Raw genomic sequence first — 114,637 nt, forward strand, 5'->3', positions numbered from 1 at the left:
GCCATCGCCAAACTGCTGGCGCAGCAAGGTGCCCATGTGATCGTTTCGAGCCGCAAGCTCGACGGCTGCCAGCACGTGGCCGATGCAATCATCGCCGCGGGTGGCAAAGCCACGGCCATCGCCTGTCATATCGGTGAAATGGAGCAGATCAGCCAGGTCTTCGCCGGCATCAAGGAACAGTTCGGGCGCCTGGACATCCTGGTCAACAACGCGGCGACCAATCCGCAGTTCTGCAACGTGCTGGATACCGACCTGAGTGCGTTCCAGAAGACTGTCGACGTGAACATTCGCGGCTACTTCTTCATGTCGGTGGAAGCCGGCAAGCTGATGCGCGAGAACGGCGGTGGCAGCATCATCAACGTCGCGTCGATCAACGGCGTCTCGCCGGGTGTGTTCCAGGGCATCTATTCGGTGACCAAGGCCGCCGTGATCAACATGACCAAGGTGTTCGCCAAGGAATGCGCGCAGTTCGGCATCCGCTGCAACGCCCTGCTGCCGGGCCTGACCGACACCAAATTCGCTTCGGCACTGGTCAAGAACGAGGCCATCCTGAACACCGCGCTGCAGCAGATTCCGCTCAAGCGCGTGGCGGATCCAAGCGAAATGGCCGGTGCGGTGCTTTACCTGGCCAGCGATGCGTCGAGCTACACCACCGGCGTTTCGCTGAACGTCGATGGCGGCTTCCTGTCCTGATCCACGACAGCACTGGCCACAAATAACTTGTGGCGAGGGAGCTTGCTCCCGCTGGACTGTGCAGCAGTCCCTCTTTTTCGGGGCAGCTTCGCAGCCCAACGGGACGGTGCGGCGATCCGACAAGCTCCCTCGCCACAGGGTGAGTTAGCCTATTGCGTGACACACCGGGTCACGGTGGTCTCGCGCGTCACCTGCCCTTCGGCCCGCATATCACCCATTACCTGGGTGCTATCGGAAGCCTGACAAGTCGTTTCAGGCGGTGGGGGTGGCGCGGCGGGAGGAGGTGGCGGCGGACTGGAACAGCCACCGAGCATCACGGCGCAGAGCGCAACAGCAGTGAAAACGCGTTTCCCAAGACTTTTCATAGGATGACCCGCGATAAGTGATCGACAAGTTTGTGACAACAAAACACTGCCAAAAAGTTCATGAGTGGGTCACAGAAAAGCCGTTTTTGTGGGTTTTCCAGTCCGGTTTGTAGTCAAAACCGACAAAAACTAGCGCACAGGATCGGGGCGATGCAGGGTATTGCTCTCCAGTTCGTAGCGCAGTTCCTCGATTAGCGTGACCACTGCTTCGTGGGTGTTGAGCACTGACACGTTCAACCCGCTCACCACCAGGTCCACCTGCCCTGATACCGGATGGTAAAGCTTCACGGTCAACGAATGATCACCGGTAATGGTGCATTCGCAGGCCAGAGGAGAAAAGCTGCGTTCCAGTTGCAGCCGCAGTTGCGCCAGATGAATCATTGCAATCGACCCTCGTGGCAAGGGACGGCAAACGTGATGGATATGGAGTACATGGCTGATCCTTGAGCGGCTTCGTAAATCGCGCGCGGAAGACCCATGGATCCCCGTTCGCACGCTCTCAGCCTAAGAGCCGCCGCCCCCTGCCAAAACGTCCATTTGCACTATGACACCTGGTGCATTTGCACCTTAGCGCTGCCCCCTGGATCGCCCTGTCCCGGCGAACAACCCACGATCGCGCGCCCAGACGATCGCCTCGCTGCGACTGTGCACATCGAGCTTGGAATAGACCGTCGCCACATGATTGCGCACCGTGTTCGGCGCAAGCTTGAGTCGCGCGGCGATTTCCTTGTCGGCCAGCCCCTCGCAGATCAGCTCCAGCACCTCACGCTCGCGAACGGTCAGGTCGGTGAAGGACACACTGGGCAGTTGCGGCGAGTCGACATTCTTCACGTTGGCCAGTTTTTCGATCAGGGTGCGACTGAACCACGACGCGTCTTTCATCACTTCTTCGATAGCCGCCACCAACTCCAGCTCCGTGCGTTTGCGTTCGGTGATGTCCATCAACACCAGCAAATAGCAAGGATTGTCCTGAATGTTGACGGTATCCGCCGACACGGCGCAATCAATCACCTCGGCGTTTTTTTTACGCACGCGAACATCAATGCGATCCAGGCTTGCGGTTTTTTCCAGTGCCGTGACCAGCCTTGCCCTCGCCCCCTTGTCATGGATGAAGTCGATCTCGGCGATGGTCTTGCCCTGCACCTCTTCGCGGGGATACGCGAGGGTCTCGAGAAAAGCCTCATTCACATCCAGCACCACCTGATCATCGGCGCTGCAAACCAGGATCGGCACCGGTGTCAGGCGGAACGCCTTGGCAAAACGCTCTTCGCTCTGACGCAGGGCGACTTCGGCCTTGCGCCGGGGCTCCATGTCGACGAAGGAGAACAGCATGCAGGGTTCGTCGTTGAGCTCCAGGGGTTGGCCGGCGACGATCACTTGCTTGTTGCCGCCATCCGCCATACGCAGTTCGGCCTGCATCTGCGGGATGGTCGCGCCTTCGCGCAAGCGCTGCTTGGCCAGGTCTTTGTTTTCAGCCTGATCCAGCACGTCCAGCTCGTACGTCGAGCTGCCGATCACCTGATCCCGTGCTAAACCGGTCATTTCGAGAAAACCGGGATTGACCTTGATGTAGCGCAGATCGCTGAGCCGGCAGATCACTGCCGGTGCGGGGTTGGCGGCGAAGGTTTTTTCGAAGCGCTGCTCGGCGCTGGCCCAGTCGGTGACATCGTCCATGATCAGCACCAGCGACTCCGGCTCACCGTGGCAGTCGGTCACCACCAGACTGCGCACGCGGTGGACCCAGGTGCGTTCTTCGTCATGGGCCGGGGTCAGCTCGACCAGCACATCGCTGAAGGTCTCGCCACGCGCGACGCGATGAATCGGGTAGTTATCCGCCGGCACCGGATGATGGTTGCGATAGCGCAAGGCGAAACGCCGGACATAGTCCTCGGCATCGGCCCCCAGCTCGCCAATCCGCGCCACACCATGCATGGCCAGCGCGGCGTCATTGGCCCAGACAATCGTCTGATCCAGTTCCAGCAGAATCACCCCGTCGGACAGCCCGGTGATGATCTGCTGCAACTGGCGGCGACTGGTTTCAGTGGTCAGGACGTCCTGGCTCATTGGCGCTCCACACATGCGATTATCCCTGTGAAGAGTACGACCGCCAGGGTCTGCGATAGTGCGAAGAACTTGTGGGAGCGAGCCTGCTCGCGAAAGCGGTGTGTCAGCCAACATCCACGTTGAAGGTTAAACCGCCTTCGCGAGCAGGCTCGCTCCCACAGGCAGACTAGGGCAATCCTTATGCCGCCAATTGCCCCTTCGCAATCGCTGCCGAAGCCGCCAGCATCGCCCGCAACAACACCGCGCACCCCGCCGCCAGGTCATCCGGTGCGGCGTTTTCGATTTCGTTGTGGCTGATGCCGCCTTCGCACGGCACGAAGATCATTCCGGCCGGGCCGAGCTCGGCGAGGAAGATCGCGTCGTGTCCCGCGCCACTGACGATGTCCATGTGCGGCAGGCCCAGCCCTTGCGCGGCACCGCGTACCGCTTCGACGCAGCCCTTGTCGAAGTACAGCGGCGGGAAGTCGGCGGTGGGTGTCAGCTCGTAGGTCAGGCCGTGTTCTTCGCAAGTGGTTTCGATGACTTCGCGGACCTCGGCGATCATCGAGTCCAGCCGTGCCGGTTCCAGATGGCGGAAGTCCAGGGTCATGCGCACTTCCCCGGGGATGACGTTGCGGGAACCGGGATAGGCTTGCAGGCAACCGACGGTGCCGCAGGCGTGGGGCTGATGGCCGAGTGCGGCGCGGTTGACGGCGCCTACGATCACCGCGGCGCCAACCAGTGCATCCTTGCGCAGATGCATCGGGGTCGGGCCGGCATGGGCTTCGACGCCGCGCAGTTTCAGGTCGAACCATTTCTGCCCGAGGGCACCCATGACGACGCCAATGGTTTTGCGTTCGTCCTCGAGAATAGGCCCTTGCTCGATGTGCGCTTCGAAATAGGCGCCCACCGCATGACCGCTGACCGCGCGCGGCCCCGCATAGCCGATGGCGTTCAGCGCTTCACCGACGGTCACGCCCTCGGCATCGACCTTGGCCAGGGTTTCTTCCAGGGTGAATTTTTCCGCGAATACGCCGGAGCCCATCATGCACGGGGCGAAGCGCGAGCCTTCTTCGTTGGTCCACACCACCACTTCCAGCGGCGCTTCGGTTTCGATGCCCAGGTCATTGAGGGTGCGCAGCACTTCGACGCCGGCCAGCACGCCGAAGCAGCCATCGAACTTGCCGCCGGTGGGTTGGGTGTCGATGTGGCTGCCGGTCATCACCGGCGGCAGATCCGGATTGCGCCCTGGACGACGGGCGAAGATATTGCCCACGGCGTCGATACTGACGGTGCAGCCGGCTTCCTCACACCACGTCACGAACGTATCACGGGCCTGGCGGTCGAGATCAGTCAGGGCCAGGCGACAGACACCGCCCTTGACCGTCGCGCCGAGCTTGGCCAGCTCCATGAGCGACTGCCACAAGCGGTCGCGGTTGATGTGCTGATGGCTGGATTGCAGAACGTCTACGGCTGCGTTCATGGGGATCTCCTCAGGCTGTTCTTATGTGTTTCTTCAGGCAATTCGTTGGTGTTCTTCAGGCCCTCATCGCTGGCAAGCCAGCTCCCACAGGTTTTCTGAACACCCGAGAACCCTGTGGGAGCTGGCTTGCCAGCGATGGGGCCGGCCGTCACACCGCAGATTTCGCCACGGATGGACTGGGCCGCATCACGCACAACCCGTAGTAAATCAACCCGCCAAGGGCCGAGCCGGTGAACCAGCCATAGCTGTAGAACCAGCTGAATGCATCGCTGCCGAGCGACAACAGCGTCAGTACCATCGGCACACCGAACGCGAGAAAGCCGTTCCAGTTCCACGCCGGATACACGTCATCACGATAGAGTCCGGCAAGGTCCAGCTGCTGTTTCTTGATCAGGAAATAGTCCACCACCATGATCCCGGCAATCGGCCCCAGCAGGCTCGAATAGCCGAGCAACCAGTTGGAATAGACGGTTTCCAGGCTGATGTCCGAGACGATCAGCCCGAGCTTCTTCAGCAGTTCATGCCCCATCAGCGCCAGGCCGACGAAGCCGGTGAGCATCACCGCTTTGGTCCGGTTGATCGCCTTGGGCGCAATGTTCTGGAAGTCGTTGGTCGGCGACACGATGTTGGCCGCGGTGTTGGTGGACAGCGTGGCGATGATGATCAACGCCATGGCCAACGCGACCCAGACCGGGCTCTGGATATGGCCGATCAGGGTCACCGGATCGGACACGGTCACGCCCACCAGTTTTACCGAGGCGGCGGTCATCACCACGCCCAGCGCGGCGAACAGGAACATGGTCAGCGGCAAGCCGATGATCTGCCCGACAATCTGGTCCTGCTGGCTTTTCGCGTAGCGGCTGAAGTCCGGGATGTTCAGCGACAGCGTGGCCCAGAAGCCGACCATCGCGGTCAGCCCGGCGGCGAAGTAACTGACCACACTGGCCCCTTCCGGGCGCTTGGGAGGAATCGCCAGCAATTCGGTCATCGACACGTTGGGCATCGCCCACACCAGCAACCCCACACCCACCGCCACCAGCAACGGCGCGGACAGGGTTTCCAGCCATTTGATCGACTCGGCGCCGCGGATCACCACCCACAGGTTCAGTGCCCAAAACATCATGAAGCCCAGGACTTCACCGGTGCCACCCAGGGATTTCCAGCCCTCGAACACCGACCCCAGAAACAGGTGGATGGCCAGGCCGCCGAACATCGTCTGGATGCCGAACCAGCCGCACGCCACCAGGGCGCGGATCAGGCACGGGATGTTGGAACCGAGGATGCCGAACGACGAACGCAGCAACACCGGGAACGGAATGCCGTACTTGGTGCCGGGAAAGGCGTTCAAGGTAAGGGGAATCAATACGATGATATTGGCGAAGAGGATCGCCAGCAGCGCTTCGCCGACGCTCAGGCCAAAATAGGCCGTCAGTACGCCGCCGAGGGTATAGGTCGGCACACAAATCGACATGCCGACCCACAACGCGGTGATGTGCCATTTGTTCCAGGTTCGTTCGCGCACCTTGGTCGGTGCCATGTCGTGGTTGTAACGGGGACTGTCGAGGACATCGCTGCCGGCTTCCAGCTCGAACAAGCCGTCGCGCTCGGTCACTTGCGATCTGATCTGTTGCATGGCCGCTCCACTGTTCTTTGAATTATTTTTTGCTCATCAGGGGCTGGCGGCATCAATAAGCATGCCGGGTACCCCGTTTGTGCATCGGGCAGTTCCATAAACATTTACTAAGCAACTGATGTTTATCAGTTTTATTTGTACAACCATTGAATCCTCGGCGAGTTGCCATGCCACTCAGGCCGAATGCCAGGCAAGTTGTCCGAACAGTCAGGACTCAATCTGGTGCGTCGATCTTTTTTTCAATGTCGCGCATCAACCATAGACCATGCTCAAACAGCTGATTTCACATAGAAAATCTTGACCATATTTCGAACCTGTCAAGTGCGTCAAAATGGTGAGCACCCTCACCATTTTGGTGATTTTCAGTTTAATACGTTATTAATCAATACGTTAAAACAGATATAAGCTTATAAAAAATATTCTTGCTGATTCCCATAACAGCAGCTAGCGTTTATTCCTGACAGCGCTGACAGGAATACACCTGTTTACGATGGCCACCTATAAAAACATCTAGAACCGGCATCAGTCGGTCATGCCTGCGAGGAATCCGGAATGTCTCTGTTGATTCGTGGCGCCACCGTTATTACCCATGATGAAAGTTATCGCGCCGATGTGTATTGCGCAGACGGCTTGATCAAGGCCATCGGCGAAGACCTCGACATACCCGCTGGTGCCGAAGTGCTCGACGGCAGCGGCCAATACCTGATGCCCGGTGGCATCGACCCTCATACCCATATGCAACTGCCCTTCATGGGCACCGTGGCCAGCGAAGACTTTTTCAGCGGCACGGCGGCGGGTCTGGCCGGTGGCACCACCTCGATCATCGACTTCGTGATTCCCAACCCGCAGCAATCCCTGATGGAAGCCTTCCATCAATGGCGCGGCTGGGCCGAGAAATCCGCTTCCGATTACGGCTTCCACGTCGCCATCACCTGGTGGAGCGAGCAGGTCCGCGAGGAAATGGCCGAGCTGGTGATCCATCATGGCGTCAACAGCTTCAAGCACTTCATGGCTTACAAAAACGCGATCATGGCGGCCGACGACACCCTGGTGGCGAGTTTCGAGCGCTGCCTGGAACTGGGTGCGGTGCCCACCGTGCATGCGGAAAATGGCGAGCTGGTCTATCACCTGCAACGCAAACTGATGGCCCAGGGCATGACCGGGCCGGAAGCGCATCCGCTGTCACGCCCTTCCCAGGTCGAAGGCGAAGCCGCGAGCCGGGCGATCCGCATCGCCGAAACCCTGGGCACGCCGCTCTACCTGGTGCATGTCTCGACCAAGGAAGCCCTCGACGAAATTACCTACGCCCGCGCCAAGGGCCAACCGGTCTACGGCGAAGTGCTGGCCGGGCATTTGCTGCTGGACGACAGCGTCTATCAACACCCGGACTGGCAGACCGCCGCCGGTTACGTGATGAGCCCGCCCTTCCGCCCGCGCGGCCACCAGGACGCACTGTGGCATGGCCTGCAAGCCGGCAATCTGCACACCACCGCCACCGATCATTGCTGCTTCTGCGCCGAGCAGAAAGCCGCCGGCAAGGACGATTTCAGCAAGATCCCCAATGGCACGGCCGGCATCGAAGACCGCATGGCCGTGCTCTGGGATGAAGGGGTGAACACCGGGCGCCTGTCGATGCAGCACTTCGTCGCCCTCACCTCGACCAACACCGCGAAGATCTTCAACCTTTACCCACGCAAAGGCGCGATCCGCGTGGGCGCCGACGCCGACCTGGTGCTGTGGGACCCGCAAGGCACCCGGACGATTTCGGCCAAGACCCATCACCAGCAGGTCGACTTCAACATCTTCGAAGGCAAGACCGTACGCGGCGTGCCCAGCCACACCATCAGCCAGGGCCGGGTGGTCTGGGCCGATGGCGACCTGCGGGCCGAGCGTGGGGTCGGGCGCTATATCGAACGGCCGGCGTATCCGGCGGTGTTTGACTTGTTGAGCAAGCGGGCTGAGTTGAATCAGCCGGTTGCAGTGAAACGCTGAGATCGAGGCCTTCGGCCTTCGCGAGCAGGCTCGCTCCCACATTGGAATGCATTTCAACTGTGGGAGCGAGCCTGCTCGCGAAGAGGCCGGCCCGGACAACACAAAAAACAATGCCCATGCAGAGGCATAACCTCCATCACCGTGAGGCCAAAAACCGTGATCAAGACCCTGACCCATCTCCCGCACCCCTTCGAGAACGCGGCCGCCCTCGCCGGTCATTTCACCGACCTGGCGCCGCCGCTTAATGACCGACAGGCCCACCTCGAAGCCTCGCGTTGCCTGTACTGCTACGACGCACCGTGCGTCAATGCCTGCCCGAGCGAGATCGATATTCCCTCGTTCATCCGCAACATCCACCAGGACAACGTCCAGGGCGCGGCGCAGAAAATCCTTTCGGCCAACATCCTCGGTGGCAGTTGTGCCCGGGTCTGCCCCACAGAGATCCTCTGTCAGCAAGCCTGTGTGCGCAACAACGCCCATGAGTGCGCGCCGGTACTGATCGGTCTGCTGCAACGCTACGCCGTGGACAACGCGCATTTCAGCCAGCACCCGTTCTCCCGTGCCGCCGCCACCGGCAAGCGCATTGCCGTGGTGGGTGCCGGTCCGGCCGGGCTGTCCTGCGCCCATCGCAGTGCCATGCACGGCCATGACGTGGTGATTTTCGAGGCTCGGGAAAAGGCCGGCGGCCTCAATGAATACGGGATCGCCAAATACAAACTGGTGGACGATTACGCGCAGAAGGAGCTGGAGTTCCTGATGGACATCGGCGGCATCGAAATCCGCCATGGGCAAAAACTCGGGGACAACCTGAGCCTCAGCGATCTACATCAGCAATTCGATGCGGTGTTCCTCGGCCTCGGCCTGGCGGCCAGCAAACAGCTGGGCCTACCCCATGAAGACGCGCCCGGTCTGGTGGCCGCCACCGATTACATCCGCGAACTGCGCCAGGCCGAAGACCTGACCGAACTGCCTCTGGCTGATCACTGCATCGTGCTCGGCGCCGGCAACACCGCCATCGACATGGCGGTACAAATGGCTCGCCTGGGTGCCCACGATGTCAATCTGGTGTACCGCCGTGGCGTCGAAGACATGGGCGCGACCCATCACGAACAGGACATCGCCAAGGCCAATCAGGTGCGCCTGTTGACCTGGGCACAACCGGAACACGTGTTGCTCGATGACCAGGGTCAGGTACGCGGCATGCGCTTCGCTCGCACACATCTGGTTGAAGGTCGCCTGCAAACCACCGGCGAAACCTTCGAGCTGGCCGCCGACGCGATCTTCAAGGCCATCGGCCAGACCTTCGATGACAGCGCCCTCGCCGACCCGCTGGCCCGCGAGCTCAAGCGCCAGGGCGATCGCATCCTGGTGGACGAACAGCTGCAAACCAGTATCCCCGGCGTGTATGCCGGCGGCGACTGCACCAGCCTCGACCAGGACCTCACCGTGCAAGCGGTGCAACACGGCAAACGGGCCGCCGAGGCCATTCATGCTCACCTGATGCTCAACGTGGAGGCTGCGTAAATGGCCGATCTGTCGATTGTCTTCGCCGGCATCAAGTCCCCCAACCCGTTCTGGCTGGCCTCCGCGCCCCCGACCGACAAGGCCTACAACGTGGTCCGCGCCTTCGAGGCCGGCTGGGGTGGCGTGGTCTGGAAAACATTGGGGGAGGATCCCGCGGCGGTGAACGTGTCGTCGCGCTATTCCGCGCACTTCGGAGCCAACAGAGAGGTTCTCGGCTTTAACAACATCGAGCTGATCACCGACCGCTCACTGGAGATCAACCTGCGGGAAATCACCCAGGTCAAAAAGGACTGGCCGGACCGTGCGTTGATCGTGTCGTTGATGGTGCCCTGCGTCGAAGAGTCCTGGAAACACATTCTGCCGCTGGTGGAAGCCACCGGTGCCGACGGCATCGAACTGAACTTCGGTTGCCCCCACGGCATGCCGGAACGCGGCATGGGCGCGGCGGTCGGGCAGGTGCCGGAGTACGTCGAGCAAGTCACCCGCTGGTGCAAGACGTATTGCTCGCTGCCGGTGATCGTCAAGCTGACGCCGAACATCACCGACATCCGCGTCGCCGCCCGCGCAGCACACCGTGGCGGCGCCGATGCGGTGTCGCTGATCAACACCATCAACTCGATCACCAGCGTCAACCTGGAGCGCATGGTGGCCAATCCGATGGTCGGCAGTCAGAGCACCCATGGCGGCTATTGCGGTTCGGCGGTCAAGCCGATTGCCCTGAACATGGTCGCCGAAATCGCCCGCGACCCTCAGACCCAGGGGCTGCCCATCAGCGGCATCGGCGGCATCGGCAACTGGCGCGACGCGGCAGAGTTCATCGCCCTGGGCAGTGGCTCGGTGCAGGTGTGCACGGCGGCGATGCTGCATGGCTTCAGGATTGTCGAGGAGATGAAGGACGGCCTGTCGCGCTGGATGGACAGTCAGGGCTACGCCAACATTTCAGCGTTTTCCGGGCGGGCGGTCGCCAATACCACGGACTGGAAGTACCTGGACATCAACTATCAGGTGATCGCGAAGATTGACCAGGAGGCGTGCATCGGTTGCGGCCGCTGCCACATCGCCTGCGAAGACACCTCGCACCAGGCCGTGGCCAGCGTGAAAAAGGCCGATGGCACCCACGCCTATGAAGTGATTGATGAAGAGTGTGTCGGCTGCAACCTGTGCCAGATCACCTGCCCGGTGCAGGACTGCATCGAAATGGTCCCGGTGGACACCGGCAAGCCGTTTCTGGACTGGAATCATGATCCGCGCAATCCCTACCATGTCGCGGTCTGAGTTCAGCGGAGTCTGATCGGGCGCTTTCGCGAGCAGGCTCGCTCCCACATTGGAATGCATTTCAACTGTGGGAGCGAGCCTGCTCGCGAAGAGGTCGGTCGCTACACCGACAGTCTGAAGGCTCCAATCCAATCCCCTGCAAAATCACACACCGCACCCGTTACTCCACTTATTCGCCCCACTCCAAACCACACCCACCTATCAGTTCTGCTAGTAGACACCACTCGAAATATCTTCAAAGCTGACACGCATCCAGTTCACCATCGAGAACCTCGTAATGTCGGTTTCATCAATGAAGATTTTGCGCCGGTATTTATACGATCCACTGGACCGGCTCACAGGTATAGGCCTACTGGCGGCCGACAGCACGCAGCGCTTTTACCAAGAGGGCCACCTGATCACCGAACTGGGACAACAGACACAACGGACAATCTTCCGCCATCAAGCCCAGCCGTTGGCGCAGAGGCAAAGTGAAGCGGGTGTTAGCGAAACCACGCTGATGGGGAGCGACCAAGCGCATTCACTGCTGCAAACGGTCTCGGCCAATAATTCGCAGCAATTTGCCTATACCGCCTACGGCCATCACCCCGCAGAGAGCGGATTAAGTCGCTTGCTCGGATTTAACGGTGAGTGCCCTGACGATATAACGGGAAACTACCCACTTGGACAGGGTAATCGTTTCTATAATCCTGTACTTATGCGATTTATGACCCCGGATGAGTTTAGCCCTTTTGATGCCGGGGGGAATTAATGCATATGCGTATTGTGGAAACGACCCGGTCAATCATTACGATCCAACCGGCAATTATAAATTTTTCCGTCCCTGGATTACCTCCAGCCCAGTTAGTGCAACCGCAAACAATCTACCATCAACCAGTACAACCCGTCTTAATACAACTCGGCGAACGGCTGGTAGCATCCAATCACGAAACCGAACACTGAGCAGTTTGCAGGATAATACAATCAACAAAACACCGAACTCAGTGCCCAGCGCGTCAACATCAAGTTCTCAGTTCGCACAGTTTAATAACTTAAATTCCGCGCCACCTGTTACATCAGCTCAAAACCTCCCTGCTAACAAGCTTCTGACTCCATCCGGTCAATTTAAACGGGAATTAAAAACAGACGCGCAGAGATTTGACGAATACGTCAAAAATCACCCACAAACAAACGTCGAGTACAACCCTCATCTGCAAGCCAAAATCAGCGAACTAAGGAATGAATTAAAAAAAGCAAGTACAGCTGCACCGGCCAGCGACCTCAACCGCATAGTAAGCTCAATAACTTACAAAGAACTCCGACTAAAACGTGATGCTATTCGTAAAATTGAAGGTCGAGCCGGAAAACCCACCATTAATAAATGAAAAGAGCACTTCAGACTACGGCTCCAACCCAATCCCCCGCAAAATCACACTGGTCACCGTCTGTACCGCCCGTTCGAACTGCATGTCCGACAGCGGCTGATGATCATTGAGAATATTCACCTGGTGATCAAAGTCCGCGTAGTGCTGGGTCGAGGCCCAGATCATGTACAGCAGGCTCGAGGGTTCCACCGGCAGGATACGTTTGTCGTCCACCCACTGGCGGATCTTCGCTTCTTTCATCTTGGCCCAGTCGTACAGGCTCGCGTCCAGTGTCTCGCCCAGGGTCGGCGCGCCGTGGATGATTTCGTTGGCCCAGACTTTCGAACCGTAGGGGCGGCTGCGTGAATGGTTCATTTTGGCGCGGATGTAGCTGCTGAGCACCACACGCGGATCGTCGAACATCTCGAAGCACAGCGCGTCCTGTTTCCACACTTCCAGCAGGCCCAACAGCACGGCGCTGTAGAGCTCGGTCTTGGTGCTGAAGTAATAATGCAGATTGGAGCGCGGCAGCTCTACCTCGGCGGCAATGTCGGCCATGGCGGTGCTGCCGAAGCCTTTTTCGGCGAAGACTTTCTCGGCCCCCAGCAGAATTTTCTCGACGTTACTGCGACGAATCTCGATCTTGTGATTGCCCATGAGGGCTCCCTTGCTTCAGCGTTAAACAAGACTAGCATCCGCTCTACCTCGCGGCGACAGGGGGATCGCAAACTACGTTCAACCCGCCACTTCCTGTGGGAGCGAGCCTGCTCGCCAATTGCAATATCACATTCACCCGCCTTGTTGACTGACAGTCCGTCTTCGCGAGCAGGCTCGCTCCCACAACAGTCAAGTCATCGTATAACTTCTGATTGACAACCCTGGAAATCCCCGCAAATAATCGCTTCAATGTTGTACGACGACGTATAACAAATAATAAAAACAAGAAAAATGGAGCCTCACAGTGAGCAAACTCGCCCGCAATCCGTCCGCCCGCAGTCCGCGTCCCTCCTTCGCCCGCCGCCATACCTTGAGCCTGATCGGCTGCGGCAGCCTCGCCTTCGCCCTGCCCATGACCAGCCAGGCCGAAGGTTTCACCGACGATGCCAAGGCCACGCTGAACCTGCGTAACGCCTACTTCAACCGCAACTTCACCAACCCGGCTTACCCCCAGGGCAAGGCCGAAGAGTGGACGCAGAACTTCATCCTCGATGCCAAGTCCGGTTTCACCCCGGGTCCAGTCGGCTTCGGTGTGGATGTGCTGGGGCTCTACTCGCAGAAACTCGATGGCGGCAAGGGCACGGCCGGTACGCAGTTGCTGCCGATCCACGGTGATGGCCGCCCCGCCGACAATTTCGGCCGCCTGGGTGTGGCGCTCAAGGGCAAGATTTCGAAAACCGAAGTGAAGGTCGGCGAATGGATGCCGGTGCTGCCGATCCTGCGCTCCGACGATGGCCGTTCGTTGCCGCAAACCTTCCGTGGCGGTCAGGTGACCTCCACGGAGATCAGCGGCCTGACGCTCTACGGCGGTCAGTTCCGGCAGAACAGCCCGCGCAACGATGCGAGCATGGAAGACATGTTCATGAACGGTAAAGCGGCGTTCACCTCGGACCGTTTCAACTTCGGTGGCGGCGAATACGCCTTCAACGACAAGCGCACCCAGGTCGGTGTGTGGTACGCCGAACTCAGCGACATCTATCAGCAGCAGTACTTCAACCTCAGCCACAGCCAGCCCCTCGGCGACTGGACCTTCGGCGCCAATCTGGGCTACTTCATCGGCAAGGAAGAAGGCAGCGCCCTGGCCGGCGACCTCGACAACAAGACCGCCTTCGCCCTGCTCTCGGCCAAATACGGCGGCAACACCTTCTATGTCGGCCTGCAGAAACTCAGCGGCGACGATGTCTGGATGCGGGTCAACGGCACCAGCGGTGGCACCCTGGCCAACGACAGCTACAACTCCAGCTACGACAACGCCCGGGAAAAATCCTGGCAAGTGCGCCACGACTACAACTTCGTCGCCCTCGGCATTCCCGGCCTGACCCTGATGAACCGCTACATCAGTGGCGACAACGTGCACACCGGCACCATTACCGATGGCAAGGAATGGGGCCGCGAGTCGGAACTGGCCTACACGGTGCAGAGCGGCCCGTTGAAAAGTCTCAACGTCAAATGGCGCAACGCAAGCATCCGCAAGGACTTCAGCACCAACGAATTCGATGAGAACCGGTTGTTCATCAGTTATCCGATTTCGTTGTTATAAAACGACTGGCTGACTCACACATCATCTGTGGCGAGGGAGCTTGCTCCCGCAGGAGTGCGTAGCGCTCCCAAGGCATTTAACGCGAGGAACCTCGGTGTCGAGTTGGGGCTGCTTTGCAGCCCAGCGGGAGCAAGCTCCCTCGCCACAGGATCAATAGGACCAGAATACCCCTCGTCAATTTCCACCAAAGTCGCGTTGACAAGAACCGGAAACCCTTACGATACTCGAATTAGTCGTACGACAACCTACAACGAATCCAATAACAACAACCGCGTGTTCAGGGACTCCCATGACGACCACTTCAACCGCCCGCGCCCCCTTCAATCGTCTGCTCCTGACCGGCGCTGCCGGTGGCCTGGGCAAAGTCTTGCGCGAAAGCCTGCGCCCCTATGCCAATGTCATTCGCCTGTCGGACATCGCCGACATCGCCCCGGCCATCGATGACCGTGAAGAAGTCGTACCCTGCGACCTCGCCGACAAGCAGGCCGTGCATCAACTGGTCGAAGGCGTGGACGCGATCCTGCATTTCGGCGGCGTCTCCACCGAGCATTCGTTCGAAGACATTCTCGGTGCCAACATCTGCGGCGTGTTTCACATCTACGAAGCCGCGCGCCGGCACGGCGTGAAACGGGTGATCTTCGCCAGCTCCAACCATGTCATCGGTTTCTACAAACAAGATGAAGTCATCGATGCCCACTCCCCTCGCCGTCCCGACGGCTACTACGGCCTGTCCAAGTCCTACGGCGAAGACATGGCAACCTTCTACTTCGATCGCTATGGCATCGAAACCGTCAGCGTGCGGATTGGCTCGTCGTTCCCGGAACCGCAAAACCGCCGGATGATGAGTACCTGGCTGAGCTTCGCCGACCTCACCCAATTGCTCGAACGCGCGCTGTACACACCGGATGTCGGCCACACTGTGATCTACGGCATGTCCGACAACAAGGACGTCTGGTGGGACAACCATTTCGCCACGCGCCTGGGATATGTCCCGAAGGACAGCTCCGAAGTGTTCCGCGAAAAAGTCGAAGCCCAGCCGCTGCCGGCCGCCGATGATCCGGCCCGGGTCTACCAGGGTGGCGCCTTCTGCGCAGCCGGCCCGTTCGACGATTGAATCCACCCGCGCCTGCCACCTGATCCCAACAACAAAAACCCAAGGGAATGAGTTGCCATGCAAGCCGAATTGATTGTCGATGCCCGCAATGCGGTCGGTGAAAGCCCGGTCTGGGTCTCGGAGGAAAACGCCCTGTACTGGGTCGATATTCCTGCCGGGGGGTTGCAACGCTGGAGCGCCGACACCGGTCATGTCGACGCCTGGAAAGCCGCGGAAATGCTCGCGTGCATTACTCGTCATCCCGACGGTGGCTGGGTCGCCGGCATGGAGAGCGGGTTCTTCCATCTGCACGCACATAACGATGGCAGTCTCGACAGCGAGCCACTGGCCTTCGTCGATCATCCCCGCCCGGACATGCGCCTCAACGATGGTCGCTGTGACCGTCAGGGGCGTTTCTGGGCCGCCAGCATGGTGCTGAACATGGCCGCCAATGCCGCCGACGGCCGGCTCTATCGCTACAGCGCCGGGCAACGCGGGCCGCTGACGGCACATCTGGACGGTTTCATCGTGCCCAACGGCCTGGCCTTCAGCCCGGACGGACGCACGATGTACCTGTCCGATTCCCATCCATCGGTCCAGCAGATCTGGGCCTTCGACTACGACATCGACAGCGGCACCCCGACCCGTCGCCGGGTCTTTGTCGACATGAACCTGTTCGCCGGCCGCCCCGACGGCGCGGCCGTGGACGCCGAAGGCTGCTACTGGATCTGCGCCAACGACGCCGGGCTGATTCACCGCTTCACCCCTGACGGTCGCCTCGACCGCTCCCTTGCCGTACCCGTGAAAAAACCGACCATGTGCGCCTTCGGAGGCAGTCGACTGGACACGCTGTTCGTGACCTCGATTCGCCCCGGTGACGACCATGATCGGCAGTCACTCGCCGGTGGGGTGTTCGCCCTCGACCCCGGCGTGAAAGGTCTGCCGGAACCGTTGTTCAACGATTCGCCGGCACTGTTGGATCAATAGCCTCCACCGCTTCTGCTGCACCGCTGCGCCTTTGAATACAAAAATAACAAGACTGGAGAAATGCCCATGGACTTCAAACGCACCTTGCTCGCCGCTGCAATTCCTTTCGCTTTCACCTTCGGCAGCGTCGCCCAGGCGCTGGAAATCAAATTCGCCGACATCCATCCCGCGGGTTATCCGACCGTGGTCGCCGAAGAGCAACTGGGCAAGACCCTGGTGGCTGACAGCGGTGGCAAACTGACGTTCAAGATGTTCGCCGGCGGTGTACTCGGCTCGGAAAAGGAAGTGATCGAACAGGCTCAGGTCGGCGCGATCCAGATGGCCCGGGTCAGCCTCGGCATCGTCGGCCCGGTGGTGCCGGACGTGAACGTGTTCAACATGCCGTTCGTGTTCCGCGACCAGGCACACATGCGCAAAGTCATCGACGGTGAAGTCGGCGACGAGATCCTCGACAAGATCACCCATTCCGAATTCAACCTGGTCGCCCTGGCCTGGATGGATGGCGGCACGCGCAACATCTACACCAAGAAACCGGTGCGCAGCCTCGAAGACCTCAAGGGCATGAAGATCCGCGTGCAAGGCAACCCGATGTTCATCGACACCATCAACGCCATGGGCGGCAACGGGATCGCCATGGACACCGGGGAAATCTTCAGCGCCCTGCAGACCGGGGTGATCGATGGCGCGGAAAACAACCCGCCGACCCTGCTCGAACACAACCACTACCAGAACGCCAAGTTCTACAGCCTGACCGGCCACCTGATCCTGCCCGAGCCCATCGTGATGTCGAAAATCACCTGGGAAAAACTCACCCCCGAACAGCAAGTGCTGGTGAAGAAAACCGCCAAGGCCGCGCAAGCCCACGAACGCACCCTGTGGGACGCCAAGTCCGCCAGCAGCGAAGAGAAACTCAAGGCCGCCGGCGTCGAGTTCATCACCGTCGACAAGAAGCCTTTCTACGACGCAACCGCCTCGATCCGCGAGAAATACGGCGCGCCCTACGCCGATCTGATCAAGCGCATCGAGGCCGTTCAGTAACTCTCCCGCTCCCTTGAAAGGCCCGGCGCGCACGTCTGCACATGGGTAGACGTTCGTGCGCGCCCGGTTACGGTGAAACCCGATGAAGAATCTATTGCTGCGCTTCAACGACCGGCTGTACATGACCTGTATCTGGGTCGCCGGCCTGTCGGTCCTGACCATTTCCCTGATCATTCCCTGGGGCGTGTTCGCCCGCTACGTGCTGGGCACCGGCTCCAGCTGGCCGGAGCCCACCGCGATACTGCTGATGATGGTGTTCACCTTCATCGGTGCCGCCGCCAGTTACCGGGCGGGTGCGCACATGGCGGTGGCCATGCTGACCGATCGCATGTCGCCCGGCATGCGCAAGGGCATGAGCCTCTTCTCGCAACTGCTGATGGCGACCATTTGCGTGTTCATGACCGTATGGGGCACCAAGCTGTGCCTGTCGACCTGGAATCAGTTCATGAGCGCCCTGCCGACCCTGCGCGTGGGCATCACCTACATGCCGATCCCCGTGGGTGGCCTGCTGACCTTGATTTTCGTGCTGGAAAAACTCTTGCTCGGTGACCAGAGCAATCGTCGGGTCGTACGTTTCGACCTGGTTGAAGAAAGCGAAGGGGCTGCCTGAATGGACGCTTTGATTCTGTTGGGCAGCTTTATCGCATTGATCCTGATCGGCATGCCGGTCGCCTACGCCCTGGGGCTTTCGGCCCTGATCGGCGCCTGGTGGATCGACATTCCGTTCCAGGCCCTGATGATCCAGGTCGCCGGGGGCGTAAACAAATTTTCCCTGCTGGCGATTCCGTTCTTCGTCCTGGCCGGCGCGATCATGGCGGAGGGCGGGATGTCCAGACGCCTGGTGGCGTTTGCCGGGGTGCTGGTCGGGTTCGTGCGTGGCGGGTTGTCGCTGGTCAACATCATGGCCTCGACCTTTTTCGGCGCGATCTCCGGCTCTTCGGTGGCCGATACGGCCTCGGTCGGCTCGGTGCTGATCCCGGAAATGGAACGCAAAGGCTATCCCCGGGATTTCGCCACGGCGGTGACCGTCAGCGGTTCGGTACAAGCGCTCCTGACCCCGCCAAGCCACAACTCGGTGCTCTATTCGCTGGCCGCCGGCGGCACAGTGTCGATCGCTTCGCTGTTCATGGCCGGCGTGGTGCCGGGCCTGTTGATGAGCGCCTGCCTGATGGTGCTGTGCCTGATCTTCGCGAAGAAGCGTGACTACCCCAAGGGCGAAGTCATCCCGATGCGCGAAGCCCTGAAAATCTGCGGCGAAGCCATGTGGGGCCTGATGGCCATGGTGATCATTCTCGGCGGCATTCTGTCGGGCATTTTCACCGCGACCGAATCAGCCGCCATTGCGGTGCTGTGGTCGTTCTTCGTAACCATGTTCATCTACCGCGACTACAAGTGGAGCGAACTGCCGAAACTGATGCACCGCACGGTGCGGACGATTTCGATCGTGATGATCCTGATCGGCTTCGCCGCCAGCTTCGGCTACATCATGACCCTGATGCAGATCCCGGCGAAGATCACGACGATGTTCCTGACCCTGTCGGACAACCGTTACGTGATCCTGATGTGCATCAACGTCATGCTGCTGTTGCTCGGCACGGTGATGGACATGGCACCGCTGATCCTGATCCTCACGCCTATCCTGATGCCGGTGATTCTCGGCATTGGCGTCGATCCGGTACAGTTCGGCATGATCATGCTGGTGAACCTGGGCATCGGATTGATAACACCGCCGGTGGGCGCGGTACTTTTTGTGGGGTCGGCCGTGGGTAAAGTCAGTATCGAAACAACCGTGAAGGCGCTGCTGCCATTCTATGGCGTGCTGTTCCTGGTGCTGATGGCCGTGACCTACATTCCGGCACTGTCGCTTTGGTTGCCGCATCTGGTCCTGTAAGAGCCTTTCAACCGCTCCGTGCCTGAGGGATCTCCTGCGGGCACGGTTTTACTGGCTTGAAGATTTCCCTGTGGCGAGGGGATTCATCCCCGTTGGGCTGCGTAGCAGCCCCAGCATTCCTTCAGGTATACCGAGTTGTCTGGTATTGCGACTGCTGCGCAGCCGAACGGGGATGAATCCCCTCGCCACAAGGATCAGTGTTTCTCAAAAAAACGACTCACTCAGCAGGTCAACATGACACCAACGCTGCTCGAACTCGAAGACGAATTCACCCACCTCACCCTTGCCCCTGAACTCGGCGCGAGCATCGTCAACTGGACCGTACTCGGCACCGGCCAGCCCTTGTTGCGTCACGCCGATGCGCAGGCATTGAACACCGGCCTGCCCGGCAAACTCGGTTGTTTTCCCCTGGTGCCCTGGTCCAACCGCATTGCCGAAGGCGGCTTCGACTGCCCCGATGGCTGGCTGGCGCTGACACCCAACAGCATCACCGATCCGCTGCCGATCCACGGCAGTGCCTGGCAGCAACCGTGGCAAGTGGTTTCCCGATCAGCGAACGAAGTGATCCTGCAACTCGACAGCAGCACGCCCTTCGCCTACCGCGCCCGGCAACGATTCGAGCTGAGCGCAGGTCGCTTGAGCATCGAGTTGCACGTCACCCACCTGGCCGAACGTGCCGCATGGCACGGGCTCGGTCTGCACCCCTACTTTCCACGTACGACAAACACTCGCCTGATGGCCCCGGCCGAACAGGTCTGGTTGTGCGATGCGTCCAAACTGCCGACACAGCTCGCTGCGTTACCCGCCGATTGGGATTTCCGGCAACCCAAGGCCTTGCCCGAGACAGTGGTCGACAACGGCTTTTGCCAATGGAGTAGTCACTGCCTGATCCAGCAGCCTGACCTGGGTCATGAACTGGAGTGCCAGGCCACAGGCGGCGATTACTACCTGCTTTACTGCCCGGCTGGCCTGGATTTTTTCTGTCTCGAACCGGTGAGCCACCCGGTCAACGCGCACCACCTGCCCGGCCGGCCGGGCTTGCGCTTGCTGGAGCAAGGTCAAACCTCGACGCTGGGCTTCAAGCTGCAGTACCGGGCGCTTTAAGCCGGCGCTCCCAACAACTGACTCAACACCGCACGCAACTTGCCGGGCTTGACCGGTTTGTTCAGCAGCGGTGCGTCGAGCCGTTGCAGCGAGCGCCGGCACTGGTCGGTGCGGTCGGCGGTGATGATCACCGCCGGGATAGGCCGGTGGAAATGCTCGCGCAAATGGCGCACCACATCACAGCCAACCACCGCGTGATCGAGGTGATAGTCCGCCAGAATCAGTTCCGGCGCCCGTCCCTCAAGGGCCGCCAGCGCCGAGGCTTCATCGGTGGCCGTGACCACGTCGCACCCCCACTGCCCGAGCAACGCGCCCATGCTCTCCAGGATGCTCACTTCATTGTCCAGCACCAGCAATCGCCGGCCCGGCAACGGGTTACCGGTCCCCGGCTGGGGCGCCGCCTGGCTGATCGGCAAGGGGATTTCATGGGAAAGCGGCACCTCGATGCTGAACATCGAACCGCGCCCCGGCAGCGAATGCACGCCGATTTTATAGCCGAGGATCTTGGCGATGCGTTCGACGATGGCCAGTCCCAAGCCCACACCTTTACGGTCGGCGGCACGGCCGACATCCAGCTGATTGAATTCAAGGAAGATCGAGTCCAGCCGGTCGGCGGCGATCCCACGCCCGGTGTCCCACACCTCCAGGCGCAGATAATCGCCCCGGCGCCGGGCGGCGAGCAGGATGCTGCCTTCCTCGGTGTAGCGGCAGGCATTGCTGAGGAAGTTGCGCAGGATGCGCGTCATCAGGCGCAGGTCGGTGCTGATGGCGTAATCGCCCATGTGCACCCGCAGATTCAATCCCTCCGCCTGGGCCACCGACTGGAACTCCGACACCAGCGGCCCGAGCAATTCATCCAGGCGGTAAGGCGCGATGTCCGGCTTGACCGCTGACTGATCGAGCCGGGAAATGTCCAACAGATCGGTGAGCAGGTCTTCGGCGCCTTCCAGGGCTTGGTGAGTGCGTTCGACCAGCACCTGCTCGACGTCCGGCAACTTGCGCTCGCGCAAGGTCGAGATCAGCAAGCGCGCGGCGTTCAGCGGTTGCAGCAGGTCATGACTGGCGGCGGCGAGGTATTTGTCCTTGCTGCGATTGGCCGCTTCGGCGGCATCACGGGCGTCGCGCAGGGCCTGGGCGATCTGTTTACGCTGGGTGATCTGCTGCTGCAGGTTGCGGTTGGCTTCGAGCAGTTCATCGGTGCGCGCAGTGACGCGCAGCTCCAGTTCGTCATTGAGTTGTTGCAGGCGCTGCTGGGCCTGTTTGCGCTCGGTGATATCGGCGACAAAACCTTCCACCAGGCCTTCCTGGCCGGGCTTGAGCAACAAGTTCATCAGCACATCGAGGTGGCTGCCGTCCTTGCGGCGCAAGCGCGTTTCGTAACCGTGCAGGCTGTGTTGGCGCCTGAGGACTTCACCGATGGTTTCCAATTCCTGCACGCCACCGGCAAACAGGTTGCTGGCCAGGTCGTTCAGGGAAAACAGCACCTCCTGCGGGTCCTGATAACCGAGCATGCGCGCCAGCGCCGGGTTGGCGGCCCGCATGCCATCTTGCAGGCTGGCCTGGAAAATCCCGTGGACCGCGTTTTCGAACAGCCATTTGTAGCGGTTGCGTTCGGCTTCCAGTTCATCCAGGCGCGCGGCCAGTTCCGGGTAATGGCTCTTGCGGGCCGAGTGGCTGCCCAGTCCCAGCAGCCCGGCCAGGGCCCGTTGTTGTTCGTCAGAGGGCTTCGCCATAGACGACCTCGACATCACGCTGACTGGACTCGCGCGGGTTGGTCAGGATGCACGGGTCATGCATCGCGTGTTGCGACAGGAACGGAATGTCCGACGTGCTGACCCCATGCAAGCCAAGGGTTTCATGGAAGCCAATGGCGTGTTTGAGGGCAATCAGGTGTTCGACCAGTCGCCCGCAGATCTGCCGCTGATTCAAACCCCGGCAATCGATGCCAAAGGTCTCGGCGATAACCTTGAAACGCTCCGGCGCCGAACTGTAGTTGAACGCCACGACGTGCTCCACCAGCACCGCGTTGCACAGGCCATGGGGCAAATCGAGGAAACCGCCCAGGCTGTGGGACATCGCATGCACCGCGCCAAGGATCGCGTTGGAAAACGCCAGCCCGGCCTGCATGCTGCCCAGCATGATTTTTTCGCGCAGGGCGATGTCCGTCGGGTTGGCGATCATCTGCACCAGATGGCCGTTGATCAGGCGCATCGCCTCCAGTGCATGGGGATCGGTCAGCGGCCCGTGACCGGTGGAAACGAAGGCTTCGATGGCGTGCACCAAGGCATCGATGCCGGTACAGGCGGACAGGAACGGGTCCATGCTCAGGGTGGTTTCCGGGTCGATCAGCGACACGTCCGGCACCACCGCCTTGCTGACGATGGAGAACTTCATGCGTTCTTGCTGATTGGAAATGATCACGAATTGCGAAACGTCGGCCGAGGTGCCGGCGGTGGTCGGTATCAGGATCAGCGGCGGGCTGGGCACCCGGACGGTGTCCACCCCTTCAAATTCGAGGATGCTGCGACCGTGGGCGACGACAATACCGATGCCTTTGCCGCAATCCATCGGGCTGCCGCCGCCGACGGCGACGATCACATCACAGTGGTTTTCCCGGTACAGCTCGGCGCCGAGCATGACCTCTTCGACCCGCGGGTTGGGCGAGACGGCGCTGTAAAGGCAATATTCGATGCCCAGCGCTTGCAGGCTGGCTTCGACATCGGCGACCCAACCGGCGGCAATCACCCCCGGATCGCTGACAACCAACACCTTGCGCGCGCCAAAGGTCTTGGCGTAATTGCCGACGTTGTGCCGGCAGCCGGCACCGAAGATGATTTCAGGCGAGACGAATTTACGCAGCTGACTGAGACTCTGGCTCATTGGAAAGCCTGTTTTTTATTGTTTTGGAAGGTAAAGCCACACTAACGCATCCGGCTGCGAATGCAATCAGACCAAGGTCATCTGCCCGGATCCTCCTGACGCTGAAAATCCCTGTGGGAGCGAGCCTGCTCGCGAAAGCGGTGGGTCAGTCTCCCACGATATTGAATGTGACGGCCTCTTCGCGAGCAGGCTCGCTCTCACAAGGTGATCGGCGCTCCATTTATCCGCGGTAGATCAGCCGCGACGCCTTCTCATTGCGCAACGTCAGGTGCTCCATGCCCTGCCCCGGCGCTTCGGCTTCCTCCCGTGCCTTGAGAATGACGCCATGGTGCGGCGACTTGCTGCACACCGGGTCGGCATTGTCGGCATCACCGGTCAGCATGAAGGCCTGGCAGCGGCAGCCTCCCAGATCCTTGTGTTTTTCATCGCAGGAACGGCACGGCTCCTTCATCCAGGCATCGCCACGGAATCGGTTGAAACCGAAGGAATCGTTCCAGATGTGCTCGATACTCTGTTCGCGCACGTTGGGAAACTGCACCGGCAATTGCCGGGCGCTGTGACACGGCAACGCCGTGCCGTCGGGGGTGATGTCGAGAAACAGGTTGGCCCATCCGTTCATGCACGTCTTGGGGCGTTCCTCGTAGTAATCCGGGGTGACGAAGATCAACTTGCACGGATGGCCTTGCGCCTCAAGTCGCTCGCGGTACTCGTTAGTGATGCGCTCGGCACGCTGCAACTGCTCGCGGGTCGGTAACAGGCCGACGCGGTTGAGCTCGGCCCAGCCATAGAACTGACAGGTGGCCAGTTCGACGAAATCCGCTTCCAGATCCAGGCACAGCTCAATGATCTGCGCGATCCGGTCGATGTTGTGCCGATGGGTGACGAAGTTCAGCACCATCGGATAGCCCTGGGCTTTCACCGCCCGGGCCATGGCGAGCTTTTGGGCGAAGGCCTTGCGCGAGCCGGCCAGCATGTTATTCACCGCTTCGTCGGCGGCCTGGAAACTGATCTGGATATGGTCCAGCCCGGCGACCTTGAAGTCGCGTACCTTCTGCTCGGTCAGGCCGATCCCCGAGGTGATCAGGTTGGTGTAGTAACCCATGTCCCGCGCGGCCTTGATCAACTGCGCCAGATCCTGACGCACCAGTGGCTCGCCACCGGAGAATCCCAGTTGCGCGGCGCCCATGTCCCGTGCTTCGCGGAACACGCGAATCCATTCTTCGGTGTTCAATTCCTCGCCGTGGCGGGCAAAGTCCAGTGGGTTGGAGCAATACGGGCATTGCAGCGGGCAGCGATAGGTCAACTCCGCCAGCAACCACAGCGGCGGCCCCGGCTGCCCCGGCGGCGCATCACTCGATCCAGAACTGCGCATGGGCCACCTCCAGAAACGCCAGCACATCCTCGTCGATCCCCGGTACGCCCGGGAAATCCGCCGTCAGCCGATCAATGATCGCTGCGACGCTGCGCTCACCATCCAGCAGATTGAGAATCTGCCCGGCGCTGGCGTTGAGCTTGATCATGCCTTCGGGGTACAGCAGCACATGGCAGTCCTGGCGCGGCTCCCATTGCAGGCGAAACCCCCGGCGCAACGACGGTGACTGCTCGCGGTCGATCAGGCTCACAGGGCAATCCCCCGATGCCAGACGTGGTCGCGGGTGACGGTGTGATACGGCGGGCGTTGCAGTTCATAGGCCATGCTCATGGCATCGAGCATGCCCCACAGCACATCCAGCTTGAATTGCAGAATCTGCAACATGCGTTGTTGGGCCTCGAGGGTGACGTAATGCGCGAGGGTGATGCGCAAGCCGTGTTCGACATCGCGCCGGGCCTGGCTCAGCCGCGCGCGGAAGTAGTCGTAGCCGGCGACGTCGATCCACGGGTAATGGCTGGGCCAGGCGTCGAGCCGCGATTGATGGATCTGCGGCGCGAACAGTTCGGTCAGCGAGCTGCTGGCCGCTTCCTGCCAACAGGCACGACGGGCGAAATTGACGTAGGCGTCCACGGCGAAACGTACACCCGGCAGGACCAGTTCCTGCGACAGGACCTGCTCGCGATCCAGCCCCACCGCTTCGCCCAGGCGCAACCAGGCTTCGATGCCGCCTTCGCTGCCGGGCACGCCGTCGTGATCGAGGATGCGTTGCAGCCATTCGCGGCGCACTTCCCGGTCGGGGCAATTGGCGAGGATCGCGGCGTCCTTGAGCGGGATGTTGATCTGGTAATAGAAGCGATTGGCGACCCAGCCCTGGATCTGCTCGCGGGTGGCGCGGCCTTCGTACATCGCCACGTGGTAGGGGTGGTGGATGTGGTAGTAGGCGCCTTTGGCGCGCAGGGCGGCTTCGAATTCGGTGGGGGTCATTGCTGTATCGGTCATTACGATCTCCTGGAGGCTTTGCGGTGTCTGGTCTGGCCCCTTCGCGAGCAGGCTCGCTCCCACAGTGGATTGCGGTGCCCTTGTGGGAGCGAGCCTGCTCGCGAAGGCGTCAGTCGCTACAGCACAATATCCATGCCGTCGTAAGCCACTTCGATCCCCCGCCGCTCCAGCAGCGCCCGTTCGGCCGAGTCTTCGTCGAGGATCGGATTGGTGTTGTTGATGTGAATCAGCACCTTGCGCTGGCGGGGAAAACCTTCCAACAGTTCAAGCATGCCGCCGGGCCCGCTCTGGGCCAGATGGCCCATTTCGCTGCCAAGGCTCTGCCCGACTTCGCAAACGCGCATCTCGTCGTCGCGCCACAGGGTGCCATCCAGCAGCAGGCAATCGGCGCGCTGCAGCCAGCCCAGCACTTCGTCGTCGACTTGCCCCAACCCTGGCGCGTAGAACAATGAAGCGCCGCTGCGCAGGTCTTCAATGAACAAGCCAATGGTGTCCCCCGGTTGCGGGTTGCCACGATGGGGCGAATACGGTGGTGCATTGCTGACCAGTGGAATCGCGTGAAACCTCAGGTGCTCGCAGGCACCGATACTGAACGGCTCACGATCCAGACCTATGGGCTGCCACTGCAACCCGCCATTCCAGTGACTGAGCATGGGGAACAGCGGGAAGCCACTGCTGAGGTCCTGATGAACCCGTTGGGTACACCACACGTCATGCGGGCAGCCTTCGCGCAGGCTCAGCAGACCGGTGCAGTGATCGATCTGGCTGTCCAGCAGCACCACGCCGGCGATGGCGGTATCGCGTAACCGACGCGCCGGTTGCAGCGGCGCAAAACTCTCGAATTGCGCGCGGATGTCCGGTGAAGCATTGCACAGCACCCAGTCCACTCCGTTGTCGCTCAGGGCGATCGATGACTGCGTACGTCGCTGCGCGCGCAGGCTGCCATTGCGCACGCCGGCGCATTGGCGGCAATTGCAGTTCCACTGCGGAAAACCACCACCGGCGGCGGAACCCAGAACGCGGATGTGCATGAGCAATGCTCCAGAAGGCAGGCCCGGCCAACGCAATGGCTGGCCGGGTGAATAATCAACGGTTGGCGAAATACATCGTCACTTCGAAGCCAATGCGCAGATCGTTAAACGCGGGTTTAGTCCACATGGGTCATTCCTCTTCTTGTGCCGGGCGATTCCGGTAGCACCATTAATGCACGGGGCGCAGGACACCCGAATGCTACTTTCGAAGGAGGTTTGGGGGTGCGTTGGTAGGGGGTGGCGAACACACAAAACCACTGTGGGAGCGAGCCTGCTCGCGAAGAGGCCAGTACATTCAACATTGATGCTGGATGTCAGGCCGCATTCGCGAGCAGGCTCGCTCCCACAATGGAGATGTGGTGTTTTCAGGAAGTCAGAAGAACCCGAGCGGATTGATGTCGTAGCTCACCAGCAGGTTTTTGGTCTGCTGATAATGGTCGAGCATCATCTTGTGGTTTTCCCGGCCGACACCGGACTTCTTGTAGCCACCGAACGCAGCATGCGCCGGGTACAGGTGGTAGCAGTTGGTCCACACCCGCCCGGCCTTGATCGCGCGGCCCATGCGATAGGCGCGGTTGATGTCGCGGGTCCACAGGCCGGCGCCCAGGCCGAACTCGGTGTCGTTGGCGATGGCCAGGGCTTCGGCTTCGTCCTTGAAGGTGGTGACACCCACCACCGGGCCGAAGATTTCTTCCTGGAACACGCGCATTTTGTTGGTGCCCTTGAGCAGCGTCGGCTGGATGTAGTAGCCGCTGGACAGGTCGCCCTCCAGACGCTCGGCCGCGCCGCCGGTGAGCAACTGGGCGCCCTCCTCCTGGGCGATGTTCAGGTAGGAGAGGATCTTGTCGTACTGCTGCTGCGACGCCTGGGCGCCGACCATGGTCTCGGTGTCCAGCGGGTTGCCGCGCTTGATCTTGACGATTTTCTTCATGACTTGGGCCATGAACGGTTCGTAGATCGATTCCTGCACCAGCGCCCGGGATGGGCACGTGCAGACTTCGCCCTGGTTGAAAAACGCCAGCACCAGGCCTTCGGCGGCTTTTTCGATGAACGCGGGTTCGGCGTTCATGATGTCTTCGAAGAAGATGTTCGGCGACTTGCCGCCCAACTCCACGGTGGACGGAATGATGTTCTCGGCGGCGCAATGCAGGATGTGCGCACCCACCGGGGTCGAGCCGGTGAAGGCAATTTTGGCGATGCGCTTGCTGGTGGCCAGCGCCTCGCCGGCTTCACGACCGAAACCCTGGACAATGTTCAGCACGCCCGCTGGCAGCAAATCGGCGATCAGTTCGGCAAAAACCATGATCGACAACGGCGTCTGCTCCGCCGGCTTGAGCACGATGCAGTTACCCGCGGCCAGGGCTGGCGCGAGTTTCCAGGCGGCCATCAGCAGCGGGAAGTTCCACGGAATGATCTGTCCGACCACGCCCAATGGCTCATGGAAGTGATAGGCAGTGGTCAGTTCGTTGATCTCGGCAGCACCACCTTCCTGGGCGCGAATGCAGCCGGCGAAGTAACGGAAATGGTCGGCCGCCAGCGGTACGTCAGCGTTGAGGGTTTCACGCACGGCCTTGCCGTTGTCCCAGGTTTCGGTGACGGCGAGGATTTCCAGGTTCTGCTCGATACGGTCAGCGATTTTCAGCAGCACCAGGGAGCGGTCCTGGGCCGAGGTCTTGCCCCAGGCATCAGCGGCGGCATGCGCGGCGTCGAGGGCCTTGTCGATGTCGGCGGCGCTCGAGCGTGGGAATTCGGCGATCACTTCACCGTTGACCGGCGAGGTATTGGTGAAGTACTCGCCATTGACCGGCGCGACGAATTCGCCGCCGATGAAGTTGCCGTAGCGGGGCTTGAAGGAAACGACGGCGCCGGGTGTTCCGGGTTGGGCGTAGATCATGATGAACCTCTGTCTGGGTCGATGCCTGTACAGGCGATGAACCGATACTAGAGAGCCCCGCGCGCCGGACGAATGCATCGTTGGCAGGAGGGGCTCTCGTTATTTGGTCGTAGGTTTCACTCCAATCCCTCTCCTGTGGGAGCGAGCCTGCTCGCGAAGGCGACGTGTCAGGTACAACTTTGCTGAATGACACACCGCTATCGCGAGCAGGCTCGCTCCCACAAGGGGTCAGGTGGTGGGTCCGGGGTCAGTGCCTGGCCACCAGATCCTTGGGCAGTTTGAAGGTCCAGAGCATGCCGCCCTGATTGAAGTCCTTCACCCGCTTGGCCACTTCGCCGCCCCACAGCGGTACGGCGCCGCCCCAGCCGGAGAGCACCGAGACGTACTGCTCGCCGTCCATTTCCCAGGTCACGGGCGAGCCGAGTACGCCCGAGCCGGTCTGGAATTCCCAGACCTTTTCGCCGGTCTTGGCATTGAACGCCTGCAGGAAGCCTTCCGGCGTGCCGGTGAACACCAGGTTGCCCTTGGTGGTCAGCACCCCGCCCCACAGCGGCGCGAAGTTCTTGTGGCGCCAGACTTCCTTGCCGGTTTTCGGGTCGATGGCCCGCAGCACGCCGATGTAGTCTTCGTTCAACGGCTTGATGGTGAACCCGGCGCCGAGGAACGCCGCGCCTTTCTTGTAGGCGATGCCCTCGTTCCAGATGTCCATGCCCCACTCGTTGGACGGCACGTAGAACAGTCCGGTGTCCTTGTTGTAGGCCATCGGCATCCAGTTTTTCGCACCGAGGAACGCCGGCGCGACGAACACCGAACTGCCTTTAGCCTCCGAACCCGGCGCGCCGGGGCGGCCGGCTTCGTTGTAGATCGGCCGGCCGTTCTTATCCAGGCCGGTGGCCCAGGTGATCTTGTCGACAAACGGGAAGCCACGGATGAATTTACCGTTGGTGCGGTCCAGCACGTAGAAGAAACCGTTACGGTCGGCAGTGGCCGCCGCTTTGATTTCCTTGCCGCCTTCGCTGTAGTTGAACGACACCAGTTCGTTCACGCCGTCATAGTCCCAGCCGTCGTGAGGCGTGCTCTGGAAATGCCACTTGATGGTGCCGTCGTCCGGGTTGAGTGCCAGGCGCGACGACGAATAGAGGTTGTCGCCCGGCCGCAGGTGCGAGTTCCAGGGTGCCGGGTTACCGGTGCCGAACAGCAACAGATTGGTTTCCGGGTCGTAATAACCGCCAAGCCACGGTGCCGCGCCCCCGGTCTTCCACAGGTCGCCCGGCCAGCTCTTGCCTGCCTCGCCGCCGGAAATGCCGTTTTCCACGGCTTTGCCGTCCTTGTAGACGTAGCCCATATGGCCTTCGACCGTTGGACGGCTCCAGAGCAAATTACCGTTTTTCGGGTCGTAGGCTTCGATCTTGCCCACCACCCCGAACTCGCCACCGGCCACGCCGGTAATCAGCTTGCCGTTGATCACCAGGGGCGCGGCGCTGATCGAGTAGCCTTCCTTGTGGTCGGCGACTTTCTTGCTCCAGACCACTTTGCCGGTGTCCTTGTTCAGCGCCACCAGCTTGGCGTCGAGGGTGCCGAAGATCACCAGGTCGCCGTACAACGCGACGCCCCGGTTGATCACGTCGCAGCAAGGACGAATGTCGTCCGGCAGGCGCGCATCGTACTGCCAGAGCTTCTTGCCGGTGCGCGCATCCACCGCGAAAACCCGGGAGTAGGAACCGGTCATGTACATCACGCCGTCCTTGACCATCGGTTGCGCTTGCTGGCCGCGCTGCTTTTCGCCACCGAAGGAAAACGCCCACGCCGGTCGCAGTTCCTTGACGTTGTCGACGTTGAGAATATCCAGTGGGCTGTAGCGCTGACCCTGGACGCCCAGGCCATTGGTGACGACCTGTTCCGGGTTCTTGGGGTCCTGAAGAATGTCCTCGTCGGAAACCCCGGCCAATGCCTGGCCGGACAACAGCATGGCACTGAGCAACAGGCTCAAGACGAAGGGCTGGCGACGTGCGGGTTGAGTCATGACGGCTTCCTCTGCGGATTGTTGTTATTTCCGGGAAATTTTCCCGGTCTGGAGCAGATTCTTGGGCGCCGCCGCCCTGACAACAATTGGCCGCAATGTGGAGATTTCTAGTTCCTTGGTACAGGTTCGGAAGGAATGGACAACTGCCCCCTGTGGGAGCGAGCCTGCTCGCGAAGGCGTCGTGTCAGCTGCAACTTTGCTGAATGACACACCGCTTTCGCGAGCAGGCTCGCTCCCACAGGGGATGGGGGTGAGTCAGTTGTTTGCATTGGAATCCACCCGCGTCATCCGGGCGCGCTCATAGCGTGGGTACAAATGACTGACGCTGCGAATCAGCTCATAGCGACTCAGGCTGATCCCGGCGAATCGCTCGGGGGTGGGGCTGCGGATCATTTCGGCCATGTCGCTGCCATGGGCCGCGCCCTCGCGCATCAACTGGTCGAGCCAGTTCAGGTAATCGCGCATTTGCGCAAAGGGTCCGGCATCGCGGGCGACCGGTCCATGGCCGGGCACGATCTGCGTCCAGGGCAACCCCTGCAGGGTCGCGATGTCGGCCAGCCACACCGACAGCCCCGGGCTGTTGGGCGTGGTCAGTGCCCGTTGATAAAACACCAGGTCCCCGGCAAACAGCACGCCGGTTTGCTGGTCGAGAATAGCCAGATCCGCACCGGTATGCCCACCCAGACTTAGCAGGCGCAGATCATGATTCCCAAAACTTTCCACGCCAGGGGTCAGCGTAAGGTTCGGCAGCACCACCTCGGTGCCGCGCATCCAGTCCCCCACCAGCCGGTACATGTTCTCGGCCATGGCATCGCCTTGCTTGTGCAGCAGTTCGGTGGTGCCGGCCAGTGCACCAATCGGCACATCGGCAAACGCCTGGTTGCCCAATACATGGTCGGGGTGATGATGGGTCAGCAGGACCCGGATCACCGGTTTGTCGGTGGTGGCGGCAATGGCCCGGCGCATGGCCTCGCCATAGCGCCTGGACGGGCCGCTATCAATCACCACGACGCCACGCTCGGTGACGATGAACGCGGTGTTGACGATGTTGCCGCCATTGTCCCTGGCGAAATTATCGGTGCTACCTTCCAGCAGCCAGGTGTCCTCGGCGATCTGCCTGGGCTTGAGCGAATATTCGAGATCGGCCATGACCGGCAAACACAGGCCGATCAACAACAGCAGCATCCAGCGCATGACAGGTTCCTTCAGGTCAGGGTATGGCCGCATCGAATTGATTGCCGCTGTTATCGCGCAACAACAGCCGCGTCTGCCCTGCCCCTTCGATATCGAACGCCAGGCTGGGGTTTTCGCTGACGGCGGGGAACAGTTCAAGGCGCGCCAGCAGTCGATCATGCTGATTACGCAGCTCAGCCTGATTGATGAAAAACTCCGGGATGCCACTGACCATGCCGTTGTCCATCGGATGCGCCACCTGCAGGCGCAGGCGACTGAAATCCTCGCGCGGATACCGGCCGCCCATCACTTCACCGATATGCTCTTCCCAACCGGCCTGGGTACGTACCACGCTCGGCGCGGTGCAGCCGCCACCGGCCGCATCAATCAGGGTCGAACCGACATGCCACAGGCCGTCACGGGTCAACACCGCCGCACGCAGGGGCGTGGCCTGCTCGACGCGGATGCGGATCGACAGCCAGGGCAACACATCAGCCAGCGGCTCGAAATCGACGATTTTCGGCAAGGGGTTGAGTTCGGCCCAGGCGAGGATTTTCACGACATCGCCCTTGAACGCCCTGGCATCGATTTCCAGCGGCACCTGTCGCGCGTCCTCGGCAAATGGCGGCGCCAACAGCTTGACCCGCTCATCGAACACAAACGGCGCATCGCCGAGCATTTGCTTGTGATAGAAGCTCCACATCACCGATGGCAGCGGGTCTTTACCGGGATCGACGGCGGCGGCATGGGCCGCCACGCTCAAACAGCAGGCCAACAGACAACGCCTTTGCCATTTCATCGCCTGCTCCTATTGGTACATCTCGGGCACGTCGTAACGCAGGCCGTAATGGTCGTAGAGGGTTTTCGCCGAACCGTCGCGGATCAGGCTCTCCAGCGCCTCTTCCACGGCATAGGCCAATTGGCGGTTGCTTTCGTGTACCGCCATGCCGATCTCCCAGAGCTGCTTGCCCATGTTCGGGTAGGCGTTCTGCGCCAGGGCCCATTGTGGATCGGCTGCTTCATGCACCTGCCAGTCAATTTCGCCGCGCATGGCCATGACCGCGTCGACCTCACCGGCCTTCATCGCAGCGAACGCCTGGGGCACGCCCGGATAGTGGCGGGTCTTGCCAGCGAGCATGCCGTTGAACACCGAGGTCAGGTAGAACGAGGGCACGCTGTCGACTTCGACGCCGATCGGGTGCTGCTCGAACACTGCGACGCTGGCGACCTTGTCCAGTCGGCGGCGGTCGTAGGCGACTTGCCATTGCTCATTCTGGTACGGCCCGAACATCACCACATGGCCGTTCTCCAGCTCGCCGAATTCGTTGCGCTTTTGCGCGTAGTCGCGGTCGTAAGGCACGCGCATCATCAGGTCGGCCAGTTGCTGATTGTGCAACGGGCTGCTGCGCCAGATGTAATCGCGCAGATCGTCGTCAAGCTTCTCGCCGGCAGGCACCCAGATCAGCGTCAGGCGCACGCCCAACGCCTTGGCCAAAGCCTGGGCGAGTTCCACGTCAACGCCACGGGGCTGACCGGACTGTTCAAAACTGTAGGGGGCAAAATCCTTGTAGACCGCCACCTTCAACTCGCCAGCGGCGATCATTTCGTCATAGTTGCGAACCTGCGCCTGCACCGACTGGCAGCACAGCCACACAGCGCTGATCAACACCGCGAGCAGGCGCATGGGTCACTCCTCGACGCGGACGCTGTCCAGATAGGTGCGCACCGCCCACAGGGCTTCCTGACTCAGGTAGTCGGCCATTTTCGGCATGTATACCCGACCGTCACGCACCGCGCCATGGCGCACCCGCTCCACGAACCACTCATCGCCCGACTCACCGGCGTCGAGCATGCGCAAATCCGGGGCGATCCCGCCCGACTTGGCTTCCAGGCCATGACAGGCCGCGCAGTTCTGGTTGTAGGCCGACGCACCGATCTCCACTGCCTTGTCGTGCTCCGGGGCCGTGCGATAAGGGTTCACGGCGGCCCAGCCATCGGCGTCCAGTTGCACCCCGGCCTCCTTGATCGGGGTCAGGCCCTGAGTGGCGACGGCCTGCGGCACCACATTGCCATGGGCCCAGACGGAACCCGCACTGATGAAACCGGCCAACAGCCCGGTGGCGAGCAAGGCGTTGCGTTTTGTTGTCATTGTTATGCCCTCAGGATTGCACGCAAAACCTCTTGGCAGAGGCTATGGCAGCCATCTTAGAAACCCCGGGACCATGGCCCCATGCTGCTTTGGTGGCCGCCGTCTAATCCCTTGGTAGTAAGGCGTTGGACGGACTTCCAAATCAGGTGGTCCATGGGAAGTTTTCCCGGCAATGGCGGGACTTTTTCCGTATCCGTCGCACGCCCGGCGCTCCACCCTGTGCAGGTCAAAACCTCCACTGGGAACTGCAACCATGACAATAAGATCGCTACCCGCCCTTTCCCCCTTGAGCCTCGCCATGCAGGCTTTTCTGCTGGTCGGCAGCCTGTCCCTGAGCGCGGCCGGTTACGCCGAAACCGCACCGGCCACCACCGGCAAGGTGAGCTGGGAAGATATCGCCAACGATCACCTGACCACCAAGGACGTGCTGCAGTACGGCATGGGCACCAACGCCCAGCGCTGGAGCCCGTTGGCCCAGGTCAACGACCAGAACGTGTTCAAGCTGACCCCGGCCTGGTCCTATTCGTTTGGCGACGAGAAACAGCGCGGCCAGGAATCCCAGGCCATCGTCAGCGACGGCGTGGTGTACGTCACCGGTTCGTATTCGCGGGTATTCGCCCTGGATGCCAAGACCGGCAAGCGCCTGTGGACCTACAACCACCGCCTGCCGGACAACATTCGGCCCTGCTGCGACGTGGTCAACCGTGGCGCGGCGATCTTCGGCGACAAGATCTACTTCGGCACCCTCGATGCACGACTGATCGCCCTGGACAAAAACACCGGTAAAGTGGTGTGGAACAAGAAATTCGGCGACCACGCCGCCGGCTACACCATGACCGGCGCGCCGGTGCTGATCAAGGACAAGACCAGCGGCAAGGTGCTGCTGATCCATGGCAGTTCCGGCGATGAGTTCGGTGTGGTCGGGCAGCTCTTCGCCCGCGATCCGGACACTGGCGAAGAAGTCTGGATGCGACCTTTCGTCGAAGGCCACATGGGACGCTTGAACGGTAAGGACAGTACGCCGACCGGCGACGTCAAGGCGCCGTCGTGGCCGAACGATCCGACTACCGAAACCGGCAAGGTCGAGGCTTGGAGCCATGGCGGCGGCGCCCCTTGGCAGAGCGCCAGTTTCGATGCCGAAACCAACACGATCATTGTCGGTGCCGGCAACCCCGGCCCCTGGAACACTTGGGCGCGCACCTCCAAGGACGGCAACCCACGTGATTACGACAGCCTCTATACCTCGGGCCAGGTCGGCGTCGACCCGAGTACCGGCGAGGTGAAATGGTTCTACCAGCACACGCCGAACGATGCCTGGGACTTCTCCGGCAACAACGAGTTGGTGCTGTTCGACTACAAGGACAAGGACGGAAAAACGGTCAAGGCCACCGGCCATGCCGACCGCAACGGTTTCTTCTACGTGGTCGACCGCGACAACGGCAAATTGCAGAACGCCTTCCCCTTCGTCGACAACATCACCTGGGCCAGCCACATCGACCTCAAGACCGGGCGTCCGGTGGAAAACGAGGGCCAGCGTCCGGCCAAGCCGCTGCCGGGGGAAACCAAGGGCAAACCGGTGGAAGTCTCGCCCCCGTTCCTCGGCGGCAAGAATTGGAACCCCATGGCCTACAGCCAGGACACCGGGCTGTTCTACATTCCGGGCAACCAGTGGAAAGAGGAATACTGGACTGAAGAGGTCAGCTACAAGAAAGGCTCGGCCTATCTGGGCATGGGTTTTCGCATCAAGCGCATGTACGACGATCACGTCGGCACCCTGCGGGCGATGAACCCGACCACCGGCAAAGTGGTCTGGGAGCACAAGGAACACCTGCCGTTGTGGGCCGGTGTACTGGCGACCAAGGGCAACCTGGTGTTCACCGGTACCGGTGACGGTTTCTTCAAGGCCTTCGATGCGAAAACCGGCAAGGAGCTGTGGAAGTTCCAGACCGGCAGCGGCATCGTCTCGCCACCGATCACTTGGGAACAGGATGGCGAGCAGTACATCGGCGTGACCGTCGGCTACGGCGGCGCGGTGCCGTTGTGGGGCGGCGACATGGCCGAGCTGACCAAACCGGTGGCTCAGGGCGGGTCGTTCTGGGTGTTCAAGATCCCGAGCTGGGATAACAAGACAGCGCAGAAGTAATCCACCCCACCCCTCTCTGTGGGAGCGAGCCTGCTCGCGAAGGACTCGAGACCGCCGTGGTGCACCAGACACCCCGCGTCATCGTTGACGACCATCGCGAGCGGGCTCGCTCCCACAAGGGAACCCGGAGATTTGCCATGAACTATCTGCCTCTACTTCTTCTATTGAGCGTTACCACGGCGTACGCCCAAGACACCCCACTGATCATCAACGGCTGCACCATCGCTGAACACAGCCAATGCCCCGGCGCCGATCTCAAGGGCGCCAACCTGAGCAACCAGGACTTGCGCCACATGAACCTCAGCGGCGCCGACCTGCGCGAGGCCGACCTGCGTCATGCCCGCCTCGACCTGGCCAACCTGGAAAAGGCCCGGCTGCAAGGCGCCAACCTGACCCGCGCCAGCCTGCAACAAAGCAACGCGCGACTGGCTGATTTCACCTCAGCCAATCTGATGGCGATCCAGGGCTGGGGAATGTTCGCCCAGGGTGCGCAATTCGAGAATGCCAACCTCAGCGCCGCCTACCTGCAATTCGCCCGCCTCTCCGGGGCCAGGCTGCACCACACCAACCTGCGCGCCGCCGACCTGGAAATGACCTGGCTGAGCAAGGCCGACCTCAAGGACGCCGACCTCAGCGACGCCAACCTGCAAGAAGCCAAGCTGGGCGAAAGCAACCTGGCCCACGCCAACCTGAGCGGCTCGCGTCAGCATTATGCGAATTTCCAGGATGCGAACATGGAGGGCTGCACGGGGTGCCCGACGACGTGGGACAGGTGATTTTCAAAACAACACTCGGGCCCCTGTGGGAGCGAGCCTGCTCGCGAAGGCGGTGTGTCTGGCGACATCAATGTTGAATGTACCGCCCTCTTCGCGAGCAGGCTCGCTCCCACAGTTCTCTACCCTGCGTCACCCCGCCTTGCGCACCACCCCCATATCAATCCCCAGATGCACCAGTTCGGCATGGGAACTGACCTGCAGTTTGCTCTTGAGCAATGTCAGGTGATTGGACACGGTCTTGCTGCTGATGCTCAACTGTTCGGCAATTTGCCGCGCCGGGGTGCCTTTGGCGAGCATCACGAAAATCTCCAGTTCGCGCTGGGTCATGCTCTGCAGGCGCGGGTCGCTGGCGTCCTGTTGCGGATGGCAGGCCAGTTGAGTGGCCAGCGGCTGTTCGATGTAGGCATGGCCGGCGAGGACGCGGCGCACGGCCTCGATCAACACCTGCGGCGCCGAGCTTTTGGTCAGGTAACCCGACGCCCCGGCGTCCAGTGCCTGACGCACCAAAGGCAATTCATCGTGCATGCTGAAAAACAGCACCCGCAGTTGCGGCAGGCGTTGGCGCAGTCGTCGGGTGGTTTCCAGGCCACTGATGCCCGGCAAGCCGAAATCCATGATCACCAGATGCGGCACGCTTTCCTGGACCCGGATCAACGCCTCTTCACCGGTCGCCGCTTCACGGACTTCCATCGCCGGCAACACGGCGCGTAACAGGCTGGCGTAGCCCTGGCGGACTACCGCGTGGTCATCGACCAGCAGAATATTCATGAAGCCTCCAAAGGCATGCGCAAGGTCAGCGCCCATCCGGCGCCGGGGTAGCTGATGATGCGCAGGTCACCGCCCAGGCTGCGGGCGCGTTCGCGCATCGAATGCAGGCCGACGCCGGGGCGCCGGGATGGCGCGGCACCACGACCGTTATCGCGCACCAGCAGACGCAAGTGCGCACCGTGGTGTTGCAGACGAACCCGCACCTGACTGGCGTCGGCATGGCGGGCGATGTTGGTCAGGGCTTCCTGCAGCAGGCGGTACAGATGGGTCTTGTCCGCTGCCGACAGCGACGGTAACTGCGCACTGATCCGCAACTGACAATCGATGCCCTGGCGGCCCTGCCATTGCTCCACCAGCAAGGCGAAAGCGTCGGCCAGCGGCAAGTGCTGCAACACCACCGGATAGAGGTTGTGCACCAGCGCACGAAAGCCTTGTTGCAGATGCTCGCAGTTGTGTTCCAGCTCCCGTACCGTGCGTTCGACGGTCTCCGGTCGATCCGCCACCAGGCGCAACAGGCAAGCCTGGGCACGAATGCCGGCCAGGTACTGGCCGAGATCGTCGTGCAGGGTCTGGGCCAGCTGCGTGCGCTCCTGCTCCTGCACCGCCAACAGCGCCCGGGTCAGCCTGGCATTATCGGTACCGGCCTGTTCCAGTGCAGCGGTCATTCGGTTGAAATGCGCGGCCAGTTGCCGCGTCTCCGGTCCGCCCTGCGGACGCAAGCGCACCTTGAGCCGGCCAGCCGAAACCTGCTGCAACGCCCGCAGCAGTTCTTCGAGCAAACCCATGCCCCGTCGCACGGCCCAGCGGATCGTCAACAGACTGACCATCAGCGCCAGCGCACACAGGCTCAACAGTTGCTGCAGGGAATCCCGGACTTCATCGATTTCATCGCGCGGGTCCACGGCAATCTGCACCCGTCGGCCATCCGCCAGCGCCACCAGCCTTGCGCCATGAGGAACTTGCGCGAACAGCAGGCGCCCGAGCCAGGCATCGAGTCCGTCTTGCACCGGTAGCTGTGGCTGTTCATCCGGCGCCAGCCAGCGTACGCGCACATGGCGCAGGCTGGCGGTCAGTCGTGGTTGCAGGGTGACCGGGTCACGCCCGGCGGTTTCGCTCAGGTACTCGACCACCGCTTCGGCCGATTGCAGTTCACGCTCCACATCCTCCAACGCCTGATGCATCAGCAACAGCATGCACGCCAGGGTGACCAGGGTGAAAAAACCGCAGACCCACAGATTGATCCGCCACAGGGCTGACATGGCTAGCGCCCCAGTGTCGCGGGCATGACCTGCAACGGCGCAAGACGCGGCGCGTGAAGCCGGTCGACGCCGATCAGGGTCAAAATCAGCAGAAACGGCAGGAGCAGCGCCTTGACGATACGCATGGTCAATCCCCTCCAGAGCAGTGGCCGTTGTCGACCATGCTAAAACCGCGCCGTCCGGGGTGGTCTACTACCTTGGTACTGGCCGGTTGGTACTTTCTGCATATTTGCACCACTGAATGGGCTTCCTATGCTGGCGCTACCTGTAATGGAGTGCCCTATGCGCCAGCTTGCCCCTTACGCCCTGTTCTACCTGCTGGCGATTGCCTGCGCCGCCGGGCTGGCCACCCAGAGCCAGGCCGCGGACGCACCGTTGCAGGTGCGGATCGGCTATCTGGGCTATCGCCCCGATCCCGGCCCGCTGCTGTCCAACGTCATTCCCGAACCCACGGACGCCGGGCAGCGCGGCGCTGAACTGGCGATCACCGACAGCAACAGCACCGGGCGCTTTCTCAATCACAGCTACAGCCTGGCCGGTGCCAATGTCGACAGCCCCGAAGCCTTGCTCATCGCTGCGAAAACCCAACATGAACAAGGGTTGCGCCTGTTTGTGGTGAACGCACCGGCCAGCAGCCTGCGCCAGCTCAGTGCGGCGCTGCCCGACAGCCTGTTGTTCAACGCCGGCAGCCCTGACGACAGCCTGCGCACCACCGATTGCCTGCCGAATGTGCTGCACAGTCTGCCGAGCCGGGCGATGCTCGCCGATGCGCTGGCGCAATTTCTGGTGCTGCGCAAATGGCAGCGGGCGTTACTGATCGTCGGCCCGACCGTGGACGATCAAGCCTACGCCACGGCTCTGCGCCGCGCCGCCAAGCGCTTCGGCCTGCAACTGGTGGCGGAAAAACCCTGGCGTTTCGATAACGATCAACGGCGCAGCGCCCAGGCCGATATGCCACTGTTTACCCAGACCGCCGAATACGACGTGGTACTGGTGGCCGATGAGCGCGGCGACTTCGGCGAATACGTGCCGTACCAGACCTGGTACCCGCGCCCGGTCGCCGGCACCCAGGGCCTGACCCCGGTGGGCTGGCACAAGACCGTGGAAACCTACGGCGCCGCGCAGTTGCAAAAACGCTTCGAAGCGCTGGCCGGGCGCTGGATGAACGACCGCGATTTCGCCGCATGGATCGCCGTGCGCAGCATCGCCAGCGCCGTGAGCAAACTGCGCCAGAGCGACCCGATGGCCATCCGTGACCTGGAAATCAGCGATCAATTGCCGCTGGACGGTTTCAAGGGCCGCAAGCTCAGTTACCGGCCGTGGAACGGCCAACTGCGCCAACCGATTCCGATCGTGCAACCCCGGGCGCTGGTCAGCACCTCGCCCCAGGACGGCTTTCTGCACCCCTTCAACGAGATGGACAGCCTGGGTTACGACAAGCCCGAGGTGAGCTGCCGCTTTCCCTGAACACAACAACTACAACAAGGAAACTGCCATGCGCCGCACTCTGCTTTGCCGCTCCCTGCTTTCCTGGGCCGTGCTGCTCGCCGCCGGCCATGCCGCCGCCAGCACCGCCTGGGTCTCCAATGAAAAGGACAACAACCTGAGCCTGATCGACATGCAGACCCTGCAAGTCACCGAGACCCTGCCCGTCGGCCAGCGCCCCCGTGGTCTGCTGCTGTCCCATGACAACAAGTTGCTGTACATCTGCGCCAGCGACTCGGACCGGGTCCAGGTGATGGACGTGGCCACCCGCAAGATCATCAAGGAACTGCCCTCGGGCAAGGACCCCGAGCAATTCGCCCTGCACCCCAACAACCGCTGGCTGTACGTCTCCAACGAAGACGATGCGCTGGTCACGGTAATCGACACCGAGACCTCCAAGGTGCTCGGCCAGATCAGCGTCGGCGTCGAGCCCGAAGGCATGGCGGTCAGCCCCGACGGCAAGTGGGCGGTGAACACCAGCGAAACCACCAACATGCTGCACTGGATCGACACCAGCACCCAGACCCTGGCCGACAGCACGCTGGTGGATCAACGGCCACGCTTCGTCGAGTTCAGCAATGACGGTGTGCAACTCTGGGCTTCGGCGGAAATCGGTGGCACGGTGACCATTCTCGACGTCGCCAGCCGTAATGTGCTCAAGACCCTGAACTTCCAGATCAAGGGCGTTCACCCGGACAAGGTGCAGCCGGTGGGCATCAAGCTCAGCGCCGACGGCAAGTACGCGTTCGTGGCCCTGGGCCCGGCCAATCACGTGGCGGTCGTCGACGCCAAGACCTTCGAGATCCTCGACTACCTGTTGGTGGGCCGACGCGTCTGGCAGTTGGCGTTCACCCCGGATCAAAAACAATTGCTCGCCACCAACGGCGTCAGCGGCGATGTGTCGGTGATCGATGTCGACAGCCTCAAGGTCAGCAAGTCGGTGAAGGTCGGGCGTTACCCGTGGGGCGTGGTGGTGACGCCATGAACGCCTTGGAGGTCAGCGACCTGAGCTTCGCCTACGGTCCTCGGGAGGCATTGCGCCAGGTGAACTTCAGCCTGGCGCCCGGGCGTTTCGCCGCGCTGTTGGGACCCAACGGCGCCGGCAAATCCACCCTGATCGCCCTGCTGACCCGACTCTATGAACTGCAGCAGGGTGATATCCGCGTCGGCGGCTGTTCATTGCGCAACGCGCCTCGTCCGGCGCTCAAGCAATTGGGCGTGGTGTTCCAGCAAAGCACGCTGGATCTGGACCTCAGCGTCGAGCAAAACCTGCATTACCACGCGGCGCTGCATGGCTTGTCTCGCCGCCAGACCGAGTGGCGGGTCGAGGCGGAACTGGCCCGCCAGGCCCTGGGTGAGCGCCGTGGCGAGCGGGTGCGCGAACTCAATGGCGGCCATCGCCGGCGGGTGGAAATCGCCCGCGCCCTGTTGCACGAACCGCGCCTGTTGCTGCTCGACGAAGCCAGCGCCGGCCTCGACCCGGCCAGTCGCCTGGCGCTCAACCGGCACATTCGCAACCTGTGTCACGAGCAACGGATCAGCGTGCTCTGGACCACCCATCTGCTCGATGAAGTACAGCCCAGCGACGACTTGTTGATTCTCCATCAGGGCCGCCTGGTGGCCAGTGGGCAGGCCGATGCACTGAGCCTGGAACACGGTGGCGACCTGGGTTCGGCCTTCACTCGCCTGACCACCACAGGAGTGGCCCGATGAACGCTTACTGGCAATGTTTCAGCGGTATCGTCCTGCGCGAATGGCTGCGCTTCGTGCTGCAACGCACACGTTTTCTCAGCGCCCTGGTGCGCCCGCTGCTGTGGCTGCTGGTGTTCGCCGCCGGATTTCGCGCGGCACTGGGCATCGCCATCATCGAGCCCTACGACACCTATATTCCGTACGAGGTCTACATCATTCCGGGCCTGGCCTGCATGATCCTGCTGTTCAACGGCATGCAGGGTTCGCTGGCGATGGTCTACGACCGTGAGATGGGCAGCATGCGCGTGCTGCTGACCAGCCCCCTGCCCCGGACCTTTCTGCTGTGCAGCAAGCTGCTGGCCACGTCGCTGATTTCACTGTTGCAGGTGTATGCCTTCCTGGCGATTGCCTGGCTTTACGGCGTGCAGCCGCCGGCCATGGGCCTGTTGATCGCCCTGCCCGCGCTGTTGCTGGTGGCGTTGATGCTCAGCGCTCTGGGGTTATTACTGTCGAACGCGATCCGCCAGCTGGAGAACTTCGCCGGGGTGATGAACTTCGTGATCTTCCCACTGTTTTTCCTGTCTTCGGCGCTGTATCCGCTTTGGAAAATGCGCGAGGCCAGCGAGTGGCTGTACTGGCTGTGCGCGGTGAACCCGTTCAGCCACGCGGTGGAACTGGTGCGCTTTGCGCTGTATGAGCGTTTCAATCCGCTGGCGTTGGCGGTGTGTGCTGCGCTGACTCTGACGTTCACGCTCCTTGCCGTACTGACCTTCAACCCGCAGCATGCCGCCCTGCGTAAATCCACCTGAAGGATGTCCCAAATCCCTGTGGGAGCTGGCTTGCCAGCGATGGGGATCGCACATTCAAAATCAATGTCAACCGATGGACCGCTATCGCGGGCAAGCCCGCTCCCACAGGGATCTTCATGGTGCGTGGGATTGGCACAAAAAATTACTACTTTAGTACTGGTTTTACCTGTCTATCGTCGCATTCCCAACCCACCACGACTGGCATGTAATGGGCGCATAACGATAAGGATCAATCCCCATGCCGCGTGCCCGACGTCGTCTGTTGCGTCCCACTCTCGCTGCGTTGTCGCTCAGCCTGTGGCTGGGTGGCGCACACGCAGAACCCCCGCTGTTTTCCCCCGACGGCTATCGTATCGACCTGTACCGCAGCCCGACACCGAACCAGCTGCAAGGCGCGACCCTCATCGACACCCCGGCCCTGCAAATCCTGCTGGGGCAACACCCACGCCCGTTGTTGATCGACGTCTATCGCCGCCAATGGTTGCAAGGCCGTTTCATCGACGACCAGCCCCATGACAACCTGCCCGGCAGTCACTGGCTGGCCAACACCGGCGACGGCGAGCTGACGCCGCAATGGCAGGGCTATTTCGCGGGCAACCTGCAAAAACTGACCAACGGCGACCCGACACAACCGCTGGTCTTCTATTGCCGCGCCGATTGCTGGTTGAGCTGGAACGCGGTCAAACGCGCAGCCAGCCTGGGCTATAAGACGCTGTATTGGTATCGCGACGGCCTGGACGCCTGGCAAGCCGCCAATCTGCCACTGGCCCCAGCCCGGCCGGAACCCTTCCCCTGAGCTTTACGCGTGCGTGTTGTTGCCACACCATAATCAAAATAATGAGGTGAAAGGCTATGTACAAAATTCTGATTGCCGACGATCACCCGCTGTTTCGCGAAGCCATACACAACGTCATCAGCGATGGTTTTTCCGGCAGCGAGGTGATGGAAACCGCCGACCTCGACAGCGCCCTGGCACTGACCCAGGAACACGATGACCTGGACCTGATCCTGCTCGACCTGAACATGCCCGGCATGCATGGGCTCAACGGCCTGATCAACCTGCGCAACGAAGCGCCGACCATTCCGGTGGTGATTGTTTCCGCCGAACAGGACAAACAGATTGTCCTGCAAGCCATCACCTACGGTGCCGTGGGTTTCATCACCAAATCTTCGCCCCGCGCGCAAATGACCGACGCTATCCAGCAGATTCTCAATGGCAACGTCTACCTGCCCCCGGACATCATCCGCACGGCCAAAAGCAGCACCCACCGGCGAATGAACGACGCCCCGAGCTTCCCGCCGGAGCTGCTCCAGGCCCTGACCCGCAAGCAGCTGCAGGTCCTGGAGCGCATGACCAAGGGCGAATCGAACAAACAGATCGCCTACGCCCTGGAAATTGCCGAAACCACGGTCAAGGCCCACGTCTCGGCGATCCTGCGCAAACTCAACGTACACAACCGCGTGCAGGCGATCCTGAGTGCCGGTGATATTGATTTCGGGTCGTATTTGCGGCGTTGAAACAGGTAGACGACGGCGCTCCCATCGCTGGCAAGCCAGCTCCCACAGGGATTTGTGGGCGGCACACATCCATTGTGGGAGCTGGCTTGCCAGCGATGAGGCCAGCACCGACAACCGAGAAATCAGGGCCTGGCGAGCAAATGACTCATCGCCGTCTTCAACTTCATCGGCCGCACCGGTTTGTGCATCAGGGTATGCCCCAGCTCGCGGATCTGCTGTTTGAGTTCGTTGCTGTAATTGGCCGTGATCATCATCGCCGGGATCGCTGAGGCGCGACGGGCGTTGATCCGGGCCACGGCGTCGATGCCGTTGCGGTCGTTGTCCAGGTGGTAGTCGGCAATCAGCAGGTCAGCCTCGGCATGGTAGTTGTCCACCTGCCGCGCCAGATCTTCTTCCGACAGCGCCGTCACCACGCGACATCCCCAACCCTCGAGCAATGTGCGCATGCCGGCGCAAATGGTGGCGTCATTGTCCAACACCCAGATCCGCGCGCCGCGCAGCCGTTCGAGCATCGGTTCGCTCATCAGCAGGCTCGGCACCGGCTTGGGCGCGGTGGCGCTCATCGGCACCTCCACCGAGAACATCGAGCCCTTGCCCGGCCACGAGCGCACCTGAATGCGGTGTCCGAGAATCCCGGCGATTTTCTCGACAATGGCCAGGCCCAGGCCCAGGCCGCGATCCTGGTCCGGGCGCTGCACATCCCCGCGCTTGAATTCCTGGAAAATTTCTTCCAGGCGATTTTCGGCAATGCCCATGCCGCTGTCCCACACCTGAATCGACAGGCGCTGGTGCTGACGTCGGCAGCCCAGTACTACACGACCGCTGTAGGTGTAGCGAATGGCATTGCTCAACAGGTTGCGCAGGATCCGCGCCAGTAACTGGATGTCACTGCGCACCAGAGCCGAACAGGGGATGAAATACAGTTGCAGTCCTTCGCTGCGGGCCACCTGGGTGTATTCGGCGGCGAGGTTTTCCAGCAGCTCGCTCAAGGCGAACGGTGCAATGTCGGCCTTGATCACGCCGGCATCGAGCTTGGAAATATCCACCAGGGTGCCCAACAGGTTCTCCACGTCTTCGAGGGAATTGCTGACATTGCGCACCAGAACCTCATTGCAGATCGGCTCGCGACGCTCCAGCAAGGCACTGGTGAACAGCCGTGCGGCGTTCAGCGGTTGCAGCAGGTCGTGGCTGACCGCGGCGAGAAACTTGGTCTTCGACAGATTGGCCTGCTCCGCTTCCAGCTTGGCCTCGCGCAAGCGTGATTCGACCCGGCGGCGTTCCTCGATTTCCCGCAGCAACTGGTCGTTGAGGGTGGTCAATTCGGCGGTGCGTTCGCGCACCCGCAGCTCGAGGTTCTGATAGGCCTGGTGCAGTGCTTCGGCGGTGCGGCGGCGTTCGGTGATATCGCGGATCAACACGAAAATCCCCACCACCTCGCCGCTGGCCAGGCGATTGGGCACGTAGGAGCGCAACATATAGCGTTCCTGATTGTTGACGTTGGTCTCGGCGAATTCAAAGGTCACGCTTTCCCCGGCCAGCGCCCTGGCCACATAGGATTCCAGCCGCTGGTAATGCTGCTCGCTGTGCACTTCGCGCAGGCTCTGGCCAAGCATCACGCCGCGCGGCCAGCAGTACCATTCCTCGTAGACCTTGTTGGTGAACTCATAGACCAGATCGGCATTGAGGTAGGCAATCAATGCCGGCACATGGTCGGTGATCAGGCGAATCCAGCGCTCGCTTTCACTCAGGGCTTCGGCGTGCTGGTAGCGTTCAGTGATGTCGGTGAAGGTGTTGACGAACCCGCCGGTGGGCAACGGATGGGTGCGGATTTCCAGGACCCGGCCGTCATACAGGCGCTGTTCGCACTCCTGCACCGGCCGCCCGTTAACACCACGGCTGGCCGGGGTCAGCAGGGTCAGTTCGCTGTCGGCGATCACTTCGGCAAACGGACGATGGGCCGCCACCGGGGCCAGGCCACTGAGTTCGAGGAACCGGCGGTTCCACAACTCCAGGATGCCCTCGGCGTTGACCATGGCCACCCCTTGGGACAGGTTGTCGACCGCCCGTTGCAACAGATGCGACTTCTGCGCCACCGCCTGCTCGCGGCGCACGGTTTCGCTGAGTTTGACGTCGGTGATATCGGTAAACAGGATCACCCGCCCGCCTTCCTGGGTAGGCCGTTCGCTGACTTGCAGCCAGCGGCCGTCCTGCAGGCGATACAGCAGGTTTTCGTCGGCATGCCCGCGGGGTTCTTCGGTAAACAGGCCGTTGCTCTGCATCAGGCGCTTGACCTCGGTCAGGCGCATGCCGGCGTTGATCCGCACCCGGCTGTTGCTCCAGAACGCCTTGAACCGACTGTTGAACAATACGATGCGCTGCTCGGCGTCGAACAATACGAAGGCATCGGAAATGCTCTCGATGGCATCGATCAGGTGCTGATGGGCGGTTTCGGCACGCAGGCGGGCTTCGCTGAGCAAGTGGTTGCCGGCCTTGAGCTCGGCCATGGCCTGGTTCAAGGCATCCGTGCGTTCGCGCACCTGCTCGGCCAATACCACCGAATGCTGGAACGCCGCGTACGGATCGTTGCCCCGGGTGATGCCGGACTCGATGCGCTCGATCAGTGCCGCGTTGATCCGCTGCAGCTTTTGATTGTCGTGCTGCAACCCGGCGATCCGGGCCTGGAGTTCAGCGCTGTCCGAGGGACCGGCCCCGGGCAATGGCGACGCCGGTGAAGGTCTGGTTGATGTGCATGCCATTGAACTGTTCTCCGTAGGTGTTGAACCCCATCACCCGCTGTTCGCGCAAAAACCGGCCGATCGGCTCCAGGTTGCCGTCGCCTTCGAGCTCCAGGCGCCTGAGGAAACAGTCACAGCCGATGGTCAGCAACAGGTCGCCAAGCCGTTCCTGCAAGCCGGCGAACAGGTTTTGCAGATTCGGCAGCATCGGGCCAGGCGTCATGGCGGTGAGGACGATGCCGTTCTCCACCGCGCAGTAGAAGCTCAGGCTCAGGTCCGGGTGAACCTGCTGGATGGCGCGCACGTAATAGTGCTCGTTGATCCGCACCGCCAACGGGTGCGCGGCGAAGACCCGGTGGTCGAGTTCAGCCACCGGCACGCCAATGTGCCGGGCGTACTCGGCGGCGGCCGGCTCGGCATTGAGTTCGAAGACCCGTCGCGAGGCGCTGTCGGCCCCGGTAACCACCAGCTTCTCCGTCCGAGGCAGGATGTGGTGGGTGGTGAACACTTCGAAATCCAGCCAGGTGTTGACCAGCACCACCACCGCCGCACCGCTATGGAAGCCGCCGTCGAAGTAAACATGGGTGTGGGTCAGGTAGTTGTCGTCGCCAGCCGAGCCACCGAAATGCGGGATGTCGCCCAACGCGGCACTCAAGGCCGCCAGAACCATTTCTTCCCGACTGGACAAGCCGTCGAGTAGCGTCAAGGCGAAACTGTTGCCCTTGATCGGTGCCAGCGTATTGCTGCGACAACCGCTGACCAGGCGCTCGACCATCTGTTGCGCGTCGATCAGGCTGAAGTGTTCCATTTCGTCGATCAGTTCGAGGGCAATGGAAAAGTGCCGATGATCGAAGCCCACCGCCGTCACGCAATTACGCCCGTAACCCAGCGGGGTGATCTCCCCGGCGCTGGTGCAACCGGCCAGGCGTATACCGCCGAATCCTTGCTGCAAGGCCTGGCCCAGCGCCTGCAAATCGTATTCGGCCGAACAGAAGAACAACACGAAGCCCAGGTTCGGATGCAGCAACTGCCGCGCCAGCTCCTGCGTCACCTGCCGGGGATCGGTGGCCAGGGACATTGCACTGACGACCCCTTCGCTCTGGAACTGCTGCATCATCGCCCCCCGCAGGTGCGTGTGTAGGAGGCACGAGTGTACGAAGGCTATGGGCGTGGACGTATGCTACTTGGGTAGCGGTCAGGGGCTTCGATGGGATGAGAGTCGGGTCGCAAACCCACCTGTCACCCTAAATCCCCTGTGGGAGCGAGCCTGCTCGCTCCCACAAAGGGATTTACGGCGCCGCTTACCAGGTCAACACCGCCCCCACCGCAAAGGTATCGGTGTCTTCGTTCTGGTCGCTGGTGTCGTGACCGTTGATTTCGAACTGGTTGTACTCGGCCACCAGTTTCAGGTTGTCATTGACGTCATGGAACAGCGCGATGCCACGGGTTTCATAGTCCGCGCCGCTGCCGACCGCGCCGTTGCCATCGTCCTTGGTCTTGCCGTAAGACAGTGCCAGGCGGTTCTTGCCCAGCTTGTAGGAGCCCTGCAACAGGTAGCCATCGCTGTCGACGTTACGCAGGGTCGGCTCGCCCGCATTGTTGGTGAAAAAAGGGTTGATGCCCTTGGCCTGGAAACCTGAGCCGGTCAGCGACAAGCCCCCCATTTTCGCCTGCACGCCATAGCCGACGCCTTTGGACGTGACGGTGTCGACGGTGGAATCGGTATTGTCCGAGGTCTGGTAGCTGCCGTTGACCCAGCTGTAGATTTTCGCGCCGGCGAGGTCGAACTGGTAAGTGATCTCGCTCTCGGTGCGCGGGTTTTCCTGGTAGGCCTTGCCCGTCGGGCTGCTGTCGTTGGTGTCCACCGGGTCCATGATGCCCACGGCCACCCGCAAGCCGTCCATCACCGGGGTGCGGTAGGTGATCTGCGAGGTCGGGAACGGGTACGGATAACCGGTGCCGATGTTGCCGAACGACACCCCGCCGCCATCCACCAGCCCCAAGGTATCGCTGACCTGGCCGTACCCGGCGAGCAGTTCGTCGAGCAGGATGTTGGAGCGGGCAAACAGGCCGAAATCCTTGCCGATCAATACTTCGCCCCACTGCGGATTGGCCACGGTGCCGTAGAACTGCCGCACATCGATGGCGGTGTCGGTGCCGTTGGTTTCGCTGTCGTTGATGGTCACCCAGAACGAGGCGCGTGCGCCGAGCTTGAGATCATCGACCTGCTTGCCCATGTTAAAGCCCAGGTAGTTGGGCAGAAAACCCATTTTCACCCGCGACTGGCGACGGTCGTACTGCTCGCCGTCACGGTCGACATCACTGTTCACATAGAAGGCATTGATGTAGCCGTCGGTGGAGAACGTGGTCTGGTCCTTGTCATACAGCATGATCTCGGCTTCAGCCATGGAACTCAGGCCAAGGGAGGACAGGCTGGCGATCAAGGCAGGCAAAAAACGATGCGTGAAGTTCTTATTGTTGTGCATGGCGCGCTCCGCGACGGGGGACGAGATGTCGGAGGCGATTATCGAAAGCTGACAGGCGGCGCCATACGCTGCCTTGGGGGCGGTATTCAGGTGCTTTGGAATGGCCGGTGGCGAGCGATAGTTAGGGCGTACGACCGCCTGTCGGCGAGGCGCGGCACCAAGGATGTAAGCCCGTCGGCGGATGTACCTGTAGGAGCGAGCTTGCTCGCGATGCACTCGAGAACACTGCGGGGCATCAGGTACCCAGCGTTATCGTTGTCGCCCATCGCGAGCATGCTCGCTCCTACAGGAGGGCAAATATCCGGTTTAGTGCGCTGCGTTCATCAGCATATAGGCAGCGACGATCAGGCAAACACTGGCAAACCCCACCTGCAACCCCCGCGCCGGCACCCGGGCGCAGAGTTTTCGACCGATGAGCATGCCGATGATGCTGGCGACGATGAACGCCACGCCCAGACCGTCGATGCGCACCCCGGCATGCAACGCGCCAATCACGCCGATGGCCGAAATCAGACTGATCACCATCAGCGAGGTGGCGATGATTCCGCGCATCTGCACATCGGTCAGCTGCTTGAAGGCCGGCACAATCAGAAAGCCGCCACCCACGCCCAGCAGCCCCGAGACCACGCCGGTCACCGCGCCGAGAGCCGCGAGGGTCGTGGTGCATTTGGCGGTCCAGGAAAAGCGTCCGGTGTGCTGGTCGAGCATGCAGTTCTTCTGGCCCCAGTTGGCATGGCCATGATCGCTCGGCCCCTCGTCCTTGCGCTCACGGCGCAACATCCGCGCGGCCACCATGATCATCAGCAGGCTGAACAGGGTCATCAGGATTTTTTCCGGCAACTGATGGGCGAAGTAGATGCCCACTGGCGAAAACACCGCGCCGAGCGCCGCGATCAGCAACGCCGCGCGATATCGCACCAGCCCGTGCCGCAGACCATCGATGGCACCGACCGCCGCCGCGCTGCCTACGGCAAACAGCGCGACGGGCGCCGCCGTGGTCATGCTCCAACCCAGGCCAAGCACCAGCGCCGGTACGGCAAGAATGCCGCCACCCGCCCCGGTCAAACCCAGCACCAACCCCATGACCACACCAAAAAAACTCGCCAGCAACATAGAACGCTCGTAATCCATGACAAAGGCCGGGAACGCCCGGTATCGATTGAGTGACAGGATAGAGCCCGCACAACTTTTTTCATCAATTGAATTGAAGCGGGGCTGGTCAACGCGGGGAAAATGAAACTAACCTCATGGCGACTCCACTAAGAAATCACCCCCATGTCCGCCCTGATTGAAGCTTTTTTTGACCCCGCCTCCTCCACCTACAGTTACGTAATCTACGAAGCCGACGGCGGGCAATGCGCAATCGTCGATCCTGTGCTCGATTACGACGGCGCTGCCGGGCGTACCGCCACCGTGCAGGCCGACCGGATCATCGCGTTCGTGCGCGAGCACCACTTGCAGGTGCAATGGCTGCTGGAAACCCACGCCCACGCCGACCACCTCTCCGCCGCGCCGTACCTGCGCCGGGAACTGGGCGGCAAGATCGCCATCGGCCAGTCGATCTGCAAGGTGCAGAACGTGTTCAAGAGCCTGTTCAATCTCGAGCCGCAATTCTGCATCGATGGTTCGCAATTCGATCACCTGTTCGCCCCCGACGAGTCATTCCGTATCGGCAACCTCAAGGCCACGGCCCTGCATGTCCCCGGCCATACTCCGGCGGACATGGCCTACTTGATCGACGGCGATGTGATCCTGGTCGGCGACACACTGTTCATGCCGGACGTGGGCACCGCGCGCTGCGACTTTCCCGGTGGCGATGCCCACCAGATGTTCACCTCGATCCACAAGTTGCTGGCCTTCCCTGCCGGCGTGCGCCTCTACGTCTGCCACGACTATCCGCCTGAAGGCCGCGAACCACGCTGCATGACCACGGTGGGTGAACAACGCAAAGGCAACATCCATGTGCGCGACGGTATCGACCAGGCCGCCTTTGTCGCCATGCGTACCCGGCGCGATGCAGGATTGGGCATGCCGACGCTGCTGCTGCCGGCGATCCAGGTCAATGTGCGGGCGGGGAATCTGCCGCCAGCCGAAGACAACGGCGTGACCTACCTCAAGATCCCGCTGAATAAATTCTGACCTGTGGGAGCGAGCCTGCTCGCGAAAGCGGACTGTCAGTCAACATTGATGTTGAATCTGATGACCCAATCGCGAGCAGGCTCGCTCCCACAGGGTTTGGGGGGATTTCAGGTGCCCAGCGTCAATCCATTCGCCGGCAACGGCAGCGCCGTCTTGTAGCGCACCTGCTTGAGCGCAAAGCTCGAACGGATATTGGCGACGCCGGGGACTTTGGTGAGGAAGTCCATCATGAAGCGCTCCAGCGACTGGATCGTCGGCACCAGCACCCGGATCAGGTAGTCCGGGTCGCCGGCCATCAGGTAGCACTCCATCACTTCCGGACGATCGGAAATCGCCTCCTCGAAATGCTGCAACGCCTCCTCCACCTGTTTTTCCAGGCTGACGTGAATGAACACATTGACGTGAAGCCCCAGCAGGTCGGCATCGAGCAGGGTTACTTGCTCGCGAATCAGGCCCAATTCTTCCATCGCCTTGACCCGGTTGAAACACGGCGTCGGCGACAGGTTGACCGAGCGCGCCAGGTCAGCGTTGGTGATGCGTGCGTTCTCCTGAAGGCTGTTGAGAATGCCGATATCGGTACGGTCCAGTTTGCGCATGAGACAAAACCACCTGTTTTTTATGTTTATGCAGATTTTTTATCTGCAAATGATCTTTAGCGCAACGAAACAGAGAGAAATATTCTTCTTGGCCGGGCCTATGATTGTTGTAGGACAAGATTTCTTTTACCGAACGAAATCTGTCAGCTCACTACAAGAAATTCACAAGATCGAGCGTAGAAGCCATGAACCAAGCGTACGAACCGCTGCGCCTGCACGTCCCGGAACCCTCGGGCCGCCCCGGCTGTAAAACCGACTTCTCCTACCTGCATCTGACCGATGCCGGTACGGTGCGCAAACCCCCAATCGACGTTGAACCCTCCGACACGGCCGATCTGGCCCGCGGCCTGATTCGCGTGCTCGACGATCAGGGCAATGCCCTGGGTCCGTGGGCCGAAGGCGTACCGGTGGAGATCCTGCGCAAGGGCATGCGCGCCATGCTCAAGACGCGGATCTACGACAACCGCATGGTCGTCGCCCAGCGTCAGAAGAAAATGTCGTTCTACATGCAAAGCCTCGGCGAAGAAGCCATCGGCAGCGCTCAGGCCCTGGCGTTGAACATCGACGACATGTGCTTCCCGACCTACCGTCAGCAAAGCATCCTGATGGCCCGCGACGTACCGCTGGTCGACCTGATCTGCCAACTGCTGTCCAACGAGCGCGATCCGCTCAAGGGACGCCAGTTGCCGATCATGTACTCGGTGAAAGAGGCCGGTTTCTTCACCATTTCCGGCAACCTCGCCACCCAATTCGTCCAGGCCGTCGGCTGGGGCATGGCTTCGGCGATCAAGGGCGACACCAAAATCGCTTCGGCATGGATCGGCGACGGCGCCACCGCCGAGTCGGATTTCCACACCGCCCTGACCTTCGCCCACGTGTACCGCGCGCCGGTGATCCTCAATGTGGTCAACAACCAGTGGGCCATCTCGACTTTCCAGGCCATTGCCGGCGGTGAAGCCACCACCTTCGCCGGTCGCGGCGTCGGTTGCGGCATTGCCTCCCTGCGGGTCGACGGCAACGATTTCTACGCGGTCTACGCCGCTTCCGCCTGGGCCGCCGAACGCGCCCGCCGCAACCTCGGCCCGACCATGATCGAATGGGTCACCTACCGCGCCGGCCCGCACTCGACGTCCGATGATCCATCCAAATACCGTCCGGCCGACGACTGGAGCCACTTCCCGTTGGGCGATCCGATTGCGCGCCTCAAGCAGCACCTGATCAAGGTCGGCCACTGGTCCGAAGAGGAACACACCGCTGTCAGCGCCGAGCTGGAAGCTGAAGTGATCGCCGCGCAGAAACAGGCCGAACAGTACGGCACCCTCGCCGGCGGCCAGATTCCAAGCGCCGCGACCATGTTCGAAGACGTCTACAAAGAGATGCCGGAGCACTTGAAGCGCCAGCGTCAAGAGCTGGGGATCTGACATGAACGATCACAACAACAATATCCAGCTGGAAACCGCCATGACCACGACCACCATGACCATGATCCAGGCCCTGCGCTCGGCCATGGATGTGATGCTTGAGCGCGACGAAGACGTCGTGGTGTTTGGCCAGGACGTCGGTTACTTCGGCGGCGTCTTCCGTTGCACCGAAGGCCTGCAGACCAAGTACGGCACCTCGCGGGTGTTCGACGCGCCGATTTCTGAAAGCGGGATCGTTGGCACCGCCGTGGGCATGGGCGCCTACGGTCTGCGCCCGGTGGTGGAAATCCAGTTCGCTGACTATGTGTACCCGGCCTACGACCAGATCATTTCCGAAGCCGCGCGCCTGCGTTATCGCTCGGCCGGCGAATTCACCGCACCGTTGACCTTGCGCATGCCATGCGGCGGCGGCATCTACGGCGGCCAGACTCACAGCCAGAGCATCGAGGCGCTGTTCACCCAAGTGTGTGGCCTGCGTACCGTCATGCCGTCCAACCCTTACGATGCCAAGGGCCTGTTGATCGCCTCCATCGAAAACGATGACCCGGTGATCTTCCTGGAGCCCAAACGCCTGTACAACGGCCCGTTCGACGGCCACCACGAACGCCCGGTGACCCCTTGGTCGAAACACGCCGCCGCACAGGTTCCGGACGGTTACTACACCGTGCCGCTGGACGTCGCCGCCATCGCCCGCCCGGGCAAGGACGTCACCGTGCTGACCTACGGCACCACCGTCTACGTGTCGCAAGTCGCCGCTGAAGAAAGCGGCGTGGATGCCGAAGTCATCGACCTGCGCAGCCTGTGGCCCCTGGACCTGGAAACCATCACCAAGTCGGTGAAGAAAACCGGGCGCTGCGTGATCGTTCACGAAGCGACTCGCACCTGCGGTTTCGGCGCCGAACTGGCGGCGTTGGTACAAGAGCACTGCTTCCACCACCTGGAAGCGCCGATCGAACGCGTCACCGGTTGGGACACCCCCTACCCGCACGCGCAAGAGTGGGCGTATTTCCCAGGGCCGTCCCGTGTGGGCGCGGCGTTGAAACGGGTCATGGAGGTCTGAATGGGCACGCACGTTATCAAGATGCCGGACATCGGCGAAGGCATCGCAGAAGTTGAATTGTCTCAGTGGCACGTGAAAGTCGGCGACATGGTCGTCGAAGATCAGGTGCTGGCCGATGTCATGACCGACAAGGCGATGGTGGATATTCCGTCGCCGGTGCATGGCAAAGTCATCGCCCTCGGCGGGCAGCCGGGCGAAGTCATGGCGGTCGGCAGCGTGCTGATCAGCATTGAAGTCGAAGGCGCGGGCAACGTTAAGGAATCGGCTGCGCCAGCGGCTGCCGTTAAAGAAGCACCTGCGGCGGCGCCGAAAGCCGAACCCGTCGTGGAAAGCAAACCGGCTCCCGTCGCACCTCGTCCGGCAGCCGTTTGCCAGGGCCCCATGGTCGCTCGCGAAGCCGATGAGCGTCCGCTGGCCTCCCCGGCGGTACGCAAGCATGCACTCGACCTCGGCATTCAACTGCGCCTGGTCCGTGGTAGCGGCCCGGCGGGTCGCGTGTTGCACGAAGACCTGGATGCCTATCTGGCTCAGGGTCAGTCGAATGCATCGTCCGTCAGCAGCGCTTACGCCCAGCGTAACGACGAAGAGCAGATCCCGGTGATCGGCATGCGCCGCAAGATTGCCCAGCGCATGCAGGACGCCACGCAACGCGCCGCCCACTTCAGTTATGTCGAGGAAATCGACGTGACGGCCGTGGAAGAGCTGCGCGCGCACCTCAACGAAAAACACGGCGCGACCCGCGGCAAGCTGACCTTGCTGCCGTTCCTGGTCCGCGCCATGGTCGTCGCCCTGCGCGATTTCCCGCAGATCAATGCCCGCTACGACGACGAAGCCCAGGTCATCACCCGCCTCGGCGCGGTGCATGTGGGCATCGCCACCCAGGCCGACATCGGCCTGATGGTGCCGGTGGTGCGTCACGCCGAAGCCCGCAGCCTGTGGGACAGCGCAGCGGAAATCGCCCGTTTGGCCACCGCCGCGCGCAATGGCAAGGCCAGCCGCGATGAACTGTCCGGCTCGAGCATTACCCTGACCAGCCTCGGCGCGTTGGGCGGCATCGTCAGCACTCCGGTACTGAACCTGCCGGAAGTGGCGATTGTCGGCGTGAACAAGATCGTCGAACGGCCGATGGTGATCAAAGGCCAGATCGTGGTCCGCAAGATGATGAACCTCTCCAGCTCCTTCGATCACCGCGTGGTCGACGGCATGGACGCGGCGCTCTTCATCCAGGCCATCCGCGGCCTGCTCGAACAACCCGCCACGCTGTTTATGGAGTAAGACATGCAAACTCTGCACACCACACTGCTGATCATCGGCGGCGGCCCTGGCGGTTATGTGACGGCAATCCGTGCCGGTCAGTTGGGTATTGCGACCATTCTGGTAGAAGGCGAATCGTTGGGCGGCACCTGCCTGAACATTGGCTGCATTCCATCCAAGGCACTGATTCACGTCGCCGAGCAGTTCCATCAGACGCAACATCACAGCCAGTATTCGGCGCTGGGCATCAACGTGTCCGCGCCGACGCTGGATATCGGTAAAAGCGTCGAGTGGAAGGACGGCATCGTCGATCGCCTGACCACCGGCGTCGCGGCGCTGCTGAAAAAGAACAAGGTCCAGGTCGTGCAAGGCTGGGCCAAAGTGGTCGACGGTAAAACCGTCGACGTCGGCGACACCCGCATTCAGTGCGAACACCTGGTGCTGGCCACCGGCTCCAAAAGCGTGAACCTGCCGATGCTGCCGATTGGCGGGCCGATCATCTCCTCCACCGAAGCCCTGGCGCCGACGGCCGTGCCGAAGCGGCTGGTCGTGGTCGGTGGCGGCTACATCGGTCTGGAATTGGGCATTGCCTACCGCAAACTCGGGGCCGAGGTCAGCGTGGTCGAGGCTCAGGAGCGCATCCTGCCGGCCTACGACGCCGAACTGACCCAGCCGGTACACGATGAGCTGAAGAAACTCGGCGTGAAGCTTTACTTGAAGCACAGCGTGCAAGGCTTTGATTCAACGGCGAATACCTTGCAGGTACTGGATCCGAACGGTGACACCCTGAACCTGGAAACCGATCAGGTGCTGGTGGCCGTGGGCCGCAAGCCGAACACCCAGGGTTGGAACCTCGAAGCACTGAACCTGGACATGAACGGCTCGTCGATCAAGATCGACAACCGCTGCCAGACCAGCATGCGCAACGTGTATGCCATCGGTGACCTGAGCGGTGAACCGATGCTCGCTCACCGGGCCATGGCCCAGGGCGAGATGGTGGCCGAACTGATCAGCGGCAAAACCCGCGAGTTCAACCCCACCGCCATCGCCGCCGTGTGCTTCACCGACCCGGAACTGGTGGTGGTCGGCAAGACCCCGGACGAGGCCAAGGCGGCCGGCTGGGACTGCATCGTTTCCAGCTTCCCGTTCGCCGCCAATGGCCGGGCGATGACCCTGGAATCGAAAAGCGGCTTCGTGCGCGTAGTCGCCCGTCGCGACAATCACGTGATTGTCGGCTGGCAGGCGGTGGGCGTCGGGGTGTCCGAACTGTCGACGGCGTTTGCGCAAAGCCTGGAAATGGGCGCACGGCTGGAAGACATCGGCGGCACCATCCATGCGCATCCGACGCTCGGCGAGGCGGTGCAGGAAGCGGCGTTGCGAGCACTTGGCCACGCACTGCACCTGTGATTCAGAACAATTGACGGCGGCAGTGCTGGCCTCTTCGCGAGCAGGCTCGCTCCCACATTGGATTTATGGCGTTCACATAACCCTGTGGGAGCGAGCCTGCTCGCGAATTCTCAAGGACAACACCATTTATCTGCCTGTCATCCGATAGTCCGGGCTGCGAAATGGGCCCGGAATGAAGTATTGTTGTGCCCATCCGGAAAAACGTCAGAAGCCTTGAACCGTTTCGGCGGTTGTTAAGTGATAGAGGGTGTCATGGGTAACGAAAGCATCAACTGGGACAAGCTGGGTTTTGACTACATCAAGACCGACAAACGCTATCTGTCGTACTGGCGTAATGGCGAGTGGGACAAAGGCACCCTGACCGAAGACAACGTGCTGCACATCAGCGAAGGCTCCACTGCCCTTCACTATGGCCAGCAATGCTTCGAAGGCCTGAAGGCCTATCGTTGCAAGGACGGCTCGATCAACCTGTTCCGCCCGGACCAGAACGCCGCGCGCATGCAACGCAGCTGCGCCCGCCTGCTGATGCCGCACGTGTCCACCGAACAGTTCATCGAAGCGTGCAAGGACGTGGTCCGCGCCAACGAGCGCTTCATCCCGCCTTACGGCACCGGCGGCGCGCTGTACCTGCGTCCGTTCGTGATCGGCGTGGGTGACAACATCGGCGTGCGTACCGCCCCCGAGTTCATCTTCTCGGTGTTTGCGATCCCGGTCGGCGCCTACTTCAAGGGCGGCCTGACCCCGCATAACTTCCTGATTTCCTCCTACGACCGTGCTGCACCACAGGGCACCGGCGCGGCCAAGGTCGGTGGCAACTACGCTGCCAGCCTGATGCCGGGCTCCCAGGCCAAGAAGGCACACTTCGCCGACTGCATCTACCTGGACCCGCTGACCCACACCAAGATCGAAGAAGTCGGCTCGGCCAACTTCTTCGGGATCACCCACGACAACAAGTTCGTGACCCCGAACTCGCCGTCGGTGCTGCCGGGCATCACCCGCCTGTCGCTGATCGAGCTGGCCAAATCCCGTCTGGGCCTGGAAGTGATCGAAGGCGACGTGTTCATCGACAAGCTTTCGGACTTCAAGGAAGCCGGCGCCTGCGGTACCGCTGCCGTGATCACGCCGATCGGCGGCATCAACTACAACGACCACCTGCACGTGTTCCACAGCGAAACCGAAGTCGGTCCGATCACCCAGAAGCTCTACAAAGAGCTGACCGGCGTGCAAACCGGCGACATCGAAGCGCCAGCAGGCTGGATCGTCAAGGTTTGATCTGACGTCACCCGCAATAAAAATCGCCGCCCTCGGCTTTCGAGGGCGGCGATTTTTTTTGCCTGGCTAAAGGTGGAGCTAAGCGAGAAGCCCCACACGCTCCGGATCCGGCCAGAACAAGGCCGCCTGTCCGCAGGGAGCGCCCTGCTCATCGATCAGCGTCCACACGCTGCCTTCGTGAATCATGAAGGCTTGCCCCAGGCGATCCACCCGATAGCCGCTGTAGCCATGGGCGATGCCGTTGGCGGTGACCTGTTCCAGCAAGGTCTGACGCATTTCCCTGTCCAGCGGCGAGGCACTGAAACGCGAAGGCATGCCGATGAACTGTTCGCGCGGGTACTTGAAACAGGCCAGCGCCTGCTCATTGACATAGTAAAAAAGCGGATCGGCTTGCGTGCCGTGGGCCAGCAAGGCGTACGGTGCATGGGCATGCAGCCAGGCCAGCCGCTCGTCTGCGCTCAGGGAATCGGGGGTGGGCAAGCCAGCGCCTGTCCAGTGTCGATAAGCAGTGTCCAGTTGTTGGACCGTCTCCATGAATTCGTTGATTGGCGACATGGGTTTCCTTCCAGAGCAACGTAATGGGTCGTGAAGCGCACCGACGCTACTAAAAAGCCGTCCTGAAAAACAGCCTCAGATACGTGATTGCTCCTTGTAGGAGCGAACTCGTTCGCGATCGTCGTTAACGATTCCGCGTTAAACCAGATGCCCAACGGCGTTTTTGGGCTTCTCGCGAGCAGAGCTCGCGCCTGCAGAATCAGAGCAGTCATTAAGACTATATGAAGTCCTAATGACTGCATGCGTAACGAGTCATAAAAACCACCATCACGCATAGACACCAATGTTTTCAGGCCCTTCCAGTTGGCCTGCTTTTTGGTAGGTGTATTGCGAAAGCTCATTTACCCAAAAAGGAACCCAGTGTATGAACAATGCTTTTCAGGATCGTCTGGCCGTCGTCACCGGCGCCAGTTCCGGAATCGGCCTGGCCGTTACGGAACGGCTGCTGGCCCAGGGTGCCCGCGTGTTGGCAATGTCGCGTCAGATCGGCGGTCTCGGTGAATTGGCCGAACGCTTCAAGACGCAGCTGTCGTGGGTAGCCGGTGATGTCACCCGGCAGGCCGACCTGGAGCGGCTGGCAAACCAGGCTTCGACCCTGGGGCCCGTGAGTTTCCTGGTGCCGAACGCCGGCATTGCGGAACTGGCCGACGGACTCGATTTGACTGCTTTCGACCGGCAATGGGCGGTCAACGGCGCCGGGGCGCTGAACACCCTGGCCTGCCTGCGCGGGCAACTGGCGGCATCCGCCTCGGTGGTGTTCATTGGCACCTTCCTCGCGCAAGTGACCTTTCCAGGCCTGGCTGCCTACATCGCCTCCAAAGCCGCATTGATCCACCATGCCCGTACCCTGGCGGTGGAACTGGCGCCCCACGGCATTCGTATCAACACCGTGTCTCCCGGCCCTACCGCGACCCCCATCTGGTCAACGCTCGGACTGAAGAACGAAGAGTTGAACGCTGTCGCCAACACGGTCAATGAGCGCTTGCTCGGCGGTCAGTTCCTGGAACCAGGCGCGGTCGCCGATGTGATTGTGTTCCAGCTTGGCAACGGTGCGCGCAACGTGATCGGCCAGGACTGGGTGGTTGATAGCGGGTACACGATTCGCTAGTTCCAGCATTTAGATCAGTAGATAGCAGCCTGCGGCAAGCTACCTCCACAGGTACTGCCGCAGGCTGCGATCGTCCCGACTTCAATCATCCCGCGTCAGCACTTCCAGCAATTCAATCTCGAAGCTCAGGTTCGAGTTCGGCGGGATCTTGCCCATCGTGCGTTCGCCATAGGCCAGGTGCGCCGGCACCAGCAACTTGCGCTTGCCGCCGACTTGCATGCCCATGATGCCCTGGTCCCAGCCCTTGATCACACGCCCGGTGCCGATCACGCACTGGAATGGTTTGCCCCGGCTCCAGGAGGAGTCGAATTCAGTACCGTCTTCCAGCCAGCCGCGGTATTGGGTGGTGATCAGTGCGCCTTTGACGGCGGCTTTTCCGTCACCCACCTGAAGATCGATTACCTGAAGGTCGTCATTCATTGTTTTCACTCGTATCCTTGTTGCCCGAAAGGCTTGATGGGCGCCGTTTTCCCAGATTTTCAGGCAATTGGCAACCATCGTACCCACTTGACGAGGGTTTGCCGCTGTTTGCCGAAGTTTGGCTGAACTAAGCTATCCCCCACTTCTCCATACGGTTCACAACGCCATGATGGCAACCTGCGAATGATGTTGCTCTGGACCTGCGCTGCCCTGGGCTCGGTGATGCTCGTTTTGATCGCCGTGCTGATCGGTCGCGAGCGCGGGTTACGTAAACAGCTGGCCGAATATCGCTCGATCATCAACAGCCTGGCCGAGGGCCAGAACATCCGCCAGGACGGCGATGCCGAGCGTTTCAAGCGCAGCCAGTACTTCGCCCGAATCGGCACCTGGGACTGGGATGTCGACACCGACAAGCTCTACTGGTCGGACGCGATCTACGGCATGTTCGGCTTCAAGACCGGCGAAGTAACGCCCTCCTACAGTCTGTTTTGCGCCTGCGTGCACCCCGACGATCGGGCCAGGGTCCGGGCCGGCGAATTGCGATGCCTGGCAACCGGCGAAAACCACGACGAGGAGTACCGGGTGATCTGGCCCGACGGCACCATCCGCTGGCTGCGGGAAACCGGCAACGTGGTCAAGAACGACCGCGATGAAACGATCAAGATGATGGGCGTGGTGCGTGATATCACCGAGGAAAAGGCCTCTGCCAGTTACCTGCAACACCTGGCTCATTTCGATCCGCTGACCGGATTGCCCAATCGACTGGTGCTGGAAGAGCGCCTGTCCGAGGCGCTGGAACAGGCACGCGTCAGCGCCACGAGGGTGGCGCTGGTGTTTGTCGATCTCAACGGATTCAAGGCCATCAACGACCGCTACGGCCATGCAGCCGGCGACCGCGTGCTGATCACCACCGCCACCCGTTTGAAGAAGATTCTGCGTTCAACCGACACGGTCGCCCGAATCGGCGGCGATGAATTCGTGGTCATTCTTCAGGGCCTGCCACAAGGCATCAGCCTGCAGGACGAAGCCCGCAGCATCTGCCAGAAAATCTTCATCGAACTCTCCCCGCCCATGACCATCGGCAACGACCAGCGCCACATCGGCACCAGCCTGGGTGTTGCCGTGTTTCCCGACCATGCGCCGAGCATGGACCGGCTCATCCACATTGCCGACCTGGCGATGTATGCGGCCAAGCGCAGCGGGAATAATCAATATCGGTTGGGTGAGCAGGTGGTGAGCCCTAGTCGGGTGGAATGAGCCGGCATCAGCGCTGGCTGCCAGGACCTTTTCGCGAGCAGGCTCGCTCCCACAGGGGGCTTGTGAAAAACACACCATCCCTGTGGGAGCGAGCCTGCTCGCGAAGGCGTCGGCACATCCGCCATCAAGCTGACAGACAATCCACGGTAGATCTGCGGCAACCCCAGCCTTTATCCTTGTCGCCCCCGCCGTACCGAGTTGATGGAGTTTTCTCATGCCCCATGAAGGCAATCTGTTGCAAGCCGCTGTTGTGTTTCTGCTCGCGGCAGTTCTCACCGTGCCCCTGGCCAAACGCCTGCAATTGGGGGCGGTGCTGGGTTATCTGTTTGCCGGGGTGATTATCGGCCCCTCGGGGCTGGGCCTGATTGGCAATACGGAAAGCGTCGCGCACATTTCCGAACTGGGTGTGGTGTTGCTGCTGTTCATCATCGGCCTGGAACTGTCACCGAGACGTTTGTGGGTGATGCGCAAATCGGTGTTCGGCGTCGGCCTGGCGCAAGTGCTGTTGACCGGCTCGGTGATTGGCGTGACCGCGCTGTTTATATTCGGCCAACCCTTGAACAGCGCGATCGTGCTAGGCCTGGGGCTGGCCCTGTCGTCCACCGCGTTCGGCCTGCAAAGCCTGGCCGAACGCAAGGAACTGACCAGTCCCCACGGGCGCCTGGCCTTTGCAATTCTGCTGTTCCAGGACATCGCCGCGATTCCGCTGATCGCCATGGTGCCGCTGCTGGCAGGCAGCAGTCAAAACCTCAGCGCGGTCGACGATGTGAACCAGGGCCTGCGCGTGCTGATCAGCATCGCCATTGTGGTGGTCGGTGGACGCTACCTGCTGCGGCCGGTGTTCCGCGTGGTCGCCAAGACCGGCTTGCCGGAAGTGTCCACCGCGACCGCATTGCTGGTGGTGATGGGCACCGCCTGGCTGATGGATCTGGCTGGTATTTCGATGGCCCTCGGAGCATTCCTTGCCGGCCTGCTGCTGGCGGACTCCGAATATCGGCACGAACTCGAAGCACAGATCGAACCCTTCAAGGGCCTGCTGCTCGGGTTGTTTTTCATGAGTGTCGGCATGGGGGCCAACCTGGGTCTGCTGCTGCGCGAGCCGATCGTGGTGCTGGGGCTGACCGTACTGCTGATCGCCGTCAAGTTGCCGTTGCTGTTTATCGTTGGCCGACTCGGCGGTGGCTTGAACAAGATCAGCGCCATTCGCCTCGGGATCGTGCTGGCCGCCGGTGGTGAGTTTGCCTTTGTCGTATTCAAGATCGGCCGTGATCATGGTTTGTTCGATCCGCGCCTGTACGACTTGCTGGTGCTTGCGATCACCCTGTCGATGGCGTTGACCCCCCTATTGATGTTGTTGTGCGCCCGACTGGTCAGCCCAAAGGTGCAACCGGTGGTGGTGCCAGAGCAATTTCGCGAAATCGACGCCGATGAACCCCGCGTGGTGATCGCAGGCATGGGCCGCATGGGACAGATCGTCGCGCGTATCCTGCGGGCACAGAACATCAAGTTCGTGGCCCTCGACACGTCGGTGGAAACCATCGAACTGTCACGCAGCTTCGGCGGTGTGCCGGTGTTCTACGGCGATCCGATGCGCCCGGAAATCCTCAGTGCGGCCAAGGTCGGGCAAGCCGAATTCTTCGTGATCGCCACCGACGACCCGGACACCAACATCAAGACCGCCGAACTGGTGCACAAGCTTTATCCGCATATAAAGATCATTGCCCGCGCACGTAACCGCCAGCATGTGCATCGATTGGTGGACCTGGGTGCCCACGCGGTGCGCGAAACCTTTTACTCCAGCCTGGAAATGAGCCGGCAGACGTTGATCGGCCTGGGACTGACACACGAGCAGGCCGACGCACGGATCAAGCGTTTCAAGCACCATGACGAACAGGTACTCGAAGCCCAGCATGCGATCTACGACGATGCGGTAAAGGTCAAGCAAACAGCACAGGAAGCCCGGGCGGAACTGGCGCGGTTGTTTGAGTCGGACCAGCTGGAAGAGCAAGCCGCCAGGAAATGAGGTGATTGTGCAGGCCTCTTCGCGAGCAGGCTCGCTCCCACAGAAGACGTGCATTCAAATGTGGGAGCGAGCCTGCTCGCGAAGAACGATAACGCGGTGCACCGGATAAACAACAAACTCCAAGGAACCCAAATGGCTGCCGACCAACCCTCCCCCGCCCTGAAGGAAATCTTCAACGCCGAACGCCTCCATCACATCGCCACCGAAATGACCGCGGTCTATCCCGAGTTCGATGCCAAGGCGTTCCTGAAGCTGGCCAGGACCGGCCTGGCGGAGCTGTCGGTGATGCAACGCATGGCCCGCGTCAGCGAATGCCTGCACGCGGTATTGCCGCTGGGTTATGAAGCGTCGCTGGAGTTGTTGCGTGCCCTCGCCCCACGCCTCAACAGCGGCTTCGTCAGCATGTGCCTGCCGCACTACGTGGCGACCTACGGTGCGGATCGTTTCGAGCTGTCCATGGACGCGCTCAAGTACTTCACCGCGTTCGGCTCCTCGGAGTTCGCGATCCGCTATTTCCTGCGTCGCGATATCGAGCGCTCGCTGCAGCTGATGCACGACTGGTCGCTGGACGACAACGAGCATGTCCGGCGCCTGGCCAGCGAAGGGTGTCGCCCGCGCCTGCCATGGTCGTTTCGCCTGGAACCGATTCAAGCCGACCCGACACTGGCCGCCAGGATCCTCGACAATCTCAAGGCCGACAGCAGTCTTTACGTGCGCAAGTCCGTGGCCAATCACCTGAACGACATCACCAAGGACCATCCCGACTGGGTGCTGGACCTGATCGAAGGCTGGTCGCTGGACAACAAACACACCGCGTGGATCGCCCGACACGCCCTGCGCAGCCTGATCAAACAGGGTAACCAGCGGGCGCTGGCGATCATGGGTGCCGGCGGCAAGCCTGAAGTCGAGATCATCGGTGTGCAGGTCAACCCGCCGGTGATTGGCCTGGGAGAAAAGATCACCCTGTCCTTTGCCGTCAAATCGACGGTCGAGAACAGCCAGCGGCTGGTGATCGACTATGCCATCGATTATGTAAAAGCCAACGGCAGCACCTCGGCGAAGGTGTTCAAGCTCAAGGCCCTGACCCTGCCGGGCAAGGCCACCGAGCAGCTGAGTCGTGGCCAGCACATCAAGGAGCTCACTACCCGGCGGCACTATGCGGGCAAGCATGCGGTGCATGTGCTGGTGAATGGGGAGCGGCTGGCGAGCACGGCATTCGAAATCCTCCCTTGATTCACGCCTGATTCATTTGGGGGCTGTCATTTCGGTTCTGGGCGCACCATCGCCTTCGCGAGCAGGCTCGCTCCCACAGTTTGTTCGGTGCCATGCACGAGTGTTGTGACCGACACCGCACTCTGTGGGAGCGAGCCTGCTCGCGAAGGCGTCAGGCCTGAAACAGAGCAAGTTTTGGTCTTACAAGCTATCAGGGCCAAGCAGCAAGTCTTGCTCACGCTCGCACAACTGCACCACGTAATCCCACATCACCCGCAGCCGCACGGATTTGTGCAGTTCGCGGCGGGTGCTGATCCAGTAGCTGCGAAGAATGCTTTCGTCTGGAAACAACGGCACCAGCCCGGGATCGGCGCTGGCCATGTAGCACGGCAGCACGGCGATGCCCAAACCTGCGCGGGCGGCCTGTTGCTGGGCGATGACGCTGGTGCTGTGAAAGACCACCCGGGGGTTGCGGCAGAAGCTGTTGAGGAACATCAGTTCCTGGCTGAACAGCAAATCGTCGACGTAACCGATCCAGGCATGGCGCCCCAGGTCTTCGCGACTGCCCAGCGGTGGCGACTTGTCGAGATAGTCCTGGCTGGCATAGAGCGCCAGGCGATAGTCGGTGAGCTTGCGTGTGACCAGCATGTCGGCGGCCGGCCGTTCAAGGTGGATGCTGATCTCCGCTTCGCGGTTGAGAATGCTGACGAAGCGCGGCACCGCCACCAGTTCCACCTCAAGGCCCGGATAGCGTTCGAACAAGCCATTCATGCGGCTGGCGAGGAACATGATGCCCAGCCCTTCCGTGACCCCGACGCGGATCTTGCCCAGGGGCGCCGTGGACTGGGTGATTTCCTCCTGGGCCAGCAGCGCGACGTTTTCCATGGCCTCGGCGTGCTTGAGCAGCGCTTCGCCCGCCGGCGTCAGCTCATAGCCCTGGGCATGCTGCACAAACAGTGCGGTGCCCAGGCTCTTTTCAATGGCCTCGATGTGTCGTGCCACCGTGGCGTGGGTGGTGTTCAAGCGACGGGCAGCGGTCAGCAAACGCCCGCTACGCTGTAACTCCAGAAAAAACCGCAGGTCATTCCAGTCGAACATGAATCGTCCTTGAGGCTTGGCGATTGAAGACGCTGTTTAAAAACGCACAGCGGGTGGGTAAAAACTAACATTCTTTAAACGAAAGCTAACAACTAGGATGGGATACAACAAGAACAACAACACGAGGTCAGGGATGCAGACTTCCCTTGATGAATACGACTACATCGTGGTCGGGGCCGGGCCGGCCGGTTGTTTGCTGGCCAATCGCTTGTCAGCCGACCCGCAACACCGGGTGCTGCTGCTCGAAGCCGGTGGCCGCGATAACTATGCGTGGATTCACATCCCCGTGGGCTATCTGTTCTGCATCGGCAACCCGCGCACCGATTGGTGCTTCAAGACCGAAGCGCAACCGGGCCTGCAAGGCCGCGCCTTGAGTTATCCGCGCGGCAAGGTGCTGGGTGGTTGCTCCTCGATCAACGGCATGATTTACATGCGCGGTCAGGCCGACGATTACGACCGCTGGGCCGCCGAGGGCAATACCGGCTGGAGCTGGCAGGACGTGCTGCCGCTGTTCAAGCACAGCGAAAACCACTTTGCCGGCGATTCGGGATTTCATGGCGCTGCCGGCGAATGGCGCGTCGAACGCCAGCGCCTGTCATGGCCGATTCTCGATGCCTTCCGCAGCGCCGCCGAGCAAAGCGGTATCGCCAGCATCGATGACTTCAACCAGGGCGACAATGAAGGTTGTGGCTACTTCCAGGTCAACCAGAAGGCCGGTATCCGCTGGAACGCGGCCAAGGCGTTTCTCAAGCCGATCCGCCGTCGTCCGAATCTGACGGTGCTGACCGGCGTCGAAGTCGACCGTGTGCTGCTGGAGAACGCCCGGGCATCAAAGGTCAGCGCCCGTTGGCAGGGTCAGGCGAAGACCTTCAGGGCGCGCAAGGAAATCATCCTGTGCGCCGGCTCCGTCGGCTCACCGAGCATCCTGCAACGTTCCGGGATCGGCCCACGCCCGCTGCTGCAACGCCTGGGCATCGGCGTCGCCCATGAACTGTCGGGGGTGGGTGGCAACCTGCAGGATCACCTGCAACTGCGGCTGATCTACAAACTGGAAAATGCCCGCACGCTCAATCAGATCGCCGGCAGCCTGTGGGGCAAGATGGGCATGGGCCTGCGGTATCTGTATGACCGCAGCGGCCCGCTGTCCATGGCGCCAAGCCAGCTCGGGGCCTTCGCCCGGTCAGGGCCGGAGCAGGCCTCGGCCAATCTTGAATACCACGTACAACCGCTGTCCCTGGAGCGCTTCGGCGAACCGCTGCATGCCTTCCCGGCGTTTACCGCATCGGTTTGCGACCTGCGTCCACAGAGCCGCGGCCGGGTGGAAATCCGCTCCACCGATCCGCAGCAAGCCCCCCTGATCCAGCCCAACTACCTGAGTCATTCCGAGGATCTGCGCGTGGCCGCCGATGCCATTCGCCTGACCCGGCGCATCGTTGCCGCGCCCGCCCTCAAACAGTTCAAACCTGTCGAATACCTGCCCGGCGACAGTCTGCAAAGCGAAGAGCAACTGCACGAAGCCGCCGCCCGGATCGGCACCACGATTTTCCATCCGGTCGGTACCTGCCGCATGGGCAACGATGCGGATGCGGTGGTCGATGCCCAACTGCGTGTCCATGGCATCCCCGGCCTGCGCATCGCCGACGCCTCGATCATGCCGCGCATCACCTCGGGCAACACCTGTTCGCCGACGCTGATGATCGCGGAGAAAGCCGCGCAATTGATCCTTAATCCTGCTGTAGACACTCCCCCTGTGGGAGCGAGCCTGCTCGCGAAAGCGGCGGATCTTCAACATTGATGGTGACTGACACGCCCCCTTCGCGAGCAGGCTCGCTCCCACAAGGGATTTGCATCTGATTCACGGACAAGCAACACCAGTGGAACAACAAAAACAATCACTGTGAGGGATACCGATATGTCAGAACATGTTCAGAGCCTGGAAGCCGTGCGCAGCGCGGGGACCAGTCAGGAAACCCAGAAAGTCATCTTCGCCTCGTCGCTTGGCACGGTCTTCGAGTGGTATGACTTTTTCCTCTACGGCGCTCTCGCGGCGGTGATCAGCAAGCAGTTTTTCGCCGGGGTCAACGACACCACGGCGTTCATCTTTGCCCTGATGGCCTTCGCCGCCGGCTTCATTGTCAGGCCGTTCGGCGCTCTGGTGTTCGGTCGACTGGGTGACATGATCGGACGTAAATACACCTTCCTCGCCACCATCGTCCTCATGGGGGTGGCGACTTTCTGCGTCGGTCTGCTGCCGAACTACGCCAGCATCGGCATCGCTGCGCCGATCATCCTCGTCGTTCTGCGCATGCTTCAGGGCCTGGCCCTGGGCGGTGAGTACGGCGGTGCGGCGACCTACGTGGCGGAGCACGCGCCAATGGGCAAGCGTGGCTTCCACACCAGCTGGATTCAATCCACCGCCACCCTCGGCCTGTTGCTGTCACTGCTAGTGGTACTCGGCTGCCGCTACTTCACCGGCGATCAATTCGAAGTCTGGGGCTGGCGCATTCCGTTCCTGTTTTCGATCATTCTGCTGGGCATCTCGACCTGGATTCGCCTGAGCCTGCACGAGTCGCCGGCCTTCGTGAAAATGAAAGAGGAAGGCAAGCTCTGCAAGTCGCCGATCCGCGATTCCTTCGGTAAATGGGAAAACCTCAAAGTCGTGCTGATCGCCCTGTTCAGCATCAACGCCGGGCAAGCCGTGACCTTCTACGCGGCACAGTTCTACGTGCTGTTCTTCCTCACCCAGTTCCTGAAAATGGACCCCGCCGTGGCCAACGGCCTGCTGATCGTCAGCGTGACCATTGGTGCGCCATTCTTCATTTTCTTCGGCTGGCTGTCGGACAAGGTCGGGCGTAAACCGGTACTGATGCTCGGCCTGCTGCTGGCCACCGCGCTGTACTTCCCGATCTTCAAGACCCTGGCCCACTACGCCAACCCGGCCATCGACCTGGCCAGCCGCCAGGCACCGATCACCGTGCTGGCCGACCCGGCCACCTGCACCTTCCAGTTCGATCCGGTGGGCAAGGCGAAATTCGACAGCCCGTGCGACAAGGTCAAGACCTTCCTGGTCAAACAGGGCCTGCCGTACAACAGTGCCGCCGCCCCGGCCGGCAGCGGCGTGCAGGTGAGCATCGGCGATGTGAAGATCGACGGTTTCGACGAAGCCGCCCTGCGTGGTGCGGTAACCCTCGCCGGCTACCCGCAACAGGCCGACATGCAGCAGATCAACAAACCGATGATCGTGGCACTGATCGTCGCGCTGATCATCATCTCCGCCATGTGCTACGGCCCGCTGGCGGCACTGATGGTCGAACTGTTCCCGACCCGCATCCGCTACACCTCGATGTCCCTGCCCTATCACATCGGCAATGGCTGGTTCGGCGGCTTCCTGCCAACGGTGTCGTTCGCGCTGGTGGTGTACACCGGGGACATTTTCTACGGGCTTTGGTACCCGGTGGTGATCACCGGGGTGAGCCTGGTGGTGGGGATGCTGTGTTTGCGTGAGACGCGGAATGTGGATCTGGATAAGAACTGAGGGTAGACAGTAACAACCTGTGGGAGCGAGCCTGCTCGCGATGAGGGTGGATCAGTCGCCATCGACGTTGACTGACCCACCGCTTTCGCGAGCAGGCTCGCTCCCACAGTGGTTTGTGAGTCACTCGTCGAGTTCGACGACCTCGAACTTCACCTGATCCGGGTAAAACGCCATGTATTCACGAATCTGCGCGACAGAAACTTTTGGGTTCTCGTAACTCCATACCGCATTGGCCCCTTCATGCCCAGGCACCTGCAGACTGAAGTAACTGGCATCGCCCTTGTACGGGCAATAGCTGGTGTGATCGGTGCGGGCGTAATACTTCTCGTCAATGTCCTCTCGCGGCACGTAATACACCGGCGGATAATTGGCCTCCAGCAGCACCAGCGCGCGTGAGGACGCGGCCACCTGGATACCGTGAAACTTCACCAACAGGCAGCCGGGCTGCTCGGCGATGGTGATGACAGGGCTAGGACCGGTGCTTTTCATGGAATTCGTTCCTCATGACGAAGGTGACCGCGTTATCGTTCATCGCGAGCAAGCTCGCTCCTACAGCGATGGGCTGCGTCGCAGCCCCAAAACCTGAGACCACGATGTATCAGGTATAACCCAGATTTTGCATTCGTGAATGCATCACAGCCGAACGGGACCGGTAACCCATCGCAACGCACCCGCTGTACATCCATACAGATAAAGATTGCCCCCGCGCTCATCACCCGCCATTCTGTGCACCTCCCGGACACTGATCGACGATGGTGGTTATGCGGCTGTACCTCTGTGAAAAACCTTCCCAGGCCAAAGACATTGCGGCCGTGCTCGGCGCCAAACGTCGCGGTGATGGCTGCTGGCTGGGAACAGATGTCACGGTGACCTGGTGCATCGGCCATCTGCTGGAAACCGCGCCACCGGATGCCTATGACGCGCGCTACAAGCGCTGGGTGCTGGCGGACCTGCCGATCATTCCGGACAAATGGAAGATGACCGTCAAACCCCGCACGGCCAGCCAGTACAAGGCGGTCAAGCGCCTGCTCGGTGAAGCCGCCGAACTGATCATCGCCACCGACGCCGACCGTGAAGGCGAGATGATCGCCCGGGAACTGGTGGAGCATTGCCGCTATCGTGGACCGATCCGTCGCTTGTGGCTGTCAGCGCTGGACGATGCCTCGATCCGCAAGGCCCTCGCCGCGCTCAAGCCGGGAACGGAGACCTTCAGCCTGTATCATTCGGCACTGGGCCGTAGCCGGGCAGATTGGCTGATCGGGATGAACATGAGCCGGCTGTTCACCCTGCTGGGGCGCCAGTCCGGTTATCAGGGCGTGCTGCCGGTCGGCCGGGTGCAAACGCCGACCCTGCGCCTAGTGGTGGATCGGGACCGCAGCATTGCCGATTTCATTCCGGTCGCCTATTGGGCCATCGACGTGCAACTGCTGCATCACGGTATCCCCTTCACTGCCCAATGGCGGGCGGACGCCGATGTTTGTGACGATCAGGATCGCTGCCTGAATCAGACGCGGGCCCAGCAGGCCGCTGCTGCGATGACGGGCGCCGCGAGTGCCAGGGTGATCAAGCTGCGTACCGAGCGGATGCGCGAAGTGGCCCCGCTGCCCTTCGACCTGGGGACCTTGCAGGAAGTCTGCTCGAAGAAACTCGGGCTTGGCGCCCAGGAAACCCTCGATATCGCCCAGGCACTCTACGAAACCCACAAAGTCATCACCTATCCGCGCAGCGACTGCGGTTACCTGCCACTCAGCCAGCACAGCGAGGCGCCGGGCATTCTGGCGGCATTGCGCCAGGCCGACCCGGCGCTGAACGCCTTGCACGACCACCTGGAGCCACAACGCCGCTCACGGGCCTGGAACGATGCAAAAGTCAGCGCACACCACGGCATCATCCCCACCGCGGCGGCGAAGAACCTTGAACGACTGGCGGGCAAGCAGCGCGCGGTCTACACCCTGATTCGTGCACGGTATCTGGCGCAGTTCCTGCCCAATCACGAATACGACCGCACCCAGGCCGACTTCGATTGCGCCGGTGAAGCCTTGCGCGCAGTCGGCAAGCAGATCGTCGAACCTGGCTGGAAGCGCGCCCTGCCCGAGGCCCTTGCCCCAAACCCGAACAAGGCTCGTGAAGTGCCGGCCCCGCAAACCCTGCCGAACCTCAGGGAAGGCATTGATTGCGCGGTGGCCAACGTACAACTCAAGGACCTCTGGACCCAACCGCCCAAGCCCTTCACCGAAGGCGACCTGATCAAAGCCATGAAGAACGTCGCCAGGCTCGTGGAAGATCCGTTGCTCAAGCAGAAGCTCAAGGACACCACCGGTATCGGCACGGAGGCGACCCGCGCCTCGATCATCCAGGGCCTGCTCGACCGCGGTTACCTGATCAAGAACGGCAAGGCACTTTCAGCAACCCCGGCCGCGTTCAGCCTGATCGATGCCGTGCCGCGAGCGATTGCCGATCCGGGCACCACGGCGATCTGGGAGCAGGCACTGGACATGGTGCAGAGCGGCGAAATGAGTCTCGAAGAATTCGTTACCAAACAGGCGGCATGGATGAGCAAACAGGTGGCCCGCTGTGCAGGCCTGAGCCTGACCATCAGCGGCCCGGCAAGCCCCGCCGGGCGTGGTGCCACGCCGTGGAAAAACAAGCGCAAGCCCGCCAAGCGCAAGGCATCGACTGGCGCTAAACGCACAGCAAAACCGTCGAGCAAGGCTTGAAGGCAACTCAAGCCTGACACCGATCCTGTGGCGAGGGAGCTTGCTCCCGCTGGACTGCGTAGCAGTCCCATCTTTTTGGGGAAAAGGGGCCGCTTCGCGACCCAGCGGGAGCAAGCTCCCTCGCCACAGTTTTCTCGTCGTTCGAACTATCCTTGACTGACGGGATCAGGAGCGACTTCGCATGCCCTCGATAGAACTGCACCCCGCCCAACGCGACGAACTGGAAACCATCGAAAACCTGATGCAGTTCTACACCTATGACTTCAGCGAGTGGTTGCCGCTGAAACTGGGTGAGCACGGTTTTTTCAACATTCAGCCCCTGCCGGACTACTGGCGCAAACCCGCGACCCGGCCGTTTCTGATCCGCGTCGACGGCGAACTGGCAGGTTTCGTGACCGTGGATGACGACACCCACCTGCCCGGCGCCTGCTACAACATCGGCTACCTGTTTGTCGCACGGCACTTTCGTGGCCAGGGTGTCGCGAGGTTTGTCGTATCCACCCTCTTGAGCCGCTTCCCCGGTCAATGGCAGATTTTCCACATCGAGGCCAACCAGCCCGCGCGCCTGTTCTGGACGGCGATCATGCCGGGGCTTAGCCGGGACGGATTCACCCGGCATCAGCAAACGATCAAGGGTTATCCCTGCACCCTCTACCGCTTCGAAGTCTCGCCGCAACCCGCCTGACCGGCGCTTTCCCCCCACTTTTTTTAATTCCACACAGCTTTGTCCGACAATATGTAGTGACCAAAAATAATCACTACAAAACCGTTGACGCCTTCGATTTGCCCTTGCATGATGCAGACGTCTCCCCGATCGGGAGTACAGGCAACACGTTTGAGCAAGCTCGTCTGACCGCCGAGCTGTTTTTTCCGGATACACGCTGCCCACAAGGCAGATTGAAGAAGCTGACCTGGCCTGAACGTCCAGTACAAGGGCGAGAAGCGCTGGCGATCCATCCTCATGAAGCTTGTGGCCGACCCTGAAAGCGTTGGCAGGGCCAGAAGGTTTTCGCCGCTTCTCTTCGTTGTGACGCTATTGCGTAGCAGTTATTCAACACGACTACATGCAACAGACGCAGGACCTCGCCGATTTCGGCGGACGACTGCTGACGTCCTGGTTTCGGTGCCAGGGATCAACTAACCGATGGGCTACTTGTATTAGCGAATCAACTTTGAAAGATCACCAATTGGTCAAGGGAGCTTTATGATGAATCTGAACAATCAACCGACTATCGAAGAACTGGCTCGTCTGTTCGCGGCGAAAAAAGATACGCTCGACAACCATATTCTGTGGATCAGCAAAACGGGCCAGGTTCATATCGACTGCCTGTCGCCCCACGCCCATGAAGCGGAGTTCGACCAGAACAACCAGAACCTGCTTGCCCGACTGAAGATGTACCGTCGCGGCCAGGGCTACGTCGGCAAGAAAGCCGCAGCCGACAAAGACTTCATCGGCAGTGTTCTGCAAACGCTGAAACAGGCCTGGGCCTCGATGCAGAACCAGAACGAAGTTCGGGTGATTGATCGGTTGTACTAATTAAGTTGAGTCGTCGCTGACTCATTAAATAAAAGGGCCTGCTCTCAAAAAGAGCAGGCCTTTTTTAATGCCCGATATTCAGGTTCAACCACATCCACTGTGGGAGCGAGCCTGCTCGCGAAAGCTGACTGCCAGTCGATATCAATGTTGAATGTGCTGCCGCATTCGCGAGCAGGCTCGCTCCCACACTGGGGGTTGTGGTGGTCATGAGAAATTTGTACCCAACACCAACTCCACAAACGCCAACGACGCCGCGCTGTGATAATTGTTCTTGCGCCGAAGCAACGCCGCCCCACGCCTCGGCGCCTCACCCGCCAATGGAATCTTGCGCAAGGCACGATCGCCCGTGGCGATAGGTTCCGGAAGGATCGTCGCCATCGCGGTGTGGCGAATGACTTCCAGCAGGGTATTGACCGAATTGACCTCAATGGCCACCTTCGGTGTGATACGCGCCTGAACGAAATATTCGTCAATACAGGTGCGGGTAACGAAGCCGGGAGTCAACAGAGCGAACTCCAGTTCCGCCATCTGTTGCGTGGTCAATGGGGTCTGATGCTCATACAACGGATGCGCCCGGCCAACCATCAGCCCCAACGTCTCGGTAAATGCAGGGATCGACTCGATGTCGGCGTTCCTTACCTGATCAAACGCAATCGCGATGTCCAGTGAATCCTCCGCCAACCCGGTTTCGATGTCGTCCATCGACAACTCGAACACCTCCAGGTGGATATGCGGATACCGCTCCACGTAATCGCGCACCAGCGGCCCCACCAGATACGCCATGAAGGTCGGGGTCATGGCCAGGCGCAGGCTGCCGCGGGACAAGTCCTTCACGTCATGCAACGCACGCTTGCCCGCCTCCAGCTCCACCAGCACCCGACGGGCGCATTCGATATAGGCCTGGCCTGCATCGGTGGGTTTGACCGTGCGCGAGGTGCGGTCGAACAGGCTGACACCGAGGGTTTCTTCCAGCTGCCGAATCTGTTGCGACAGGGTCGGCTGCGACACGTGCAAGGCTTCGGCGGCACGGGTGAAACCGCCGTTGTCGGCGACGGCCAGCAAATAACGCAGATGACGTAGCAGCATGGGCAAACCATCCATAGGCAGTACTTATGCGTTGCATTGTATATCGGTCTTGGACGCTATGGATCGATCGGCAGAAGATGACTCCACACCCAAGCACATCCCCCTGCAACAGGAGATTCACCATGCAACAGTCCCATGCCTACAACGACACCAGCCTTGAACTGACCGCCAGGATTCTCGACGCAAAAGCTCGCAAAAATCTGTCCTTCGAAGACGTCGCTGAAGGCACCGGCCTTGGCTTGGCTTACGTCACTGCCGCTCTACTCGGCCAGCACCCGCTGCCGGAAAGCGCCGCCAACGTGATCGGCGAAAAACTCGAACTGGATGCCGATTCGGTAGCCCGCCTGCAAATCATCCCGCTGCGCGGCAGCCTCTCGGGTGTCCCGACCGACCCGACCATCTACCGCTTCTACGAAATGATCCAGATCTACGGCACCACCCTCAAAGCCCTGGTTCACGAACAGTTCGGCGACGGCATCATCAGCGCGATCAACTTCAAGCTCGATATGAAGAAAGTCGAAGATCCTGAAGGTGGTCATCGTGCAGTGATCACCCTCGATGGCAAGTTCCTGCCTCTGCGTCCTTTCTGAGTCGACACCGGGCCCGCACTGCCGCGCGGGCCAAACACCGCACATTCACGAGGACGCAACCATGCAAGCGCTCATCGAAGGTTTTCTGAAGTTCCAGAAAGAAGCCTTTCCGCAACGCACTGACCTGTTCAAACACCTGGCCACCACCCAACACCCGGGTACTTTGTTCATCACCTGTTCCGACAGCCGTGTCGTGCCGGAACTGCTGACCCAGCAAGAGCCCGGTGAGCTGTTTGTCATCCGTAACGCCGGCAATATCGTGCCCTCCTACAGCCCCCATCCCGGCGGTGTGTCGGCCACGGTCGAATACGCCGTCGCGGTACTGGGGGTGACCGATATCGTCATCTGCGGCCATTCGGACTGCGGCGCGATGACCGCTGTCGCCAAGTGCACCTGCATGGATCATTTGCCCGCCGTCGGCAGTTGGCTGCAACACGCCGAGTCGGCAAAAGTCATCAACGAATCCCGGCCCCATGCCAGTGAAGCGGCGAAAGTCAGCTCGATGGTGCGCGAAAATGTGATCGCGCAACTGGCCAATATCCAGACGCATCCGAGCGTGCGCCTGGCCCGGGAGAAAGGCCTGTTGAATTTGCATGGTTGGGTGTACGACATCGAGACCGGTTCGGTCGATGCCCTGGATGCCAATAGCCACCGTTTCGTGGCGCTCTGCGAGTATCCGGACACCTGCGCCCTTCCCGCACGATCCGCAGAAGCAGCAGCCTGAAGTTTGAACCTGTTGACAGAGAGACGATCGGTCCAGCGCTCCCGGCTCACGGGAGCGCTGGACCGACACGATCGACAGGGTTATTTATCGTCCATCCTCGTTGACGATTGTGAGCGCTTTTCAGGGGCCTCTTCAGCGTTGGGTGGTTCTGGAATATGGCCTGGCGTGAACACGTGAGTCAGCAGGTCTCGGGCATCGACTTCGACGACGCCCTGAACCGAACGAGCCAGACCAACCGCTTGCTCACACTGTTTATGGGTGTTGACGCGACCGCTCAACGCCACCGTGCCCCCATGGGTTTTGACATGGATTTGCAAACCCAGGCTTGGTTCGGCCATGGCCAGGGCTGACTTCACCCTGGCGGTAATCCATGTGTCGTGAACGCCTCTTTCCAGATCCTGAGAGTAATGTTGAAACGAATGAAGTTTCATGATGTAACCCTCTTCACGGAAGCAGATGCGCCGCCCGCCCCATTTGCGGTGCAGCCCTCTGCCTCTCAGGCGAGCGTATGGAACATCTGATTCGTTTTGGAGTGCTCGCCCGCCAATACAGACGCACATGAAAAGTATAGTGCGGCCTTCGCCCGGGGTCGGGGCGCCGACTCAACGCTTGACCGATAGATCCGTCTGGGTCATGCGGCTGCGAATGGTAAAAACACCGTCGCCCGAGAGAATCGCGCTGCGCGCAAACAGCCGGCCACTCTCCCAGTTCGACAGGCCCAGTTCCGGCTTGTTGAGTGCGTACTGGCCGTCGACCCAACGGGTAATGCCGTTGCCGACAAACGGTGCGTTGACCGCGTTGTAGAAACGCTCCTGCGTCGCCGCATCTTCGCTGATCAGCGACACCGTGAACTGCGGGCTGTAGCGATTGAACAAGGCGATGGCACTGTCCAGGTCGTCGACGATTTTCAGGCTGACTTCCGGGGTTTCTTCCCACTCCCACTCGCGGCCCAATTGCTCTTCGGGCAGCGCTTCGGCCAGGGCTTCGGTGCGGTAGCCTTCGGCGCGGTAAACCTCGACGGTCGCGCTTTGCCAATCGCCGGGCAGGAACGCTTCGCTATCCTCGACGATGTGCAACTTACAACCCTGGCCCCGTGCCTTGCCGGCCTGTTGCAGCGCGTCGAGAAACAGCGGTACCAGTTCGGTGGCGCGGTCGCGGTGAATCAGGCAGACGTTCAGGGTGTTGCAGACCTTGCGGTCGAGGGAGTTGCGCACCACGCTGGCGAAACGCGTGGCATCGGCATCGGTATCGGCGATCAGCCAGGCACCACCGGTGCCGTGCAAGCTGACGGCGGTGCCGGCCTGCTGCGCGATACTGCCCAACTGGCTGACGGCACGCCCCGAACCACGGGCCACCGCCAGTGACAGACGGCGGTCGGCGAACATCGCCCAACCGGCGGCATGATTGACGCTTTCCACCAGCGACACGGCGCCGCTCGGCAAGCCAGCATCGGCGAGCGCGGGATTGAGTGCATGGGTGACGATCGCCTGGGCGGTGCCCAACGCATCGCTGCCAATGCGCAGGACCGCCGTGTTGCCGGTGCGCAACACACCGGCGGCATCGGCGAAGACGTTCGGCCGGCCTTCGAAGACGAACGCGACGATGCCCAGCGGCGACACCACTTGCTCGACTTTCCAGCCATCGTGCACGACACAACTGATGACTTTGCCGCGCGAGGCCGGGGCATCGCGCCAGGCACGCAGCCCGGCGATCATGTCGCGGCGCATGCGTTCGTCGGCCAGCAAGCGCGTGGTTGAACGACCACGGGCCTTGGCGCGCTCGATGTCGGCCTGGTTGGCCGCTTCGATCAAGGCCCAGCATGCCGGGTTTTCCAGGCGTTGAGCGAACAGGTCGAAGAAGGTGCTGATGGCCTGATCCGACACCGCCGACATGGCGGTAAACGCCGCCTCCGCACGCTCGATGGCAACGGCTGCCGCTTGCTGGTCAGCCACCGGAATCAACAACAATTCGCCGCTGACCTGCTCCACCAACAGGTGGTCTCCGGGCTGGAAGCGCGCCGCCAGTTCGGGGCTGACCACAGTGACACGATTACCGGCGAAAGGGATCGGCGTGCCAGCGACTAGACGTTCGAGCGCAAGAGACATGAAGCGGTTACACCATGCAATGGGCGGGGGGAAAAATGTATAGCAAAAGTCCTGTGGGAGCGAGCCTGCTCGCGAAGAGGCCATCACCTTCAACATACATGCCGACTGACCCACTGCCTTCGCGAGCAGGCTCGCTCCCACAAGGGGTCATCAACGCCTTGAGGCTACGTATCAAAGTGTGTACAGCCCCGCCCCAGACACAACAAACCTTCAAACCCCGCGCCGGGGACACATCGCAGATACACCTGCCTGATGAAATTCACCTGTCGATTGGCCAAGCCGATCCTTGCGCTGAACGGGCACGCGTCGCCCGACATCCCTGACTTGAAGGAGACCAATGTCCATGAGCACTTCGATTTCATCGGCCGTCAAAGGCCTGCACCTGAACCTTGACCGTGCCGGCAGCTGGATCGCGCCGCTAACGCTGCGGGTATTCCTGGCCTGGGAATTCTTCGAGTCAGGCCTGGAGAAATACAATGGCGAAAACTGGTTCGCCGATATCCAGGACCGCTTCCTGTTTCCGTTCAACCACCTGCCGGCCACGTTGAACTGGGAACTGTCGATGTGGGTGGAACTGATCTGCGCCCTCGCCCTGCTGGCGGGACTGGCCACACGGTTTTCGGCGATCAGCCTGATCGTGGTCACCATCGTCGCGACCGCCGCTGTTCACTGGCCCGCTGACTGGTCGAGTCTGAGCGAGCTGGCCCAGGGTTACTCCATCACCAACAAAGGTTACGGCAACTTCAAACTGCCGCTGATCTACCTTGCCGCCCTGGTACCCCTGGTGTTCACAGGTCCGGGCAAACTCAGCCTCGATGCGCTGCTGGCGCGCGTCTTCTGGCGTCGCAGCAACCACTGAAACGAAACGCATCCCTTGTAGGAGCGAGCTCGCTCGCGATGGTCGTAAACGATAACGCGTTGAACCAATCAGTTCGCGTCATCGTTGGCGACCATCGCGAGCATGCTCGCTCCTACGGATTGCAGAGGGTCAGATCTGTTCCACCGCCTCTGTCTCGGACAGCTTCGGATGCGCGCCGCGCTCATGCACATGAGCATGCGGTGTACGGTCGATCAGCAGGCTCAACAGTTCCGGACGGCTGTAGTGCCCACGGGAATCCATCATGCGCTTGCGCTTGTCGATCAGGCCCATGTCGAGGTCGACGATCACTTCACCCTCACCTTCGGTCAACACGCCCGACACCACGCCGTCAGGGCCGATGATCGCGGTGTAGCAACCACCGGAGATCGGGCCTATCGGGCAACCCGTGTCGGCCATGATCTGCGCCTGTTGCTCAGGGTCGAGCCAGGCGGTGGAGTTGACCACGAAGCAGGCCGCTTCCAGTGCATGCTGGCGGATGTTGACTTCCATTTGCGAGGCGAACAGCGGACCGGCGAACGAGCCGGGGTACATCGAGGCGTGGATCTGTTCGCCATCGGCCATCAAGGCGTAGCGGGCCAGCGGATTGTAATGTTCCCAGCACGCCAGCTGACCGATGCGCCCTACCGCGCTGTCGACGGCACGCAGGCCCGAGCCGTCGCCCATGCCCCAGATCATGCGCTCGTGATACGTCGGGGTAATCTTGCGGCGGCTCTGGATCAAGGTACCGTCGGCGTCGAACAGCAACTGCGTGTTGTACAGCGTGCCACCGTCACGCTCATTGACGCCGATGGACACCACCATGCCGGCCTCTCTGGCGGCTGCGCCCAAGGCGTCGGTCGCCGCCGACGGTACGGTCACGGCCTGGTCCAGCAGCTTGAGATGTTCCGCAGCCATGGCGAACGGTGCCTGGACGAAAGAGAAATATGGGTAGTAAGGCACGATGGTTTCCGGAAACACAGCGAACTGCACCCCCTGTTTACCGAGTTCGAGGATCTTCTCCACGACTTTATTGACCGTGCCTTCACGGCTGTAGAGCACGGGACTGATCTGTACGGCGGCGGCTTTAACGAGGGTCATGATGGCGATCTCATTTACGGAGTGGGCTTCAACGAGATCAAGATTACGACAATCATATTTAGTCTAAAATGTCGTATGCACCACCTTTTAGGACATGATGACAGTCATGTCCGGTTGGCACGCTGAATCACCTGCGGGGGTTGGCCAAATGCCCGGATAAACGCCCGTCGCATGCGCTCCCGGTCACCAAATCCGGTGTCAGTCGCCACCACATCGATGGAGTGCCGACCGGTTTCCATCATCAGCCGGGCCGACTCCACCCGCAGGCTTTCGATGGCCTTGGCCGGTGATTGGCCGGTCTCGGCATGAAACACCCGACTGAACTGGCGAGGACTGAGATTGGCGGCATTGGCCAACTCTTCCACCGACAGCGTGGACTTCAGGTTTTGCTTGGCATAGGTCAACGCAGCCTGGATGCGGTCGGTCTTGGGCGCCAGTTCCAGCATCACCGAAAACTGCGACTGCCCGCCGGCCCTGCGGTGATACACCACCAACTGCCGGGCCACCCGCCGCGCGACCTCGGCGCCCAGATCCATTTCCACCAGGGCCAGCGCCAGATCGACGCAGGCGCTCATGCCGGCGGCGGTCCAGATATGGCCATCGTTGATAAAGATGCGGTCCTCTTCGACCTTGATTTTCGGATAGGCCTGTTGCAGCGATGCGGCATGGCACCAGTGCGTCGTCGCCCTGCGTCCATCGAGCAATCCGGCCTCGGCCAAGGCGATGGCACCGGTGCAGATCGAGCCCAGGCGTCGGGTGCTCTGACTGGCTCGCTGCAGAAACGCCACCAAACCTGCTGAGACCGGACGGATAACGTTATCGCCCATGACCAGCAGCGTGTCGAACGGACGCTGATCGAATGCGGTGGTTTCCACTGCGAACCCTGCCGAGGTGGGCACCAGGCCGCCGGTTTCGGACAGCAACCGGATGCTGTACACCGGCTCGTCAGCGGCGTTGTTGGCCAGCTCGAACGTGGCGGACATGGACAGGCCGAGGACCTGGAAACCGGGGTAAACGATGAGGCCGATGGGGTGCATGGCGGGCGTCTCGAATGACCTGAAAAGTGGCAAAACATATTTCACGCCATACAAACTCTACACGCCTGACCATTAAGGCGACGAGATCTTTTTACGAGTTCATGCTACGTGTAGACACGAATGCTTGGCACAGTGTATAGCCCGCGTTACAACTTGACGTTAGAACCTGTTTGAAAATTATCATTAACTTTACACATCCTCACCCTGCATCAAATACAAGGAGCGAAGGTTCAATATTTTTTTGGAATATTTCGAAATCAAGCGGTAATCCACTATCTCCATATCGCATTAATACATAACCACAACGCCTTACTTACAAGCAAATACAGACACGCCTATCACGAGAAGGCCAATATTTTGAATCAACCGCTGATGGATCCAAGCACCAAAAGTCGGTAGTGCTTAAAAAACGTCTAATAGACGCATTCTGCAAATATACAATCCGTCACCTTACTTGATGTTTTTTCCACTCCATCGGTACAAACTGGATTCAGGTGACTGCATCACAATATCTGGACTAACGGGCGTCCCGCCGATAAACGATGGGCTCCGCCAGGATCATATTCAATATGCTGCGTGCCACGCTCCCTGCCTTCACGCTGCATAAAACCGCTCTAAATCAGCTTGATTGCCACTCCGCAAGGCGTAAAGCTATTTTTACCGGGCACCTCGGGCACCCAATAGAAAACAGAATACTTCTAGGCATTCTACCTGGATAAGCCTGTCACCCCTCACAACTCCGCCCACAACTTCAATCTTGTTCAATTGAATCGCTCCACACAAAAACAAATACCACAAAGAAGCTGGCGCACATTACAAGCCACTTTAAAACTTTAACCTCTGGAATCATGAAATTAAATCCACCGCTAATTCATCCGCAACTAACCAACCAGCAGAAAACCGTTCCAATCCAGCACACCGATTGACACCTGATGGGGTCAGCCACAACAAAAAGTCCAATTGGCCCGGTAAAAAGCCGCTCTTAACCATCTGGTTAATCAGGTCTATACATAACTAGTAACAGTCGGCCACCTGAGGGACAGGCCATGGACAACAACAAGGATTCAGGTACTAACCTGGCTTTTTGGCTACCAGGCAGTGCGGTCATCCTCAGTCTGGTGGTATCGACATTCGCCCTGACCCGCGAACCTTTCCTGGAGCCACGTCCTGTCGGTGCACAATTTCAGGCACAACTGCCTATCGAAGCACGGCTATGGCAGGACCCGTTTGATGCGCTTGAGCGGTATCGCAAAAAGCTCAGGGATACCGGCAACAAAGAGGCCGAAAAAAAACTATGCGTTCCCGAAATCACCACGCTACCAGGAGAAACCACCCTCCCCGATATCATGGTGGCGTTGGTCGAAGGGGGCCCTTATGCCGATGAAGTCGAGCGCCGGCGTCGTACTCGATACGCCCTTTTGGCCGGGTTCAAAAATTCCCACAGAGTACCTGCTCAGGAGCAGTACATACATTGCTTGAGGCTTACCAGGGATTTCACATTCAACGACACGGAGTCGGTAAGCGATCTCGCCATCCCTTATGAAATGTTTGTCTCCAACCCCCTTGATCGAGTGCAACCTCCAAAAGGAACACAGCCGCCTGCGAACCAGACAATCGTGTTCTGGCTCAAACAAGACGCTCTGGGTTCACAGCCACTGCAGAACCTGGAGAAATTACGCGTAAACCTGTCATCCAAACTTGGCAGGCTACGGGAATCGCCCGCTACTGGCACACAGCCACCCGAGACACCCGCTGTCCTGAAGGTCATCGGCCCCGCAACCTCAACGATTCTTCGCGATATGTACGAAGAGGAGGCCGACGGCAACGCCCCTCCTCATATCGAGATCTATTCACCTCTGGCCACTGCCGACAACGAGCTCCTCGATAAAAGCCTCAAGCCTCGTGATCAGGACAAGGACGCTGACTCGGACACGGAAAAGGACACGAAAAACAAGAAATCGCCGTACAAAGAGACCATGAAAATACTGCGCACCGTCAGCGACGACGGCACCATGACGCAGCTGCTGTTGGAAGAGCTGAAACTGCGCCATGTCGATCCAGCGTTCGGGGTACGTTGCAACAAAGGCAGCCTGCGCCGAGTCGGATCGCCTTGTGTGGGAAATAGTTGGCGCAGTTTCGACCGCATCGCGTTGATCTCGGAATGGGACAGTTTCTACAGCCGCGCGTTGATCGAAAGCTTCAAGGCCCAGGTCGCCAAGGACGCCAACCTGCGCGACGACGATGAAAAGGCAGTAATCAATCAGTGGATTCTGCGTTTCAGCTACTTGCGCGGCCTGGACGGCCGACTTCCAGAGGAAGCCGCCAGCAGTGACAAAACCACTGGCACCGATACCGGCAAGAACAACAAGGACCCCAGTAAAATCGATTTGAGTCCATTGGAAAAAGCTGACGGAAACTCCCAGCTTGATTATCTGCGGCGCCTGGCCGATCACATAGCGCAAGTGGATGAGGCCTATCGACGCAACGGTGAAAGCGGCATCGGCGCCATCGGAATACTGGGTGTCGATGCCTACGACAAGCTATTGGCATTGCAGGCGCTCAAGAACCGGATGCCATACAAACTGTACTTTTCCACCGACCTCGACGCACGCATGCTGCAACGAGGACAGGCGCAAACCACGCGCAATCTGATATTGGCCGCACCCTACGGCCTGTCGCTGACGCGGGCACTGCAGCAGGATGTACCGCCGTTCCGCGACAGCCTGCAAAGCGCTGTGTTCATCTCTGTTCTGGCGGCGCTGGCGCCGCAATCCTTCGATGCCAAGCGGGCAAAATTCGACTATTCAAAATCAGAGCTGCTCTCGCCCGGCATCTATGAGATTGGCATCAGCGGATTCATTCCATTGGCGAGCCCGCTGAGTGGCAATCGCCCCGCAAGTTGCGAAGCACCGACATTGCTGTCCCGGTCGGATCAAGACCTGCGACCGCATGACCTGATGGCGTTGCGATGCCTTCAGGACCCGTCACCTCCGCCCTATCCTCAAACGACCCAGGCAGTACGCGATCAGCTCAAGAACACCCAATCGTTCTTCTGGGCAGGACCGCTGGCGGTCACACTGCTTTTACTCGGCGCGTTCATCGTCTGGTGGTGGATCGAAGTTCCGAAGAATGACAGCAAGTTCACCCATCGCTGGGTGCGAGGTGTACCCATCACGCTGTATCTGGTGGCAGCATTCTGCGCTTTTATCGCCACGCGTTTCTGGCACGCGGAATTCCTTTGGGTCACCTTTCTATTGATTCTACTTGGCATTATCTCGTCGAATCTTGTCCGGCGCTCCGAAAGGCAGGCCTTGCTGAAAAACGACGCTGCCGCCGACACAATCAACCACTTACCCAATGCCTCTGCGTGGTACATCGTGGTTCCCCTCGTCGTCTTTGTCCTTGTGCTGATGCTGGCGTACCAGATGCGTAGCACGTTGACGGCCAACGGGTTGGGTGAGCCGATGTTCCTGTTCGAAGGCATCAGTGCCTGGCCAACCGTGGCGCTGCGTGTGGCCGCGGTGCTGATATCGCTGTCGGCATTGGCATGGGGCTGGCGCAGCCTGTGCATCAACAGAACCGAGATCGAGATCAGCTACGATTTGCAACCACACATGTGCAGGTATCCCATGACCTTGCGAGGGCAAGCACTGCGCTTCTTCCGCAAAGGACTCGAAAAGGGCTGGACCCTTCGTCGCTGGTGCAAGGAACTGGGACGAGGCCTGATGTTCATCTTTTTCCCGCTGGTAAGGGCCAGCGATGATTGGGCCAAGTCCTGTGCATCCACCAGGGTTGGCCCGGACGGACGCAAGATGATCTTCATTGCCCCCTTCTGGGGCGAGCACTGCGTATGCGGGTCGTTCGGCGCCCGAATGTTACGCGCTCTTTTTGCTACCTGGATTTTCGTCGTGGTCACCAGCGTACTTTTTGTCGCTTGGCCAATGGAGCAAATTCCCGTACGAGGCGAATCAAGGGTGTGGATGTTGAGCTGGCTGATTCCAACCCTGACGTTCCAGGCACTGGTGTTCTGGGTCGTGGATGCCAATCTGCTACTGACGCGTTTCATCCGCCATCTAAGCGATCATCATGCAATCTGGCCAAGAAGTTTGCAGCTCAAACACAGGGAGATATTTGGCGAGAAGTACAAACATCCCTGCATCGACGACTGGGTGGACTTGCAAATGATCGCCAAGCGCACCTCAGCGGTCAGCCGGCTGATCTATGCGCCGACGCTGGTCATGTTGATCCTGCTGGCGGCGCGCAGCAGCCTGTTCGATAACTGGCCCACACCACCCAGCATCATCATTTCATTCCTGCTCACCGCAGTGATGCTACTGGTCTCCGCGCTCTCGCTTCGTCGCGCAGCGGAAAAGGCACGCACCGTCGCCTTGCGACACATCGATGCCTATTTGCTGGAAACACCTGCCGATAAGCCGTACTACGACAAATTCCGCATGATTCGCGAACGCATAGTGGCACTCAATACCGGGTCATTCTCGCGTTATTCCGAGGAACCGCTGGTCCGCGCGCTGCTGCTTTCGCTGACGGGTATCGGTGGCTCGGCGCTGGTGGATGCGTTGAATTATGCGAAGTTTTAGTGCCCGGCGCGCTGGAGCCGCTGTTGGCCCCAACTAAAGGTGTCTTGCTAACCGAGCGGGTTCGATAGATTGATGGAAGCCAAAGAGGAAACCCAAAATGAAACGTATGCCTCTGATGCTGTTTTTGTTGATGTTGCCCATGCTCACACATTCGAACGATGAGCAAAACATCCGGATAACACCGCACGAAGACAAAATCAAAAAACTTCACACGAATGTCATTTCAGAAGCTCAGATAGCGGGTAACCGCACCAACCTCTGGTACGCCGTATGCAACCTGATTTCAGACAAACTTATTTTTCGATGGAAACAGCTAGGATTTGGAAATGGACTTCACCATCCCCTTATCCAAAATGAATGTGCGGTGTATAAATCCGAAGCCAAGAACAGCAAAGTTGAAGCCGACACCGAAATCGTATACACACAAAGCGGCGTATCCTACAACGCACCCGCGTTCATGCCGGATAATGCATCAAATAGATATTCGCTATCTGACTGGATAACCTATTTCAAAAAAACCCTTCGGGGAGACGACTATAAACAGCCCAATCAATACTTCGACCTTACAGTACAAAGTACCAACAAAGGTGACGAAACAAGAAACATAATCTCGTGGTCTCCAAATGTCCAAACCGTCCTGATAAAACTAATAGACGCCGACGAGAAAAAACTACAGTCCATTGACGATGAACTTTCCCGACAAGACAATCTCACCGCCCGATCAATACGGGTCTCTGCATCAATTTTGAACACGCCGACAGTCGAAGGAGGTGGTGTTGCCGAGGGTTATCCCGAAGGTGAATATGCCCGACTGCAAGCGAAGGAAGGGGCCCCACGGAAAGCGGTAATTTACATGTTTGTGGGCAAACGCACCGAATTCATTACCACCCCTGTTTATCTACTTGACAAAAATGGAAATATAATCTGGACCCTAAAACTTCAGCAATAGCGAAAGGAGCAATAAAAAATGATCAATCGAATCAAGGAATTTATTTCACTCCTGTTTGGTTTTTTTGCCTTGATCATACCAATGCCGACAGGGGCTGACATGAGATTCACATTCGTTACAGGAATAGCCATCTCACTTGGCATTATCGCCGCTTCCCTGATGTTTTACTTGAAAGGGACCAGCTGGCTCTCCTTGCAACTAAGAGCAAACAACAAATCCTTGTTCATCTTATTTGCTTCTCTCCTCGCCAGCCTGGGCATTTACCTAACACTTCTATACACAATAAACACTCCCGAACCACCCATCATAAATATTGAGCTTTTGACATACGGCATCTCCACTTTCCTGCTTTCCATGTTGTTCTCCCTGATATCGATCCTCGCTACCGATCGAATGCAGAACTAATAACATCCGCCTTATTTCGCATCCCCACCCTGCGGCTTGTAAAACCGGAACAAACCGATATCCACGGTTCTGATGTATTCCCTGGCCCAATCCGGCTTCACCGTGCGGTCATGGAAATACAGTGCGCCCTTGGTGCGATCCGGCAGTTGCTTGTTCAGCGCCTTGCGCGCGATTTCCTTGGCCATCGCGTATTGCACTTCTTCCTGCACCGAATCGGAACGCCCGTCGCACCACCAGGAAAACTGGCAACTCTTGGTTTCCGAACCCTGCTTGACCACACCGCATACAGTATCGGGAAAGCCCTCATGGCCGAGGCGGTTCATGACCACGTTGGCCACGGCTTCCATGTCGGCGGCGTTTTTGCCCTTGGCTTCCCAGTAGATCGAACGGGCCATGCAGGTAATGGCGTCGTCCAGCGGCGCGGCACCGGCGGGGTCGACGGCCTGGACTTCGGACTGGGTAATGGCTTCCGCTTTTGGCGCCGGCGCGGGGCCGGGATTTTCCGCGGCCTTATGCTCGAGCACCTCAGCCTTGTCTTCGGCCACTTGTTGTTTTTGTTTCTGCTCCTGGTCGGCGGCGAATGCCGGAGCAGCAAGTACAGTCAGCGCAAAACAGGCAGCTATCCAGTCGAGGCGCATGATCAGGATGACTCAGTTGGAATTATCGCTTTAGTGTAGTAGTGAAATGATTGCACACACGCCACAACATTCTGGAAAATCCGTTGCCTTAACGGGAACAACTTCACGCATCATGGGCGCAGTCAGCCAAAGGGGATCTTCATGCGCTTCACATCGTCCGCCATGCGCTTCGCCGGTTTTTCACTGGGTCTGCTGTTTGCTGCCAACACCCTGGCGAGCGATGAATCGCAACTGATCGAATCGATCAACGTTTACCGCAGCCAGGTGCAACGTTGCGCCGGCCAGGTTTCGTCGGAACTGCCGCCACTGGCGGCCGATCCGCGACTGGTACTGTCCGCCGCCAGCATCGGCAATCTGCAGCAGGCCATGGGCGCCGCGGGTTACCCGATGAAGAATGTGCAGGCGATCAGCCTGTCGGGACCGCGTGATGCGCCGTCGGCGATGAAGGCGATCCAGGAAAGTTTTTGCCAGATCGTGCTCGACCCGCAGTTCGTCGATGTCGGCGTCAGCCATCAAGATCGCCAGTGGCGCATCGTGGTGGCCCGCCCCCTGTTGAGCGCCCGCCTCGGCGACTGGCAGGCCGAAGGCCAGAAGCTGCTGGCTGAGCTCAACGTCGCACGTTCCCGACCACGCCAATGCGGCGCACAATCCTTCAACGCCACCACGCCACTGACCTGGAACGCTACCCTGGCGACCGCCGCCGAAACCCATTCGCGCACCATGGCCAACAACAATTACTTCGATCACAAGGACCGGGATGGCCGCACGCCAGGTGACCGCGCGGAACTGGCGGGCTACGACTTCCAGCAGATCGGCGAGAACATCGCCGCCGGGCAGGACAGCGTGCGCAAGGTGGTCGACGGCTGGCTGACCAGCCCAGGGCATTGCGCCAACCTGATGAACCCGCAGTTCCGCGATCTGGGGGCGGCGTATGCGGTTGATCCGAAGAGTGATGCGGGGATTTACTGGACGGTGATGTTTGGGGCGCAATAGCCACAAGACAACACAACCCCTGTGGCGAGGGAGCTTGCTCCCGTCGGGCCGCGAAGCGGCCCCCTATCATTGAAAAGCAGGGGCCTGCTGCACAGTCCAACGGGAGCAAGCTCCCTCGCCACAGGTTTTTCGGGCCGCTACGTCCATTTCTACGCCGCAGAACTGGAAATCAGGCTGCTGGCTTTCGCCTGTTCGAGCCGGATGGCGACGAACTTGGAGGTCGGTGTGTAGGTGCGGTCACCGTAACTTTCCAGCGGTACCAGCGGGTTGGTCTCCGGGTAGTACGCGGCGGCCTGACCGGCCGGGATGTCGTAGGCGATCAGGGTGAAGCCGCTGACCCGACGCTCGCGGTCGTCATCCCACAGCGCTACCAAGTCGACTTTCTGCCCCGGTTCGAATCCGAGCCGGCGAATGTCCTGCTCGTTGGCGAACACCACATCGCGCATGCCGTAGACCCCACGATAGCGATCGTCCAGCCCGTACAACGTGGTGTTGTACTGATCGTGTGAACGCATGGTCTGCAGGATCAGATGCGGCTTCACCGCCAGGTTGCGCACGCCTTCGCTGATCAGGTGTTCCGGCAACACACTCGGGGTGAACTGCGCCTTGCCGCTGGCGGTTTTCCAGATGCGGTCCGCCGCGTTGTTGCCCATGTGGAAACCGCCCGGGTGCAGCAGCTTACGGTTGAAGTCTTCGAAGCCGGGAATGCTGTCGGCAATCAGGTTACGGATGCGACCGTAGTCGCCGATGGCCCAGTTCCAGTCGATCGGGTGATTGCCCAGGGTCGCGGCGGCGATCCCGGCAATGATCGCAGGCTCCGAACGCAGATGCTTTGATTTGGGCTTCAGCTGGCCATGGGAGATATGGATCATGCTGAAGGTGTCTTCCACGGTCACACCCTGCGGCCCTTCGGCTTGCAGGTCGATGTCGGTACGGCCCAGGCACGGCAGGATCAACGCTTCGCGCCCGGTCACCAGATGGCTGCGGTTGAGCTTGGTAGCGATGTGCACGGTCAGCTCGCAGTTGCGCAGCGCGGCGTGGGTGCGCGGGGTGTCGGGGGTGGCCTGGGCGAAGTTGCCGCCCAAACCGATGAACACCTTCGCCCGCCCCTGTTCCATCGCCGAAATCGCCATCACCGTGTTGTGACCATGCTCGCGCGGCGGCTTGAAGGAGAAGCGCTTTTCCAGGGCATCGAGCAGCTCGGTGGGCGCCAGTTCGTTGATGCCCATGGTCCGGTCGCCTTGCACGTTACTGTGACCGCGCACCGGTGACAGGCCGGCGCCGGGACGGCCGACATTGCCGCGCAGCAGCATCAGGTTGATGACTTCCTGCAGCATCGGCACCGAGTGCGTGTGCTGGGTCAGGCCCATCGCCCAACACATGATCACGCTTTTGGCCCGGGCGTACATGCGCGCGGCCAGTTCGATGTCGGCCAGGGACATGCCCGACTGTTGTTCGATATGTTCCCAGGCGGTGGCATCGACCTCGGCCAGATAGTCATCGAGCCCCGAGGTGTGTTCGGCGATGAACGCGTGATCGAACACCGGCTCGCCCCCGGTGGCCTGGGCTTCGCGCTCCCACTGCAAGAGGAACTTGGCCATGCCGCGAAAGACCGCCATGTCGCCGCCGAGTGCCGGGCGAAAGTACGCAGTGTTGGTCGGTTCGGAACCGTTGAGCAGCATCTCGATCGGGTGCTGCGGATGCTGGAAACGCTCCAGCCCGCGCTCCTTCAGCGGGTTGATACAGATCACCTGCGCGCCGCGCTTGACCGCTTCGCGCAGCGGTTCGAGCATCCGTGGGTGGTTGGTGCCGGGGTTCTGGCCGATGACGAAAATCGCGTCGGCATGTTCCAGATCGTCGAATACCACGGTGCCTTTGCCCACGCCCAGGCTTTCGATCATCGCGACCGCGCTGGCTTCGTGGCACATGTTGGAGCAGTCAGGAAAATTGTTGGTGCCGTAGGCGCGGACGAACAACTGGTAGAGAAAAGCCGCTTCGTTGCTGGCCCGGCCCGAGGTGTAGAACTCGGCCTGGTTCGGCGACTCCAGCGCATTGAGATGCTTGGCGATCAGCGCAAACGCTTCGTCCCAGCTGGTTTCCACGTAGCGGTCGGTCGTGGCGTCATAGCGCATCGGGTGGGTCAGGCGGCCCTGATACTCCAGCCAGTAATCACTTTGTTCCGACAGGGTCGCGACGCTGTATTTGTTGAAGAAGGCCGGGTTGACCAGCCGGCCGGTGGCTTCCCAGTTAACGGCTTTGGCGCCGTTTTCGCAGAACTTGACCATGCCGTTTTCCGGCGACTCGCCCCAGGCGCAGCCAGGGCAGTCGAAGCCGCCGTTCTGGTTGGTCTTGAGCATTGCGCGGATGTTTTTCAGGGCGTTTTCGCTGCCCAGCCAGTTCTTGGTGACGGCGATCAGCGCTCCCCACCCGGCGGCGGCTCCTTTGTAGGGTTTGTAGCGGTCGACTTGAGACATGCGGCTTCTCCGTGACAATGCACACAGGCTTTGACCCGATTAAGGTCATTGATCGGTTGACGGAGAAAGCATATGGATGGGGATAAAATCTTGTCTAATCGCTATTTGCGACCAGATGATCGAGGATATTTATCATTGATTTTAATCGTTTAAATTCAATAATTTACAAAAACAAAAAGACATTTGACGAAGCAACTGAATCCATCATAGATCCACTCGATCAACCGGTCATTAATAGTGATTGGACGGCCCCTGAAGTTGCTCTTAGCCTGCGCTCAACAAACCTGTATCTGTGGGAGCGAGCCTGCTCGCGAAAGCACCAGGTCAGTCGACATCCATGTTGAATGTGCCGGCCTCTTCGCGAGCAGGCTCGCTCCCACAATTCATTCATTGCGTGCGCTGCCAAGCGAGGATGTCATGTCGGAACGAGTCTTGATCGATGGGTTCGCCAGGCGCGTGGACTATCTGCGGATGTCGGTCACCGATCGCTGCGATTTCCGTTGCGTGTATTGCATGGCCGAAGACATGGAATTCCTGCCGCGCCAACGGGTACTGACCCTGGAAGAGATCCATCAGGTGGCACAGAGCTTCGTCGCACTGGGCACCCGCAAGATTCGCCTGACCGGAGGCGAACCGCTGATCCGCCCGGGCGTGGTGCAGTTGTGCCAGAAGATCGCCGCCCTGCCCGGCCTGCGTGAGTTGTGCATGACCACCAACGGTTCGCAGCTGGCCAAACTGGCCGAGCCCTTGTTCGAGGCCGGGGTAAGCCGCCTCAACATCAGCCTCGACTGCCTCGACCCGCAACGCTTTCGCGAGCTGACCCGCACCGGAGATCTGGCGCAGGTGATCAAGGGCATCGACGCCGCCAACAAGGCGGGGTTTCGCAATACGAAGCTCAACTGCGTGGTGATGAAAGGTCGCAACGATCACGAGATCAACGATCTGGTGAGCTTCGCCATCGACCGCAACCTCGACATTTCCTTCATCGAAGAAATGCCACTGGGCACCATCCATGAACACAGCCGCGCGGAGTCGTTCTACGCAAGCAGCCAGGTCCGTGAGCGGATTGCCGAACGCTACACACTGATTGATTCCGCCGAGTCGACCCAGGGTCCTTCGCGCTACTGGCGACTGGCCGAAGCGCCTCAGATTCGCCTGGGCTTCATTTCGCCCCACAGCCACAATTTCTGCGGCACCTGCAACCGGGTGCGGCTGACGGTGGAAGGTCGTCTGCTGCTGTGCCTGGGCAACGAGCATGCCGTCGACTTGAAGGCGGTACTGCGGGCTCATCCGGGCCAACCCGAACGTCTGGAGAACGCCATCATCGAGGCGATGAAGCTCAAGCCTTACCGGCACAACTTCGAAGTGAACGACGACGTTCAGGTCATTCGTTTCATGAACATGACGGGCGGCTGAAACCATGATCGTCAGACCCAAACCCAATCTGATCGGCGTGCTGACTTCGCTCAAGGGTTCGATCGCCAAACGCATTGCGCGGCGCAGCCTGATGGTGACCTTGCTCGCTTCGGCCATCGTGCTCATCGAAACCTTGCACCCGAGTTATTTTTCCAAGGTCAGTGCCACCCCGTTCACCCTACTCGGTCTGTCGCTGTCGATCTTCATGAGCTTTCGCAACAACGCCTGTTATGACCGCTGGTATGAAGCGCGCAAGGCGTGGGGCGATGTGATTGTGGAAATCCGTTCGATGATTCGCGAAACCCTGATCATCAAGGACGCCGCTGAACGGCACAGGATCCTCAGCAACCTGTGCGGTTTTGCCCACGCGCTCAATGCCCGGCTGCGCAAGGAAAACGAACTGGCCACCAGCGGCGACTGGCTGCAGCCGTTGCCTGAAGGCGGCGCCACGGACATCAGCGGGCAGGTTCTGCTGCAGGTCGGTCAACAGTGTTCGACACTCAATGAGGCCGGGGTGATCAGCGAATGGCGCTACACGATCATGGCCAACCATCTGGCCAACCTGACCCGCGCCCAGGCGGTCTGCGAACGGATCAAAAACACTCCGCTGCCGTTCCCCTACACCTTGTTGCTGCACCGGACCATTTACCTGTTCTGCATCCTGTTGCCATTCGCCATGGCTGAACCTTTAGGCTGGCTGACGCCGGTGTTCACCGCGATTGTCAGCTACACCTTTTTCGGCCTGGATGCGATTGCCGATGAACTGGAAGACCCGTTCGGCCGCGACGAAAACGACCTGCCCACCGACGCCATCGTGCGCAACATCGAGCGCGATGTCCTCGAGGCCTTGGGCGTGATGCAACTGCCGCCACAGCTGGAGCCGGTAGACTTCGTCCTCAACTGACATCCACCGCAGATCAAAACTGTGGGAGCGAGCCTGCTCGCGAAGGCGTCAGGTCAGTCAGCACTGATGTTGAATTGGCCGGCCTCTTCGCGGGCAAGCCTCGCTCCTACAGGGCTCATGTTGTTCAGAACAACTCGCTCCACCGGCATCAATGGCGGGGCGCTCATCGCTGCAGTGTTCATCCCCTTGCTCCGCAGGCCTGCACAGACTTCAGGTGCGGGACGAAATTGCACGGACGATGCCGGGCATCCAGTTGCTCGGCGAGGATGCCTTCCCACGCGGTGCGACAGGCGCCGGTGGAACCGGGCAAACAGTAGACCAGCGTACCGTTGGCCAGTCCGGCCAGGGCCCGGCTTTGCACCGTCGAGGTGCCGATGTCGAGAATGGAGATCGCCCGGAACAACTCGCCGAAACCGTCGATCTGTTTATCCAGCAGACAGGCCACCGCTTCGGGTGTGCTGTCGCGTCCGGTGAAGCCGGTGCCGCCGGTGATCAGCACCACTTGAATATTGTCATTGGCAATCCAGGTCGCGACCTGCGCGCGGATCTTGTACAGATCATCCTTGAGCAAGTTGCGTTCGCTGAGGGTGTGGCCGGCTTCCAGCAAGCGGCTGACCAGCAGTTGCCCGGAGGTGTCATTGGCGTATTCACGGGTATCACTCACCGTCAACACGGCAATATTCAACGGTATAAACAATGCATCCGGTTTAACGCTCATGGAATTCTCCGGGAGGTACCAATTAAATAACTTTCAGAGACTAAAGCGGTAAAACAAGCACTGTCTAATCACTCTAGCCAACTGCACTATCGAGCGTATCTATCGGTTATTAACAAATCAAAAAACACCCATTGAACCACTGTGGGAGCGAGCCTGCTCGCGAAAGCGGTGTATCAGATACTGACTCTTTCGACTGACACTCACTCTTCGCGAGCAGGCTCGCTCCCACAGGGCCATCGAGTCCGCAATAGAGCTGATCGATAACCCCGTAAACAACAGTGATTGGACGCTCGCCCACGACAATGAGATCGTCCACGAACCTTGTGTCCTGCCCACCCGAGTCAATACTTACCTCTCCCATCCTCCGTCAGCAGGTGCCGTCATGGACATCAAACAACTCAAGTTCCTGATCGCCCTGGAGCAGACCCGTCATTTCGGCCAGGCCGCCGCGCGCTGCCACATCACCCAGCCGACCCTGTCGATGCGTCTGCGCAACCTGGAGGATGAACTGGACCTGGTGCTGGTCACCCGTGGCCAGCGGTTCGAAGGTTTCACCGAAGCCGGCGAACGTGTGCTGGCCTGGGCCCGGACCCTGCTGGCCGCCCACGACGGGTTGTTCGCCGAAGCCGCCGCGTGCCGTGGCCAACTGGTCGGTAACTTGCGCATGGGCCTGGTGCCGCTGAGCAGCTTCAACCCCGTGAGCTACATCAAGGGCCTGTCCCACAGCTTTCCGGAGCTCAAATTCAGCCTGTCTTCCCTGAGTTCCGATCAGATCATCGAAAGCCTGGGCAACAACCAACTGGACCTGGGGGTGTGCTACCTCGATCACGTCAACCCGAATTACTTCGAGTTTTTCGAGATCGGCGAGACCCGTGTCGGCCTTTTGCATGACACCCGGCACTTCCATTTCGACGGCCCGCAAATGAGCTGGGAAGACGCCGCCGAATTGCCGCTGGGGATGATCAGCAACGGCATGCACTACCGCAAATCCATTGATTTGAGTTTCCGCAGCCGTGGCCTCAACCCGCAGCCGATCCTCGAAAGCGATTCGACTTACCAGTTGCTCCAGGCGATCCACGAAGGCTTTTGTTGCGCGATCATGCCGCTGGACAGCGGCCTGGAAGAGCCCATCGAACACCTGGCGTTCATCGACCTGCCGGACGCCAGTGTGCTTGCGCCGCTGGGCCTGGTCATGCGCAAGACCGAACCGCGTTCAGCGATTGCCGAGAAATGTTTCGCCCAAGCACGACTGTTATTTGCGCCGAAGCATTAAGGAACCATCGATTTTATATAAACACCGACACGGGCCACTTAACGTTGACTGTAAGAGGACAAGGCAGCCCAGTGGCCAGGTTATGAACCGAAACAAACATTTACAGGCGTCCCTTTCCCCCCTAGTATCCAGTCACCCCCGGATGGCTTGTTATCGGCCTCCGACGTTTTCCGCTGCTGGAAACATGAGTCATGCGCACTTCGCCGTCAGAGCACCACGTCTCGACTCAGGCCACCTCGCTGTTGGCCGTGGACGGCATTGCCTCATGAAACGCATCGTCAACCTCCCCATGGCCCTGCGCCGCTCAAAACTGCGTCACTCCGCACGTCCGCCGGATAGCACCCTGCGCGCCTGATCGCGTTTTCAACGCATCGAGCCCCCTCTTTCCGCTATCGCTGCCAGCACGCTCCGGGCTTGTACCCGTCACCGTGCCCTGGCCTGAATCCGTGCGCCTGCGTGGCGCCAACGTGAGTGACGAACAATGAAATTCGCAGCCCTTGAAGACGCCCGGAGCTTTCTGGCGAACAACCCCGATATCGACATGATCGAGCTGTTCATCCTCGATGCCAACGGTGTGCCGCGCGGCAAGCTGCTGCACCGCGAAGAACTGCTGGCGGTGTACGAAAGCGGTCGTCCGCTGCCCAGCACCATCCTCGGCCTGACCTTGCAGGGCGACGACGTGGAAAACTCCGGGCTGGTCTGGGATGTGGGTGATATTGACTGCCGCGCCTACCCGCTCGAAGGCAGCCTGGTGCGCTTGCCATGGCGGCAGATTCCGACCGCCGCAGTGCAAGTCAGCATGCACCCGCAGGAAGGCATGCCGGCAAGCATTGCCGACCCGCGCCACCTGTTGATCAAGGTGATCGAAGGCCTGAAGGCGCAGGGTTATCACCCGGTGATGGCCTGCGAGCTGGAGTTCTATTTGCTCGATGCCAAGCGCGACCACCTCGGTCGCCCGCAACCAGCGCTGGATGCGGATGGTGGTCGACCGAGACACACCCAGGTCTATGGCCTGCGCGAACTGGAGCAGATCGAACCGTTCCTCGCCGACCTCTACGCGGCATGCAAACTCCACGACATTCCGGCGCGCACGGCGATTTCCGAATACGCCCCGGGCCAGGTGGAAATCACCCTGGAACACGGCGATGCCTTGCTCGCGATGGACCAGGCCGTGCGCTACAAGCGACTGGTCAAAGCCATCGCCCACAAGCACGGCATGCAGGCCACGTTCATGGCCAAACCCTTCGATCATCTGGCGGGCACCGGCATGCACATGCACGTCAGCATCGCCGATGCCGAGGGCCGCAACCTCTTCGCCGCCGAAGACCCCGCGGGTACCCCGCTGCTGCGCACGGCCATCGGCGGCATGCTCGCCTCCTTGCTCGATTCGCTGCTGCTGTTCTGCCCCAATGCCAACTCCTACCGGCGTTTCCAGGCCAACAGCTATGCGCCCCTGGCGCCGACCTGGGGTGTCGATAACCGCACCGTCAGCCTGCGCGTACCGGGTGGCCCGGCCAACAGCCGGCACATCGAACACCGCATCTGCGGCGCCGATGCCAACCCGTATCTGGCGGCGGCAGCGATTCTGGCCGGCATCCACCGGGGCATCCGCGAAGACCTGGATCCGGGCGAACCGGTCGAAGGCAACGGCTATGCGCAAGCCACGCAGCTGCTGCCGACCGATTGGCTGACGTCGCTGACGGCGCTGGAAAACTCGGTATGGGCGCGGGATGCGTTGGGGCAGGAGTTTCTGGGGGTGTATCTGGCGGTCAAGCGTGCCGAGTATCGGCAGTTCATGGCTGAAGTGGGAGAGCAGGATTGGCGTTGGTATCTGACTGAGGCGTAAACCAGTCGCCATCCGCAGCCCCCTCCCTGTGGGAGCGAGCCTGCTCGCGAATGCGGCATGTCAGTCACCAAAAGTGCTGAATGTACCGGCCTCTTCGCGAGCAGGCTCGCTCCCACAAGGAGCGGCGCCAGCTTCACTCCACCCTTTTGCCAGGACATTGTCATGACCCAACGCACCCACTCCTACTACACCGCCACCCTCAACCAGGACACCGACTACCCGCCCCTGCAAGGCCGGCACCGGGTTGACGTAGTGATCATCGGCGGCGGTTTCACCGGCGTCGCCACGGCCGTCGAGCTGGCGGAAAAAGGCCTGAAAGTGGCCATCGTCGAAAGCCATAAGATCGGCTGGGGTGCCACCGGGCGCAACGGTGGCCAGGTCACCGGCAGCCTGTCGGGCGACGAAGCGATGCGCAAACAGATGCGCCGCACCCTCGGCGATGAGGTCGATGATTTCATCTGGCACCTGCGCTGGCGCGGGCACCAGATCATCCGGCAGCGGGTGGAGAAATACGGCATTGCCTGCGACCTCAAGCACGGCCACCTGCATGCGGCGTACAAGCCCAGCCACATGGACGGCTTGCGCAAGGATTACGACGAGGCGGTGCGGCGTGGCATGGGCGATGAGGTCAGCCTGCTCGACCGCAGCCAGGTGCGCGACCTGCTGCAAAGCGATCTCTACCACGGCGCCATCAAGAACACCCGCAACATGCACCTGCACCCGCTGAACCTGTGCATCGGTGAAGCACGGGCAGCGGAAAGTCTTGGCGCGCTGATCTTCGAAAACAGCGAAGTGTTGGAGATCATTCACGGCGACACGCCGGGTGTGCGCACCGCCCACGGTCGCATCGACGCCGATCAGGTGCTGCTGGCCGGCGACGTCTACCACACACTGGAACCGGGCCAGCTCAAGGGCAAGATCTTCCCGGCCATGGGCGGCATCGTCACCACCGCGCCACTGGGTGACCTGGCCAGGCAGATCAACCCCGAAGACCTGGCCGTGTACGACTGTCGCTTCGTGCTCGACTACTATCGCCTGACCGCCGACGGCCGCCTGCTGTTCGGTGGTGGCGCCAACTACAGCGGCAAGGATTCACGCGACATCGCCGCCGAACTGCGCCCGTGCATCGAGCAGACGTTCCCGGCGCTCAAAGGCGTGGCCATCGACTACCAGTGGAGCTGCGCGATGGGCATTGTCATCAACCGCATCCCGCAACTGGGCAAGCTGTCGGACAACGTGTGGTATTGCCAGGGCTACTCCGGCCACGGCATCGCCACCACGCACATCATGGGCGAAATCATGGGCCGGGCGATCACCGGGCAACTGCAGCAGTTCGACACCTTCGCCGCCTGCCAGCACATCCGTGTGCCCATGGGCGACCTGCTGGGCAACCCGATGCTGGCGGCGGGCATGTGGTACTACCAGATGCTGGAGCGGTTGCGCTGAGGTCCCACGATGGAATGCGTTTCAACTGTGGGAGCGAGCCTGCTCGCGAAGAGGCCAGCAGCCTCAAGAGGTGTATGGGCAGATACACCGCCTTCGCGAGCAGGCTCGCTCCCACAGGGGGATTGGGGTGACCACAGATATTAAGTCCTCACCCCTCCACCTGCACCACCTCGATCCCCAGCCTGCGGTAATCCTCGACATTGCCCGACGCTACATGCCGCTCGGTGATGAGCGTGTGCAAACGCGAACACGGCGCGACCACGAACGGCTCCACCGCGCCCAACTTGTCCGCCGTGGTGACCGCTATCACGTGGGACGCACTGTCGAGCATCGCCTGTTTCACCGGCACTTCATCAAAGTGCAGGGAGCTGATGCCGACTTGCGGGTGAATGGCACACACCCCGGTGAACAACAGATCGGCCTTGATGCTTTCGAGCAGGCGCTGGGTTTCATGCCCGCTGGCCGACATCGTCGCCGGATTGAGTTGCCCCCCCGCCAGAATCACCTTGATGCCCTTGTATTCGGACAAGGTGATCGCCGTCATCGGCGACGCGGTGACCGCCGTGATGCAAATGTCCGACGGCAGCGACCGCGCGATCTGCAAGGTGGTGGTGCCAGAGTCGAACATCACGATCTGCCCGTTTTCGACCCGGCTGGCCGCCAACTGCGCCAGACGGGTTTTCACTTCATCGGTTTCACTGATGCGGGTGAAGTAGTCCTTTCCAGTATCTTTAGGTCGCGGCAACGCCCCACCGTGCACCCGCTGAACCAGTCCGGCGCCGGCCAGTTCTGACAGGTCGCGGCGAATGGTGTCTTCGGAGACGGCGAAATGCTGGCTCAGCTCGGAAGCCATGACCTTGCCATCGCGTTCGAGGATCAGGAGGATTTTCTGTCGGCGCAGATGCGGCAGTTCAGTGGCTGAGTGGTCGTGCATGGTTTTGCCTGTTTGTGCGTGAAATTGCGTGTTTGTGCGAGATTAGCCAAAACACAGGGCAAACACAAACCGGCTAACCCGGCAAAAAAATGCCAGATATCAATTCTTTCGATCTTTCAAATCATGAAGGCGAATTTCTTATTTTTTATCGGCCTGTTCAGAATGGCGCCGTCACTCATGTTCCGGATGGATACCTCATGAATCTCAATTTCGCGTTTGCCTGCATGATCGTGGTCTCGTTCACCATCGCACTGGTGCACACCTGATCAGCAGAAACCCAGTACTCTGCATGACCTCCTGACAGCAGAGTCGCCTCAGGCTTTTTGCCCTTGTATCGAACGGCACCCTCCTCACGCCTGAACAACCCGATGCAGCGGTGCCCTGGTGGAGCTTCAGCAAAACCGTGATCGCCGCCGCTGCGCTGACACGGGTGCGCGACGGTTTGACCATTGTGCAAACCAGTGCTTAAACGAGTGTTAAATCATTCTCAAACAATAACGCTTATCAGTAAGTTACTTACAACTTAACGCACTATTGATTTAAAGCAATACAACCCACTCTTCCTCCAAGCATTCTCCAATTACCGTCGGTCGATAAGGCTCACGCCGTTAAACCCGGGAAAATTTCGTGAACTAGTCTGATTGCAAGTTCGGCGGAGTGAACGCCATGGCATTGGCTGAAGAACAAAAAATGCAGCGGCGCAAGGAAACCCGGCTGTTCCTGTTCCTTGTCGTCTGCCTGTTTCCGTTGCTGTCGGTCGCCATCGTTGGTGGCTACGGTTTCATCATCTGGTTTTTCCAAATGATCTACGGCCCGCCCGGGCCACCCAACTGACCATACTCTGTTGGAGTCAGCGCATGGACGAAGCCCTGCACATCGCCAGCCTGGTTATACTTGCCCGACCTGAATTATTGGAAGCCGTCAAAGCCAACTTGCGTCTATTGGACGGCGTGGAACTGCATCAGGAAAGTACCGCCGGAAAGCTGGTGGTCGTGCTTGAAACCACCCACGAAAACCAGATCCTGCAACGCATCGAACAGATCAACAATCTGCCGGGTGTACTTAACGCTGCGTTGATCTATCACGAAATCCTCGATTCCGCCGGAGACGTCGAATGAGCATGTCGCGTCGTGCATTCGTCAAGGCCCAGGCCGCGGCCATTGCAGCTTCTGCCGCTGGCCTGCCGATTTTCACCACCGCCAGCAATCTGGTGACCGAAGCGGACATGGTCACCCTGGACTGGAACAAGGCGCCCTGCCGCTTCTGCGGCACCGGTTGCAGCGTGATGGTCGCGACCAGGGACAATCGCGTGGTCGCCACCCATGGCGACGTCAAGGCCGAGGTCAATCGCGGGCTCAATTGTGTGAAGGGCTATTTCCTGTCCAAGATCATGTACGGCGTCGACCGCTTGACCCAGCCGCTGCTGCGCATGAAAAACGGTCAGTTCGACAAGCAGGGCGAGTTCCAGCCGATCAGTTGGGACAAGGCCTTCGACATCATGGAAGCGAAGTTCAAGGAGGCCCTGAAGAGTAAAGGCCCCGAGTCGATCGGCATGTTCGGTTCCGGGCAATGGACGGTGTGGGAAGGCTACGCCGCCAACAAGCTGATGAAGGCCGGCTTTCGCAGCAACAACATCGATCCCAATGCGCGCCACTGCATGGCCTCGGCAGTGATGGGCTTCATGCGCACTTTCGGCATGGATGAGCCGATGGGTTGCTACGACGACATCGAAGCCACCGACGCCTTTGTGCTCTGGGGCTCGAACATGGCCGAGATGCACCCGATCCTCTGGAGTCGTGTCACTGACCGCCGCCTGAGTTACCCGCATGTAAAAGTCGCCGTGTTGTCGACCTTCGAACACCGCAGCTTCGAGCTCGCCGATATTCCCATGGTGTTCAAGCCGCAAACCGATCTGCTGATCCTCAACTACATCGCCAACCACATCATCGAAAGCGGCGCGGTCAACAAAGACTTCATCAGCCAGCACACGCGCTTTGCCCAGGGTGCCGATGACATCGGCTACGGTCTGCGGCCGGATGATCCACGGGAAAAACAGGCGAAGAATGCCGACAAGGCCAATACCTGGACGGACATTTCGTTCGAGCAGTTCGCCGCGTTCGTCAAACCCTACACGCTGGACCGCACGGCCAAGGAGACCGGTGTCCCGGCTGAACGACTCAAAAGCCTCGCCGAGTTGTACGCCGATCCCAAACGCAAGGTCGTGTCGTTCTGGACCATGGGTTTCAACCAGCACACTCGCGGGGTGTGGGCCAACAACCTGATCTACAACATCCACCTGCTCACCGGCAAGATCAGCGAACCGGGCAACAGCCCCTTCTCGTTGACCGGCCAACCCTCGGCTTGTGGCACTGCTCGGGAGGTCGGCACCTTCGCCCATCGCTTGCCCGCCGACCTGGTGGTGACCAACCCGAAACACCGCGCCACCGCGGAACAGATCTGGAAACTGCCCGCCGGCACCATCCAGGAGAAAGTCGGTTTTCACGCCGTGCAACAGAGCCGCATGCTCAAGGACGGGGTGCTCAACGTCTACTGGACCCAGGCCAGCAACAACATGCACGCAGGTCCCAACATCATGCAGGAAACGCTGCCCGGCTGGCGTAACCCGGAAAATTTCGTGATTGTCTCGGACGTCTACCCCACCGTGTCCGCCCAGGCCGCCGACCTGATCCTGCCCAGCGCCATGTGGGTGGAAAAGGAAGGTGCCTTTGGCAACGCCGAGCGCCGCACACAGTTCTGGCACCAATTGGTGAGTGCACCGGGTGAGGCCAGGTCGGACCTGTGGCAACTGGTGGAGTTTTCCAAACGCTTCAAGATCGATGAAGTCTGGCCCGCCGAGCTGCTGGCCAAGTCGCCGGAATACAAGGGCAAGACCCTGTTCGACGTGCTGTTCAGGAACGGCCAGGTCGACCAGTTTCCGGTCGGGCAAATCGAGGCCGGCTACAAGAACGACGAAGCCAAGGCTTTCGGTTTCTACCTGCAAAAAGGGCTGTTCGAAGAGTACGCCCGCTTCGGCCGTGGCCACGGCCATGACCTGGCTGCCTTCGACCGTTATCACAGCGAACGCGGCCTGCGCTGGCCGGTGGTCGATGGCAAGGAAACCCGCTGGCGTTACCGCGAGGGCTATGACCCTTATGTGGAGACCGGCAGCGGCGTGCAGTTCTACGGCTACCCGGACAAGAAGGCGATCATCTTCGCCCTGCCCTACGAGCCGCCGGCCGAAGCCCCGGATGCCGAGTACCCGTTCTGGCTGAGCACCGGCCGCGTCCTGGAACACTGGCACACTGGCAGCATGACCCAGCGGGTCGAGGAGCTGTACAAAGCCGTGCCGGATGCGCTGGTGTACATGCATCCCGAAGATGCCAAGGCCATGAACGCGCGCCGTGGCAGTGAGGTGAAACTCATCAGCCGCCGCGGCGAAATCCGCGCGCGCATCGAAACCCGAGGGCGCAACAAACCTCCGCGAGGTCTGGTATTCGTGCCGTTCTTCGATGCCAACAAGCTGATCAACAAGGTCACGCTCGATGCCACCGACCCGATCTCCAAACAGACCGACTACAAGAAATGCGCCATCCGCATCGAGTTGATCAGCGCGGCCTGAGGAGCACCGTCATGACTTTTCGAATCCTGCCGTTGGTTTTGCTCGCCTTGATGACTGCGGCCATAGCCGCCGAGGTTAATTACCCGTTGGATGCGCCGGGTCCGGATGGACGGCGGCCCGGTGGCACCCTGACCCAGAGCATGCCCGCCCCGCCGATTGCCAACGATGAAAACAAGGACCTCAAGCGCGAACGCAATTACCCCGACCAGCCGCCGACCATCCCCCACAGTATTCGCGGTTATCAGATCGACATGAACGGCAACAAGTGCCTGTCCTGTCACAGCCGGGCCAACAGCGCGCGTACCCAGGCGACGATGATCAGCATCACCCACTACATGGACCGCGACGGTCAGGCGCTGGCGGCCGTTTCACCGCGTCGCTACTTCTGCAACCAGTGCCACGTACCGCAAAAAGAGGTGCTGCCGCTGGTGGGCAACAGCTTCGAGACCATCGACAAAATCCTGCAAGACGATGCCAACGCCGCGCAAAAACCTTGAGGAGGCGCCATGAAAGCACTGTTCGCCCTGCTTAAGGACTACTGGGGCATCCTCTGTCGGCCGAGCGTTTACTTCAGCCTGGGGTTTCTGACACTGGGCGGCTTTATCGCCGGGATCATTTTCTGGGGCGGTTTCAACACCGCGCTGGAATTGACCAATACCGAAAAGTTCTGCGTGTCCTGCCATGAAATGCGCGACAACGTGTTCGTCGAGTTGCAGGACACCATCCACTACACCAACCGTTCTGGTGTGCGCGCCAGTTGCCCGGACTGCCACGTCCCCCATGAGTGGACCCACAAGATCGCACGCAAGATGCAGGCGTCGAAGGAAGTCTGGGGCAAGCTGTTCGGCACCATCGACACCCGCGACAAATTCCTCAACCTGCGCCGTGAACTGGCCGAACATGAATGGGCCAGGCTCAAGGCCAACGATTCGCGCGAATGCCGCAACTGCCACAACTTCGAATTCATGGACTTCACCCGCCAGAGCAAGCGCGCCGCGACCATGCACTCGACGTCACTGGCCAAGGGTGAAGCGACTTGCATCGACTGCCATAAAGGCATAGCGCACAAACTGCCGGACATGAGCGGGGTGAAAGGCTGGTAGGTCACTGGTTGCTTGCGACATGACCCGCGCTGCCAGCCGTCACCAGCGCCTTCAACGACGTATCGAACTGCTGCAGCGCCTTCACTTGCAACTCGGTCTGCTGGTTGATCTGCGCGGCAATCTGCGGCGCGGCTTTGCCATGCACCCACACCGACGGCATTTGCTGTGCCCGCGAGCCTTCGGCCTGGCCGATGTATTGCAGGTTGGCGTCGTAGAACTTGGCCATGAACCGCGCCTCGACCTGGTCGTTGCGCTTGGACACCAGGCGGCTGTAGGTGTCGAGCATCACCACCACATCCGGATGGGCCTGCACCGCCGCATCGAGGCTGTCATAGACCGTCACCGAAGCGAATTCTTTCTGCAACGATCCCATCAACCAATTGATCGCCCGCTGCGGATCGGAGCTGTCGACGAACGCCTGGCTGATCCGCGAATCAAGCTCGGGATTTTTCGCCCCTTTGACCGCCACTGCGTGATAGCTCTCGAGGTATTGCTGCGTTTTGAGCGTGTTTTCGCTGTAAAGCACCGCCACCGTTTTCGCCTGCTGCAAATTGGCGCTGCTGTCGGCGATCGGCAGGAAATGGCAGGACGGATCAGCCGCCACGGCCGGTACGGTGGCGGCAAGGCTGCCGGTCAGCACGGCGACGACGGCCAACAGAGTCGAAATTCTCATCGCGCAGGTTCCTTCAAGGGCGAGATTGCAATGACCCTATCCTCCTCTGATGACAGAAAAACAGAACTTGCGTTTTTTAATGATGGGTATCGATGGAATGAATGATGGCTATGACGCTTTTCCCCTTTGAACCGAACCGCGCTTGATACGTCGCTGTTTCCCGCTTGTTACCTCAACGCCGATGTTGTCACTTCTGCACCGCCGGGCCGGTCAATACAGTAGGGCCTTCGGCGGGTTTTCAGGGCCATGGGGCTGTCGGCCCCGCCCTGCGCCGATCCCCCCATCACGGAAGAGGTGAAATCATGAGTTTCGTCAAAGTGGAAAAAAACCAGAGCAGTGCCCCGTCGGAAACCGACATGAAAAAAGCCATGATCGAGTCGGGTGGCCAGCCGGGCGAGGTGACCGGGAACAATGCCGCCCGCACCCTGACCTACACCGGCACGGTCAATCACACGGTGTATGAGAACAAGCTGATCGACATTGCCAAGGGCAAGCGCACCAGCTGGAACTTCGTCTGGGCCGACGCATCGGCCAAAAGTTCGGCCGCCTGAAGACCACAGTGGGGCGGTCGAACCGCCCCGCTGTTTCACCCTGCAAGGCCCCGCGTTGATACAACCCCGTTACCCGCCTGTAACGCCAAGACACTTAGCCACCCTGCCCCCTGCGCCTAGAGTGAAGCCCTCAATGGACCGCCGGGGCTGACTGCCCGCCACCCATTGATTGCCCAACACACCACCAAGGAAGAGGGAAACCATGAGCAAATCAATTGCTGTCAGCCAACAGAGCCAGCAGCTTCACAATGATGTGCAAGAAGCCGTCAAGTCGATCATGGGTGCTACGCAACTGAAAACGTCGGACTATGCCAAGGTGTTGACGTCGACCCTGGCGGCCACGCAAAAAGTCGTCACGATCGAGATCGCCTCAGCGGACCTGACCCTGCTGAAACAGAACAAATACAAGTTGTGCTTTGCCAAGAAAGTGGGGACCGAAGACTACAACGTGGTCTGGCAGTCCTATGACGCCTACCTGAGCAACAACCAGTTCAGCTGGACGCCCCAGTATCAACTGTTCGCCTCCAATGTTTTCAAGGACAATGTGCAAGTCAACGTTTCGACCAACATCGTCAACATTGGCCTGGGACAAACCTCGATACTCGACAGCGCCGGCCTGCTGGGCCCGGCAACCACGGGCGGCCCTTCCGACTCGTTCACCTTCGTGAACAACTACGCGCCCATTCACCCGGGGGTCAATCAATTGTCCACGGGCATTGACGGCAATCAGGTCAGCACGCCCATCTACGTTGCCATTAACCAAGTGGTCACGGGCAATACCGTTCTGACCCCCGTCGAGACCATCCTCGTGTGGTTCGAACAGAACGTGCAGACCAGCACCATGTTCAGTACCTCACGCTCCAAGTCGATCGAAATCGATCTGACTTTCGCTAACGATGCCGCCCGTCTTTACGAAGGCGGTGAATGGAAAACCATATAACCGTCACGCCGGGGCAACCTCGCGGTTGCCCCTCCTATTCGTCAGGCGCCCCTCGGGCAAAATACCCCGCCAGCGACAGACATATCGACTCCGCCAGATCCTCCTGGGTCGCAATGCCATACGGCTGATTACGATCAAATTGCGCCGACCAGCGAATCCTGCCCTGCGCCACATCCACCAGCCGCAACGACGCCCGCACCCGGGCCGGTTCCACCCGCACGCTGCCTTCCAGACAATAGCTGTAACGCCCGCCACGCTTGGGGTCCGTTGCCTGCACGCTGCTGCGCGCCACCCGCATCAACACATGATTGCTCCCGGTCTGCGCCTGCTCGAACGACTCGAACAACCGACAGCTCAACTCCTCGCACAATCCCCGGGTGAAGTCATCGCCATCGCGGGTGATGCAGGTAAACGGCTGAATCTGCAGCACAGGGTGGCGAGCGCCAATCCCCTTGGGCCGCAGCCGCTGATACACCAGACGATAACAGCCAGGCGGAATGCTCAAGCGCACCGGGTCTTGCTGGCCATGGGTGGCGTAATGCGCGGCGAGCTTGCGCCGCAACCTTCCAACTTGCACCCGCACCACGGGGTCATCACCGGTGCAATACACCGCCGGATCACGCCGAAACACCGCGATGCCGATGGCGTGCTCGGTCATCCTGCAGCAGGATTCGGCTGATGTTTGTCACGGTGTTGACGTCGTTTTCGGCGTAGTCGGGGAGGCTGGTGCAGGCCATGAGGTTGAGGTACTGGAGGACGGCGTTCAGGCGTTCGCTGACGCAGTTGTGCAGTTCGCGGATGGGGGCCTGGTTGTCGATGAGGAGGACGGGGTAGTCGGTGGCGATTTGTTTCATGGGGATGAAGCGGCGGGGCGATTGATTCGTAGTCATAAGTAAAACTTCCTCGTATCTGTAAGAAGAGCTACTCCCGGTCGCTGCGAATCGAATGGGGTGGTAGCTATGTGCGGGTTCGCAGACCGAGGATACGAGGAACCCGGCAGACCAAAAGGTCTCCCACACACAGCCACCATAAAACGGTGCACGGGCACTTATGCGCCTGCCGCAGGTTTTGTGGGGTGCAAGGTTACTACACGTATCTGGTGGGCTGCGAAACCCAATCGCTAATTGATCAGCGACGCGCCAACTCTAGGCATCGATTCCGGCTGCCGCAACCGACCTGTAGGACGCCAAACACCCATTGTGGCGAGGGGATTTATCCCCGTTCGGCGGCGCAGCCGCCGTAAAACCGGGCACTCGGATTTGTCTTAGGAAGTGGGCTAGCAGGGTTTGGGGCCGCTTCGCGACCCAACGGGGATGAATCCCCTCGCCACAACAGGACATGTCCTACGAATTTTGCAGACCTCCAGATGGAACGTTCGTCGGATGTCAGGTTGCTATCAGTGCAATTGCCTCCCGATCTCATCACGGGTGCTACGCTTGGTCGTTGCAGCGCCCGAGCCCGTTCCCGGCTCAGGTTGCAAGGGTATCCACGGAAGTACGACATCTATTCCTGTCGGCGACCTGCACGGAGGCAGGCGATGGTGATCAATCGGATGGTCGATTCGAGTGCGGCGCAGGTTCCCGAGCCCCTCGATCGTGAAGAGAGGGAGCGGCTGCTGGCGTCGTTGCTGGCCAGTCCGTTGTTTGCCAAGTCCAGGCGGATGGGCAGTCTGCTGCGTTTTCTGGTCGAGCACGATCTGCAATCTTCGAGTACGCCTCTGTGCGCGACATTTTTAGCGTGATTGAGCAGCGAGGGTTTGAGAAAGCTGACACGCTGTGACCTGATGCGAGAATCTAGTAGGAGGCGGTTTCACAACCGCCGTCCTCTCACACCACCGTACATAGCGACACCCCGCATCTGGCTAACAATTCCCCTTGCTGGGTGTGTGTAGAGGACTTTTACCTCCAAGTCACCAGCGAGGCCACCACAGCCAATCTGGTTGCGCTTGTGAGCAACGCGCCATGCCTGGCACACCAATAAAAAGCCCCGGTGCGTGCGCGACTGGATTTTTTGCTTTGCAGCTCAGCGCTTAGTGTTGCTCACGCGTCGCGCGTAATTTGATATCCGGCCAGCGCTCTTCCATCAACGCTAGGTTAACGGCGTCGGGGCGAGGTAGGTTAAGTGACCGCCGCCATTCAGTGCCAGGTTTTCCACGGCTTTGTTGGAGAACTCCTCGAGCTTCTTCTCGTCGCTGCATTCGATCCAACGCGCGTAGTACGCGGTGATCAGCTCGTAGGAGCACTCGACCTTGTATTGCTCTTTAAGGCGGCTGGCGACCACATCGAACTGCAGCACACCAACGGCGCCGAGGATGATGTCATTGCTGCGCTCCGGGAAGAGAACCTGCGTCGCGCTATCTTCGGCCAATTGGTGCAGACACCGGCTCAGCTGCTTGGATTTCAGCGGATCCTTCAAGCGTACGCGACGGAATAGTTCCGAAGCGAAGTGCGGGATCCCGGTCAAGCCCAGGGTTTCGCCTTCACTGAGGGTGTCGCCGATCTGGATGGTGCCGTGGTTGCGCAAACCGATGATGTCGTCAAGCAACGTTTACTGTATTCAAATGTCGCAAAGAAAATGAAAGAGCCTTACAAAAAAAATGGATCTGTCTGAAAGAATTTTCTGAAAGATCAAACAAAAAGATATGAACCCTTGAAATTTCACACCTCAAAAAATATACATATACCCACGAAATACCAATCTCAAATCACACGCTGTCTTTGAAAAACCGGGGCATTATGAAAAACGCTATATCACCCACAAGAAGTGAAAACTTTTCCGAATGGTATCAACAAGTCATCAGCCAGTCTGAACTAGCGGAAAACTCTCCCGTTAGAGGTTGCATGGTCATTCGTCCTTGGGGCTATGGCATATGGGAGCAGATTCAACGAGAGCTGGATCAAAAATTCAAAAATACAGGCCATGTGAACGCATATTTCCCACTTTTGATCCCATTATCCTTTCTCCAAAAAGAAGCAGAACATGTCGATGGTTTTGCCAAGGAGTGCGCAGTCGTAACCCATCACCGCCTGGAACAGACAGCAAATGGAAAACTCACTCCTGCTGGCGAACTGGAAGAGCCTTTGATCATCAGGCCTACCAGCGAAACGGTGATCGGTGCATCCTTTTCAAGATGGGTTCAGAGTTATCGGGATCTGCCGCTACTCATCAACCAGTGGGCCAACGTCCTGCGCTGGGAAATGCGCCCTAGGATCTTCCTGCGAACCTCAGAATTCCTGTGGCAGGAAGGCCACACTGTTCACAGTTCCAGTGAAGAGGCCTTGGACGAGACGCTTAAAATGCTGGATATCTATGAGCGGTTTACTGTCGAGAACTTGGCCATACCAGTAATCAAGGGCGAAAAGTGCTCTTGGGAGCGTTTTCCGGGCGCCGTCAGCACCTACACCATCGAGGCGATGATGCAGGATGGCAAGGCCTTGCAAGCGGGCACCTCACATTTTCTGGGGCAAAATTTTGCGCAGGCATCCGACATCCGCTTTGTTAACAAGGAGGGGGTAAAAGAGCTGGCCTGGACCACTTCATGGGGCGTTTCCACGCGTTTGATTGGTGCCATGATCATGGCCCATGGCGATGACGACGGACTGGTGATTCCACCGTTGGTTGCACCGACGCAGGTCATCATTGTTCCGATCATACGTAGTGAACAGGATGCCGAAGCCATCCATGCCTACTGCGACAAGTTGCAAAAGCGGATCTCCCAAAAAAAACTGAAGGGGCAAAACCTGCGTGCCAGCGTTGATAAGCGGGACATGAATGGCGGCGAAAAAAAGTGGTATCACATCAAGCGCGGTGTACCTGTTCGGGTCGAAGTCGGGATAAAAGAGCTGGAACAGAACATGATTTCTTATTCCTGCAGAGACAACAGTAAGAACACGTTAGAAGTAGAGATGAATAGCTTTGTTAAAGACCTGCCAAAAACCTTGCAGACTATTCAGACAGGCATACTTGAAAGTGCCAGAAAAAAACTGTCGGACAACACCAAAACAATTACTACACTCGACAATTTTATAAAGGCCTTCCAACGCAAGGACAAACTCAATATATTCGTTCTCGCCCCCTTCATTGATGACGAGAAAGTTGAAAAATCCATCAGCGAATTGGGTGTAACAGTTCGATGCATTCCACTCGCTCAACCCAAGGTTGCAGCCACCTGCTTATTTACAGGTCAGCCCACCAAATCCTGGGCACTGTATGCGAAGTCATATTGATCTTTGATCACCAACAGCCCCGTTTGCCAGGGGCTTTTTTGTTACCGGTTGGATTAGCTTTCCCCCTTCTACATAGAAAATCACCCCCCCCACCATCAGCAACACCAACAAGTACAACAAAAAATACAGCGGATTGAAGCCGGCGAGAATGAAACCACACACCACCGGCGTCGACGCCGCGCCCAGGTAAGTTAGGTTCTGCGAACTGTAGTAAGCCCCTGCCATGTGCGCCGGTGCTATCCGGGTGATGTAGAAAAACTCAAGTGGTTGAATGATAATTTCCCCCACAGTAAAAATGGCGGTGAAGAAGACCCAAGCGTAAAGGCTGCTGGAGAACGCAAACCCTATCAACCCGATCACGAACGCCACAATGCAACCACAGATCCAATATCTGAAGCGTTCAGCTGCCACCCTTCGACCGATCAGGTATTGCAACAGGATCGAGGTCAGCGCATTGGTGACAAACACCACATTGATGATCTCGTACATTTGCGCGGTGGAATGGGTCGTGATCAGGTATTGGCCCACGTACATGTGAAACTGCCCGAACACACCAGCCAACAATACGCTGGCCACCGAGAACTTCAGCAGGTTGCGATCCTTGGCCATGATTGCCAGCGGACCGAACCACCCTTCGCCTTCGACGTTTTGCCGATCGACCACCCTCGGCATTGCAAACGGACTGACGATAACCACAGTAAAGACCAGTGCCGAAGCGCTGCAGAATAGCAATGGTGAAACACCTTGGCGATTCAGCCAAAGTCCGATCAGCGGACCCAATGCATACGCGGTATTGGTGAAGGTGTACTTGAGCGACAGCACCGACGCGGTTTCCTGGGGGGCAAACAATCGAGCGATGCACATGCGCACGGCCGTCTCCAGCGACAGGTAGGCCAGATTGAGCAACAGGCACAGGATGAAGACCAGGGCCAATGAGTTGAATATAAACAGGCTCAGGTACACCGCCGACTGGATGACGGATGAGATCAGCATCAAGGACTTAATACTCAGCCTGTCGAGCACCGCGCCGAAGACCAGGCTGGACACTGAGCTCAGGAGAATAAACCCGCCGACAAACAGCCCGATCTGATCCACCGAAAGATCGAAGCGCTCCTTCAGAAAAATCAGAAAGTAAGACAGAAAAGTCGCCCGCGCCAACGTCGGGAAAAACGACAAAGGCACCACCAATGCCGAGCCGCTGAACAGCCGACTCATGCCCATCCGGTTAAATACGTCCATAGACCACGCGCGTTTGATAGTTAAGTGAGACAAAACCATTTTGCTGGTATTGCTGATGCAAAATGTTCAGAGCGTGACGGGCCTTACGATACTCGAGTGTTGCCGCCAAATGCGTATGCAGGCTCTTACTGAGGTCTTGATCGCGTTCCAGAGCCGTGAAGTACAGGACCAGCGTCGTAGTCCGGCCGGACTGTCGGGCCAAGACGAAGCAATCGTCGACCAGTTTGGAATCAGCGACGACGACCTCGATTTCTTTCAACTCGACCCGGTAGCCGCGAACCTTGTACTGCCGGTCACGCCGCCCCTTGTACTCGAACATCGCCTGTTCGTTCAGGACACAGATGTCGCCGGTGTTGTACATCGGCTCGTATGTCTGGGGATGCGTCACAAACTTCTCCGCCGTTTGCGTTGACATGCCGTAGTAACCTAGCGCCAGCGAGCGGCCGGCGATGTAGAGCTGTCCGTTAGTACCCGGTATTACTGGCTGCAATTCGTCATCAAGCAGGTAAGCGGTGCTGCCCTGGATGACCTGACCGATGGGAGGCAGATCTGGCCAGTCTTCCGGCTCGCCACCGAGCCGATGCTCCATCACCACATGCGTTTCGGCCGGACCGTAGTGATTGATTAGTAGGCATTGGGGATGAGCCTTGAACCATTGCCTGACGACAGGGCTGATCTTCAACTGCTCGCCGGCGCAGATCACTTCTCGCAGATCAGCCAATACTTTCGAGTCGTGCAGATTGAACGTGACGAAAGGGATCAGCATTGAGGTCGGCAGAAACAGGCGCGTGACAGCCGCAGAAACCATCTCTCGAGTCAGCTCGTGCAGATCTTTCTTTTGCTCGTCCGTGATGACCAGCAGACGATCTCCATGGCACAACGCGCTGTAGATCTCCTGAAATGAGACATCAAAACCCTGGGCTGCGTACAACAACGTCGTGCCAGCCTGACCCGGCACTTTCACCATCCAATCGATCAGGGTGCTAAATGATCGATACGGCACCATGACCGGTTTAGGCTGTCCCGTAGTCCCGGAAGTAAAAACTATGTAAGCCGGCACTTTATCTAGAAACTCGGGCGTTATCTCGACACTTTCGGTACCTACTGACGGCGCGGCGGGTTCGTCAATACGCAGCGAGCGGGTCCGTTTGTCGAGCATCACCGTCAACTCGACGTTTTCCTGCGCATTCAGCAGACATAACGACAAGTCAATGGAAGTGATAATTTGTTGTAATCGCTCAACCGGGTAACTCCTGTCTAGTGGTACGACTGTTCGCCCCAATAAGTGAATAGCTAATATCGAGACAATGTAATCGATACTTTTCTCCATCAGCACACCGATCATCGAGCCCGAACTTGTCGAAGCGATAACCTTCGCTAAACGTTGCGCCTGACCATATAGCTCGCCGTATGAAAGTTTCGACGATACATCAACAATGGCCGATACTTCGGGGAACGCACGAGCGAGATGGACAAATCTTTGAATAAACATCATCGCTCAACCCTCCGAATGACTACCAATTCGAATGACAAAGTTCCCCAAAAGCTCCTTATTCTCGAACATGATCTGATGGGCTTCCGGTAAATCTTCAAAATCAAAAACTCTAGTTAGACATGGGCTTACCAGCCCCTGGCAAACCAACTTATTGAATAATCTGCATTGAACCAG

At 60.1% G+C, this 114,637-nt stretch carries 102 protein-coding genes and 2 pseudogenes (2 of these 104 only partly in view); 57 read left to right on the top strand and 47 right to left on the bottom strand.

Annotated features, from left to right (window positions below; translation table 11 throughout):
• Nucleotides 1–693, top strand: partial view of an SDR family oxidoreductase gene (locus CKW21_RS16415; RefSeq protein WP_095195000.1) — the 3' portion only. It extends 75 nt beyond the left edge of the window; 693 of the gene's 768 nt are visible here — the last part of the coding sequence; the start codon falls outside the window, past its left edge; its stop codon occupies nt 691–693.
• A gap of 494 nt (nt 694–1,187) precedes the next feature.
• On the opposite strand, the gene CKW21_RS16420 is transcribed toward CKW21_RS16415, so the two are convergent.
• The 4 genes from CKW21_RS16420 to CKW21_RS16435 all read right to left on the bottom strand — a co-directional run bounded on the left by CKW21_RS16420 (nt 1,188) and on the right by CKW21_RS16435 (nt 6,217).
• Nucleotides 1,188–1,439 (bottom strand): DUF1652 domain-containing protein, encoded by a 252-nt coding sequence (locus CKW21_RS16420; RefSeq protein ID WP_095195001.1) that lies wholly within the window; start codon nt 1,437–1,439, stop codon nt 1,188–1,190.
• A 186-nt stretch (nt 1,440–1,625) separates the two neighbouring features.
• The gene (locus tag CKW21_RS16425) at nt 1,626–3,122 is read right to left on the bottom strand and encodes a helix-turn-helix transcriptional regulator (RefSeq protein WP_095195002.1); all 1,497 of its coding nucleotides are present in this window, start codon (nt 3,120–3,122) and stop codon (nt 1,626–1,628) included.
• A gap of 178 nt (nt 3,123–3,300) precedes the next feature.
• Nucleotides 3,301–4,584, bottom strand: a complete 1,284-nt coding sequence (locus tag CKW21_RS16430; RefSeq protein WP_095195003.1) for a Zn-dependent hydrolase — start codon at nt 4,582–4,584, stop codon at nt 3,301–3,303.
• A 148-nt stretch (nt 4,585–4,732) separates the two neighbouring features.
• Nucleotides 4,733–6,217 carry an NCS1 family nucleobase:cation symporter-1 gene (locus CKW21_RS16435; protein ID WP_095195004.1) on the bottom strand — a complete coding sequence of 495 codons (1,485 nt, stop codon included), beginning with the start codon at nt 6,215–6,217 and terminating at the stop codon, nt 4,733–4,735.
• Nucleotides 6,218–6,769: 552 nt separating this feature from the next.
• Here CKW21_RS16435 and hydA point away from each other — a divergent pair.
• The 5 genes from hydA to CKW21_RS31825 all read left to right on the top strand — a co-directional run bounded on the left by hydA (nt 6,770) and on the right by CKW21_RS31825 (nt 12,372).
• Nucleotides 6,770–8,209: a dihydropyrimidinase gene (gene hydA / locus CKW21_RS16440; protein ID WP_095195005.1), complete on the top strand. Its 1,440-nt coding sequence runs from the start codon at nt 6,770–6,772 to the stop codon at nt 8,207–8,209.
• Nucleotides 8,210–8,365: 156 nt separating this feature from the next.
• Nucleotides 8,366–9,733 carry an NAD(P)-dependent oxidoreductase gene (locus tag CKW21_RS16445; RefSeq protein WP_095195006.1) on the top strand — a complete coding sequence of 456 codons (1,368 nt, stop codon included), beginning with the start codon at nt 8,366–8,368 and terminating at the stop codon, nt 9,731–9,733.
• Nucleotides 9,734–11,008 (top strand): NAD-dependent dihydropyrimidine dehydrogenase subunit PreA, encoded by a 1,275-nt coding sequence (preA, locus tag CKW21_RS16450; RefSeq protein ID WP_095195007.1) that lies wholly within the window; start codon nt 9,734–9,736, stop codon nt 11,006–11,008.
• Nucleotides 11,009–11,300: 292 nt separating this feature from the next.
• On the top strand, nt 11,301–11,759 hold the full coding sequence (locus tag CKW21_RS31820) for an RHS repeat-associated core domain-containing protein (protein WP_256590247.1): 459 nt from the start codon (nt 11,301–11,303) through the stop codon (nt 11,757–11,759).
• Nucleotides 11,725–12,372: a hypothetical protein gene (locus CKW21_RS31825; protein WP_256590248.1), complete on the top strand. Its 648-nt coding sequence runs from the start codon at nt 11,725–11,727 to the stop codon at nt 12,370–12,372. The genes CKW21_RS31820 and CKW21_RS31825 overlap by 35 nt, the downstream gene beginning before the upstream one ends.
• A 15-nt stretch (nt 12,373–12,387) precedes the next feature.
• On the opposite strand, the gene CKW21_RS16460 is transcribed toward CKW21_RS31825, so the two are convergent.
• The gene (locus CKW21_RS16460) at nt 12,388–13,008 is read right to left on the bottom strand and encodes a TetR/AcrR family transcriptional regulator (protein ID WP_095195009.1); all 621 of its coding nucleotides are present in this window, start codon (nt 13,006–13,008) and stop codon (nt 12,388–12,390) included.
• A 304-nt stretch (nt 13,009–13,312) separates the two neighbouring features.
• On the opposite strand from CKW21_RS16460, the gene CKW21_RS16465 reads away from it, so the two are divergent.
• The 7 genes from CKW21_RS16465 to CKW21_RS16495 all read left to right on the top strand — a co-directional run bounded on the left by CKW21_RS16465 (nt 13,313) and on the right by CKW21_RS16495 (nt 20,721).
• Nucleotides 13,313–14,608 (top strand): OprD family porin, encoded by a 1,296-nt coding sequence (locus tag CKW21_RS16465; RefSeq protein WP_095195010.1) that lies wholly within the window; start codon nt 13,313–13,315, stop codon nt 14,606–14,608.
• A gap of 289 nt (nt 14,609–14,897) precedes the next feature.
• Nucleotides 14,898–15,722, top strand: coding sequence for an NAD(P)-dependent oxidoreductase (locus CKW21_RS16470; RefSeq protein WP_095195011.1), 825 nt, complete (start codon nt 14,898–14,900; stop codon nt 15,720–15,722).
• A 57-nt stretch (nt 15,723–15,779) separates the two neighbouring features.
• Nucleotides 15,780–16,688 carry an SMP-30/gluconolactonase/LRE family protein gene (locus tag CKW21_RS16475; protein ID WP_095195012.1) on the top strand — a complete coding sequence of 303 codons (909 nt, stop codon included), beginning with the start codon at nt 15,780–15,782 and terminating at the stop codon, nt 16,686–16,688.
• A gap of 66 nt (nt 16,689–16,754) precedes the next feature.
• Nucleotides 16,755–17,726, top strand: a complete 972-nt coding sequence (locus CKW21_RS16480) for a TRAP transporter substrate-binding protein (RefSeq protein WP_095195013.1) — start codon at nt 16,755–16,757, stop codon at nt 17,724–17,726.
• An 82-nt stretch (nt 17,727–17,808) separates the two neighbouring features.
• Nucleotides 17,809–18,336 (top strand): TRAP transporter small permease, encoded by a 528-nt coding sequence (locus CKW21_RS16485; RefSeq protein WP_095195014.1) that lies wholly within the window; start codon nt 17,809–17,811, stop codon nt 18,334–18,336.
• Nucleotides 18,337–19,617, top strand: a complete 1,281-nt coding sequence (locus CKW21_RS16490) for a TRAP transporter large permease (protein ID WP_095195015.1) — start codon at nt 18,337–18,339, stop codon at nt 19,615–19,617.
• Between the two features lie 234 nt (nt 19,618–19,851).
• Nucleotides 19,852–20,721, top strand: a complete 870-nt coding sequence (locus CKW21_RS16495; protein WP_095195016.1) for an aldose 1-epimerase — start codon at nt 19,852–19,854, stop codon at nt 20,719–20,721.
• Here CKW21_RS16495 and CKW21_RS16500 read toward each other — a convergent pair.
• The 13 genes from CKW21_RS16500 to pedF all read right to left on the bottom strand — a co-directional run bounded on the left by CKW21_RS16500 (nt 20,718) and on the right by pedF (nt 34,242).
• Complete coding sequence (locus CKW21_RS16500) at nt 20,718–22,454, bottom strand: NahK/ErcS family hybrid sensor histidine kinase/response regulator (RefSeq protein ID WP_095195017.1); 1,737 nt, start codon at nt 22,452–22,454, stop codon at nt 20,718–20,720. The two genes, CKW21_RS16495 and CKW21_RS16500, sit on opposite strands and share 4 nt — an antisense overlap.
• A complete protein-coding gene (gene ercA / locus CKW21_RS16505; protein WP_095195018.1) occupies nt 22,438–23,601 on the bottom strand; it encodes an alcohol dehydrogenase-like regulatory protein ErcA in 1,164 nt (387 codons plus the stop codon). The genes CKW21_RS16500 and ercA overlap by 17 nt, the downstream gene beginning before the upstream one ends.
• 220 nt (nt 23,602–23,821) lie before the next feature.
• On the bottom strand, nt 23,822–24,973 hold the full coding sequence (pqqE, locus tag CKW21_RS16510) for a pyrroloquinoline quinone biosynthesis protein PqqE (protein WP_095195019.1): 1,152 nt from the start codon (nt 24,971–24,973) through the stop codon (nt 23,822–23,824).
• Nucleotides 24,951–25,223, bottom strand: coding sequence for a pyrroloquinoline quinone biosynthesis peptide chaperone PqqD (gene pqqD, locus CKW21_RS16515; RefSeq protein WP_095195020.1), 273 nt, complete (start codon nt 25,221–25,223; stop codon nt 24,951–24,953). The genes pqqE and pqqD overlap by 23 nt, the downstream gene beginning before the upstream one ends.
• Nucleotides 25,220–25,972 (bottom strand): pyrroloquinoline-quinone synthase PqqC, encoded by a 753-nt coding sequence (gene pqqC, locus CKW21_RS16520; RefSeq protein WP_095195021.1) that lies wholly within the window; start codon nt 25,970–25,972, stop codon nt 25,220–25,222. Before pqqC ends, pqqD begins: the two co-directional genes overlap by 4 nt.
• Before the next feature lie 116 nt (nt 25,973–26,088).
• A complete protein-coding gene (gene pqqB / locus CKW21_RS16525) occupies nt 26,089–27,003 on the bottom strand; it encodes a pyrroloquinoline quinone biosynthesis protein PqqB (RefSeq protein WP_095195022.1) in 915 nt (304 codons plus the stop codon).
• A 55-nt stretch (nt 27,004–27,058) separates the two neighbouring features.
• On the bottom strand, nt 27,059–27,130 hold the full coding sequence (gene pqqA, locus CKW21_RS16530; protein WP_095195123.1) for a pyrroloquinoline quinone precursor peptide PqqA: 72 nt from the start codon (nt 27,128–27,130) through the stop codon (nt 27,059–27,061).
• A gap of 246 nt (nt 27,131–27,376) precedes the next feature.
• Complete coding sequence (locus tag CKW21_RS16535) at nt 27,377–28,897, bottom strand: aldehyde dehydrogenase family protein (RefSeq protein WP_095195023.1); 1,521 nt, start codon at nt 28,895–28,897, stop codon at nt 27,377–27,379.
• 247 nt (nt 28,898–29,144) lie between these two features.
• Nucleotides 29,145–30,920 carry a PQQ-dependent methanol/ethanol family dehydrogenase gene (locus CKW21_RS16540; RefSeq protein ID WP_095195024.1) on the bottom strand — a complete coding sequence of 592 codons (1,776 nt, stop codon included), beginning with the start codon at nt 30,918–30,920 and terminating at the stop codon, nt 29,145–29,147.
• A gap of 255 nt (nt 30,921–31,175) precedes the next feature.
• Entirely contained in the window at nt 31,176–32,114 is a 939-nt protein-coding gene (locus CKW21_RS16545; protein ID WP_095195025.1) for a quinoprotein relay system zinc metallohydrolase 1, read from the bottom strand.
• A gap of 16 nt (nt 32,115–32,130) precedes the next feature.
• Complete coding sequence (locus CKW21_RS16550; protein ID WP_095195026.1) at nt 32,131–32,892, bottom strand: quinoprotein dehydrogenase-associated SoxYZ-like carrier; 762 nt, start codon at nt 32,890–32,892, stop codon at nt 32,131–32,133.
• 9 nt (nt 32,893–32,901) lie between these two features.
• A complete protein-coding gene (locus CKW21_RS16555) occupies nt 32,902–33,777 on the bottom strand; it encodes an ABC transporter substrate-binding protein (RefSeq protein ID WP_095195027.1) in 876 nt (291 codons plus the stop codon).
• Between the two features lie 3 nt (nt 33,778–33,780).
• Nucleotides 33,781–34,242 (bottom strand): cytochrome c-550 PedF, encoded by a 462-nt coding sequence (gene pedF, locus CKW21_RS16560; protein WP_095195028.1) that lies wholly within the window; start codon nt 34,240–34,242, stop codon nt 33,781–33,783.
• A gap of 253 nt (nt 34,243–34,495) precedes the next feature.
• Between pedF and exaA the strand changes: the two genes are divergently transcribed.
• Together exaA and CKW21_RS16570 are read left to right on the top strand one after the other, a co-directional pair.
• Entirely contained in the window at nt 34,496–36,385 is a 1,890-nt protein-coding gene (exaA, locus tag CKW21_RS16565) for a quinoprotein ethanol dehydrogenase (RefSeq protein ID WP_095195029.1), read from the top strand.
• A 137-nt stretch (nt 36,386–36,522) separates the two neighbouring features.
• A complete protein-coding gene (locus CKW21_RS16570; protein ID WP_095195030.1) occupies nt 36,523–37,161 on the top strand; it encodes a pentapeptide repeat-containing protein in 639 nt (212 codons plus the stop codon).
• A 129-nt stretch (nt 37,162–37,290) separates the two neighbouring features.
• Here the strand turns inward: CKW21_RS16570 and CKW21_RS16575 are convergent, their stop codons facing one another.
• Genes CKW21_RS16575 through CKW21_RS31830 form a run of 3 tightly spaced genes read right to left on the bottom strand, consistent with a single transcriptional unit; the run spans nt 37,291 to nt 39,313 of the window.
• Complete coding sequence (locus CKW21_RS16575; RefSeq protein WP_095195031.1) at nt 37,291–37,929, bottom strand: response regulator transcription factor; 639 nt, start codon at nt 37,927–37,929, stop codon at nt 37,291–37,293.
• Nucleotides 37,926–39,188, bottom strand: a complete 1,263-nt coding sequence (locus tag CKW21_RS16580; protein ID WP_095195032.1) for a histidine kinase — start codon at nt 39,186–39,188, stop codon at nt 37,926–37,928. The genes CKW21_RS16575 and CKW21_RS16580 overlap by 4 nt, the downstream gene beginning before the upstream one ends.
• 2 nt (nt 39,189–39,190) lie before the next feature.
• Nucleotides 39,191–39,313 (bottom strand): hypothetical protein, encoded by a 123-nt coding sequence (locus tag CKW21_RS31830; protein WP_256590250.1) that lies wholly within the window; start codon nt 39,311–39,313, stop codon nt 39,191–39,193.
• 157 nt (nt 39,314–39,470) lie between these two features.
• Here CKW21_RS31830 and CKW21_RS16585 point away from each other — a divergent pair, with 157 nt between their 5' ends.
• The 6 genes from CKW21_RS16585 (at nt 39,471) to CKW21_RS16610 (ending at nt 44,692) form a co-directional block, all read left to right on the top strand.
• Nucleotides 39,471–40,655: an ABC transporter substrate-binding protein gene (locus CKW21_RS16585; protein ID WP_095195033.1), complete on the top strand. Its 1,185-nt coding sequence runs from the start codon at nt 39,471–39,473 to the stop codon at nt 40,653–40,655.
• Between the two features lie 28 nt (nt 40,656–40,683).
• Nucleotides 40,684–41,658: a YVTN family beta-propeller repeat protein gene (locus CKW21_RS16590; protein WP_095195034.1), complete on the top strand. Its 975-nt coding sequence runs from the start codon at nt 40,684–40,686 to the stop codon at nt 41,656–41,658.
• Entirely contained in the window at nt 41,655–42,386 is a 732-nt protein-coding gene (locus CKW21_RS16595) for an ABC transporter ATP-binding protein (RefSeq protein ID WP_095195035.1), read from the top strand. The genes CKW21_RS16590 and CKW21_RS16595 overlap by 4 nt, the downstream gene beginning before the upstream one ends.
• Nucleotides 42,383–43,174: an ABC transporter permease gene (locus CKW21_RS16600; protein ID WP_095195036.1), complete on the top strand. Its 792-nt coding sequence runs from the start codon at nt 42,383–42,385 to the stop codon at nt 43,172–43,174. The genes CKW21_RS16595 and CKW21_RS16600 overlap by 4 nt, the downstream gene beginning before the upstream one ends.
• A 238-nt stretch (nt 43,175–43,412) precedes the next feature.
• On the top strand, nt 43,413–43,970 hold the full coding sequence (locus tag CKW21_RS16605; RefSeq protein WP_095195037.1) for a PQQ-dependent catabolism-associated CXXCW motif protein: 558 nt from the start codon (nt 43,413–43,415) through the stop codon (nt 43,968–43,970).
• Between the two features lie 56 nt (nt 43,971–44,026).
• Nucleotides 44,027–44,692 (top strand): response regulator transcription factor, encoded by a 666-nt coding sequence (locus tag CKW21_RS16610; protein WP_095195038.1) that lies wholly within the window; start codon nt 44,027–44,029, stop codon nt 44,690–44,692.
• 122 nt (nt 44,693–44,814) lie between these two features.
• On the opposite strand, the gene nahK is transcribed toward CKW21_RS16610, so the two are convergent.
• From nahK to CKW21_RS16635, 4 genes are all read right to left on the bottom strand, one after another.
• Nucleotides 44,815–47,448: a hybrid sensor histidine kinase/response regulator NahK/ErcS' gene (gene nahK / locus CKW21_RS16615; RefSeq protein WP_095195039.1), complete on the bottom strand. Its 2,634-nt coding sequence runs from the start codon at nt 47,446–47,448 to the stop codon at nt 44,815–44,817.
• Nucleotides 47,378–48,541, bottom strand: a complete 1,164-nt coding sequence (gene nosP / locus CKW21_RS16620) for a nitric oxide-sensing protein NosP (RefSeq protein WP_095195124.1) — start codon at nt 48,539–48,541, stop codon at nt 47,378–47,380. The genes nahK and nosP overlap by 71 nt, the downstream gene beginning before the upstream one ends.
• 187 nt (nt 48,542–48,728) lie before the next feature.
• Nucleotides 48,729–49,913: a porin gene (locus tag CKW21_RS16625; protein ID WP_095195040.1), complete on the bottom strand. Its 1,185-nt coding sequence runs from the start codon at nt 49,911–49,913 to the stop codon at nt 48,729–48,731.
• A 306-nt stretch (nt 49,914–50,219) separates the two neighbouring features.
• Nucleotides 50,220–51,026, bottom strand: a complete 807-nt coding sequence (locus CKW21_RS16635) for a sulfite exporter TauE/SafE family protein (RefSeq protein ID WP_095195042.1) — start codon at nt 51,024–51,026, stop codon at nt 50,220–50,222.
• Nucleotides 51,027–51,188: 162 nt separating this feature from the next.
• Here CKW21_RS16635 and CKW21_RS16640 point away from each other — a divergent pair, with 162 nt between their 5' ends.
• A complete protein-coding gene (locus CKW21_RS16640; RefSeq protein WP_095195043.1) occupies nt 51,189–52,052 on the top strand; it encodes an MBL fold metallo-hydrolase in 864 nt (287 codons plus the stop codon).
• A gap of 107 nt (nt 52,053–52,159) precedes the next feature.
• Here the strand turns inward: CKW21_RS16640 and bkdR are convergent, their stop codons facing one another.
• Complete coding sequence (gene bkdR, locus CKW21_RS16645; RefSeq protein WP_008059350.1) at nt 52,160–52,648, bottom strand: Bkd operon transcriptional regulator BkdR; 489 nt, start codon at nt 52,646–52,648, stop codon at nt 52,160–52,162.
• Nucleotides 52,649–52,833: 185 nt separating this feature from the next.
• On the opposite strand from bkdR, the gene CKW21_RS16650 reads away from it, so the two are divergent.
• The 5 genes from CKW21_RS16650 (at nt 52,834) to CKW21_RS16670 (ending at nt 59,062) form a co-directional block, all read left to right on the top strand.
• Nucleotides 52,834–54,069 carry a 3-methyl-2-oxobutanoate dehydrogenase (2-methylpropanoyl-transferring) subunit alpha gene (locus CKW21_RS16650; RefSeq protein WP_095195044.1) on the top strand — a complete coding sequence of 412 codons (1,236 nt, stop codon included), beginning with the start codon at nt 52,834–52,836 and terminating at the stop codon, nt 54,067–54,069.
• Nucleotide 54,070: 1 nt separating this feature from the next.
• Nucleotides 54,071–55,129, top strand: a complete 1,059-nt coding sequence (locus tag CKW21_RS16655) for an alpha-ketoacid dehydrogenase subunit beta (protein ID WP_095195045.1) — start codon at nt 54,071–54,073, stop codon at nt 55,127–55,129.
• Nucleotides 55,130–56,404: a dihydrolipoamide acetyltransferase family protein gene (locus tag CKW21_RS16660; protein ID WP_095195046.1), complete on the top strand. Its 1,275-nt coding sequence runs from the start codon at nt 55,130–55,132 to the stop codon at nt 56,402–56,404. It begins immediately after the preceding gene.
• 3 nt (nt 56,405–56,407) lie between these two features.
• Entirely contained in the window at nt 56,408–57,790 is a 1,383-nt protein-coding gene (gene lpdA / locus CKW21_RS16665) for a dihydrolipoyl dehydrogenase (protein WP_095195047.1), read from the top strand.
• A gap of 252 nt (nt 57,791–58,042) precedes the next feature.
• The gene (locus CKW21_RS16670; protein ID WP_095195048.1) at nt 58,043–59,062 is read left to right on the top strand and encodes a branched-chain amino acid aminotransferase; all 1,020 of its coding nucleotides are present in this window, start codon (nt 58,043–58,045) and stop codon (nt 59,060–59,062) included.
• A gap of 78 nt (nt 59,063–59,140) precedes the next feature.
• Here the strand turns inward: CKW21_RS16670 and CKW21_RS16675 are convergent, their stop codons facing one another.
• Entirely contained in the window at nt 59,141–59,617 is a 477-nt protein-coding gene (locus tag CKW21_RS16675) for an MEKHLA domain-containing protein (protein WP_095195049.1), read from the bottom strand.
• A 364-nt stretch (nt 59,618–59,981) separates the two neighbouring features.
• Between CKW21_RS16675 and CKW21_RS16680 the strand changes: the two genes are divergently transcribed.
• Nucleotides 59,982–60,725, top strand: a complete 744-nt coding sequence (locus CKW21_RS16680) for an SDR family NAD(P)-dependent oxidoreductase (protein WP_095195050.1) — start codon at nt 59,982–59,984, stop codon at nt 60,723–60,725.
• 81 nt (nt 60,726–60,806) lie between these two features.
• On the opposite strand, the gene CKW21_RS16685 is transcribed toward CKW21_RS16680, so the two are convergent.
• On the bottom strand, nt 60,807–61,145 hold the full coding sequence (locus tag CKW21_RS16685; RefSeq protein ID WP_095195051.1) for an FKBP-type peptidyl-prolyl cis-trans isomerase: 339 nt from the start codon (nt 61,143–61,145) through the stop codon (nt 60,807–60,809).
• A gap of 183 nt (nt 61,146–61,328) precedes the next feature.
• Here CKW21_RS16685 and CKW21_RS16690 point away from each other — a divergent pair, with 183 nt between their 5' ends.
• From CKW21_RS16690 to CKW21_RS16700, 3 genes are all read left to right on the top strand, one after another.
• Entirely contained in the window at nt 61,329–62,402 is a 1,074-nt protein-coding gene (locus tag CKW21_RS16690; RefSeq protein ID WP_095195052.1) for a sensor domain-containing diguanylate cyclase, read from the top strand.
• Between the two features lie 214 nt (nt 62,403–62,616).
• A complete protein-coding gene (locus tag CKW21_RS16695; protein WP_095195053.1) occupies nt 62,617–64,425 on the top strand; it encodes a monovalent cation:proton antiporter-2 (CPA2) family protein in 1,809 nt (602 codons plus the stop codon).
• Nucleotides 64,426–64,557: 132 nt separating this feature from the next.
• Nucleotides 64,558–65,658 (top strand): DNA alkylation repair protein, encoded by a 1,101-nt coding sequence (locus tag CKW21_RS16700; protein ID WP_095195054.1) that lies wholly within the window; start codon nt 64,558–64,560, stop codon nt 65,656–65,658.
• A gap of 180 nt (nt 65,659–65,838) precedes the next feature.
• Here CKW21_RS16700 and CKW21_RS16705 read toward each other — a convergent pair whose 3' ends face one another.
• Complete coding sequence (locus tag CKW21_RS16705) at nt 65,839–66,735, bottom strand: LysR family transcriptional regulator (protein ID WP_095195055.1); 897 nt, start codon at nt 66,733–66,735, stop codon at nt 65,839–65,841.
• A gap of 133 nt (nt 66,736–66,868) precedes the next feature.
• Between CKW21_RS16705 and CKW21_RS16710 the strand changes: the two genes are divergently transcribed.
• Complete coding sequence (locus CKW21_RS16710) at nt 66,869–68,530, top strand: GMC family oxidoreductase (protein WP_095195056.1); 1,662 nt, start codon at nt 66,869–66,871, stop codon at nt 68,528–68,530.
• Nucleotides 68,531–68,647: 117 nt separating this feature from the next.
• Entirely contained in the window at nt 68,648–70,270 is a 1,623-nt protein-coding gene (locus CKW21_RS16715; protein WP_095195057.1) for an MFS transporter, read from the top strand.
• Nucleotides 70,271–70,390: 120 nt separating this feature from the next.
• Here the strand turns inward: CKW21_RS16715 and CKW21_RS16720 are convergent, their stop codons facing one another.
• Nucleotides 70,391–70,759, bottom strand: coding sequence for a DUF427 domain-containing protein (locus CKW21_RS16720; RefSeq protein WP_095195058.1), 369 nt, complete (start codon nt 70,757–70,759; stop codon nt 70,391–70,393).
• Between the two features lie 272 nt (nt 70,760–71,031).
• Between CKW21_RS16720 and CKW21_RS16725 the strand changes: the two genes are divergently transcribed.
• The 3 genes from CKW21_RS16725 (at nt 71,032) to CKW21_RS16740 (ending at nt 74,524) form a co-directional block, all read left to right on the top strand.
• Nucleotides 71,032–72,987, top strand: coding sequence for a DNA topoisomerase III (locus CKW21_RS16725; RefSeq protein WP_095195059.1), 1,956 nt, complete (start codon nt 71,032–71,034; stop codon nt 72,985–72,987).
• Between the two features lie 181 nt (nt 72,988–73,168).
• Nucleotides 73,169–73,672: a GNAT family N-acetyltransferase gene (locus tag CKW21_RS16730; protein ID WP_095195060.1), complete on the top strand. Its 504-nt coding sequence runs from the start codon at nt 73,169–73,171 to the stop codon at nt 73,670–73,672.
• A gap of 522 nt (nt 73,673–74,194) precedes the next feature.
• Entirely contained in the window at nt 74,195–74,524 is a 330-nt protein-coding gene (locus CKW21_RS16740; protein WP_095195062.1) for a hypothetical protein, read from the top strand.
• A gap of 204 nt (nt 74,525–74,728) precedes the next feature.
• On the opposite strand, the gene cynR is transcribed toward CKW21_RS16740, so the two are convergent.
• A complete protein-coding gene (gene cynR / locus CKW21_RS16745; RefSeq protein ID WP_095195063.1) occupies nt 74,729–75,610 on the bottom strand; it encodes a transcriptional regulator CynR in 882 nt (293 codons plus the stop codon).
• Between the two features lie 122 nt (nt 75,611–75,732).
• Between cynR and cynS the strand changes: the two genes are divergently transcribed.
• Both cynS and CKW21_RS16755 read left to right on the top strand, forming a co-directional pair.
• Complete coding sequence (gene cynS / locus CKW21_RS16750) at nt 75,733–76,200, top strand: cyanase (RefSeq protein ID WP_095195064.1); 468 nt, start codon at nt 75,733–75,735, stop codon at nt 76,198–76,200.
• Nucleotides 76,201–76,261: 61 nt separating this feature from the next.
• Nucleotides 76,262–76,924 carry a carbonic anhydrase gene (locus tag CKW21_RS16755; protein WP_095195065.1) on the top strand — a complete coding sequence of 221 codons (663 nt, stop codon included), beginning with the start codon at nt 76,262–76,264 and terminating at the stop codon, nt 76,922–76,924.
• Between the two features lie 80 nt (nt 76,925–77,004).
• On the opposite strand, the gene CKW21_RS16760 is transcribed toward CKW21_RS16755, so the two are convergent.
• Both CKW21_RS16760 and CKW21_RS16765 read right to left on the bottom strand, forming a co-directional pair.
• Nucleotides 77,005–77,355 (bottom strand): BON domain-containing protein, encoded by a 351-nt coding sequence (locus tag CKW21_RS16760; RefSeq protein ID WP_095195066.1) that lies wholly within the window; start codon nt 77,353–77,355, stop codon nt 77,005–77,007.
• Nucleotides 77,356–77,526: 171 nt separating this feature from the next.
• The gene (locus CKW21_RS16765; protein ID WP_095195067.1) at nt 77,527–79,029 is read right to left on the bottom strand and encodes an aldehyde dehydrogenase family protein; all 1,503 of its coding nucleotides are present in this window, start codon (nt 79,027–79,029) and stop codon (nt 77,527–77,529) included.
• A 343-nt stretch (nt 79,030–79,372) separates the two neighbouring features.
• On the opposite strand from CKW21_RS16765, the gene CKW21_RS16770 reads away from it, so the two are divergent.
• Nucleotides 79,373–79,888 (top strand): DoxX family protein, encoded by a 516-nt coding sequence (locus CKW21_RS16770; protein ID WP_095195068.1) that lies wholly within the window; start codon nt 79,373–79,375, stop codon nt 79,886–79,888.
• Between the two features lie 129 nt (nt 79,889–80,017).
• On the opposite strand, the gene CKW21_RS16775 is transcribed toward CKW21_RS16770, so the two are convergent.
• Nucleotides 80,018–80,986 (bottom strand): nitrilase-related carbon-nitrogen hydrolase, encoded by a 969-nt coding sequence (locus CKW21_RS16775; RefSeq protein ID WP_095195069.1) that lies wholly within the window; start codon nt 80,984–80,986, stop codon nt 80,018–80,020.
• A gap of 104 nt (nt 80,987–81,090) precedes the next feature.
• Complete coding sequence (locus CKW21_RS16780; RefSeq protein ID WP_095195070.1) at nt 81,091–82,023, bottom strand: GlxA family transcriptional regulator; 933 nt, start codon at nt 82,021–82,023, stop codon at nt 81,091–81,093.
• Nucleotides 82,024–83,069: 1,046 nt separating this feature from the next.
• Here CKW21_RS16780 and CKW21_RS16785 point away from each other — a divergent pair.
• The 3 genes from CKW21_RS16785 to CKW21_RS16795 all read left to right on the top strand — a co-directional run bounded on the left by CKW21_RS16785 (nt 83,070) and on the right by CKW21_RS16795 (nt 87,975).
• Nucleotides 83,070–86,621: a hypothetical protein gene (locus tag CKW21_RS16785; protein ID WP_095195071.1), complete on the top strand. Its 3,552-nt coding sequence runs from the start codon at nt 83,070–83,072 to the stop codon at nt 86,619–86,621.
• 97 nt (nt 86,622–86,718) lie between these two features.
• On the top strand, nt 86,719–87,570 hold the full coding sequence (locus tag CKW21_RS16790) for a hypothetical protein (RefSeq protein WP_095195072.1): 852 nt from the start codon (nt 86,719–86,721) through the stop codon (nt 87,568–87,570).
• An 18-nt stretch (nt 87,571–87,588) separates the two neighbouring features.
• Entirely contained in the window at nt 87,589–87,975 is a 387-nt protein-coding gene (locus tag CKW21_RS16795) for a hypothetical protein (RefSeq protein ID WP_095195073.1), read from the top strand.
• An 11-nt stretch (nt 87,976–87,986) separates the two neighbouring features.
• On the opposite strand, the gene CKW21_RS16800 is transcribed toward CKW21_RS16795, so the two are convergent.
• Nucleotides 87,987–88,613, bottom strand: a complete 627-nt coding sequence (locus CKW21_RS16800) for a cell wall hydrolase (protein ID WP_095195074.1) — start codon at nt 88,611–88,613, stop codon at nt 87,987–87,989.
• A 141-nt stretch (nt 88,614–88,754) separates the two neighbouring features.
• On the opposite strand from CKW21_RS16800, the gene CKW21_RS16805 reads away from it, so the two are divergent.
• On the top strand, nt 88,755–89,606 hold the full coding sequence (locus CKW21_RS16805; RefSeq protein WP_095195075.1) for a CAP domain-containing protein: 852 nt from the start codon (nt 88,755–88,757) through the stop codon (nt 89,604–89,606).
• 149 nt (nt 89,607–89,755) lie between these two features.
• Here CKW21_RS16805 and CKW21_RS16810 read toward each other — a convergent pair whose 3' ends face one another.
• Nucleotides 89,756–92,080 (bottom strand): FdhF/YdeP family oxidoreductase, encoded by a 2,325-nt coding sequence (locus CKW21_RS16810; protein ID WP_095195076.1) that lies wholly within the window; start codon nt 92,078–92,080, stop codon nt 89,756–89,758.
• A gap of 417 nt (nt 92,081–92,497) precedes the next feature.
• Between CKW21_RS16810 and moaA the strand changes: the two genes are divergently transcribed.
• Entirely contained in the window at nt 92,498–93,496 is a 999-nt protein-coding gene (gene moaA / locus CKW21_RS16815) for a GTP 3',8-cyclase MoaA (protein WP_095195077.1), read from the top strand.
• A 4-nt stretch (nt 93,497–93,500) separates the two neighbouring features.
• On the top strand, nt 93,501–94,400 hold the full coding sequence (locus tag CKW21_RS16820; protein WP_095195078.1) for a bestrophin family protein: 900 nt from the start codon (nt 93,501–93,503) through the stop codon (nt 94,398–94,400).
• A gap of 53 nt (nt 94,401–94,453) precedes the next feature.
• On the opposite strand, the gene CKW21_RS31835 is transcribed toward CKW21_RS16820, so the two are convergent.
• Nucleotides 94,454–94,582 (bottom strand): hypothetical protein, encoded by a 129-nt coding sequence (locus CKW21_RS31835; protein ID WP_256590252.1) that lies wholly within the window; start codon nt 94,580–94,582, stop codon nt 94,454–94,456.
• Entirely contained in the window at nt 94,579–95,118 is a 540-nt protein-coding gene (moaB, locus tag CKW21_RS16825) for a molybdenum cofactor biosynthesis protein B (RefSeq protein ID WP_095195079.1), read from the bottom strand. The genes CKW21_RS31835 and moaB overlap by 4 nt, the downstream gene beginning before the upstream one ends.
• Nucleotides 95,119–95,500: 382 nt before the next feature.
• Between moaB and CKW21_RS16830 the strand changes: the two genes are divergently transcribed.
• The 3 genes from CKW21_RS16830 to CKW21_RS16840 all read left to right on the top strand — a co-directional run bounded on the left by CKW21_RS16830 (nt 95,501) and on the right by CKW21_RS16840 (nt 99,683).
• Nucleotides 95,501–96,391 carry a LysR family transcriptional regulator gene (locus CKW21_RS16830; RefSeq protein ID WP_095195080.1) on the top strand — a complete coding sequence of 297 codons (891 nt, stop codon included), beginning with the start codon at nt 95,501–95,503 and terminating at the stop codon, nt 96,389–96,391.
• A gap of 481 nt (nt 96,392–96,872) precedes the next feature.
• Nucleotides 96,873–98,237, top strand: a complete 1,365-nt coding sequence (locus CKW21_RS16835; RefSeq protein ID WP_095195081.1) for a glutamine synthetase family protein — start codon at nt 96,873–96,875, stop codon at nt 98,235–98,237.
• Nucleotides 98,238–98,399: 162 nt separating this feature from the next.
• Entirely contained in the window at nt 98,400–99,683 is a 1,284-nt protein-coding gene (locus CKW21_RS16840) for an FAD-binding oxidoreductase (protein ID WP_095195082.1), read from the top strand.
• 148 nt (nt 99,684–99,831) lie between these two features.
• Here CKW21_RS16840 and CKW21_RS16845 read toward each other — a convergent pair whose 3' ends face one another.
• Nucleotides 99,832–100,617: a DeoR/GlpR family DNA-binding transcription regulator gene (locus tag CKW21_RS16845; RefSeq protein ID WP_095195083.1), complete on the bottom strand. Its 786-nt coding sequence runs from the start codon at nt 100,615–100,617 to the stop codon at nt 99,832–99,834.
• 666 nt (nt 100,618–101,283) lie between these two features.
• Here CKW21_RS16845 and napE point away from each other — a divergent pair.
• Genes napE through CKW21_RS16870 form a run of 5 tightly spaced genes read left to right on the top strand, consistent with a single transcriptional unit; the run spans nt 101,284 to nt 105,339 of the window.
• Nucleotides 101,284–101,451, top strand: coding sequence for a periplasmic nitrate reductase, NapE protein (napE, locus tag CKW21_RS16850; protein ID WP_095195084.1), 168 nt, complete (start codon nt 101,284–101,286; stop codon nt 101,449–101,451).
• Nucleotides 101,452–101,474: 23 nt separating this feature from the next.
• Entirely contained in the window at nt 101,475–101,735 is a 261-nt protein-coding gene (locus tag CKW21_RS16855) for a chaperone NapD (RefSeq protein ID WP_095195085.1), read from the top strand.
• Nucleotides 101,732–104,236, top strand: a complete 2,505-nt coding sequence (napA, locus tag CKW21_RS16860; protein ID WP_095195086.1) for a nitrate reductase catalytic subunit NapA — start codon at nt 101,732–101,734, stop codon at nt 104,234–104,236. The genes CKW21_RS16855 and napA overlap by 4 nt, the downstream gene beginning before the upstream one ends.
• Before the next feature lie 11 nt (nt 104,237–104,247).
• Nucleotides 104,248–104,733 carry a nitrate reductase cytochrome c-type subunit gene (locus tag CKW21_RS16865; RefSeq protein ID WP_095195087.1) on the top strand — a complete coding sequence of 162 codons (486 nt, stop codon included), beginning with the start codon at nt 104,248–104,250 and terminating at the stop codon, nt 104,731–104,733.
• Nucleotides 104,734–104,742: 9 nt separating this feature from the next.
• Nucleotides 104,743–105,339, top strand: a complete 597-nt coding sequence (locus tag CKW21_RS16870; RefSeq protein WP_095195088.1) for a cytochrome c3 family protein — start codon at nt 104,743–104,745, stop codon at nt 105,337–105,339.
• Nucleotide 105,340: 1 nt separating this feature from the next.
• Here the strand turns inward: CKW21_RS16870 and CKW21_RS16875 are convergent, their stop codons facing one another.
• Nucleotides 105,341–106,012: an ATPase gene (locus CKW21_RS16875; protein ID WP_095195089.1), complete on the bottom strand. Its 672-nt coding sequence runs from the start codon at nt 106,010–106,012 to the stop codon at nt 105,341–105,343.
• Nucleotides 106,013–106,314: 302 nt separating this feature from the next.
• On the opposite strand from CKW21_RS16875, the gene CKW21_RS16880 reads away from it, so the two are divergent.
• Nucleotides 106,315–106,563 (top strand): hypothetical protein, encoded by a 249-nt coding sequence (locus CKW21_RS16880; RefSeq protein ID WP_095195090.1) that lies wholly within the window; start codon nt 106,315–106,317, stop codon nt 106,561–106,563.
• Between the two features lie 202 nt (nt 106,564–106,765).
• Nucleotides 106,766–107,503, top strand: a complete 738-nt coding sequence (locus CKW21_RS16885; RefSeq protein WP_095195091.1) for a hypothetical protein — start codon at nt 106,766–106,768, stop codon at nt 107,501–107,503.
• A 34-nt stretch (nt 107,504–107,537) separates the two neighbouring features.
• Here the strand turns inward: CKW21_RS16885 and CKW21_RS16890 are convergent, their stop codons facing one another.
• Nucleotides 107,538–108,161: a hypothetical protein gene (locus CKW21_RS16890; RefSeq protein ID WP_256590253.1), complete on the bottom strand. Its 624-nt coding sequence runs from the start codon at nt 108,159–108,161 to the stop codon at nt 107,538–107,540.
• Nucleotides 108,121–108,393: a fructose-bisphosphate aldolase gene (locus tag CKW21_RS16895; RefSeq protein WP_095195092.1), complete on the bottom strand. Its 273-nt coding sequence runs from the start codon at nt 108,391–108,393 to the stop codon at nt 108,121–108,123. The genes CKW21_RS16890 and CKW21_RS16895 overlap by 41 nt, the downstream gene beginning before the upstream one ends.
• 647 nt (nt 108,394–109,040) lie before the next feature.
• Between CKW21_RS16895 and CKW21_RS16900 the strand changes: the two are divergent.
• Nucleotides 109,041–109,223, top strand: a pseudogene (locus tag CKW21_RS16900) (hypothetical protein); the annotation flags it as partial.
• 309 nt (nt 109,224–109,532) lie between these two features.
• Here the strand turns inward: CKW21_RS16900 and prfC are convergent.
• Nucleotides 109,533–110,038 (bottom strand): annotated as a pseudogene (prfC, locus tag CKW21_RS16905) (peptide chain release factor 3); the annotation flags it as partial.
• A gap of 200 nt (nt 110,039–110,238) precedes the next feature.
• Here prfC and proS point away from each other — a divergent pair.
• Entirely contained in the window at nt 110,239–111,729 is a 1,491-nt protein-coding gene (proS, locus tag CKW21_RS16910; protein ID WP_095195093.1) for a proline--tRNA ligase, read from the top strand.
• Here proS and CKW21_RS16915 read toward each other — a convergent pair.
• The 3 genes in view from CKW21_RS16915 to ccrA are tightly spaced (at most 3 nt apart) and all read right to left on the bottom strand, a layout consistent with a single transcriptional unit that may run on beyond the window.
• The gene (locus CKW21_RS16915) at nt 111,721–112,968 is read right to left on the bottom strand and encodes an MFS transporter (RefSeq protein ID WP_170948681.1); all 1,248 of its coding nucleotides are present in this window, start codon (nt 112,966–112,968) and stop codon (nt 111,721–111,723) included. The genes proS and CKW21_RS16915 overlap by 9 nt on opposite strands.
• Entirely contained in the window at nt 112,955–114,463 is a 1,509-nt protein-coding gene (locus CKW21_RS16920) for an AMP-binding protein (protein WP_095195095.1), read from the bottom strand. The genes CKW21_RS16915 and CKW21_RS16920 overlap by 14 nt, the downstream gene beginning before the upstream one ends.
• A gap of 3 nt (nt 114,464–114,466) precedes the next feature.
• Nucleotides 114,467–114,637 carry the 3' end of a crotonyl-CoA carboxylase/reductase gene (ccrA, locus tag CKW21_RS16925; protein ID WP_218274048.1) on the bottom strand. 1,038 nt of this gene lie beyond the right edge of the window, so only the last 171 of its 1,209 coding nucleotides appear in the window; the start codon falls outside the window, past its right edge; its stop codon occupies nt 114,467–114,469.

It is taken from the genome of Pseudomonas sp. Irchel 3A7 (assembly GCF_900187565.1).
Taxonomy (GTDB): Bacteria; Pseudomonadota; Gammaproteobacteria; order Pseudomonadales; family Pseudomonadaceae; genus Aquipseudomonas.

What these genes read in the sequence shown, in the direction of transcription:
- CKW21_RS16550 (WP_095195026.1), bottom strand. Translation starts at nt 32,892, where the DNA reads ATGAAATGGCAAAGGCGTTGTCTGTTGGCCTGCTGTTTGAGCGTGGCG.
- ercA (WP_095195018.1), bottom strand. Translation starts at nt 23,601, where the DNA reads ATGAGCCAGAGTCTCAGTCAGCTGCGTAAATTCGTCTCGCCTGAAATC.
- proS (WP_095195093.1), top strand. Translation starts at nt 110,239, where the DNA reads ATGAAAAACGCTATATCACCCACAAGAAGTGAAAACTTTTCCGAATGG.
- CKW21_RS16430 (WP_095195003.1), bottom strand. Translation starts at nt 4,584, where the DNA reads ATGAACGCAGCCGTAGACGTTCTGCAATCCAGCCATCAGCACATCAAC.
- nahK (WP_095195039.1), bottom strand. Translation starts at nt 47,448, where the DNA reads ATGGCATGCACATCAACCAGACCTTCACCGGCGTCGCCATTGCCCGGG.
- CKW21_RS16800 (WP_095195074.1), bottom strand. Translation starts at nt 88,613, where the DNA reads ATGCGCCTCGACTGGATAGCTGCCTGTTTTGCGCTGACTGTACTTGCT.
- CKW21_RS16585 (WP_095195033.1), top strand. Translation starts at nt 39,471, where the DNA reads ATGCGCCAGCTTGCCCCTTACGCCCTGTTCTACCTGCTGGCGATTGCC.
- CKW21_RS16865 (WP_095195087.1), top strand. Translation starts at nt 104,248, where the DNA reads ATGACTTTTCGAATCCTGCCGTTGGTTTTGCTCGCCTTGATGACTGCG.
- hydA (WP_095195005.1), top strand. Translation starts at nt 6,770, where the DNA reads ATGTCTCTGTTGATTCGTGGCGCCACCGTTATTACCCATGATGAAAGT.
- CKW21_RS16700 (WP_095195054.1), top strand. Translation starts at nt 64,558, where the DNA reads ATGGCTGCCGACCAACCCTCCCCCGCCCTGAAGGAAATCTTCAACGCC.
- CKW21_RS16555 (WP_095195027.1), bottom strand. Translation starts at nt 33,777, where the DNA reads ATGCGCCTGCTCGCGGTGTTGATCAGCGCTGTGTGGCTGTGCTGCCAG.
- CKW21_RS16820 (WP_095195078.1), top strand. Translation starts at nt 93,501, where the DNA reads ATGATCGTCAGACCCAAACCCAATCTGATCGGCGTGCTGACTTCGCTC.
- CKW21_RS16790 (WP_095195072.1), top strand. Translation starts at nt 86,719, where the DNA reads ATGAAACGTATGCCTCTGATGCTGTTTTTGTTGATGTTGCCCATGCTC.
- cynS (WP_095195064.1), top strand. Translation starts at nt 75,733, where the DNA reads ATGCAACAGTCCCATGCCTACAACGACACCAGCCTTGAACTGACCGCC.
- moaB (WP_095195079.1), bottom strand. Translation starts at nt 95,118, where the DNA reads ATGAGCGTTAAACCGGATGCATTGTTTATACCGTTGAATATTGCCGTG.
- CKW21_RS16765 (WP_095195067.1), bottom strand. Translation starts at nt 79,029, where the DNA reads ATGTCTCTTGCGCTCGAACGTCTAGTCGCTGGCACGCCGATCCCTTTC.
- CKW21_RS16890 (WP_256590253.1), bottom strand. Translation starts at nt 108,161, where the DNA reads ATGACCGAGCACGCCATCGGCATCGCGGTGTTTCGGCGTGATCCGGCG.
- nosP (WP_095195124.1), bottom strand. Translation starts at nt 48,541, where the DNA reads ATGCAGCAGTTCCAGAGCGAAGGGGTCGTCAGTGCAATGTCCCTGGCC.
- CKW21_RS16920 (WP_095195095.1), bottom strand. Translation starts at nt 114,463, where the DNA reads ATGATGTTTATTCAAAGATTTGTCCATCTCGCTCGTGCGTTCCCCGAA.
- CKW21_RS16785 (WP_095195071.1), top strand. Translation starts at nt 83,070, where the DNA reads ATGGACAACAACAAGGATTCAGGTACTAACCTGGCTTTTTGGCTACCA.
- napE (WP_095195084.1), top strand. Translation starts at nt 101,284, where the DNA reads ATGGCATTGGCTGAAGAACAAAAAATGCAGCGGCGCAAGGAAACCCGG.
- CKW21_RS16760 (WP_095195066.1), bottom strand. Translation starts at nt 77,355, where the DNA reads ATGAAACTTCATTCGTTTCAACATTACTCTCAGGATCTGGAAAGAGGC.
- cynR (WP_095195063.1), bottom strand. Translation starts at nt 75,610, where the DNA reads ATGCTGCTACGTCATCTGCGTTATTTGCTGGCCGTCGCCGACAACGGC.
- CKW21_RS31820 (WP_256590247.1), top strand. Translation starts at nt 11,301, where the DNA reads ATGAAGATTTTGCGCCGGTATTTATACGATCCACTGGACCGGCTCACA.
- CKW21_RS16855 (WP_095195085.1), top strand. Translation starts at nt 101,475, where the DNA reads ATGGACGAAGCCCTGCACATCGCCAGCCTGGTTATACTTGCCCGACCT.
- CKW21_RS16470 (WP_095195011.1), top strand. Translation starts at nt 14,898, where the DNA reads ATGACGACCACTTCAACCGCCCGCGCCCCCTTCAATCGTCTGCTCCTG.
- CKW21_RS16680 (WP_095195050.1), top strand. Translation starts at nt 59,982, where the DNA reads ATGAACAATGCTTTTCAGGATCGTCTGGCCGTCGTCACCGGCGCCAGT.
- CKW21_RS16710 (WP_095195056.1), top strand. Translation starts at nt 66,869, where the DNA reads ATGCAGACTTCCCTTGATGAATACGACTACATCGTGGTCGGGGCCGGG.
- CKW21_RS16595 (WP_095195035.1), top strand. Translation starts at nt 41,655, where the DNA reads ATGAACGCCTTGGAGGTCAGCGACCTGAGCTTCGCCTACGGTCCTCGG.
- CKW21_RS16915 (WP_170948681.1), bottom strand. Translation starts at nt 112,968, where the DNA reads ATGGACGTATTTAACCGGATGGGCATGAGTCGGCTGTTCAGCGGCTCG.
- pedF (WP_095195028.1), bottom strand. Translation starts at nt 34,242, where the DNA reads ATGACAACAAAACGCAACGCCTTGCTCGCCACCGGGCTGTTGGCCGGT.
- CKW21_RS16660 (WP_095195046.1), top strand. Translation starts at nt 55,130, where the DNA reads ATGGGCACGCACGTTATCAAGATGCCGGACATCGGCGAAGGCATCGCA.
- bkdR (WP_008059350.1), bottom strand. Translation starts at nt 52,648, where the DNA reads ATGCGCAAACTGGACCGTACCGATATCGGCATTCTCAACAGCCTTCAG.
- napA (WP_095195086.1), top strand. Translation starts at nt 101,732, where the DNA reads ATGAGCATGTCGCGTCGTGCATTCGTCAAGGCCCAGGCCGCGGCCATT.
- CKW21_RS16880 (WP_095195090.1), top strand. Translation starts at nt 106,315, where the DNA reads ATGAGTTTCGTCAAAGTGGAAAAAAACCAGAGCAGTGCCCCGTCGGAA.
- CKW21_RS16495 (WP_095195016.1), top strand. Translation starts at nt 19,852, where the DNA reads ATGACACCAACGCTGCTCGAACTCGAAGACGAATTCACCCACCTCACC.
- CKW21_RS16460 (WP_095195009.1), bottom strand. Translation starts at nt 13,008, where the DNA reads ATGGGCAATCACAAGATCGAGATTCGTCGCAGTAACGTCGAGAAAATT.
- CKW21_RS16805 (WP_095195075.1), top strand. Translation starts at nt 88,755, where the DNA reads ATGCGCTTCACATCGTCCGCCATGCGCTTCGCCGGTTTTTCACTGGGT.
- CKW21_RS16755 (WP_095195065.1), top strand. Translation starts at nt 76,262, where the DNA reads ATGCAAGCGCTCATCGAAGGTTTTCTGAAGTTCCAGAAAGAAGCCTTT.
- CKW21_RS16435 (WP_095195004.1), bottom strand. Translation starts at nt 6,217, where the DNA reads ATGCAACAGATCAGATCGCAAGTGACCGAGCGCGACGGCTTGTTCGAG.
- CKW21_RS31835 (WP_256590252.1), bottom strand. Translation starts at nt 94,582, where the DNA reads ATGAACACTGCAGCGATGAGCGCCCCGCCATTGATGCCGGTGGAGCGA.
- CKW21_RS16835 (WP_095195081.1), top strand. Translation starts at nt 96,873, where the DNA reads ATGAAATTCGCAGCCCTTGAAGACGCCCGGAGCTTTCTGGCGAACAAC.
- CKW21_RS16720 (WP_095195058.1), bottom strand. Translation starts at nt 70,759, where the DNA reads ATGAAAAGCACCGGTCCTAGCCCTGTCATCACCATCGCCGAGCAGCCC.
- CKW21_RS16625 (WP_095195040.1), bottom strand. Translation starts at nt 49,913, where the DNA reads ATGCACAACAATAAGAACTTCACGCATCGTTTTTTGCCTGCCTTGATC.
- CKW21_RS16650 (WP_095195044.1), top strand. Translation starts at nt 52,834, where the DNA reads ATGAACCAAGCGTACGAACCGCTGCGCCTGCACGTCCCGGAACCCTCG.
- CKW21_RS16775 (WP_095195069.1), bottom strand. Translation starts at nt 80,986, where the DNA reads ATGACCCTCGTTAAAGCCGCCGCCGTACAGATCAGTCCCGTGCTCTAC.
- CKW21_RS16730 (WP_095195060.1), top strand. Translation starts at nt 73,169, where the DNA reads ATGCCCTCGATAGAACTGCACCCCGCCCAACGCGACGAACTGGAAACC.
- CKW21_RS16640 (WP_095195043.1), top strand. Translation starts at nt 51,189, where the DNA reads ATGTCCGCCCTGATTGAAGCTTTTTTTGACCCCGCCTCCTCCACCTAC.
- CKW21_RS16610 (WP_095195038.1), top strand. Translation starts at nt 44,027, where the DNA reads ATGTACAAAATTCTGATTGCCGACGATCACCCGCTGTTTCGCGAAGCC.
- CKW21_RS16575 (WP_095195031.1), bottom strand. Translation starts at nt 37,929, where the DNA reads ATGAATATTCTGCTGGTCGATGACCACGCGGTAGTCCGCCAGGGCTAC.
- CKW21_RS16605 (WP_095195037.1), top strand. Translation starts at nt 43,413, where the DNA reads ATGCCGCGTGCCCGACGTCGTCTGTTGCGTCCCACTCTCGCTGCGTTG.
- CKW21_RS16770 (WP_095195068.1), top strand. Translation starts at nt 79,373, where the DNA reads ATGAGCACTTCGATTTCATCGGCCGTCAAAGGCCTGCACCTGAACCTT.
- CKW21_RS16885 (WP_095195091.1), top strand. Translation starts at nt 106,766, where the DNA reads ATGAGCAAATCAATTGCTGTCAGCCAACAGAGCCAGCAGCTTCACAAT.
- CKW21_RS16475 (WP_095195012.1), top strand. Translation starts at nt 15,780, where the DNA reads ATGCAAGCCGAATTGATTGTCGATGCCCGCAATGCGGTCGGTGAAAGC.
- CKW21_RS16540 (WP_095195024.1), bottom strand. Translation starts at nt 30,920, where the DNA reads ATGACTCAACCCGCACGTCGCCAGCCCTTCGTCTTGAGCCTGTTGCTC.
- CKW21_RS16670 (WP_095195048.1), top strand. Translation starts at nt 58,043, where the DNA reads ATGGGTAACGAAAGCATCAACTGGGACAAGCTGGGTTTTGACTACATC.
- lpdA (WP_095195047.1), top strand. Translation starts at nt 56,408, where the DNA reads ATGCAAACTCTGCACACCACACTGCTGATCATCGGCGGCGGCCCTGGC.
- CKW21_RS16705 (WP_095195055.1), bottom strand. Translation starts at nt 66,735, where the DNA reads ATGTTCGACTGGAATGACCTGCGGTTTTTTCTGGAGTTACAGCGTAGC.
- CKW21_RS16845 (WP_095195083.1), bottom strand. Translation starts at nt 100,617, where the DNA reads ATGCACGACCACTCAGCCACTGAACTGCCGCATCTGCGCCGACAGAAA.
- pqqC (WP_095195021.1), bottom strand. Translation starts at nt 25,972, where the DNA reads ATGACCGATACAGCAATGACCCCCACCGAATTCGAAGCCGCCCTGCGC.
- CKW21_RS16725 (WP_095195059.1), top strand. Translation starts at nt 71,032, where the DNA reads ATGCGGCTGTACCTCTGTGAAAAACCTTCCCAGGCCAAAGACATTGCG.
- CKW21_RS16830 (WP_095195080.1), top strand. Translation starts at nt 95,501, where the DNA reads ATGGACATCAAACAACTCAAGTTCCTGATCGCCCTGGAGCAGACCCGT.
- CKW21_RS16685 (WP_095195051.1), bottom strand. Translation starts at nt 61,145, where the DNA reads ATGAATGACGACCTTCAGGTAATCGATCTTCAGGTGGGTGACGGAAAA.
- CKW21_RS16600 (WP_095195036.1), top strand. Translation starts at nt 42,383, where the DNA reads ATGAACGCTTACTGGCAATGTTTCAGCGGTATCGTCCTGCGCGAATGG.
- CKW21_RS16740 (WP_095195062.1), top strand. Translation starts at nt 74,195, where the DNA reads ATGAATCTGAACAATCAACCGACTATCGAAGAACTGGCTCGTCTGTTC.
- CKW21_RS16895 (WP_095195092.1), bottom strand. Translation starts at nt 108,393, where the DNA reads ATGACTACGAATCAATCGCCCCGCCGCTTCATCCCCATGAAACAAATC.
- moaA (WP_095195077.1), top strand. Translation starts at nt 92,498, where the DNA reads ATGTCGGAACGAGTCTTGATCGATGGGTTCGCCAGGCGCGTGGACTAT.
- CKW21_RS16480 (WP_095195013.1), top strand. Translation starts at nt 16,755, where the DNA reads ATGGACTTCAAACGCACCTTGCTCGCCGCTGCAATTCCTTTCGCTTTC.
- CKW21_RS16485 (WP_095195014.1), top strand. Translation starts at nt 17,809, where the DNA reads ATGAAGAATCTATTGCTGCGCTTCAACGACCGGCTGTACATGACCTGT.
- CKW21_RS31825 (WP_256590248.1), top strand. Translation starts at nt 11,725, where the DNA reads ATGAGTTTAGCCCTTTTGATGCCGGGGGGAATTAATGCATATGCGTAT.
- exaA (WP_095195029.1), top strand. Translation starts at nt 34,496, where the DNA reads ATGACAATAAGATCGCTACCCGCCCTTTCCCCCTTGAGCCTCGCCATG.
- CKW21_RS16545 (WP_095195025.1), bottom strand. Translation starts at nt 32,114, where the DNA reads ATGCGCTGGATGCTGCTGTTGTTGATCGGCCTGTGTTTGCCGGTCATG.
- CKW21_RS31830 (WP_256590250.1), bottom strand. Translation starts at nt 39,313, where the DNA reads ATGCGTATCGTCAAGGCGCTGCTCCTGCCGTTTCTGCTGATTTTGACC.
- CKW21_RS16635 (WP_095195042.1), bottom strand. Translation starts at nt 51,026, where the DNA reads ATGTTGCTGGCGAGTTTTTTTGGTGTGGTCATGGGGTTGGTGCTGGGT.
- CKW21_RS16425 (WP_095195002.1), bottom strand. Translation starts at nt 3,122, where the DNA reads ATGAGCCAGGACGTCCTGACCACTGAAACCAGTCGCCGCCAGTTGCAG.
- CKW21_RS16490 (WP_095195015.1), top strand. Translation starts at nt 18,337, where the DNA reads ATGGACGCTTTGATTCTGTTGGGCAGCTTTATCGCATTGATCCTGATC.
- CKW21_RS16500 (WP_095195017.1), bottom strand. Translation starts at nt 22,454, where the DNA reads ATGGCGAAGCCCTCTGACGAACAACAACGGGCCCTGGCCGGGCTGCTG.
- CKW21_RS16695 (WP_095195053.1), top strand. Translation starts at nt 62,617, where the DNA reads ATGCCCCATGAAGGCAATCTGTTGCAAGCCGCTGTTGTGTTTCTGCTC.
- CKW21_RS16810 (WP_095195076.1), bottom strand. Translation starts at nt 92,080, where the DNA reads ATGTCTCAAGTCGACCGCTACAAACCCTACAAAGGAGCCGCCGCCGGG.
- CKW21_RS16655 (WP_095195045.1), top strand. Translation starts at nt 54,071, where the DNA reads ATGAACGATCACAACAACAATATCCAGCTGGAAACCGCCATGACCACG.
- CKW21_RS16535 (WP_095195023.1), bottom strand. Translation starts at nt 28,897, where the DNA reads ATGATCTACGCCCAACCCGGAACACCCGGCGCCGTCGTTTCCTTCAAG.
- CKW21_RS16580 (WP_095195032.1), bottom strand. Translation starts at nt 39,188, where the DNA reads ATGTCAGCCCTGTGGCGGATCAATCTGTGGGTCTGCGGTTTTTTCACC.
- CKW21_RS16590 (WP_095195034.1), top strand. Translation starts at nt 40,684, where the DNA reads ATGCGCCGCACTCTGCTTTGCCGCTCCCTGCTTTCCTGGGCCGTGCTG.
- CKW21_RS16795 (WP_095195073.1), top strand. Translation starts at nt 87,589, where the DNA reads ATGATCAATCGAATCAAGGAATTTATTTCACTCCTGTTTGGTTTTTTT.
- CKW21_RS16420 (WP_095195001.1), bottom strand. Translation starts at nt 1,439, where the DNA reads ATGATTCATCTGGCGCAACTGCGGCTGCAACTGGAACGCAGCTTTTCT.
- CKW21_RS16870 (WP_095195088.1), top strand. Translation starts at nt 104,743, where the DNA reads ATGAAAGCACTGTTCGCCCTGCTTAAGGACTACTGGGGCATCCTCTGT.
- preA (WP_095195007.1), top strand. Translation starts at nt 9,734, where the DNA reads ATGGCCGATCTGTCGATTGTCTTCGCCGGCATCAAGTCCCCCAACCCG.
- pqqB (WP_095195022.1), bottom strand. Translation starts at nt 27,003, where the DNA reads ATGCACATCCGCGTTCTGGGTTCCGCCGCCGGTGGTGGTTTTCCGCAG.
- CKW21_RS16570 (WP_095195030.1), top strand. Translation starts at nt 36,523, where the DNA reads ATGAACTATCTGCCTCTACTTCTTCTATTGAGCGTTACCACGGCGTAC.
- CKW21_RS16715 (WP_095195057.1), top strand. Translation starts at nt 68,648, where the DNA reads ATGTCAGAACATGTTCAGAGCCTGGAAGCCGTGCGCAGCGCGGGGACC.
- CKW21_RS16690 (WP_095195052.1), top strand. Translation starts at nt 61,329, where the DNA reads ATGATGTTGCTCTGGACCTGCGCTGCCCTGGGCTCGGTGATGCTCGTT.
- CKW21_RS16840 (WP_095195082.1), top strand. Translation starts at nt 98,400, where the DNA reads ATGACCCAACGCACCCACTCCTACTACACCGCCACCCTCAACCAGGAC.
- CKW21_RS16780 (WP_095195070.1), bottom strand. Translation starts at nt 82,023, where the DNA reads ATGCACCCCATCGGCCTCATCGTTTACCCCGGTTTCCAGGTCCTCGGC.
- CKW21_RS16875 (WP_095195089.1), bottom strand. Translation starts at nt 106,012, where the DNA reads ATGAGAATTTCGACTCTGTTGGCCGTCGTCGCCGTGCTGACCGGCAGC.
- pqqE (WP_095195019.1), bottom strand. Translation starts at nt 24,973, where the DNA reads ATGCGCAGTTCTGGATCGAGTGATGCGCCGCCGGGGCAGCCGGGGCCG.
- CKW21_RS16675 (WP_095195049.1), bottom strand. Translation starts at nt 59,617, where the DNA reads ATGTCGCCAATCAACGAATTCATGGAGACGGTCCAACAACTGGACACT.